Here is a 111,235-nt window from a genome sequence, read left to right as displayed (position 1 = left end):
CCGAAACCGTAAGGGTGAGCCAGCTGGCCGGGTTCATGATGGCGACAAAGCCCGCCAGGGCCAAGAGCGGCACCAGCAGCACCGGCATATGGGGCGCAACCCGGTCGCGAAGCGACAGGCGCGCCATTGTGGGGGCATGTTCCGGGGCGGCACTCATGTCAGAGCCTCCGTTGGCTGGGGTGAGGGCAACTGTCTGGTCAAAGGTGTTTTGCGGGCGGGCATGGTCAGTGCGCCTCCATGCTGAGGCCCATGAGCCGTTCCTGCAGGGCGGCATCGCGGCCCAACTCCTCCATTTCACCCGTCCAGATCATCCGGCCGTCATCCATCACATTGGCACTGTCCCCCAGCGCCTTGGCGACGGCAAAGTTCTGCTCCACCAGCAGGACTGATGACCCCTGATCCTTGAGGTCCTTCAGGGCCTTGGCCATGGTGGAGATGATCGCAGGGGCCAGGCCTTTGGTGGGTTCGTCAATCAGGTAGAGCTTGCGTTCTTCGACCATGGCGCGGGCAATCGACAACATCTGTTTCTGCCCGCCCGAGAGCGTGCCGGCCTCCGATTTCCAAAAGGTCTTGAGCGGCGGGAAGGCGGTAAAGATCCAGTCCAGACGGGCAGAATTGATCGGCCCGGACAGGGCGGCCAAGGTCATGTTTTCCTCAACCGTGAGATCGGCAAAGATGCCCATGTCCTCGGGAACAAAACCAATACCGAGCCGGGCAATGGCAGGGGTGGGCAGTTTGGTGATATCGGTCCCGTCAAACAGGATGCGCCCCTGATGGGCGCGCCAATGGCCGATGATTGATCGCAGCGTTGTGGTCTTACCTACACCGTTACGCCCCAAGAGCATGGTGACGCCGCCACGGGGGACGGTCAGATCAACCCCCTGCAGGATGTGGTACTGCGCAATATTGGTATAGACGCCCTCGAGCCGAAGGATTGGGTCAGAAGGGTTTGGCGTCAGGATGGCATCAGACATCTGCGAGAATTCCTTCTAGGCCCCGGCCCATATAGGCCTCTTGCACCACATCCGAGGCCATGACCTCAGCCGGGGCGCCATCTGCGGCCAGAGCGCCGTTGTGCAAAACGATGATCCGGTCAGCGAGGCTGCGGATCACGTCCATCTTGTGCTCGACCAGCAGGATGCTGCGGTCTTTTTGTTCTTTCAGTTCGGCAATCAGATCCAGCACCACCGGGGCTTCATCGACGCTCATGCCGGCTGTGGGCTCATCAAACATATAGACATCGGGATCCTGGGCGATCAGCAGGGCAACTTCGAGCTTGCGTTGGTTGCCGTGGGACAGCTCCGACACCACCTGATCGCGCTGATCCAGCAGCCGCACACGGGCGAGGATCTCCTCGGCCTCGTCCGTCAGATCCTGATGGCGCGATACCATGGACCAGAGGTTGAAGCCGCGTCCCTTTTTGGCCTGTACCACCAGCCGCAGGTTTTCCAATACGGAAAGGCCGGGAAACAGATTGGTCAGCTGAAAGGCACGGCCAATCCCGGCCTTGGTGCGGGCCGAGACCGACGCGCGGGTGATGTCATGACCGCGCAGTGAGACCGAACCGCCAGAGGCCGGGATCTGGCCTGAGATCAGGTTGAAATAGGTGGTCTTGCCTGCACCGTTAGGGCCGACAATCGCGGTGAGCTCACCGGGATGAAAGGCGCAGGTGACGGCATCAACAGCCACATGGCCACCAAAGCGGACGGTCAGGTCACGGGTCTTCAGGATGGGTTCTGTCATTTTGATCTCGGAGTGTTCTCTAAGGCGGCTGTGCCAGTGCTGAGAGAAGGGACAGTATAGGGCGACAAAGCCCCCCTGCTAAAACCATGGCCCAAAGACAGCGATCCTTGGGCCATGGGAACTGAAGTGTTTGCGGTTTACTGGTTGCGGATCGGGATCGGCATCTCGTCGATGCTCAGCTCGCGTACCAGTTCCGGTACCGCCCATTCAACGCCGTCCTGCACGGTCAGCTTGAAGTGATACATGGTCTGCAACGCCTGATGATCCTCGGCGCGGAACTTCATGGTACCTTTGGGGGTTTCCCATTCCATGCCTTCCATGGCGGTGATCAGCGCTTCGGTATCGGTAGAACCTGCCTTGCGGATCGCTTCAACTGCGGCGATGCCTGCGGCCATGCCACCTGCGGTGAAGAAATCCGGAGGGCTGTCAAAACGCTCAAAATGGGTTTTGACCAGCCAGTCGTTTACCTCATTGTCGGGCAGCTCGTAGTAGTAATAGGTGCCGCCTTCCATGCCTTCATAGTCTTTGAAGCCCTTGAGCGCTGCGAGGATATTGCCAACCCCGGCAAATTCGATGCCAAAGCGGCCCGGATCCATGGCGTGGATCTTGCCCAGCGGGTTGCCACCCCCGGCCCAGATCACAAACAGCTTTTTGTCGCCATCCAGATCCTTCATCGCATTAAAAATGCGCTCACCGGCAGCGGTGAAGTCGGTGGTATCGGTGGGGGCGTATTCCTCGTGGACGATCTCGATCCCCTGGGTTGCCAGCGCCTCGCGGAAGGCAGCAATGCCGTCGCGACCAAAGGCGTAGTCCTGCGCCAGGGTGGCAATCTTGACGTTGTCACCAGCCAGCGCGATGGCGCTGGAAACCGCATCCTGCGACGAGTTGCGCGAGGTGCGGAAGATATAGCGATTCCAGTTGGAGCCGGTGATGCTGTCGGCAACGGCGGGCTCAACAATCAGGATCTTCTCATATTCTTCGGCCACCGGCAGCATCGCCAGGGCGACGCCAGAGCTGACCGGACCAATCGCCAGGTCGACTTCGTCGTCTCCATAGGCCTCTTCCAGCAGCGCCTTGCCGTTTTCCGGTTTCAGCTGGGTGTCTTTTTCGATCATCACGATCGGCTCACCATTGATTTCCATGGTGCCGCCGGTGGCATATTCCAGCCCCAGCATCAGCCCGTCGTGGCTTTGTTTGGCATAGGCCTCAAACGGGCCGGTCTTGCCATAGATATGGGCAATCTTGATATCTGCGGCGGCGGCCGAAGCCAGTGCCAGCGCAGAGACCATTCCTGCAAGCAAAGTGCGTGTCATGTCGTTCCTCCCTGAGGGCGCGCCAATTTATAGTGGCTGGCGCAGTCTCGCTCCTGTGCCTTCAGGCTAACGGCGGCCTCACGTTTTGGTCAATTGCAGGGAAATACGTATGTCGCAGCTCTCCCGCAGCGAGAGGCTTACTTTGCCTCTCCCCCAGCTGCAAGGCGCCACGAGGGGAGAGGAGCGGGAAGGTCGTTCAGAGTGTGGCGGCGATTTCTGTGATGACCGCATGGGCCATCATCACGTCGGCTTCGGTGGTTTCAAACTGGCCCGCCTGAAAGCGGATCACCAGATCGCCGTCAACCCGTGTCTGGGTCAGATAGATGCGCCCGTCATCATTGATGGCATTGACCAGCCGCAGGTTCAGATCATCCAGATCCGCGGCGCCCTTGGGGGCATAGCGGAAGGTCCAGAGTGACCACATCGGTGGGGTCACAATTTCGAAATCAGGCTCTAATGCGAGGCTTTCATGCAGTTTATTGGACCAGTTGATGTGATTGCGCAGTCGCTGGCGCAGCCCTTCCAGACCATAGGTGCGGATCAGGAACCAGATCTTCAGCGCCCTAAAACGTCGGCCCAGGGGCACCGACCATTCCGAGTAATTGATGATCCCATCCTTGCCGTGGGTCTTCAGGTATTCCGGGCTGATAGCCAGGGTCTGCACCAGATCATCGGGGTTCTTCAGGAAATGCGCCGAGCAATCAAACTGCACGCCCAGCCATTTATGCGGGTTAAAGACGATGCTGTCGGCACGCTCGACGCCCGGCCAATAGTGGCGATACTCGGGGCAGATCATTGCCGATCCTGCCCAGGCGGCATCGATATGGCTGTAAAGCCCGTATTCTTCGGCGATTGTCAGGCATTCATCCACTGGATCCGTGGCGCCGGTCCCAGTGCCACCCACACAAAGGATCAACCCGGCGGGCTGCAACCCAGCCGCTTTGTCTGCTTCAATGGCGCTGCGCAGGGCCTCAGGGTCCATACCGCGCCAGGTGCCTTTGATCGGCACCCGCACCAGGTTTTGCTGGCCAATACCCGCAACCCAGATGGCGCGATCCACCGAGGTATGCACCTCTGCCGAGCAGTAGATCCGCAGTGGTTTCTGCGCAAACAATCCCTGTTGATTGCCCTGCCAGTTCAGCGCCTTTTCCCGCATGGTCAGTACCGCCGCCAGCGTCGCTGACGAAGCACTGTCTTGGATGACACCTTGGAACTCACTCGGCAGATCCAGCGCCTGACGTAGCCAGTCCATCATCCGGGTTTCCATCTCGGTTGCCGCCGGTGAGGTCTGCCAGAGCATACATTGCGGCGCGATGGCGGAGGTGAGGAACTCTGCCAGCACCGAGGGGGCGGCGGCATTGGAGGTGAAATAGGCAAAGAAACGCGGGTGCTGCCAATGGGTGATCCCTGGCATCACGATCTCTTCAAAATCGGCAAAAATCGCCTCCATGCCCTCGCCGCCCTCAGGCGGCGTGGCGGGCAGGGCGTTCAGCACATCGCCGGGTTCGGTATTGGCGCGCACTGGTTTGTCACCAACGGTCAGATGGTAGTCCTGTGCCCAATCCGCAATGCGGCGGCCCCAGCCTGAGAACTCATCCCATTTCATGTTTTTCTTCTCCTTGTCCCGTGCACCGCACGGGCAGCGCCCGACCCTCCCCAAGGGAGGACGCTTTCGCTTCCTCCCAGGGCCGGGCCCAGCCCTTATGTTTAGGGTGCAATGATCGGCTGTGCCTTCAGCGCGCTTTCCGTGGTGCTGGCCCCTTCAAAGGTCGAGCCGTGCTCAAACCAACTGCGCGGTGCGGGCTCCCCCCAGAGGGTCTGGCGCTGCGGGTCTTTGAGCGACCATTTGATTGCTTCGAGGTCGGGATCGACGGTCTGGTAATCCGAGCAATAGATCTCGATCCGATGGCCGTCGGGGTCCAGCACATAAAGGAAAAAGGCGTTTGAGATACCATGGCGTCCGGGGCCGCGCTCGATATTGGCGACATATCCGGTGGTGGACATCAGATCGAGCAGATCAATGATATTGAGCGGCGTCGGCACCCAAAAAGCAGAGTGATGCAGGCGGGGGCCTGTGCCATTGGTAAAGGCCACATCATGCACGCCGCCCTTGCGGTGCATCCAGGCGGCCCAGACCCTGCCGCTTTCGTCATCTTCGGTGTATTCCGTCACCCGGAAACCGATCTCGTTGTAGAAGGCGACTGAGGCATCCACATCCGCGGAGAACATGTTGAAATGGTCGATGCGCAGCGGTTTTACCCCGTTATAGAGCCTATATTGCTGATGGATTGGCTCCAGCCGCTCCATCTTGACATAGAATTCCAACGGGATGCCCCAAGGGTCACGGGTGCGCAGGCAGCGGCCCATATGGGGGCGCTCGACCCACTCGACCGGCAGCCCCTTTGCGGCAAAGAAATCGGCGGCCTTGTCCAGATCGGGATCGTCATAGAGTTTGAAACCCAACACGCCAACCTCGGCCTTTTCGGCCTGGACCAGCACAATGCAATGATGGCCGCGTTCCTCCATGGCACGCAGATAGATGCGGCTCTCATCCTCTTGGGTGACCTGCAGCCCCAGGGTGTCGACATAGAAGTGGCGCGATGCTGCCAGGTCGGTGACGCGATATTCTACATGGGAGAGCCGGACGATATTGAAAGGTGGATAGAGCACCGGGGCGGGAACGGGCATGGGCAGGCTCCTTGCAGAGGGGGCAAGGCCCCGAGGGTTCCATTTGTTGTTAACATGTGTAGCTTTTTGTGTGAAGCCTGTCAAATACTGAAAAATCGCGTCTGCAATTGCCTTTGGACAGGAATATGGGTGATATACGGGATATGAAAAACAGATTGCCTTCGACCGCCCGCTCTTTGCCAATTGCCCTGCTCCGTGCGCGCGAGCGAGTCATGGGACCGATCCGCAAGCTGTTGAGCGATGTGGATCTGACCGAACAGCAATGGCGGGTTCTGCGGGTGGTGCAGGAAGGCGACGGGATTGATCCCACCGAGATTGCCGATCAGGCCTGTCTCTTGCTACCCAGCCTGACCCGCATTTTGCAAAAGCTGGATGAAAAAGCGCTGATCAGCCGCGAACGCGACAAGGTGGACCGGCGTCGCCAGATCGTCCGTATCACGGATGCGGGGGAAAAGATCATCGAGGCCAATATTGCCGCCAGTATCGCCATCGTCACCCGCACCCGTGAGAAAATGGGACATGAGCGCTATGAGGCGCTGTTGGATCTGCTGAACGAGCTGGACGAAATCGAGCTCTAGCCTTTAGGACGTGCCGGTTCGGCGCAGAAAGACCTGCACATCCGCCACATTGGTACCGGTGCCGCCACAGGTCAGCAGGGCATCTGCGGCTTTGAGCGCGGCGTAGCTGTCGTTATTGGCAAGCAGGGTCTCGGGGTCTGCACCTGCTTTGGCAATATCGGCCCAGGTCCGCGGCGTGGCAATGCCGCCGGCTGCATCGGTGGGGCCATCCCGGCCATCGGTCCCGCCCGACAGAAACAGCCAGTCGCCGCTCAGCTCTGTCGCACCGCGTTGGGCCATGCGCAGGGCCAGTTCCTGATTGCGCCCACCGCGCCCGGTTCCCTGCAAGCGGACGGTGGTCTCGCCGCCAAAGATCAGCGCCAAAGGTTGATCCGCCGGAGCATCTTTGACTGCCTGCAGGATGTCCTCCACCGCCTCCGCCACATCGCCAATCAGATGGTCGCTGACCAGCTCTGGCTGCCAGCCCAGGGCACGGGCCTGATCGATCATTGCGGCTAAACTGTGCCGGTTAGAGCCTATTAGGGTGTTCTGCACCTTGGGCAGAGAGACAGCACTGGAGTAGGATGTCAGGTGGGTCTGGACCGATGCGGGCAGACCCTCCCAGATCCCGGCCCTTTGCAAGAGGCTGCGTGCCGCCGCCGGGTCACCCAAAGCCGATACCGTCGGCCCTGAGGCAATGGCGCGCAGATCATCGCCAATAACATCCGACAGGATATAGGCCTGCACCGGTGCTGGCGCTGCATGGCGTAGCAGGCCGCCGCCTTTCAGTTCCGAGAGTTGTTGGCGTACCAGGTTCATCTCTTGGATTTCTAGCCCGGAGGCCAGCAGCGCCTTGCCCACCTGTGCCTTATCCGCAAGGGTAAGGCCAGCGGCCGGGGTCACCATCAGTGCCGAACCGCCGCCAGAGACCAGGACCGTGACCCGGTCCTGCGCGGAGGTCTGTGACAGGAAGTCAATCACCGCAACGCCCGCATCCGCACTGGCCTGGTCCGGCACCGGGTGTGACCCGGCCAGAACCTGCACCCCGGCAAGCTCTGTCAGGTTTTCAGGGTTGGTGATGGCCAGCGCCTGACGGGGGGCGGGGACATGGCGCAGCATCTCGCGCATCATCGGCACGGCGGCCTTGCCCAGGGCAAGGATGTAATGTCCCCCGCTCGCCTCGGGCGTTTGCAAAGGAGCAGTCTGCAGCGCCTGTCGCAACGCCGTTTCAGGATTGGCGCGGGCCACGGCGGCTGTGAATAGGGCTGTGGCATCTTGCAAAAGAGGGATCATCCGGGGCTCCGCTTTGCAGGTGTTCAGGGGCAGGCCCTGTTCATGTTATCGCTAAACTGCCGCGGTTGTGCCTGACGCCCGGGTGCGAGGTCAAGGGGGCAGCGGCAAAGGGCGCAAGGAGGCAGAGGGCTAGGCCCCCGGCCTGTCGCGCCTTTGTTCGCGTGGCCCTTCGGATGTGACAGAATAGAGCGACAGGCTGTGATCCGCATTGCGCATCCGGTGGCGCAGCATCTGCCGGGTGAGCCGGGTAAGATCCAACTGATATGCTCTGTTTAGAGCCACATTTTCCATCTCACCCGCGCCCTGACGGTCAAACAGAAGCGGCGGCAGATCAGCCGCAAATTCCACTAGGGTAAAGCGTGTGTCGCGCAGGATGGCGAGGCTTGATTCAGAGGTGGCGGTGCCCAGCATCTGTTGCCAGATGGTCGGCACCTCAGGGTCGCCAAAGTCGAGTTCCGAATAGGAGTACTGCCGCCAGCCCGCCGGGGTCTCGCCATGCAACAGCGGCAGCAGTGAGGCGCCATCCAGGGCATTGGGGATCTCTTGCCCGACCCAGTCCAGAATGGTGGGGGTGAGGTCGATAGATTCGGTGATCTCCTGCACCACCGATCCAGCGCGGGTCTCATTGCCGGGCATGCGGATAATCAGCGGAGTTTTATAGGCGGCATCATAGACCGAGAACTTGCCCCAGCTGTGGCGGTCCCCGAGCATCTCGCCGTGATCCGCACTCAGCACCAGCAGAGTGTTGTCCTCCTGGCCGCTGTCCTTGAGGAATTGCACAACCCGGCCAATGTGGGCGTCGACCTCGCTTGCCAGCCCCAGATAGAGCGCCCGCAGGGTTTGAATGTTGTCATCGCTGGGTTCCAGATCCGGAAAACCCAGCACAGCCGAGGCCGGGCTATAGGCCTGGGTTGTGGGGGCAAAGAAGGGGTGCATTTCGCATTCCGCTTCTGCGGTGTCATGGCGCGAGGGCAGAGGCAGAGCGGCGGGGTCATACATGCTGTTGTAGGGGGCAGGCGCGACCAGCGGCGGGTGCGGGCGAATATAGGTGAGATGGGCAAACCAGCTTTGATCAGTATAGGCGGGCAGCGTGGCCAAAAATCGATCGGTCAAAAAGGCGGTGTCGCTGTCCTCGGCCCTGTAGGGAGCGGGATCGTTCAGTTTGGCCTTGCCGCCAGTGGGTGAGACCGGTTGGTGCAGGTCCCAGTAGTCGTCGAACCTATAGCCCTTGTTTAGTAGATCGGCACGCCATGGATAGGACATTTCCAACCGCATCTCCAACATCTCCTGAAAGCCATCCATATGCTGTTCATAGGTGCGAATGGCCGGATCATTGGGGTGATGCATCCGTGGGTCACGCGAGGTGTCGGTATAGCCAAAGAGCATCGGCACATAGCCAGCCTTGCGCATTTCACCGGGCAGGGTGGGGATGTCATGACGCAATGGGGTGCCGTTGCGCACCGAGCGGTGATTCATCGCATATTGCCCGGTCAGGATCGAGGCGCGTGAGGGGCCGCAGGGGTTCACCACCGTGTAGTTCTGCTCAAATGTCACCGCCTCGGCCATCAGTGCACGCAGATTCGGCAGGGCGACGTGTTGTGCCAGGGCGCCGCTCAGACAGTCTGCCCGCAGCTGGTCAATCAGAATGAACAATACGTTCTTTTGCTGGGCCGCATCTTTGCTCATGTGCTGAATTCCTTTGACAGATCTGGTGCCTCGTTTGGCACAGATAAGCCTGTCACTCACGATTTGGGAAGAGGCATTTCCACCTCGTTTGACCGAAATTGACCGCTTTGTTGGCAATTTGTGGATTGTGACTTGCGTTGTGGGCGCTAACGCGGCAGTTTGGGCGATGTTTTCTGTCATGTTGTGGAGTTTTGCCCGATGTCCAAGCCTGCACCGCCCTCTCACCGTGAGGTCGAATTGCTTGAGACCCTGCGGCGTCTTGGCGGATCGGGGCGCAGTGCTGAACTGGCTTTGATGCTGGATGTCTCAGAGGAAACCGTGCGCCGCACCATCAAGGCACTGGCCAAGGCCGGATCGGTGGAGCGGGTACGCGGTGGGGCCTACCTTGTCGGACCGCGCAGCTCTGGTGAAACAGGCCCTAGTTTTTTCCGGCGCATGGGCGAAAACCCGGATGAGAAAGCCCAGATTGCAGCAGCGGTTTTACCAAGGAGTGAGGATGGCATGACGGTGTTCCTCGATGTGGGCTCCACCACCTCCTTTGTGGCCGAGGCGCTGCGGCAACGCCGTAATCTGACGGTGGTGACAAATTCGATCGGGGTGGCGCAGCTACTGGCCAATCACAATGGCAACAGGCTGCACCTGCTGGGCGGTGAAATGTGCAGTGATGATCGCGGCACCTTTGGCCCGGTGGCCGAGGCGCAGGCGGCGCGGTTTGCCTTTGATGTGGTGGTCCTGTCTGCCGATGCGCTGTCGCCCAAATATGGATTGCTGTTCCACAATGCAGCCGAGGCAGAGCTGACGCTCGCTGTCACCGCCGCTGCTGAGCAGGTCATCGTGGTGACCACCCATTCCAAATTCACCGAAAGCGCCCCGCATCGCGGTCCGGCACCGCAGCAACTGAGCCTCCTGGTCAGCGACCGGGAGCCGGGAAAGAAGCTGGCGCGGGCCTTGACGGACTGGGGAGTCGCTTTTGCCCTAGCCACCCCAACAGCCGAGGAGGCATGACATGGCCATTCTGACCTTTCTCATCAGCCTCGCTGGGGCCACCATGTTTCTGCTCTTTGCGGTGCGCATGGTGCGCACTGGTATTGAGCGCAGCTATGGGGCCTCGTTTCAGCGCCTGTTGACGGGTACCGGCAGCCAGTTGCAGGCCAGTGGTGTCGGGCTGGGACTGGCGCTAGTGTTGCAAAGCTCGGCGGCGGTGACGCTGCTGGTCACGGGGTTTGCCTCTGGTGGCTATCTCGCCTTTCCCACTGGTCTGGCCATTGTGCTGGGCGGGGATCTGGGCTCGGCGCTGATCATTCAGATCCTGTCCTTCAGGCTGGACTGGCTGGTGCCGGTGCTTTTGGCCGTGGGGGGCTATCTCTTTGTCAAAACGGAGGGCAAGAAAACCCGCCAAGCCGGGCGAATCTTGCTGGGGGTGGCCTTTATCCTGATCTCGCTGCGGTTCCTGCGCGAGGCAATGGACCCGATCCGTGACAGCGCCTTTTTGCCCGCGGTAGCAGGCTATCTGGCGCGGGACTATATCACCGCCTTTCTGGTGGGGGCGGGGCTTGCCTTTGTGATGCATTCCTCGGTGGCGGCCATTTTGATGTGTGTGACCCTGGTGCAGATCGGTGCGATCCCCTTTGAAGCGGGGTTGTCGCTGGTGCTGGGGGCCAATTTTGGCTCTGGCTTCATCCCCGTTTGGTTGAGCCGGGGTATGAGCCAAAGCGCTCGGCGCATACCCTATGCGAACCTCGGGCTGCGCGGCAGCTGGGCACTGGCTTGCCTGTTGGTGATCAATTCTGGCCTTGGGGCTGAGCTATTGTCCGGGGTACAGGGCCTTGCTGCAGAAGGGCAAATGCTGGTCTATGTGCATCTGGCTTTTAACGGCTCACTCTTGGTCCTGGCTTTGCCGATCTGTGCGCGGATCGAGCCGCTGATGCAGCGTTTGATGACTGACCCTCCTGCACCTGAGCCGGGTCTGGCGGGTAGGCCGGTGAGCGCGCTGGAGCCCGGCGTCTACGGTCCCCCGGCGCAGGTTCTGGCGAATCTCAAGCGAGAGCTGCTCAGGATGAGCGATCTGGTCGAGACCATGTTCCGCCCATTGGCTGATCTCTACCAAACTGGCGACGCGGCGCAGATCAAGGCGCTGCAGGCGCTGGATCCAGAGGTGAATAGCTGCTTGTCAGGCATTCGCTCTTATGTGGCGGATATCCCGGCAGAAGGGTTCACCCACGGCGAGTTGAAACAGGCCCGCGAGATGATGGAATATGCTATTCGGCTGGAAACTGCTGGTGATGTGGCCGCACGGCGATTGGCGGTGCTGGCGGCGCGATTGAACAAAAGCAACCTGCGGTTCTCCAGCGAGGGCTGGACGGAGATCCTGCATATGCATGAGGCGATCATGGCCAATCTGCGGCTGGCCTCGAATGTGCTTATCTCCAATGATCTGGAAAGCGCTCGGCTGCTCAATTCGGAAAAGACAGAGCTGAAACGGATGGAGCGCGACAGCCGCAAGCGCCACCTGAAGCGGTTGCAAAACAACAAGCGTCACAGCTTTGACACTTCGGATATTCATCTGGAGACCCTGCGGGCGCTGCGCGAGTTCAACAGCCATGTGGCAGCGGTTTCCTATCCTTTGCTCTATCAGAATGGCCAGTTGCTGGAGACCAGATTGATCGAAGATATGGAAGCCAGCTGATCCAAAAACAGGCTCTAACTATGTTGTTTACCGCCAAAACTGAAAGGTCTTCCACAATATGACGCCCTTTGTTGTCGCCGTTATCCTGTCTGCGGCCATGCTGCATGCGGTCTGGAATGCCATTGTCAAAACCGCTGCGGATCGCACCACCACCCTGGGTCTGGTGGCGCTGGGTCATGTGATTCCGGGGGGCGTCATGGTTGCCTATCTGCCACTGCCCGAGCTGGAAAGCCTGGGCTATGTGGCGCTGTCGACGGTGATCCATTTTGGCTATTTCTATATGTTGGGGCAGGCCTACAAACATGGCGATCTGAGCGCCGTCTACCCGATTGCGCGCGGCATCGTACCGGCGCTGGTGGCGCTTTGGGCGATGGTCTTTGCGGGCGAGTTCCTGCCTCTGCAGGCCTGGCTGGGCATTGCGCTGATCGGGCTGGGCATCCAGCTGAGCAGCTGGCGGGCGCTGCGCTCTGGGGTGGGGCGCACGGCGCTTTATTATGCGCTGGGCACCGGGGTTTGCATCTCACTTTATTCGCTGGTGGATGGGCTGGGGGTGCGCCTGTCGGGCAATACACTCAGCTATTGGGCCTGGGGGGCCTTTGGACATCTGTTTGTTGCCGGATTTGTGGCGCTGCGCCGACGGCGGGTGCTGGCACAGATCCCGGCCCGCAGCTGGCTGATCGGAATTGCCGGTGGTTTTGTCTCGATGTCGGCCTATGGCTTGGTGCTCTTTGCCAAGAATTTTGCACCGCTTGGGGCGGTCTCGGCCCTGCGCGAAACCTCGGTGATTTTTGCAGCCCTCATCGGCTTTGTCTTTTTAAATGAGGGCAACTCGATGCGCCGTCTTGGAGCTGCCGTTGTCATGGCTCTGGGTGTTGCTTTGATTGGTCTTTCGGTCTGATTGCTGGGCCTGGACTAGGGGCCTGATGGTCTGAAAGGCCGGGCGGTTTGGGTGCGCGATTGGTGGGCGTTTTGCCTCTGCGTGTAATCTTGTTTCCGGGTTATCGTTGACGGAGAGGGTCAAGGGGCGCAAACTCCTGTTACACCACCACCTTATTCTCCCACAAATGAGGAGAATCGAGTGGTGCTGCTCAAAACTGGAGCCATGTTTTACAATGCTGCGGCATTTTGGCCTTATCAGTTTTTGAAACTGTCACTGTTTGTTGGGCGCAATGCCCCGCACTCTTTTGAGACTAAAAACAATAATAAACGACACCAACAAACCCAACTGGGAGAAACTTGAATATGACTACCAAATCTAGTGTCACGCGCCGGACCCTGCTGAAAAGCGCCGGTGCGGCTGCTCTTGCGGCGCCGCTGTATTCCAAGAGCGCACTGGCGTCTTCGGGTGAAATCAACATTCTGATGTGGTCGGACTACCTGCCACCAGCCTTCATCGAAGGTTTTGAAGCCAAGACCGGCATCAAGGTGAACTACACCGGTATCGGCTCCAACGAGGAAATCATCAACAAGATGAAGGCCACCAAGGGCCAGGGCTTTGACATTGTCTCGCCCACCAATAACCGTTCGCTGCAGTGGGGACCGCTGGAGCTGCTGAAGCCTTTCGACATGAACAAAGTCAACATCGACGCGGTGAACCCGGCGATGGCCAAGATCGGTACCTCTGCCTGGAATTTTGAAGGTGCCGGCGTACATTGGCTGCCACATATCTGGGGCACCGAAGGTATTGCTTACCGTACCGACAAATGGCTGCCATCGGGGGATGCACCTTCATATGGGGACGTCTGGTCGGAAGAAAACGCTGGTAAAACCATGGGTCGTGCTCACTCGATGATGCTGGGTGCCGGTCTGTATATGGAAGCCTCTGGCGAAATGGATCAGGGTTCTGTCTGGGCCGCCTATGGTGACGAAGACACCATGCGCGAAGTCTGGGGCAAGATCACCGATTGGTGCATGGCGCGCAAAGACCGCATCAAGCTGATCTGGAACGATGCCGATACGCAGAAAAACGGCCTGCTGAACGAAGGCGTTGTTGTTGGTCAGACCTGGGATGGCCCACCGCTGGCTCTGAAAGCCGCTGGCGAGCCTGTGCATTATCAAGCCCCTGTTGAGGGTGCGATGGCCTGGGTTGACGGTATGTCGATGCCGGTTGGCGCCAAAAACGAAGAGCAGGTCTATGCTTTTGTTGACTATGCCTTCCAGCAGGAGCCCGCAGGTAAGGCGATCGACAGCCATGGCTATAACTCGCCGGTTCTGGGCGCGGATACTCACTCCGGTGACGTCTACAAGAAGAACTTTGCCGAGGCCTACCCTGGCGACAGCCTGGCCAACCTGAACCCATGGCCTGCGGAAGCACCCTGGTATGCGGAAGTGCGGACCGAGTTCGTCAACAAGTTCAAAAGCGCCTGATCGATCAGGGCAACAAACTGGTCCCCAATTGGTTTTGGGGGCCAGTCCCGCGCCATGCCGCGATGTATGGCGCGTTTTAACAACATCAGAATGAACAGAGCAGCCTGTTTGCGCCGGGGGTATTCTCCACCGGGCAGAAAAGGTGCGAGCTGAGGAGAGACCACATGAGTGCTGGGGTCGGCGTAGATCTTGAAAACCTCTGGATCCGCTTTGGAGATTTTGTCGCCGTGCGCGACGCAAATGTGCATATCAAGGGGGGCGATTTCTTTTCCTTCCTTGGTCCTTCGGGCTGCGGCAAGACCACGATCTTGCGCGCCGTGTCCGGGTTTCTGGACCCCAGCGAAGGTCAGGTCCTGATTGGCGGGAATGATATGAAGGGCATCGGCCCGAACAAACGTCCCACCGCGCTGATCTTTCAGAACCTGGCGCTGTTTCCGCTGATGAAGGTCTGGGAAAACATCACCTTCTCGATGGAGATCAAGGGTGCCTCGGCCAAGGAGCGTCGCAAGCGCGCCGATGAGCTGCTGGATATGATCGCGCTGCCGGGGCAGGGCGACAAGCTGCCCTCTGAGCTATCCGGTGGTCAGCGTCAGCGGGTTGCCATTGCCCGCGCGCTTTGTGCCGAACCCGATGTTTTGCTGCTGGATGAGCCGCTTTCGGCGCTGGATCTGAAACTGCGCCAGCACATGCGCACCGAGCTGCGCGAAATTCAGCAGCGGGTGGGCATTACCTTTATCTATATCACCCACGACCAGGGTGAGGCCCTGACCATGTCGGATAATATCGCGGTGATGCGCGCCGGGGTGATCGACCAGATCGGCGATGGCAAGACCATCTACAACGATCCGTCAACCGCCTTTGCCGCCTCCTTTGTTGGTGAAAACAATGTTTTCCGCGGCACCGTGAAGCAGGTGAATGGCGATACTGCGATGATCTCGACCAATCGTTCGGGCGATCTGCTGGCGCGGATCTCTTCGGCCAACCAAGGCAAGATGAAACCGGGCGATGACGCCATGATGTTCATCCGCCCCGAGGCCTTTGCCCTGGCTCCGGTCGGCACCCAAGGCGATCACTTTGTCACCGCCACCGTCACCAATGAGGAATTTGAGGGCAATACCTTCAACATCTTCATGGAGGGCGAGGGCGGCAAGGAAATGAAGGTCTCCTTGCCCAACCTCGGCCAGTCATTTGACAGCCACAAGGGTGAGCCGATGACCCTGCAATATGATGTCCAGAACGCTGTGGCCCTGCCCGCTGGCGATCTGGCCACCGAATAGGAGGTGTGGCAATGCCTCGTTTCCTGAAAGAATTCTTTGACCGCAACGGCCTGGGCATCGGCTCGCTGATGCTGGGGCTGGTGCTGTTCTGGACCATCGGTCTGATCATCCTGCCGCAGCTGTCGATGCTGGATTTCTCCTTCCGCCCCAACCTGCCACCACCTGAGATCGGCGGGCCAAAAGACGTCTACACGATGGAGAATTACAAATATCTGGTCTTTGGCCCCGAAGGCGGCAGCCAGGACTATAACGCGGTTGATCTCAAGGTGTTTTACCGCACCCTGATCGCGGCGGTTTTTGTCACCATCTTCAACCTGATCCTATGCTACCCGATCGCCTATTACCTGGCCCAGACCAAGGGCAATCACATCCGTATCTTTGCGCTGATGCTGATCATTCCCTACTGGATCAACGAGATCCTGCGGGCCTTTGCGCTGCGCATCATCTTTGGTGAAACCGGGGTGCTGAACAACCTGCTGGTGGCAGCGGGGATCTTTGACACGCCCTTTGACTTTGTCCGCAACGACATCGCGCTTTATGCGGGTCTGGGCTATGCCTATATCCTGTTGATGATCTTCCCGATCTACAATGTCATCGAAAGCCTGGATCGCAATCAGATCGAGGCGGCGCGTGACATGGGGGCCAGCTGGCCAATGATTCATCGCCGGGTGGTCATTCCCTATGCCAAACCGGGGATCAGCTCTGGCTGTACCATGGTGTTCATGCTGTCCGCTGGGGCACTGGCGGCACCGCAGATCCTGGGCGGGCCTTCGTCGCTTTGGTTTACTCAGCTGATCTATCAGCAATTCAACGACAACTCTGACTGGCCACAGGGCGCGGCCTATGCTGTGGTGCTGCTGGTGACCTGTATCCTCTTGGTGCTGGCGGTGATGCGTCTGTTCAAGGTGAACATGGGGGATATCGGCAAATGAAGAACCTCTCATTTATGCGCCTGAGCATCTGGATCTATTTGGCGGTCTTCTTTGCCTATCTGCTTGGGCCTCTGGTGATCATGTCGATCACCGCCTTCAACTCGCCAGAGTTTCCGCGGGCGACGCCCTGGGAATGCCTGACCTTTGAATGGTTCTCGGCGCTGTTTCAGGATGAGCGGATCCTGAACGGGATCAAGAACTCCATTCTGGTGGGCGCTGGCACTGTTGTCTTGTCGGTGGCGATGGGTCTAGCTGGGGCGCTGATGCTGACCCAGATCTGGCCCAAACTGCGGGCGACCTATTACACCATCATCATTGCACCGATCCTGGTGCCGGGTGTGGTCATTGGTATCTCGACACTGGTGTTCTGGGACCGGATCAACCGGATGGTTGGACTGGGGGCAGACAGTTTCCTGTCCAACGGCTTGTTCCTGACGGTTATTGGTCAGTCGACCTTTATCGCCAGCTACTGCATGCTGGTGCTGGTGGCGCGTCTGCAGCGCTATGACATCGCGCTGACCGAGGCGGCACTGGATCTTGGTGCCTCTCATGCGCAGGCCTTCCGCAAGGTGCTCTTGCCCTTCATGAAGCCCGCCATCGCCTCTGCTGCGGTGCTGGCCTTCCTGGCGAGCTTTGAGAACTACAACACCACCACCTTCACCTTTGGCGAATACCCAACCCTGACGATCGAGTTGGCACAAAAGGTCCGCTACGGCATCACCCCGGCGATTTCGGCTCTGGCCTTTATCATCGTGTTGCTCACGGTCTTTGCTGCTCTGTTCAACGAGGCCAATATCCGCCGCAAAGAACTGGTGGCCGAGGCCCGCAAGGAGGCCACGGTGGAAGAGCTGAGCTCAGGCCAGTTCAAACTGCCAGGGTTCCTCAGCTCCAACTGGGCGGCTGTTGCCTTGGTGATTGTGGCCTGTGCGACGGTGACCGTGGTTGGCACAGCGAGTGTCTATAGTCCGCAGCAATGTATCGCAGATGTTCAGGAGCAAAAGCGCCTGGAGACAGAGCTGCGCATTCAGGAGTTGCAGCGCCAGCGTGAGCTGCGCCGTCAGCAGCAAGAGGCAGAGCAGGGCAGCACGACCACCCCGGCCCAGTCTCAGCCTGCGGATAACAACTCTGGCTTTGGTGGCGTCTTTGCCCCCAGCACGCTGAGTGGAGACGAAGCAGAGACTGAAGCCGAAGACGAGGGTAACAACTCTGGTTTTGGCGGTGTCTTTGCGCCCAGCAGCCTGAACAGTGAAGAGGAGAGTGAGGGCGCGGGCAACTGATCCTGCACAGCCTCTGATTACAAGAAAAACCCCGCCCTGCAGAAATGCCGGGCGGGGTTTGCTATTGCAGATGCTTTGTTGATCTAGGCCTTCAGAGGTTTGGAAAACAAAAGACCCGGTGCATCCTCCGCCAGGGGGGCACCAGAGAGCCGCGCCATGTGCCAGGCCAGCGCCTGATTGCTGCTGACCACCGGTTTGCCCAGGCGCTGCTCCAGATCCGCAATGATATCCAGCGTGCGCAGATTGGTACAGCTGAGGAACACCGCCTCGACCTCTGGGTTTGATCCGACCTCCAGCGCTGCCGCATGGATCGACGCGGGATCTATCCGCGCCACATTGGCTTCGACCTCTTCACCAAAGGAGACCATGGCCGGAACCCCATAGCCCGCAGCCTCAAACGTGCGCTGCATGGGGCCGGAAACAGTGTCTATATAGGGTGAAACCAGCCCGATTGTGGAGATTTCAAGCGCTGCAAAAGCTGCTAATGTGGCGCTGAGCGGTTGGGCAACATGGCGGGTGTTCACCGCGCCCTGAACCAATTCGCGTACTCGGTCCACACCGATCAGCGTGGTGCCGGAGGTGCAGCCATAGGCCACCGCGTCGAACTCGGCAGCCTGCGGCAGGAGGGCGGCAGCTGCAGGCAGGTCACGCCCCATCTGGGCAATGGTATCGGGCGTGAGTTCCGCCCCCGAGGGAATACGGTTGACGTAGAGTGCCACATCCCGCGCCACAAAGAGGCGGCGGAAATCCTGCTCGATGGTTTCGTCCACCTGCAGGGCAATCAGGCCAAGCGTGGCCGCAGAGCCGATGGGACCGGTCAGGCTATAGGGGAAATGGCTCATGCCTCGGGCTCCTTGCGAGGTTAAAACTGCCGCGACCTTTGCCGACAATGCGCAGTTCCGCAAGGGGCAAGCTGCGAGGCCTGGTCTCAGGTCCGCGTATTGGCAGCCGCAGCAGAGTCTGGGCCGACCGCATCTCGACAACTTTACAGTTACGTCACAGTTTTGCCCTCACCTGCCTTGTCTTCACCGCAGTTGGGCCGAGTCGTTAACGCTTTCTTATGTCAGGACTAGCGAATTGAAGCGGATTCCCGGCAAGGCCCCTCCTTGGCCCAACGCCGTATCCGCAGGTTAGGGACAGGGTCGTCATGGCTGTTTTGGACAATGCTATCTGGTTGACTGGGATCAATGGTACTGCCGCGAGCGGTAATACAACCCTGTCTGAGGATGGCCATAGCACCACCGTCACCGGCACATTCACTGAAAAAGCCTGGGATGCCAGCCAGTCGGGCTATGCGGTGTCCGATTTTGGCGCCTTTGGCATCAGCGAACCAATCACGGCGCGGTTTGATTTCTCCAACCCGGTTGCCGATCTGTCCTTTGATCTGCAGCATGTAAATTCTTCCGGCAGCAGCTATGACGACAAATTCACCCTGCGCCTCCTGGATGCCTCTGGCACCCTGATCCCGGCTGCCGAGGTAATTGCGGGCCTGACGGGTCTGACCCATCAGAGCGTGACCATCAATCCGGATGGCTCTGTCACGATCGAGGCTGAGGGCAGCTCGGCTGATACTATCGGCGTCAGCTTGGTGGGGCCGATCTCGGAACTTTCTGTCACCTATGATAATGGCAGCGATGCTGCGCTGTCGGGGGGCGCCGGGATCTCGGATCTCAGTTTCACCATCCCGCCGGCGCTCAACTACATCGTCGAAGGAACCGGTGGCGATGATCTGATTGACGTCGACTACCTGGGCGACCCCGAAGGGGACCGGGTTGATAACAGCGACGCGCTGGATGGATCGCAGGATGATGTGATCGAGGCCGGTGACGGCAATGACACAGTGCTCGCGGGCGATGGCAATGATTCAATCGAGGCCGGGGATGGTGACGATTATGTTGAGGGCGGCGAAGGGGATGACACCCTGCGCGGTGGCTGGGGCGACGACACGCTCTACGGAGGCGATGGCAACGACCAGCTGGAAGGGCTTTATGGCAACGACCTGATCTATGCGGGCGCCGGCGATGACCATGTCTTTGGCCGTGATCAGGATGATCTGATCTATGGCGAAGAGGGCAACGATACCCTGATCGGCAGCATGGGCACCGATACGGTCTGGGGCGGTGAGGGCAATGACCTTCTGGCCGGCAGCCAGGGCAATGATGAAATCCACGGTGGGGCTGGCAATGACCTCGCCTTTATTGGCGTCCATGAGGGCTCGGATAGTATCTACCTGGATGAGGGCAATGACATCCTCGATGGTGGCTCAGCCGGGTCTTCCTTTTATGGCGAGGGCGGCAGTGGCGATGACCGCATGAACAGCGGCGTTGGAGATGACACTCTGTTTGGCGACAGTGGCCGCGACACGCTGCACGGCGGCAGCGGTGGTGATGCGCTGGACGGGGGCAGCGGCGCCGACAGTATCAAGGGCGGCAGTGGCAATGATACGCTGACGGGCGGCACCGGGGCCGATACCCTGTCAGGTGGCGATGACCGCGACCTGTTTCATGGCGGCGCGGGCGATAGCGTTGATGGCGGCGAAGGCGGCGATGACCACGACGTGCTCGACCTGCGCGGAATGGGGCGCAGCCGGGTCACCTATGACCCCGATGATGGCGAGGCCGGCACGGTCGATTTCCTCGATGCTGATGGCACTGTCACCGGCACGCTGACCTTTGAAAACATCGAAGAGGTGATCGAAGAAACCGTGGCCTGTTTCACCCCCGGTGCGATGATTCTGACGCCGCAGGGCGAGGTCGCGGTGGAAGAGATCGTGGTGGGGGATCAGGTGATGACCCTGGATCACGGCGCCCAAACCGTGCGCTGGATTGGCACGCGGGAGCTACAGGCCGCAGATTTGGCGGCACGGTCTGCTTTTAACCCTGTGCGAATTGTAGCGGGTGCCCTGGGCGAGGGGCTGCCGGAGCAGGATCTGCTGGTATCGCCGCAGCATAGAATGCTGCTGAGCAGCGCCCATGCGGAAATGCTGTTTGGCGAGCCAGAGGTGCTGGCCGCCGCAGTCAATCTGGTGAACGAGCGTAGCGTGCAGCGCGCCTACCCGCAGGCGGTCACCTATATCCACCTGATGTTTGACCGCCACGAAATCATCCGCGCCAATGGCGCCTGGACCGAAAGCTTCCAACCCGGTGATCTCACCTTGTCCGGCATGGGGGTTGCACAGCGGGAAGAGCTGCTGGCCCTGTTTCCTGAGGCAGAGATTGCAGCGCAGGGCTTTGCTGCTGCTCGGCCTGCACTGAAAGCCTTTGAGACGGAAATCTTGCTGGAGATGGCCGCGGGCACAGGCGGGTTTTAGGGGCAGCCTCTAGGATATGCGCAAGAAACGGGTCGTCTGTAAAACCGCGCTGATCTAGGACAGGGGGACTGTTTCAAGGAGCCCCCCATGGCCGCACCCTCTTCGCCTGCAATTGATCTTTCCTCAGGCCTGCTTTTGGCAGCTCTGGCGATTGTCTGGGGGGGATCGTTCTTTTTCGCCGAAATCGCCCTGCGTGAGCTGCCGCCTCTGACCATCACCCTGTTTCGCGTGGCGCTGGCGCTGCCTGTGTTGTTTCTGGTGGTGCGGCTCAAAGGTATTGCGATCCCGCGCGGTGCCAAGATCTGGAGGGCCTACCTTGGGATGGGAGCGCTGAACAATGCCATTCCCTTTTCGCTGATCTTCTGGGGGCAGACCCAGATCGAAAGCGGGTTGGCCTCGATCCTCAATGGCACAACTGCAATGTTTGGCGCGGTGGTGGCGGGGCTGCTATTGAAGGATGAGCCCCTGACGCCGCAGAAACTGATTGGGGCTGGTCTAGGCTTTCTTGGCGTGGCTGTAATCATGGGGCCTGCGGCGCTGACCTCGCTGGATCCGCGAAATCTGGCGCAGCTGGCGGTGCTGGCAGCGGCCTTTTCCTATGCGCTGGCCAGCGTCTGGGGGAAACTGTTCCTCGGCGGGCAACCGCCCTTGATGAATGCGCTGGGGATGGTGACCGGCAGTACGGTGCTGATGCTGCCGCTGGTGCTCTATGTAGAGGGCCTGCCGCGCTTTGATCTCTCCATTGACGTCTGGGGCGCCCTGATCGGCATTGCCGTGCTGTCGACCGCGCTGGCCTATCTGATGTATTTTGAGATCCTGCGTCGTGCCGGTTCGGCCAATCTGATGCTGGTGACCCTGCTGATCCCGCCAGTGGCTGTTGCCCTCGGGGCAGGGTTCCTGGGCGAGCAGCTGGGCACGGAGGCCTTTATCGGCTTTGTGATCATCGGGCTGGGATTGGTCGTGACCGATGGCCGCTTGCCCAGAATGCTGCTGGGCAAGCGGCAGGCTTGATTTTGGGTCAGGCGGCGGGGTTCACCGCATCGGGGTGAGCCTTGGCAAAGGCCGGATGTGCGGCGCAGGCTGTCTCAACAGCAGTGATGCGTGGCATGTCCGAAAATTCAGCCCCCCAGCGCCGCGCGTTGTACAGCTGCGGCATCAGGCAGATATCCGCCAGACCTGGCGTATCGCCAGTGCAATAGGGGCTCTGGTCATAGCCCGCCAATAGGGCCTCAAAGGCCTGAAGCCCGGGACGGATGAAATGCACCATCCAATTGCCCGGCATGCCCTCGGCGCCACCGGACATCTGGGTCGCGTGTTTGGCCACCTGTAGGTTGCAGACCGGGTGCAGATCCACCGCAATGGCATGGGCCAGAGCCTGAGCCTGAACCCGCGCGGCAGGGTCCTTTGGTAACAGGTCGAGATCGCGGGTCTGATCCAGATAGTCCAGAATGGCCAGGGACTGGGTCATGCGCAGCCCGTCGATATCAAGCACCGGCACAAACCCCTGCGGATTGCGGGCCAGATGTTCGGGGCTTTTGTGTTCGCCTTTGACCAGATCAATGCTGATGGACTGGTAGTCGATGCCAGCCAGATTAAGCGCAATGCGCAGGCGGTAGCTGGCGGAGGAACGCCAATAGTCGAAGAGAACGGTGTCGTGCATCACTGATCTTTCCTGAGATAAGGGTCTAACATGGGGAAAATGGGCAACCGAAGCCTCTCCGGTTGCCCATTTGCTGTCAATTCATTTGCCGGCGTGCGGGCCCGATATCAGACGTCGCTCAGCTCTTTGGCATGCAGCCAATCGGCATGTTTGGGGGCTTTCTTGGTCTTGGACCATTCTTCCAGCATCTCCCATTTCACCGCGTCAAGCTTCTCCAGCAGCGCCTCTTCTTTGGGATCGGGGCAGGCCAGCTCGACCCGGTGACCGTTGGGATCAAAGAAGTAGATCGAGTGGAAGATTGAGTGGTCGGTCACACCCAGAACCTCGACGCCATTGGCCTCCAGGTGGTCTTTGAATTCGATCAGGGTCTCGCGGTCCTTCACCTTGAAGGCGATGTGCTGCACCCAGATCGGGGTGTTGGGATCACGGCCCATTTCCGGCTTTGTTGGCAGCTCAAAAAACGCCAGCACGTTGCCGTTGCCCGCATCCATGAAGATATGCATGTAGGGATCGGGCTCATGGGTCGATGGCACGTGATCCTCGGCGATCGCCAGGACAAAATCCATCTTGAGCATCTGGTTGTACCACTCGACGGTCTGTTTGGCGTCTTTGCAGCGATAGGCGACGTGGTGAATTTGTTCGATTTTCACGAGGGGTCCTCCTCTTTGGTGAGCGCGGCAGCAGCCAGCGCCTGTTTCAGGATCGCGCGGTCTCCGATGTGGTTGGCCAGCACCAAGAGCAGACGGGCGTTGAACGCATCGCTGTCTGCCTTGTCGCGGCCTTCATGAGCGGCCAGAAGATCTGCATAGAAATCATCGGCGCCGTTGATATTCGGGTTCAGGATCAAGGTATCGGGCATCTGGCTTACTCCTTACCCACGGCGCGGCGGATCGCTGCGCGGAACTGGTTGTCATCATAAGAGGCACGGCGGGCGGCGACATGCTGATCCGGGCGGATCAGATAGACGCCGCTGTCATGGCTGCCCAGATACCGCTCCTTCAAAGCCAGGGTCTTGTCGTCCTTGACCGAGAGCGCCAGCCGTTTGACGGTGATACCGGCCTCTTCGATCTCATCCGGTGCATCAGCATCAATGGTCAGCAGGATGAATGTATTGCCCAGCTTGGGCAGCAGGAAGTCATCCCCCAAAGGTGCATCGGGGCAGGAAGAGCCGGGACGGCTGCGTGCCGGACCGTCCATCAGCGCATCAGCTGAGTTCAGGGTTGAGCCATCATAGGTACAGGGCACCGACAGGCGGCCTGAGTTCACCAGAGGCCGGGCAAATTCATGATGCTCGCTCAGGTCCAGAACCGCGTCGCGCAACAGACGGGACATTTCCGATTTTGGCGTGATGAAATCGGTGGAACGGCTGGAATTGAGGATATTCTCATCAGCGCCGTGAACGCGTTCCTGGTCGTAGCTGTCGAGCAGGCTTTCGGGGGCCTTGCCCTCCATCACCAGTTTCAGCTTCCAGATCAGGTTGTCGGTGTCCTGCAGGCCCGAGTTGGCCCCCCGGGCACCAAAGGGCGAGACCTGATGCGCGGCATCGCCGGCGAACAACACGCGACCGTGGCGGAATTTCTCCATTCGGCGGCACTGGAAGGTGTAGATCGAGACCCATTCCAGCTCAAACTCCACCTCATCGCCCAGCATTGCCTTGAGGCGCGGGATGACGTTTTCGGGGCGTTTCTCGCGCTCCTTGTCGATGTCCCAACCCAGCTGCAAGTCAATGCGCCAGACCCCATCGGGCTGTTTGTGCAGCAGGGCAGACTGGCCCTTGTTGAAGGGCGGATCAAACCAGAACCAACGCTCGGTCGGGAAGTCGGCCTCCATGATCACATCGGCAATCAGGAAGTTGTCTTCAAAGACGCGGCCTACAAAATCCAGCCCCAGCATGCGCCGGGTGGGGGATCCAGCACCGTCACAGGCGATCATCCAATCTGCCTCGAGGTTATAGGAGCCTTCTGGCGTGTCGATATCCAGCGTCACGTGATCGGGATGGGTGCCAATGGCCGAAACCTTGTTGCGTCCGCGGATCTCGATCGGGGCGCCCTGTTCCTGCAGCTCGTGCACCCGATTGACCAGATATTCTTCAAAATAATACTGCTGCAGATTAATAAAGGCGGGACGCTGGTGGCCTTCTTCCGGCAGCAGGTTGAAGTCATAGACCTGGCGGTCATCAAAGAAGACCTTGCCCTTGTTCCACAGCACGCCCTTGTCGACCATGGGCTGGCCACAGCCCAGACGGTCAAGGATTTCCAGTGGTCTCTTGGCAAAGCAGATGGCGCGGGAGCCAAAGCTCACCTTATCGTTTTCATCAAGGATCACCACCTCGACGCCTTCCTGCGCCAGCTCAATGCCAGCCGCGAGGCCAATAGGGCCTGCGCCAATTACCACCACCTTTCGGCGCACGGGCGTTCCGGCATCCTGATCCTCATGACGGGCATAAGGATACATCGGGACTTCAAAGATCTTGTTCATCTGGTCTCCTCCCAAAGGGGGTGCCAACCGGAGGTCCTGATCGGCACAGCTTCTCTGTTTCCCGGCAAGCGCGACCTGCCGGGAGGATGTTCACATCGTTTCATATGTTTTGCTGGGGCGGCACGATCTGGATCAAGGCGCCCCGGGTTTGTGACCGGCTGGGTTAGCAGCGTGGTCTGAAAGCCCCCGGACCTATGGGGGCTTTCAATGGGGTATCAGCCCTGCAGGGCGGCCCACATTTCCAGATCGCGCTCGGCGGTCCAGATGCGGGGATGGGCAATGCCACGGGCCTCATCATAGGCGCGGGCCACGTTGAAGGGCAGGCAGTGCTCATAGATGGCATAATCGGCAAACTTGGGGTCACATTCGGCGCGCACCGCGTCCCAGGCTTCCTTCAGCGATCCACCGCGTGCCGCGACACGGGCGGCGGGCAGATAGGTGCTCTGCACAAAATCACGGGTGCTCTCGATGGCGCGGTTCACCGCTTCTTTGCCAACCAAAGCGCCACCACGACCGGGTGCAATTGCGTCCACCTCATAGGCCTTGATATTGTCCAGGGTCTGGCCCCAATCGGCAAAATGCCCATCACCACAGTAGCAGGCCGAGTGATCCTCGACGATGTCCCCGGTGAACATGACGTTCTGATCCGGCACATGGATCACGGCGTCACCAGCCGTATGGGCGCGCCCGATCTGCTTGATGTTGACCCGGCGTTTGCCCAGGAACACGGTCATTTCATCGCTGAAAGTGGTGGTTGGCATGGTCAGGCCGGGAATGCTCTCGTGGCCTTCAAACAGGCGCGGGAAGCGCTGGAATTCGCTGTCCCAGTCTTCCTGGCCGCGTTCAAGCACCATGTTGTAGGCGGCATTCGACATGATCACCTGCTGCGCATTAAAGGCCGAGGCCCCAAGAACGCGTACGGCATGATAATGGGTCAGCACCACATGGGTGATCGGTTTGTCGGTGACGGAGCGCACGCATTCGATCACCTTATTGGCCAGGCGCGGTGTTGCCTGGGCCTCGACGATCATCACGGAATCGTCGCCAATGATCACACCAGAGTTGGGATCGCCTTCTGCCGTGAAGGCATACAGCCCCTCACCGATCTCATCAAAGGTGATTTTCTTTTCGCTCATGTCCCCTTGGGACGCAAAGGCCTTGGCCATGTCTCTATCCTTTTGTCGGGTCGAAGGGGGGCGCCCCCCCTTCAAAAATCAGTCTTGTGCTACGACTTACTTTGCCGGCCAGGCTTTGGCGGGCAGGATCTTGCCCACACAATCGCCAAAGCCTATGGTGAAGCCATCACCACGCGCATTGCCGCGCAGGGTCAGGGTATCGCCATCCTCGATAAAGCCGCGTGTCTCGCCGGTATCGAGGGTAAAGGGCTCACGCCCGGCCCAGCTCAGCTCCATCAGGGAGCCATATTCAGAGCGCTCCGCCCCGGAAATGGTGCCAGACCCCAAAAGATCCCCGGTGTTCATTTCGCAGCCGCCAATGGCGTGGTGGCAGAGCTGCTCGGCCGCCGAGTAATACATCCGGTTGTAGTTGGTCTTGGAGACCGAGGTGGCCGCCGCCGCCCCTTCGGGCTGCATCAAAACTTCCAACTCGATGTCATACAAACCGTCCTTGCTGCCATCTAGATAGGGCAGCAGCTCTTTTTCACGCGCAGGCGTTGGTGCGCGGAAGCTTTCCAGCGCTGCGGCGGTGACGATCCAGGGCGAGATCGAAGTGCCGAAGGCTTTGCCCTGGAAGGGGCCCAGTGGCTGGTATTCCCAGCCCTGGATGTCGCGGGCCGACCAGTCGTTCAACAACACATAGCCAAAGATCATGGCATCGGCCTCATCCACGGTGATCGGCTGGCCGAATTCAGATCCGGTGCCAACGATTGCACCCATTTCCAACTCGATATCCAGGCGTTTGGTGGGCCCAAACGACGGCATCTCAGCGTCCGGCGCCTTGGTCTGGCCATTGGGACGAAGGATCTCGGTGCCCGACACCACCACGGAAGAGGCGCGGCCATTATAGCCAATTGGGATGTGCAGCCAGTTGGCAGGCAGATCTGGCGAGCCACGCAGGATTGCCCCCATGTTTTTGGCGTGCTGCATACCTGCATAAAAGTCGGTATATTCCGCAACTGCCATCGGCATGTGCAGCTCGGCATCCGCTTGGGCAACCAGCAGGGGCTCCACCTTGGCCTGCTCAGCAGCACCTTCAGCCAGCAGTGCCGTCAGACGGGCGCGCAGGGCGGCCCAAACCGCAGGCCCCTCTTCCATCATTTCGTTCCAGAAGGGGACTTCAAACAGCGGATAATCCGCCAGTTGCAGCAGGCCTGCGTCTTCGGCGGCCTGACAGTCCAGGATCATATCGCCAATCGCGACACCACAGCGCGGATCGCTGTCTTCGGTGGAGAAAACGCCATAGGGCAGGTTGTTCAGCGGAAAAGGATGTGCGGCGTCATTGGCCGAAGCAACCCAGGATTTCAGAAGCGGCATAGTGCCTCCAATCATGCGAGGCACTTGCGGCCTCATTATCATCTTTCCGGAAAATATTCCGGGGGTGAATGGGCCCTGTGGGGCCCAGAGGGGGCAGCGCCCCCTTCTTATCTCTTTGTTATTTCATACCAGGCGTGCCGTCGAACTTCTTCTCGATGTCGCTCCAGCAATCGATATAGTCATCCTGCAAGGGGGCTTCCTTGGCGGCAAATTCGGTCAGATGCTGCGGGAAGCGGGTCTCGAACATGAAGGACATGGTGTTTTCCAGCTTCTCAGGTCCGAGGTTGGAGTTCGACGCGCCTTCAAAGGCGTTTTTGTCCGGTCCATGCGGGATCATCATATTGTGCAGCGACATGCCACCGGGAATGAACCCCTGCGGCTTGGCGTCGTACTGACCGTAGATATTGCCCATCATCTCGGACATGATGTTCTTGTGATACCAGGGCGGGCGGAAGGTATTTTCTGCCACCATCCAGCGATCGCGGAACAGCACAAAGTCGATATTGGCCGTCCCCGGCACGCCAGAGGGCGCGGTGAGCACGGTAAAGATCGAGGGGTCCGGGTGATCAAACAGGATGGCCCCAACCGGGCAATAGGTCTTCAGGTCATATTTATAGGGCGCGTAATTGCCGTGCCAGGCCACCACATCCAGCGGCGACTGGTCGATCTTGGTTTCATGGAACTGGCCACACCATTTGACGGTCACGGTTGAGGGTATCTCTCGGTCCTCATAGGCCGCCACCGGGGCTTTGAAGTCGCGGGGATTGGCCATGCAGTTGGCCCCAATCGGGCCACGGCCCGGCAACTCAAACTTCTGACCGTAGTTTTCGCAAACAAAACCACGCGCCGGGCCTTCCAACACTTCAACCCGGTAGACCAGCCCGCGGGGAATAATGGCGATCTCCTGCGGTTCCAGATCAATGATACCCAGCTCGGTGGCAAAACGCAGACGGCCTTCCTGTGGCACCACCAGCAATTCGGAATCGGCGGAGAAGAAATAGGCGTCCTGCATGCTCTCAGTTACCAGATAGACATGGCTGGCCATCCCCACCTGGGTATTCACGTCGCCTGCGGTGGTCATGGTCTTCATGCCGGTGAGCCAGGTCAGGGCCTGACCGTCATGGGGCACTGGATCCCAGCGATACTGGCCAAGGCTGGCCACATCCGGGTCCACGTGGGGCGCGGATTTCCAATAGGGCAGGTCAATCTTGGTATAACGGTGCGAATGCTTCACGCTGGGGCGGATGCGGTAGCACCAGGTCCGCTCAGGCGGGTCAGCGGTAAAGGCGGTGCCGGAAAGCTGCTCGCCATAAAGACCGTAGTTACATTTCTGCGGGCTGTTCATGCCCTGCGGCATGGCCCCTGGCAGCACCTCGGATTCAAAGTCATTACCAAAGCCAGGCATATAGCCCTCGTGCGGGCCGGCAAGGGAGGGGGCCTGGATCATCTCGTGGGGATCAGCAGCTTTATTCATGTCGCGCGCTCCTTTTCTGCTTGCGGAATTAATAGTTGTTTTTGTAACTAACAAGGGAAAGGAGAGCGCCATGACTGAAAAAGATGATTTTTCGCTGCAGGATTTCCTGCCCTTCCTGCTCAACCGTGCAGCCGAGGATTCTTCGCTGGAGTTTCAGGCCCACTATAAGAATCGCTATGGTATGCTGCGCAATGAATGGAGAGTGCTGTTTCATTTGGGGATTTTTGGCCAGATGACGGCAAAGGACATTGGTGAGCGCGCCAAGATCCACAAGACCAAGATCAGCCGCGCCGTGGCCAAATTGGCGACGCGCCGATTCGTCTCTCGCAACCGCGATGAAAAGGACCGCCGCTCAGAGCATTTGCGTCTTACACCGGCGGGCGAAGCAGCTTATCGTGATCTGCGAGACCAGGCACAAAGCTATGATGCGCAGCTCGCAGAGCGTTTCACGCCTGAAGAGGTGGCGCTGTTGCGGCGCATGTTGCGACAGCTGGCTGGTATAGAGGAGCCCAGATCCAGGGAGCTGGAACAGGGCCAGCAATAGGGGCTTGGCAGCTATGGCAGAGAAAGGCGACGCGGCGATGGATTGTTTGGATGCAAGAGCAGCAGCGCTGGTGCCCTGGATGATCGACAAGGGGCTGCGCAGCTCTGGCCGTCAGGATCTGCTCAATACCTTTTGTGAAAAGCTGGTGGAGATGGGAGTGCCGCTCTGGCGGTTTCATCTGGCGCAACGGGCCTTTCACCCCAAGTTCGGCGGCATTGGCTACAATTGGACGCGGTCTGATGGTATCAGTCACGAACATTATGAGCGTCGTGAAACCCCGCGGGAGGCCTGGCTCAGAAGCCCGTTCTATCAGATGCTGGAGCAGGGGCTGGAGCGCCTGCAGTTTGACCTGACATCAAATGTGCCCCCGCAGTTCCCCCTGCTAGAGGAGCTGAAGGCACGTGGCGCCACTGAGTATTTTGCGCTGACCCTGCGCTTCACGGACGATGATGCGCCGGTTGATCCCAACGCGCCCTCCGAAGGGGTGCTGACCTCCTGGACCACGGACAACCCAGAGGGTTTTTCGGCCGAGGATCGCGCTCTGATCCAGTCGCTGTATCCGATATTGGGGCTTGCGCTTAAATCCATGTCGAACCGGCAGATGGCCAGTGACCTGTTGCAAACCTATCTGGGGCGTGATCCGGGCCAGCGAGTGCTGTCCGGGGAATTCCAGCGGGGCTCCTCCAGCGAGATAGATGCGGTCATTGGATTGTTCGACCTCAAGGGCTTCACCAGCCTGGCCGGAGAGCTGCCAGGGCCGGAGCTGATCGAGATGCTGAACGATTATTTTGGCATTGCCGTGGCCGCCACCCAAGCGCATGGCGGCAACATTCTCAAGTTCCTGGGCGATGGCATGCTGGTGATGTTCAATCTCGGCAGCATTGAAAAAGACTCACAGGCGGCTCTGGCTGCCTCTGCCGAGCTATGTCGCAATATTGGCCTGCGCAATCAGGAGCGTCTGGCGCAGGGCCTGCCGATAACGGACTGGACGCTGGCCCTGCATGCGGGGCCCATTCTCTATGGCAATATCGGGGCCGAAAACCGGCTGGATTTCACAGTGATTGGTCCGGCTGTCAACCAGACGGCGCGGATTGCCGGCATGCATCGTTCGGTTGGCCAGAACCTGATTTTCTCCTCGGTGGTTCAGCGCGCGATTTCCGGTGATGCCCATGACATGGTGTCCTTGGGGCGCTACATGCTGCGCGGCGTCAGTGAGCCAATCGAACTCTTTACCATTTACCGGCCCAATGGCGTGATCTCTGATCTTACACCCTATATGGACGAGGCAGCGGAATAGCGCCTTCTTGCAAGGGGCGGGGCGATTTCGCCCGACGATGTCAAAACGAGCCTCGCTTGAACGGTAGATCTTGCGAAAGGAAACATCTGTCTTGATTGCCTATGTCACAGTTGGTGCCGATGATATTGCAGGCGCAAAGAGGTTTTATTCGGCGTTTCTGCTCGCTCTTGGTTATGGGCTGAAAGAAGGACCTGAGGGGCTCAGCTATGCCTTGCCTGTGCAGCCGGGGCAGTTTCCTGTGCTGCCAGACTTTTACGTCAAGCCGACATTCGACGGGAAGCCGGCTTCGGCTGGCAATGGCGTTATGATTGCCTTTGAGGCCCGAACTCAAAGTCAGGTGCGGGAGCTTCACGCCGCCGCACTTGCCGCAGGTGGCTTTGACGAGGGGCAGCCAGGTTTTCGTGCCTCTTATGGGCCGCGCTTTTATGTTGGCTATCTGCGTGATCCCCAAGGCAACAAGATCGCTTTGTTCTCCAGCAACCCCGGCGAGCCAGGGCGCGATGGTTAGTTTGGATCCGCTGGGAAGGAGGTGTTGGGGGAGCTTACCCAACTATAGAGGGGCCACCGAATAAGGGCCGACGAAGCGATGCACCGTGATGAGAATGCAAAAAGGCGCCCGCATATGTTTGGGCGCCTTCAGTTTGATCACTGTGACTGTTTGGGCCTCAGATGTCGATCTCGACGCCGGGCAGGTTCACTGCCTTCATCATGTCGCGCAGCTCTTGCCGGGCGGCGATGTTGGAGATGTTCAGCTGCTTGATGCCGATGTCTTTGAGGTCCAGCAGGGTCAGGCCGCGCGGGAACAGCTCGCGGAAAATCACCCGTTCGGAAAAGCCGGGTGCAACACGAAAGCCGATGCGCTTGGACAGCATGTTGATGGCCCGTTCCATCTTTTCTTTGTTGACCATGCGCTGGGTGCCGACACGATTGCGGATCACCACCCAGTCGATGGGTTTCAGACCCGCCTGGGCACGTAGCTGGCGGGCGTTCCAGACCATCTCGGAATAGACTGAAGGACCGGTAATCTTTTCGCCCTTCTGATCCGTGTGGGCCAGCAGGTCGAAATCCACAAAGCTGTCGTTCAGCGGGGTGATCAGCGTGTCGGCCAAGGAGTGCGCAACCTGGCTCAACCGCGTGTGTGAGCCGGGGCAGTCGATCAGGATGAAATCATTGTCCGGCTCCAGGCTGGAGACCGCAGCTGAGAGGCGGTGATCATAGATGTTTTCGCCCGGTTGCAGGCTGTCGGCGTCAATCTCGGGCAGTTCGTGCAGTTCCACCAGGGGCAGATCCAGCGCCGCCTTGGCCATGAACTCCTTGCGGTTTTCAATGTAGCGACCCAAAGAGCGCTGCCGCAGATCCAGATCCAGCGCTGCCACCTTATGGCCAAGCCGGGCCAGCGTTGTGGCCACATGGATCGAGACGGTGGATTTACCGGCGCCGCCCTTTTCGTTGCCGACGACTATGATATGCGCCATCTTATGGTCCCTTTGGTTCGCCGCGCTGCTCGCGCCTGTTGTATTGGTCCCGACTATAGAGTCGGTGCGAATCAATGAAAAGCGCCCAAATCATCGACAAAGCCCATGTTAGGGCCTGTAATAGGACTCATTTGACCGTCTGATTGGCGCCGCTGTGCCGCGCCAGGATTTTGGCAGCTAAAATAAAAAATGCCGCCCCCGAAGGAACGGCATTTCGAAACCAAAGGTTTTGGGATGCTTAGAAGCCCAGGCCTTCGTATTTCTTTTTGAACTTGGAGACGCGGCCGCCGGCATCCATCAGACGGGTGTTACCACCGGTCCAGGCAGGGTGCACTGTGGGGTCAATGTCCAGCGCCATCTGGTCGCCTTCTTTGCCCCAGGTGGAGCGCATCTTCAGAATGGTGCCATCGGTCATTTTGACGTCGATGAAGTGGTAATCGGGGTGAATATCTTTTTTCATGATACCGCTCCTCAGGCTTTTTTGGCTTTGTAGTTTGCATCTTCACGGATACGTGCGGACTTACCGCGCAGGGCGCGCAGGTAGTACAGTTTGGCGCGACGAACGCGGCCACGACGCACAACGGTGATGCTGTCGATATTGGTGGAGTGCAGAGGGAACACACGTTCCACGCCTTCACCAAAAGAAATCTTGCGAACGGTGAAGGAACCGGCAATGCCCGAGCCGTTTTTACGGCTGATGCAGACGCCTTCGTAGTTCTGAACGCGCGAACGCGAACCTTCGGTTACTTTAAAGCCAACACGGATGGTGTCACCGGCTTTGAAGTCAGGGATGTCTTTCCCCAGGGCGGCAACTTGTTCCGCCTCCAGCTGTGCGATCAGGTCCATCTGATCTTCTCCTATTTTGCTCGTGGTTTTCCACGAAGTATTTGCGCGTCCTCAGAGCTCTTGGTCTTCACCGGGTCCCGCATCAGCAGCCCGCCAGAGGTTAGGTCGTCTGTTCATTCAAGCTGTCGAATTGGCCTGCGCTGCAATGACCGAAGAAGGCCAGGTAGGATCCAGCAGTCCAATATTCAACGAATCGGAGACGCAACAGCGAATCCAAGTAGGCGGTCTGTAGGGGAAATGCAGGCCCAGATCAAGGGTGAGCCTGGAGACGCCGTTGGTCTTTCTTTTTGAGATTGCTGCCCTGGAACCCGTCATATACCCGGAGATTACACTCGTTTTGAGTGTGTGAAGTTTTAGGGAGAAATTGATGTTCAAGACCATTTTTAGACTGGCGATTGTGGCGATGTCTTTGTCGGCATGTTCGGGCGTTGATCACAGTGACATTGGGGGGCCAAGCAGCGCGGAGATTCGCGCTCAAAAAGCAGAAAATCTGGCGCTGTGGGAAACGCGACAGTCGATCTCATATGCTGGCAAACCATTTGAAATTGCCGTTGCAAGCTCCAAGGCCTTTGCATTCATTGCTCCAGGCAGTGATGGTTTTTCCTATACACCAACGGACCTGGAAGCGGCGGCAAGATCCTTCACCGGATGTCAGGCGAAATATGCTGCGGGTATTTTGACAATGGTTGGCGGGTATTCGGCAAGCAGTGATCTACGCAGCATTCAGAGCAAAGTCAAAAGCTTCAAATACTGGCGTACCGACCTGACATGTTAAAGCCCAGCAGAGCTTCGATGCTTCTCTTGTGTGGCGCGATTGCAACCCTGGCGGGATGTGTTAGTGCGCCCTCAAAGGGCATTGAGGAGGTATCAATGCGCAATACAGTCTTTCCTGAATATCCTCAGGGCGGCTGGACCTACCTCAGTTTTTCACCTGCGCATGGCTTTCAGGTGAACTATTTGTCGGCGGATGGTCGTGCTTGGCTTTGGTACCCAGGCAACACGCATGGAGTACCCGAAGAGTGGAAGTTGGATCGGGTTGCGGGCCAAAGCAGCGTTTGTTGGCGCCACCCGTCTAACAGCTTTAATCCCGTTACCAAGCAAACTGGCGGCACCTTTGCCTGCGAGCCTCTTTCCCTTGCTCAAAGGGCGGTAGTGGCACGGCTGCCGGGCGATCACTATGCTTTGTCGAACGGGCAAATTCCATATCAACGGCAGAAATGTACCGCCCCTTCGGAGTTCGAGTTCGACCGCCAGCGGTTTCGCTGTTGATCTGGCACGGCTGACTTTGACACCCGGCAAGCGTCCCTATCAAAGGGGGTGCTTGTTGTTCCCATCGACGATGAGGGCGTCTCAGAGATCTGGCTTACTGCTTTTGCAACAGAGCGCCAAAGAAATTGATGCCGCGCTCCAGGTTCTCGATCGACAGCCGCTCATTGGTGCCGTGGAAGCGCGCCAGATCCGAACCTTCGATTTTGAAGGGATTGATCCGATAGGCGTTCTTGGCCGCCTTGCCATAGTGGCGTGCATCAGTGGCGGCGATGGTCAGACCGGGCACCGTGGCCAGGGGGCCAAAGGCATCCAGAATCGATGTTTTGATGTCGCCGTAGCCGGTAGCGCTGGAGGAAGACACTGGCGAGGCCGGGTTTGCCAAGTCTTCATCATAGCGGATTTCGATTTCCGGGTCGTCGATAGTTTGGCGCACATGTTCGACGATATCGGCCACGGTATCGCGGGGGTGGATGCGGAAGTTGATCTTGGCGGAGGCCTCAGCCGCCAGCACGTTGTCCTTGCTCGATCCCGTCAACATGGTTGGTGCGGTGGTGCTGCGCAGCATGGCATCAGTAGTGGGGGAGGCCGCCAGGATGGATTCCAACAGCGGTTTGAACAGCCAGCGGTTGGCAAAGACCACACGCTGACCAAAGGAGAAATGCCGCCCCAGCGAGTCAAAGAATTCCTCTGACAACCCGCTCAGCCCTCCCGGCACCGGAGTGTCCTGCAGGCGTGCCACGGCCTTGGCGATGCGGCCTACGGCCGTCACCCGGGGCGGCATCGAGGAATGCCCGCCTGCGGATTTGGCCACCAGTTCCAGGGTCACATAGCCCTTTTCTGACAGGTTGATACTTGCCACAGGCTGGTCCAGGCCGGGGATGACCTTATCCAACACAAAGGAGCCTTCATCCAGCATCCAGTCCAGCTCAATGCCGAGCTTATTGAAGTGAACAGCTACCGCCATGGCACCCAGGCCGCCGACTTCCTCATCGCCACCAAAGCTGAAATAGACCGTGCGTTTGGGGGTGAAACCATCGGCAATCATCTTTTCTGCGGCGGTCAGCATGGCGATAACTGCGCCCTTGTCATCCAGGGTGCCGCGGCCCCAGACAAATTCATCGTCGATGACGCCAGAAAACGGCTCATGCTCCCAGAGATCATGCGAACCGGGGGCGATGGGAACAACGTCATAATGGCCGGCCAGCAGAATAGGGGCCAAGCTCTCGTCGCTGCCTTTCCACATATAGAGCGGCGTCTGCCGGGCCAGAACTTCGCGGCTCATGGTGCTGTGCACCAGCGGGTAGGTTTCTTCCAGAAAGGTCAGGAAGGCGGCAAAATCCGGGTGTTTCAACTCGGTGGAGACCGTCCGAAACTTGACCGCCTCTGACAGGTCCTGAGTTGCCTGCTCGATATTCGTATTCAGATCATAGGGTTCGCCGGTGCTGGCCACGGCTTCTGGCGTATAACGCAATGTGTTGAACAGCAGCACGGCCACCAGGACCACCACAACCAAAAGCAATCCCGCCAACAGGCGCAGCAATACACGACCCATGAATTCGCTCCCCGTCTGAGCCCTGCGCTGATGCATTGCGCAGGGGTAGTCTCAGTCAAAATGAAAAATGATTTTGAGCATGATGCATAGAAGGGGGCGTTCTGTCGTGGTTAACTATGCGTCACTTCTTTTTGCGCTTGGGTTTTGGCGCGGGTCTGCTGGCCTCATAGGTCTGCCACAGGTCGGGGCGGCGGGCCTTGGTGATTTCTTCGGCCATTTCCTGACGCCACTCGGCCACCTTGCCGTGGTGGCCCGACATCAGCACATCCGGGATCTTGCGCCCCTGCCATTCCGCTGGCCGGGTGTATTGCGGGTGTTCCAACAGTCCAGAGGAAAAGCTCTCTTCCTCGGTTGAGGCCTGATTGCCCAGCACACCGGGGATCAGTCGCACGGTGGCATCAATCAGCGCCTGCGCCGCCAGCTCGCCGCCGGTCATGACAAAATCCCCCAGAGAGACCTCCTGGATATTGTAGTGTTCCAGGACCCGCTCATCGACGCCCTCAAACCGGCCACAAAGCAGCGTCATGCCATCGCAGCGCGCCAGGTTCTGCATCAGTGCCTGATCCATTGGCTTGCCTCGGGGGGTGAGGTAGATCAACGGCCAGTTGCCGCCCCGCGGCGCGGTGGTGTCCTGCATGGCGTGATCAATGGCATTGCCCAGCACATCCGCGCGCAGCACCATGCCAGCGCCACCGCCCGCCGGGGTATCATCCACATTACGGTGTTTTCCGACGCCAAATTCGCGCAGATCCACCGTCTCCAACTGCCACAGCCCCTCCTGCAGCGCCTTGCCCGTCAGGCTTTCGCCCAACACACCGGGAAAGGCGGTCGGGAACAATGTCAGGATCTTGGCCTTCCAAACACCGGCCAGATCGGGTGTTGGCGTCATCAGTTCGCGCGGCTTCAGAACCGGGCGGATGGCCTTGCGGCCATGGGACTTGTTTAGAGGGGGCTTTGGTGTAGTCATTCTTTGCTTTTACGGTATACGGTCGCCCGTGCAACCCACCCTTTGAAAGAGCCGGGCCCCTAGATGACGATTGGCCAGAAAATTCCGGACAGCGAAGATGCGATCTTTGATCGCGCCTGCAGAGCGTGGCAGCAGGCCAAGGTGAACACCCCGTGGGCGGATCAGGTGGGAGAACGCCTGGTGCCATTAAAATTGGTGCATCTGCCTCATGCGGTGCGCGGTGTCTTTGCCGTGAAGGCCACTTCAGGAGAAAGGGCCATCTGGAAGGTTGAGATCCACCCTTCCAATCCAGATGCTCTGCGCCGCAATCTAATGGCCTTGGAGCAGGCCCGGCAGGTGCTGTCATCCGTCTCGGGCTGCGGGGTGCCGCAGATCCTTTGGAGTGATGTGGACAGGGGGTTGTCCCTCACTGAGTTTGCCATAGGTGATACGGGACGCCGCGCGCTGCGAGGGGCCGAAATTGGTTTTGGTCATAGGGCTGATATTTTGCTCCGAATTGGTCGTTATTGTGCAGCACTACATGAATACAGCCCCGGTTACGTCGAGCCCTTTCATCCAAGCCCGTTTCTAAAGCAGGTGATCGGCACTGGGGCTGCAGTAAGGGCAGGCAAAATCAAGATCGCGCGTTCCAGGCGTTTTTTGGGGCTTTGTGCCTATCTTCATCGGGCTGGCCGACGGGCCAGCGGGTTAGAGTTTCGACGCAGTCAAACTCACGGGGATTTTCACCTTTTGAACCTGCTGATCACTGAAAACTGTGTGACGGGAGTTGATTTTTTTAACTCCGATCCCAAACCAAGTTATCTGGACGTGGCGCGGTTCTGGAACAATGCCGGAGACCATTTCGACTGTACTGATCAAGGTCGGGACGATGGCGAGGCCCAACTGTCGGGATTCGCTGGGCTACCAGGAGCGGACTGGGCGGCATTTATGCAGGGCTATGGTTCGGATCTGGCGCAGGATCCGGTGTTTCACTTTTTCTTTGCTCTACAGCTTTTCAGGGAATGGAAGAAAAAAATCGGCAACTGGCAGGACCTGGCAACTGACCGGCAAGCCCAGTTGGAACGCTTCACAGCCCGACTTGATTGGCTTTTGGCAGCAGAGCCCAAGGGTGCAAACGAAACGAAAGAGGCCAACCGGTAGGCAAGGAAGCCCGCTTTAGGTTATAGAATACCCTCTGGCGGATCTGCGATGATGCGGCCCTGTTCCAGATCAACCGTGGGCACCGCTGCCAGGGTGAAGGGCAGGAACACCGTGCCTTTTAGGCCTTCGCCCGTCAGCTCCAGCAGATCGCTGGCGCCGTGGTTTTGCACGGATTTCACAGTGCCCAGTAGTGCCCCGCCAGTGTCATAAACTTCGACGCCGATCAGATCGGCGTGGTAATACTCGTCGCTGGGCAGGGTTGGCAGCTGGTCGCGCGTGGTGAACAGGCGCACCCCCTTCAGGGCATCGGCCTGTTCTTTGGTCTCAACACCTGCAATGCGGCCACAAAACCCACCTTTGACGGCGCGGCTCAGGGTCAGGCTGAAGCTTTGAGAACCATCTTCATTGGTGAGTGGAGAATAGGTTTCGATCTCTTCGGGCTGGGCGCAAAAGCTCTTGAGGCGGACTTCGCCGCGGACGCCGTAAGATCCGGCAAGGGCGCCGACGCAAATCATATCACTTTGGGGGGCACTCATGGCTTCACTCTCCGGCGCAGAACCCGGCGCGCATCCATTGGCCGCCAGATTGTGCGCATAGGTCCTTTTGATGGCTGCGCTCGAATAGAATGCCTGAGGTAAAGGCGATCGCAACAAAAATTACAAGGCGGATCAGACGTCCCATTGGGTCACCGTGTCTCGATCGCCAAGGAGGGCTGACGCATTTCCCAGCCCTGGCGTTCCAGTTCCGGGCTGTCGTGCAGCTCTTCGGGTAGGCCGATGCAGAAATAGCCGACCAGTTGCCAGCCCTCCGGCACCTGCAAATCACGGCTGAGCTGATCGGGATCCAGCACTGAAACCCAGCCCAGCCCCAATCCTTCGGCGCGCAGGGTCAGCCAGAACAGAGTTATGGCGGTGACCACCGAATAGCGCCGCATCTCGGGCATGGTGCCCGCGCCAAGGCCATGGCCCTGCGCGGTTTCATCGTCGCAATAGATCGCCAATTGCACCGGGGCCTCGCGCATGCCTGACAGCTTCAGGCCGGCATAGCGGCTGGCGCGCTCACCGGAATAACCGGCAAGAGCCTCTGCATTGGCGCTTTCAAAATTCTTCAGGGCTGCAGTCCGCGCGGCATCACTGGTGATGCGCAGGATGCGCCAGGGTTCGCTCAACCCCACCGAAGGGGCCAGCTGGATGGCGTTGAGGCAGCGCGCGAGCACTGCCTCATCAACCGGATCCTTGCGAAAGCGGCGCACATCGCGCCGCATCCGCATCAGATGGTCAAGCTGGGCGCGGAACGCCTCTGGAAAGGCACCATCAGGCACCTCCCCATCACGCCCCAAAGGGGGCAGGTCCCGCGACCCCATTGCCTTATTCCGCGTCTGCGGCTGGCTCGGCGGCCTTGGCTGCTTTTTCTTCAGCGCGTTCCTGGGCTTTCTTGCCAGGGGTACCCTTTTTAGGGTTGTTGCGCTCGGCCTTTTCACGAACGCCAGCGGCTTCGAGCATACGGGCGATACGGTCGGTGACCTGGGCGCCCTGGCCGAGCCAGTACTGAACACGCTCCATGTCCATTTTTACGCGCTCTTCGCTGTCTTTGGGCAGCAGAGGGTTGTAGGTGCCGAGCTTTTCAACAAAACGGCCGTCACGTGGCATGCGGCTGTCAGCAGCCACGATGCGGTAGAAGGGGCGTTTTTTCGAGCCGCCACGGGCCAGACGAAGTTTGATAGCCATGGGTAGTCTCCTTTGATGGCGTTTACAGGGAAGGCCCTGTTATTCCTGGTGTTTCTTGTGGTGTCTGATGACTTCCTGAATGATGAAATTCAGGAAAGCCTTGGCAAAATCGGGGTCCAGGTTGGCCCGTTTCGCCAAATCTTCGAGCCGCGCAATCTGCTTGGCCTCTCGGGTCGGGTCCGAGGGCGGCAGGTCATGTTCAGCTTTCAGCTGACCAACGGCCTGTGTGTGTTTGAACCGTTCGCCCAGCGTATAGACGAGGATGGCGTCCAGCCGGTCGATGCTCTCGCGGTGTCCCATAAGGATTTCGGCGGCGCGGGCTGCATCATCCAGATCGGACTGGGAGGTGTTGGTCGTATCAGTCAAGAGCCCATCCTTTTGGTTTGAACAGCGGGTCAGCATAGTGGCTGATTTCCATCTCGATCCCATGGGCAATCTGGCTGCCCTTCAGGACCTCTGGGTTGGGATGGCGATAGACCGCGTCATTGCCATCAATGGTGCTGGCTTCATGGTCTTTCACCGCGCCCAGGCGCTCTGCCAGGCGGATGGAATCGAGGTTCTTTGGGTCGAGGTAGCTGACAGCCGTTTCCCAGCCGAGCGTCTCGTAGAAATAGGCGCGGGCGGCATTGGTGGCTTCCAGCGCATAGCCGTGACCAGCTGCATCGGGCCAGATGATCCAGGCGATTTCCCGTTCGGGCCAGCCCGCAGGCATCCAGCCGCCGGCCATGCCGTAGGTTTCATCCGTGACTTTGTCGTGGATCATCCACATGCCAAAGCCGTGGATCTGCCAGTGACCGATTTCAGCCGCATAGAGCATCCAGGCCTCATAGGCGTTCAGTGGCCCGCCCATGAAACGTGCACGATAAGAGGAGAAGGTCGCCTCAAAATCCGGGTAATCCCTGGCTTCGGGGCCGCGCAGGATCAGACGTTTGGTCTCGATCACTGGAATGGTATGGCTCATGTCGTGGCCTCCACTATTGGATGGCGCCAGAGCTGACACCGCTTGCCCATCAGCTCGGCTTCGCGCTCAAACCGCGCGCCCAGACGTTCGGCCAGCGCCATGGAGCGCGTATTGGCATGGGCGATATAGCTGATGACGCCGTTCATGTTCTGGTGACCTGCCGCATAGGTGCGGGCAGCGGTTGCCGCTTCAAAGGCATAGCCCTTGCCCTCGGCCCCCTCAAACAGGGTCCAGCCCAGTTCGGGTTCATCCCAGGCGGGGGCAAAGATCATGCCGGTCCAGCCAATAAAGGAGCCCGAGGTTTTTTCCATGATATGCCACAGCCCATAGCCATTGAGCACCCAATGTCCCAGGCGTGAGACCAGCGAGGTATAGCTACCCATGGCATCACGTGGCCCGCCAACCATATGGCTGCGTTCCGTCTCAAAAAAGGCGGCCATGGGTTTCAGATCATCCAGCTGTGGCGCGCGCAGGATCAGCCGCTCGGTCTCAATCACAGGAATGGGCAGGGTCAGCGCAGTCATGCATAGCCCTCCATACCGCCAGCGGCGAGATCATCGGGGCTCATGTGGCGCCAGATTTCAAGGGTGCCCATGCGGACATGGGTGAAATCACCATCACGGCTTGCCCCCATGCGCTGCGCCACCGCCCGCGAGGCGTGGTTTTCAGGCGCGACCAAGCTGATCGCTGTTGTCCAGCCCAAGTTTTCATAGGCATAGGTCCGTGCGGCTGTCGCTGCCTCTGTGGCGTAGCCCTTACCGCCAAAGCCTTCGAACAGGTCCCAGCCGATTTCCGGCTCGGGCCAGCCTTCGGGGTTCCATAAGCCGATGATACCAGCAGGTTTGCCGGTTTCTTTTTCGACCAAAGTCCACCGTCCATAGCCCAGCATCTGCCAGTGGCCGATTTCTAGGGCCAGATGACGCCAGACCTGTTCCGGCTCCATTTGCCCTCCGACGAACTCAGCACGCGCAGACGCATAGAAGGCGCAGAGCGGCTCGAAATCTTCGAGCGCTGGCATCCGCATCACCAGGCGTTGGGTTTCTATGGTGGGAACCTGGATCATGTTACTTCTTTTTGCCAAAGCCAGAGAGACCACCGGGCAGGCCCATGCCGCCCATGCCACCTAGACCGGGCAATCCGCCGGGCAGGCCCTTGCCGCCCATGCCACCACCCATGGCTTTGGCTGCGGCTTCTAGCGCCTTGGGGTCCATCTGGCTGGGGTCCATGCCCGCCATATCGCCCATGCCGCCGCCCTTGCCGAGCATGCCTTTCATTGCCTGCTTCAGCATCTTGCCTTTGCCCATTTTGCCCATCTTCTTCATCATGTCCGACATCTGCCGGTGCATTTTCAGAAGCTTGTTGAGGTCCGAGACCTGCTGGCCGGAGCCCGCAGCAATACGTTTCTTGCGGCTCGCCTGCAGCAGCGCAGGGTTGGCGCGCTCTTTCTTGGTCATTGACTGGATCATGGCGATCTGGCGTTTGATCACCTTGTCGTCCATGCCGGCGTCCTGCACCTGCTTGGCCATTTTGCCCATGCCGGGCATCATCGACATCATGCCCTCCATGCCGCCCATCTGCTGCATCTGTTCCAGCTGCATCTTCAGGTCGTTCATGTTGAACTGACCCTTCATCATGCGCTTCATCATGCGCTCGGCCTGTTCGGCCTCGATGGTTTCCTGGGCTTTCTCAACCAGGGCAACAATGTCGCCCATGCCAAGGATCCGGCCCGCGACGCGCTCGGGCTCGAAGGTCTCGATGGCGTCCATCTTTTCGCCGAGGCCAACAAAGCGGATCGGCTTGCCGGTGACCGCGCGCATCGACAGCGCAGCACCGCCGCGCCCGTCACCATCCATCCGGGTGAGGACCACGCCGGAGATGCCGATCTTGGCGTCAAATTCTTCGGCGACCTCTACCGCGACCTGACCGGTCAGGCCATCGACCACCAGCAAGGTTTCGCGAGGCGAAACCACATCGCGGACGTCTTCGACTTCCTGCATCAGCACTTCGTCGATCTGCAGACGACCGGCGGTGTCGAGCATATAGACGTCATAGCCCCCCAGCGCGGCCTGCTGCTTAGCGCGTTTGGCGATATCGACAGGTTTCTGACCCGCAACGATCGGCAGGGTATCGACACCAATCTGGGCGCCCAGCACCGCCAGCTGTTCCATCGCCGCCGGGCGATAGACGTCAAGCGAGGCCATCAGAACCCGCTTGCCCTCTTTGTCCTTCAGGCGCTTGGCCAGCTTGCCGGTGGTGGTGGTCTTACCAGAGCCCTGCAGACCCACCATCAGAATGGGGGCGGGGGGGTTATCCACTTTGAGGGTGCCGAGGTCTTCGTCGCCGCGCAGCACGTCGACCAGCGCGTCATGCACGATTTTGACGACCTGCTGGCCGGGGGTCACCGATTTGGTCACCGACTGGCCTGTCGCCTGTTCCTGTACCTTTTTGACAAAGTCACGCGCCACCGGCAGCGAGACATCGGCCTCCAGCAGGGCAACACGCACTTCGCGCAGAGCGGTTTTGACATCTTCCTCAGAGAGGGCACCCTGTTTGGTCAGCCGGTCAAAGACCCCGGAAAGCCGTTCGGATAGATTTTCAAACATGGCTTACGGCCTCCTTTGCCGACTTCAAAACCAGACAGCCCCAATGTAGTGAGCGGGGTGCCCATGCACAATTGCCCCTTAGTCCTGATGTTAGCTGTGAGAGCAATCCAAACAGAATTGCCCCCACGGGCGTAACACGCTGGTGGAGGGCGATCCCCGACAGGTCAGGGACCGGAAGACTTAGAGGTGCTTCCGGATATCGGCCCTGCGTTACGTTGATTGGCCCTGGGAGTCAAGCGATGAGGGAGGTCGGGGGCAATCCTGGAGGTCTAGATGTGATTTGAGGCAGGCAGCCAGGTATTGATGCGCTGCGCTAGCCGCTTGGCCCCCGGTCCGCTGACATAGGCCGCCACAATTGGAACGCGGGTTGGCGAGCGCCCAATGGCGGAGGTGTTACTGTCCAACACCAATGTGGCACGGTACAGGGTGGACCTGTGGCCGTTCTGGTTTGATGTGGTCTCTTCGACCTCTACATGGGAGAGATCAGCCAGCGGATGGGTATTGCTGCTATAGCCAAAGACCGATTGGCGACGGATGGTGATTTTGTCTTCTGACCGGTCAAAGATAACCTGTACCCGTCTGACAAAGACACAAAAGGCAACAGCGCCAAGGCCGCCTCCGAGGCCACCAAAGAGCAGGCCGAACCATAGGTCTCCCTCCTCGCCACTGGCCACCAGAAAACCGGCGCCAACAAAGACAAGTATAAACAGGATCAACATGCTGCCTATCAGCCAGGGCCTGTTGGCGACGATGAGCTGCTCCGGAGTATCACGTATGATTCGCATCGTTATACTCTAGTGAAATGGGCTGTTCTGAGAAGGGCGGCCCTGCGCCGGGGCTTGACTCGACTGCTGGTGCGCTCCCAAAATTGCCAGACGGTCCCTTGGCCCAAGTGGCAAAGCTCATTGGCTGGTAGGGCGCCGTGAGGCAGCGATAGCATCAGGTAAGACAGACGAACGATTTTGTGTTCGTGAACCTCTCCGGGCAGCCATTTGGCTGAGGGAGGATCAAGAGAGATGCGTGTTTTCACTATATTGGGACCGTCGCAGTCCGGCAAAACGACCCTTGCGCGGGCCCTGGCGGATCTCGACGGGGCCATGGGCAAAAGGCAGGAAACAGCAACGGTTGCAGCGATGCAGCCGTTTTCTTTTATGGGCGAGGACTGGGCGGCGATTGAAATCGCTGGCGGTGCCGAGAATCAGGCGCAGGTTGGACCTGCGCTGACCGCCAGCGATGCGGCGGTGCTGTGTGTATCGGCCGATCCGGAGGCGGCTGTCCTGGCCGCGCCCTATCTGCGCCAGCTGGAAGAGTCGGGCATCCCCGCCTTCCTGTTTATCAACCGCATCGATCAGGCCACGGGACGCATCGCCGATATTGTCGCAGCCCTGCAAACCTATAGCAATCACAGCATCGTTCTGCGTCAGGTGCCGATCCGCGAAGGCGACCAGGTGGTCGGCGCGGTGGACCTGATATCTGAGCGAGCCTGGAAATACATCGAAGGCCAGCCCTCGGCCCTGATTGAGCTGCCGCCGGATATGCAGCAGCGCGAGAAACAAGCCCGGGGTGAGATGTTGGAGGCGCTGGCGGATTTTGACGATCATTTGCTACAGGAGCTGATCGAGGATCGCGAGGTTCTGGCTGAAGAGGCCTATGATATCGCAACCCGGGTGCTGCAACACGGCGACCTGTTTCCTGCCCTGTTGGGCGCGGCGGAACACAGCAACGGGGTCTTGCGCCTGATGAAATCGCTGCGCCATGAGGTGCCCCAAGTGGCGGCGACCCGGGCGCGACTGGCAAAGCTGGGAGAGGGATTGGCAGATGTGGTGGCCGTTGGCTGTATGGCGGATCAGGTCAAACACCTAGGTAAAACCGTACTGTTGCGCGCCCTCGATGGCGGCCTGGAACAGGGGGATGCGGTAGGGGGCAGCACCCTTGGCGGGCTGACCGGGCTGACTGCCGCAGGTGAGGGCAGAAATGGTGATCCCGGTAATGGCTCTGGCAGCACGACCCCTTCACGTGCCGGGCTGTCGGCTGGAGATATTGGCCAGGCGGTTAAATCGGACCACCTCAATCTTGGCTATTGCTATTCGGCCAATGGCAGTGCGGGCCTGCCAGACTGGGCCCAACCCCGGCCATCTACTTACCGCCGTTTGGTGATCCCGGTGCATGAACGCGATGAGACGCGATTGTCAGCCGCTCTGGATCGTCTGGTGGGAATCGATCCGGCGGTGCAGTTGGAGCAGGACGCGATCTCCGGGCGGGCCCTGTTGCATTTGCAGGGTCCGCTGCATCTGCGCCGGGTTCTTATCACGCTGGAAACGGAATTTGGCGTCGAAGCGATTGGCGAAAGGGTGCCGCCGGCCTTTTGTGAAACCATCAACAAGCCCATTGAGCTGCGCTACCGGCACCGCAAGCAGTCAGGCGGGGCCGGGCAGTTTGCCGATGTTCTGATCGAAATCCGCCCTCTGCCGCGCGGTGAGGGGTTTCAGTTCCATGAGACAGTCAAGGGCGGCGCAGTGCCAAGGGCCTATATCCCTTCGGTTGAGGCGGGTGTGCGCGAGGCGCTGCGGGAAGGCAACAATGGCCATCCGCTGGTGGATGTAGCGGTGACCCTGAAGGACGGCAAACACCATGCTGTGGACAGCTCTGATTTTGCCTTTCGCATGGCGGGGAAAAATGCAGTGCGGAGCGCTTTGGAGAAGGTCGACATCGTTCTTTTACAGCCAATCATGAAGGTCTCCATTCATGTGCCCTCGGTATTTTCCGGCGGTTTAATCCCTGTGGTGAGCAGCCTGAAGGGGCAGGTGCTCGGCTTTGCAACAGAGGAGGGGGCAGCGGGCTGGGATGTTCTGGAGGTGCTGCTACCGCTGGTGGCACAGGATGCCCTCTGTCACAATCTGGCCAGCGCCACCCGCGGCACCGGTTGGTTCGAGGCCAGTTTTGACCACTATGAGGAAACCAGGCAGGGGGAGCTGGCACCCGCTTGAACGCTTGTTTTAGGGTTTGGATGGCCGAAAGATGGCTTGGCTTTGCCCCTCTACCTGCAGCGCAAAGCCCTCCTCAACTGGCGTATCTCCTCTTGCGCGCCTTGTGGGTTTGCGCGATCTCATCGGGGTGCAAACACCACCGCTTTGGGGAGACTTGAAAAATGGATGCAGCCTCAGCCGCTCTGCCTGTCAGCTCGGATGCGCTCTTGGCGCAGCTCACGGAATGGGGGCTGTCTTATACATTGTTCACCCATGTGCCCCTGCGCACCGTGGAAGAGGCCAAGCAGGTCGAGGCAGAGATGCAGCAGCCCGGCGTCAGCAGCCTGAAAATCAAGAACCTCTACCTGCGGGACCGCAAGAAACGCAACTATCTGATTTCAGTCGAACAGGACCGCGAAATCGACCTCAAGGCCCTGAGCAAGGAGATCGGCTCTGGGGGTTTGAGTTTTGGCTCCAGTGACCGCCTGATGCAGAACCTGGGCATTCTTCCCGGCGCGGTGAGCCCTTTGGCAATGATCACCGGTGTCGATCAGGGGGTGACTTTCTACCTGGATGCGGCGGCGCGTCAGGTGGATGTGATCAATATGCATCCGCTGGTCAATGATCGCACCGTGGTGATGGCGCGGGATGATTTCTTTGCCTTTCTGGAGCGTATCGGCTGCGACCTGCATTGGATCTGACAGCGATCAGTCGGCGCCTATGATGTCAATTTTTTTCATTTGTTTCGCGCCTGTTTTGCACTCCCCGTAGATATCATGGGGGATTTGATGGCGACAATAAAAACACCGCCTCCTAAAGAGAGAGCGGTGTTCATATGTCATCTGTCAGTTTGGGGCTGACGACTTAGGCTGCCAGGGCTTCGATGGCAGATTTGGCCCGTTCCATCGAGCCCTCTGCATCCATCGACAGCTGATCTGCAGCGACCAGCTCAACATCTGTGATGCCGATAAAGCCAAGCACATGACGCAGGTAGGTCGTGGCAAAGTCGATATCCGACCCGGCCTGGGTGCCGCCAGAGGCGACCGCGATGATGGCGCGTTTACCTTCCAGCAGGCCAAGGGGGCCGGTTTCTGTATAGCGGAAGGTCACACCAACGCGGGCCACCAGATCAATCCAGGCCTTCAGCGTCGCGGGCACTGCAAAATTGTAGATCGGCGTGCCGATGACAATGGTGTCGGCCTGTTTCAGCTCCTCGATCAGAGCGTCAGACTGGGCCAGAAGCGCCTTTTGCTCATCGGTGCGCTGATCGGCTGGGGTGAAATTGGCACCGATCCAGGCTTCGTCGAGCAGTGGCAGGGGCGTGGCCAGGTCGCGGCGGATAATGTGGTCGGGCGCCAGGCGGGCCGTGATCTCGGCACTCAGCGAACGGGTGACAGAGTTTTCGGCGCGGGCGGAGGAGTCGATATGCAGAACGGTGGAGGACATGATCTGATTTCCCATTTGATGTTTCGTCTGCTTCACAAATGGGTTATAGCAAAAACGAACGCAATTGCTGTAACGGCACAGGTTTTGTGCAATTTTGCGCAGGGTGTGAAAGTCGGAACCTAACAAGCGGAAACAGAGCGAGGGCAGTGTCATGGAAAACTGGGATGAGGTTCGTACGGCCTATCAGGTGGCGCGTATGGGAACGGTCAGCGGCGCCGCCGAAGTTCTCGGGGTGCATCATGCAACAGTGATCCGTCACATTGATGCAATCGAGGCCCGTCTGGGCGTCAAACTGTTTCAGCGCCACGCCCGTGGCTATACGCCAACAGAATCGGGCCAGGATTTGCTGCGGGTGGCCCAGGCCACAGATGATCAGTTCAGCCAGTTGGTTGGCCGCCTGAAGGGCCAGGGGGATGAGGTCTCGGGCGAGCTGGTGGTGACCTCGCTTTCGTCGATGTCACATCTTCTGGTGCCAGTGCTGACCGAGTTTCAGCAGATGCATCCCGGTCTGGTCATCCGCTATCTCACAGGGGAGCGGCTGTTCCGGCTGGAATATGGCGAAGCCCATGTGGCGCTGCGGGCCGGCAATGCGCCGGATCAGCCAGACAATGTGGTGCAGCCCTTTTTGAAACAGAAGATCGGCCTGTTTGCCGCTCAGAGCTATGTGGATCAACACGGGCCGCTAAAAGGTGTCGACGACCTAAAAAACCACCAGTTTGTTGGCACCGACAATCAGGAGAGCCGCGCGCCCTTTAACAAATGGCTGCGCGAACACACCACAGAAGATACGATCATTTTCCGCTGTTCTGACGGTGTGGCGATGCAAGAAGCCGTTATGGCGGGCGCCGGGATTGGCTTTATGTCCATGTGGGAGGCTTCGCGTCGGCCGGGCCTGATCAAGATGATGGATTCGCAGGTCGAGTGGGAAGGCAGTCTCTGGCTGGTGACGCATGTGGATCTGCACCGCACCAATAAGGTTCAGAGTTTCCTCAGCTTCTTGAAAGAGCGGGCCAAGGCTTGGCAGGAATGAGTCCGGTTCAACGGGCACATGGCGCGATGCTGTTGTTTTCGGTCCTGGTGGCGGGGTCGTTTTCGCTGGGCGTGTTGATCGCCAATGATATCGCCCCCATGGCGCTGAATGCGGTGCGTTTTGTCATCGCAGCGGTGGTGATCGGGGCGGTGGCTGGGATTGGCGGCAAGTTGCGGCGCAGCCATTTCCGCGCCCCCTGGCGCTATCTGGTGATGGGGGCATTGTTTGCCAGCTACTTTGTGCTGATGTTTTACGGCTTGCAGACGGCAGATGCGGTCAGCGCTTCGGCCGTTTTTACCCTTACCCCGGTGCTCAGCGGTGTCTTTGGCTACCTGCTGCTGCGCCAGATCACAACGCCGCGCATGGCGCTGGCGCTGGGCATTGGCGCGGCAGGGGCGCTCTGGGTGATTTTTCGGGCGGATCTGGCGGCTCTGCGTGCCTTTGACATTGGCCAGGGCGAGATGATCTATTTTGTCGGCTGTGTCGCTCATGCGATCTATACGCCCGTGGTGCGCAAGCTGAACCGTGGCGAACCTGCGATTTCTTTTACCTTTGGCACCCTGATTGCCGGAGCACTGGTGCTGCTGCTGGTGGGCTGGGGCGATATCCGGACAACCCAGTGGGACTCGCTGCCGCTGCTGGTCTGGGTCGGAATTTTCTATGTGGCGATCTTTGCCAGCGCGATGACCTTTGTGCTGTTGCAGTTTGCCAGCCTGCATCTGCCTGCGGCCAAGGTCATGGCCTATACCTATCTGACGCCAAGCTGGGTGATCGTCTGGCAGCTAGCGCTGGGCAATCCGGCGCCAACCGGGCTGATCCTGGTGGGGATTGCGCTGACGGTGGTGGCACTGGTGCTGCTGTTGGAGGATGCTGCCAAGCCTGCGCCACGGGCCAAGGCCTGAGAGCGCGCTGTTAGATTTCGCTGATATCCGGTGTGGCGGGGTTGGCGTCCAGTTCGCTTTCCAGAAACCGCTCAAAGGCATCCAGATGCACGGGTTCAAACTGGCCAAAGCCCTGCATCCAGACCGAGGCTGCGCGCATGGCGTCGGGTTGTAGTTTGCACCACTTCACCCGCCCGCGCTTTTCCTGCGCTATGAGACCTGCGCGGCTCAGAATAGTGAGGTGCTTGGAAATGGCCGCCAGCGACATCTCAAATGGCTCGGCCACGTCCGTCACCGCCATATCATCCTCCAGCAACATGGTGAGGATGCTGCGGCGGGTTGGATCGGCCAGGGCGGCAAAGACGGTATCAAGTTCGCTGGACATGTGGCGCACAGTATGCGGCTGCGGAGATAAAGAAAAGCAGGCAGCAATGCGAAGCGCTTGCGCCTGAGCCTAAACACCCTGGGCCAGAATGATCGCGCCTGATATCAACAGCAACAGCAAGACCGCCTGGCGAAAACGCGCGTCACTGACGCCCCTGAAGGCCCTGACACCGAGAAGTGTCCCGATGATTGTAAAGGGAGCAGAGATTGCTGCATAGATCACCAACGCGCTGTCCAGCTTACCGATCACAAGCATGGCGAGGCTGGCGAAACCCAGTACCAGTAGATTGAAAGGCTGATACCGCGCCCGCTGTTGGCCGGCAGAAAACCCTCGGAGCTGCAACCAGACCAGCGGTAAGACACCGGAAAGCCCGGCAAACCCGCCCAAGACACCGCTGGCAAATCCGACAGCTCTATCGGCCAGCCCTTCGGGAGAGGCAGAGGCGGCGGGTCGCGGCCATCCTGCAAATTGCAAAAGGGTGTAGACCACCAAAAAGCCGCCAATAATGGTTTTGACCAAAGTCGGCTCCATCAGGGTCAGGATGGCAGCGCCAAACGGAACGCCAAGAATGCCCCCGGACAGCAGGTAGCTGCTTTTGCGCCAGTTCAGTTCAACCGACAATTTCAACAGCCCGATAAGCTGCCCAACCAAAGCCGAGATGATAATCAGCGGTGGGACGATATGGGCTGGCAAAACGAGAAACCAGAAGCCGGAGGCCACAAGCGCGGTGCCAAAGCCGGCAAAGCCATTGATAAAGCCCGCCGCCGTTGCGCCCGTCGCCAAGGCCAAGAGTAACTGGATTTCGATCGGACTGCTCCCTGCTCACAATCGCCACCTTCCGCCGGACACGGAGGAATGGCAAGTGGACACAGGGTTTTGGGCGCTTGGGGCGTCGGAGTGCTGGTGAATCCAAAATCAACCGAATGGTTGAATAAGCGGAATGGGCCTCTCAACCCGTCACCAGACCCTGTGCGGTAAGGTGGGGACTCCAGTTTAGATCCTTAAACCATTACTTTTCAGATACTTAAAGAATTTTCACCTGCGACGCTTGAACAATTGACTCTGAAGCCCCAGCGCCTTAGCACCTCTCATAGAAATCGCGTGAGGATGGCGCCCGTGACAGATGATGACCAAAAGCAGCGCATGGCGCAGCTGGAGGCAAAGCTGGCAGCGGCGCGTAAGGCCCAAGAGCCCAAGCCGCGCGTTGATGAACACTACTCTCTGGCCAATCAGGCCTGGCGGATGGTGATAGAATTGGTGGTCGGTCTTGGGATCGGCTTTGGCATCGGATACGGCTTGGATCGCCTCTTTGGCACCCTGCCGATCTTTATGGTGCTGTTTATACTGCTGGGACTTGCCGCTGGCGTGAAGGTGATGCTTCGCACCGCGCAGGAGATCCAGGAACAGAAACTGGCCGAACAGGCCGATGAAAATGCAAAGGCTCAGGACTGATCGCGTGATCAACACCTGACGACAGGAGAAGCGGAACGATGGGCAAGCTGTTCTTTTACGTAGCATTGGCACTGGTAGTAGTGTCTGGCTTGATTTTTGCACCTGAGCATGCGGCTCTGGCGATCCACCCGATGGATCAGTTCAACGTGGCCTCCCTGACTGGCGGCGCAGTGAGCACCTTCGCAATCACCAATGTCACCCTCTGGCTTGCCCTGGCCGTTGTCTGCGTCTTCCTTCTGATGGTTGTTGGCTCTTCGCGCCGCGCCATCGTGCCCAGCCGGGCCCAGTCGATCGCGGAACTGACCTACGGTTTCATCTACAAAATGGTTGAAGACGTTGCCGGCAAAGATGGCGTCAAGTTCTTCCCCTATATCATGACCCTGTTCATGTTCATCCTGATGGCCAACTTCCTCGGCCTGATCCCGATGTCCTTCACCACCACCTCGCATATCGCTGTCACCGCGATCCTGGCGGGCCTGGTGTTCTTTACCGTCACCATTGTTGGCTTTGTCAAAAACGGTGTTGGTTTCCTTGGCCTCTTCTGGGTATCCAGCGCGCCTCTGGCACTGCGCCCCATCCTGGCCATCATAGAACTCATTTCCTACTTCGTACGCCCCGTGAGCCACAGCATTCGTCTGGCTGGCAACGTCATGGCGGGCCACGCGGTTCTGAAGGTGTTCGCAGGTTTTGCAGGTGCTCTGGGCCTGTTCAGCTTCCTGCCGATCTTTGCCATCACCGCAGTCTACGCCCTCGAAGTTCTGGTGGCCTTTATCCAGGCCTATGTCTTTACCATCCTGACCTGCGTGTATCTGAAAGATGCGCTGCATCCGAGCCACTAAGGTCTAGATCAACAAGTTACCGGATGATCCGTTCCTGGGTCATTCGGGTCCCAAATCACCACATTCCATCGTAAGGAGAATACCCATGGAAGGCGATATCGCACAACTCGGTCAGTTCATCGGCGCAGGCCTCGCAGCAATCGGTTCCGGCGCAGCCGCGATCGGTGTTGGCCACGTAGCCGGCAACTTCCTGGCAGGCGCACTGCGCAACCCTTCGGCAGCAGCCGGCCAGACAGCTACTCTCTTCATCGGCATCGCCTTTGCAGAAGCCCTGGGCATCTTCTCGTTCCTGGTTGCTCTGCTGCTGATGTTCGCAGTCTAAGACCTTAGGACACTTTATCCTTACGGTCGGGCGGTAGGCCCAACGGCCCACCGCCCGATGTAACGGCAAGTTCCCTAGGAGGACGACATGGCATCTAATACACAAGACGCAGCTCACGGCGCCGCCGAATCTGCTCCGGGCATGCCGCAGCTGGATTTCTCGACCTTCGGGAACCAGATTTTCTGGCTGGCAATCGCGCTCGTCGCGATCTACCTCATTCTGTCGCGTGTCGCGCTGCCCCGCATTGCTGCGGTTCTGGCAGAGCGTCAGGGGACCATCACCAACGACCTCGCCGCGGCTGAAGATCTGAAAGCCAAGGCAGTTGAAGCCGAAGACGCTTATAACAAGGCCCTGGCAGACGCCCGCGCCGAGGCACAGCGTATCGCCGCCGAAACACGCGCCGAAATCCAGGTTGGTCTGGACGAAGCCATTGCCAAGGCGGACGAACAGATTTCTGCAAAAGCAGCCGAATCTGAAAAAGCCATTGGCGAGATCAAAGCTGGCGCGCTGGAAAGCGTGAAAGTAGTGGCCGCCGACACCGCCGAAGCACTGGTTGCAGCGCTGGGTGGTAAAGCAGATGCAAAAGCAGTCGCAGCCGCGGTTGCCGACCGGATGAAAGGTTAAGGACATGCGCACAGTTCTGGCAATTGCCCTCACCCTTGGTGCCACCAGCCCAGCTTTTGCGGCTTCTGGTCCTTTCTTCTCGATGAGCAACACCAACTTTGTTGTTCTGCTCGGCTTCCTTCTGTTTGTTGGCATTCTGCTTTTTGTCAAAGTGCCTAGCCTGTTGGGTGGCCAGCTGGACGCCCGCGCCGAAGGCATTCAGAAAGAGCTGGACGAGGCCCGCGCTCTACGGGAAGAAGCCCAGACCATTCTGGCCTCTTATGAGCGCAAGCAGCAGGAAGTTCAGGCTCAGGCGGATCGCATCGTGGCTTCGGCCCGTGAAGATGCAGCGGCTGCTGCCGAAGACGCCAAGGCCGAGCTGGAGCAATCCATTGCCCGTCGTCTGGCGGCTGCGGAAGAGCAGATCGCTTCTGCCGAAGCTTCGGCTGTCAAGGAAGTCAGCGATCAGGCCATCACCATTGCAGTTGCTGCAGCCGATCAAGTGATCGCCAAGCAGATGACCGCGACGGAGGCCAACAAGCTGATCGACGCTGCTATCACCGACGTCAACGACAAGCTGCACTGACCTGATCAGGTCACGTCAGCTGAGTATCAAAAACCCGGTCCTTGTGGCCGGGTTTTTGACTGGTTTTGAAGGCAATCTTCCCTGACCTTCGGATAGCTACCTGTTGGTGAAGCTTGTCACAGCTGCCTAGAGATCGCCTGAGGTACCACCAAAAATGGCTGGTTTGTCTCGCAGGAGCAGGGCAAGTAAGGCTTGTTCTAATCCATAAACCAGGGAGCGCGCGTATGTCTGGCTATGTTCTTTTTCATTACAACATCATCGACAGGTCCCGGATCGATGAGCTGGGCCCAATGTCGGCACCAATCGTAGAGAAGTACCAAGGCGAGCTGATTGTCGCCAGTCCGGTAAAACCCGTTAAGGGTTCGACGCCTTATGCGGGCATGGTGATGTATAAGTTTTCCAGTTTTGAAACGGCTTTGGAGTTCTATCACTCGCCTGAAATGACAGAGCTCGCGAAGTTCAGAAACCAAGTGATTGAGGGTTTTGCGACAGTAATACCGGGTCATTCTGAAACAGCGACTGTGGTGGATTCCGGCTATTTTGAATAGCCCAGAGGCGAAAACTTCAGAAAACCACCGCCTCCGAACCGAGGGGGAAGCAAAGCGCCGCCCCCTTGGGGGTGGTTCGGGCGCTGCCAAAGCGACACTTTGGCAATTGGCGAAACACTTGATTGTTGCCATCCTTGAAGGGCAGCTATGCGGACAAAGCGCTATTTCGCTGCAGTTGCGCCAATGTCTGCTTCAGCGCACAGAACTCAAATGTGTTGATAGACGACCGATATGTCACAAGCCAAAGTAGTTTCGAAACTGCGTATCGTATCATCTGAAAGCAGCCCAAGGTTTGGGTTCATAGCACTCAATGCGAAACGTCCGAAGACTTGATGAAATTCATAGACCAGCGCATCAAGCGAAGCGAATGTCGAACAACAAGGCAGCTGGAATTCACTTAGCCGGAAACCTTCGGATTCGTCATAGTCTGAAGACATTGCCGCACCCCACCAATCAAGCTCGATATGAGCGGAGCACCTAGGACATGAAATGGTTTCAAGGTTTGTGCCGCAATCAAAGAATTGGACATGCTCACTTTGAACAATTTCAATTTCATCAGCCCCAGGCGCCAGTTCCTTAAAGAATTCGAGTGCAGCCTGGGCGTTTTCCGGTGAAGGAACTTGTTCCGGCAATTTAGGAACGATCAAAATCCAATTGTCAGACATAGTTTGAACTTTCGCGTACTTGTAAAGAAATCGCATACTAGACCTTCGTGCATTCCGCAGTCATCAATGACTTTGGGCTCTAAGCCGACCTTCGCTGCAGTATACGTTTTGCGACTCTGAACGATCAGCAGACTACTTTTTCCCGCTCTCATGCTCCAGCCGCTGCTGGGCGATCTCGGCGTTGCGTTCGGTGCGCTGGTGGTCGATCAGCGACTGTTTCACATAGTCCAGATGCGCCTCAACGGCAGCTCGCGCGGCTTCCGGGTCGCGGGCCTGTAGGGCTGCATTGATGGCGCTGTGCTGCGCCAATAGCACCTCGAATGTGGTGTGGCGGCTGAACATGATACGGCGGTTGTAAAACACGCCTTCGTGCAGCAGATCAAACATCGACCGCATCATATGCAGCATCACCACATTGTGGCTGGCGTCCATGATGGCGGAATGAAACTGCGCGTCCAGACTGGCGGCCTCGTCCGAGACAGAAGGGTCGCCCGCGGCGACCATTTTGTCGAAGATGGCCTGGATCAGTTTCAGATCAGCATCCGAGCCAAACTTGGCAGCGCGCTCGGCGGCCAGCCCCTCCATGTCGCGGCGAAAGCTGAGGTAGTCAAACACCGCCTCGTCATGGCGGGCAAACAGCCGGATCAGCGCTGGTGAAAAGGCAGAGCCCAGCACATCGGCCACAAAGATCCCGGATCCTGCCTTGGCAGTGAGCAAGCCACCTTCCTGCAACTCGGCGATGGCATCGCGCAACGAGGGGCGCGAAACCCCCAGACGCTCAGCCAATTCCCGTTCCGAGGGCAGGCGTTCTCCTGGCAACAGGATGCCCCGCAGGATCAACTGTTCGATCTGGCGCACCACAGAAGCAGAGAGTTTCTCGGGTTGGACTTTTTGAAACGGCATGGGGGCCTCTGGCTGATCTTGGAAAAGCAGTACTGCTTGGGTTGCCTGCCTAATTGGTAAAAACATATGACCGCAGCCAGCGCAAGGCCGCAAGGGGTAAGCAGGATGTGCAAAGTCTGATCACAACTGTTGAAATAATAGGTCAGTATTATTGACTATATTCGCAATTTTTCTACTCTGGCTGCTGTGTCAAACCTGAAAGGAGGTCGCCTATGTTGCTGCAGCAGCTCTTTGCCACCCGAACACATCGTATGAAGGCCTCTGAAATTCGCGAGCTGTTGAAGCTGCTGAACAGGCCGGGGCTGCTGTCTTTTGCAGGCGGGATTCCGGATCCGGATCTGTTTCCGGCAGCAGAGTTTTCCGCGGCCTTTCAGGCGGCATTGCAGCCGGATCAGCAGGCCCAAGCGCTGCAGTATTCAGTCAGCGAGGGCTACCTGCCGCTGCGCCGGTGGATCAAAGGCGAAATGGCGCGCATGGGTGTACCCTGCGACATTGACAATATCCTCATCACCTCCGGGTCGCAGCAGGCGTTGGACTATCTGGGTAAACTGTTTCTGTCCCCCAACGATACTGCCCTAGTGGGCTGGCCGACCTACCTGGGTGCGCTGGCGGCGTTCAACGCCTATGAGCCGCGGTATGATCAGCTCAACCCCGGTGGCAATCGCTCGCCGGACAGCTACCAAGAGGCTGCGGGCGCGGTGGGTAGTCTGGTGAAATTTGCCTATTTGTCGCCGGATTTTGCCAATCCGACCGGTGAAACCCTGTCCTTGTCGGGGCGGAACGCCCTGCTGGAGATGGCGGAGCAGCTGGACTGTGCGGTGATCGAGGATGGGGCCTATCAGGCGCTGCGCTATGAGGGCGCGGCGATCCCACCAGTCTTGGCGCTGGAGATAGCACAAAAGGGCAGTATCGAAGACTGCCGGACGATCTACTGTGGGTCGTTCTCCAAGACCCTGTCACCGGGCCTGCGGATGGGCTGGGTGGTGGCCACCAAGCCGGTGATTGCACAGATGGTCTTGCTGAAGCAGGCGGCAGATCTGCATTCTCCGACGCTCAACCAAATGGCAGTGCATCAGGTGGCGGAGGCTTGTTTTGACAGTCATGTTGCGGGCCTGAGGCAGGCCTATGGCACCCGGCGGGACGCGATGCTGTCTGCCTTGCAGGACTTTATGCCCGATGGGGTGAGCTGGACCCGACCGGAGGGGGGCATGTTTGTCTGGCTGACACTGCCGCCACATATCGACACCGCCGAGGTTTTGGCGCGGGCGCTTGATCAGGAGAATATTGCCTTTGTTCCCGGGCAAGCCTTTTTTGCCGATGGGCAGGGCTGCAATACGCTCAGGCTGAGCTTCTCGGTGCTGAATGAGGCGGAGATCCGCACAGGCATAGAGCGGTTGGGGCGGTTGTTGAAACAGGGGTAAGCCCGCGGATCCGGTAGGCGAAGCGATCAGGACTGAATTTCACCCTTGAGTTGCACGATGCTGTTCAGGTGATGCGCTATCTGGTGATTTCCTTGTTGCTTTTGCTTGCGGCCTGTACGGGGAAGCAGGGCCATTTTGCTGGCGCAAAACTCACGCGGGTGAGTCTGGAGGGGGCTGTGTTTGAGGTCCGCCTGCGGGGTAATCTGGCCGAGGCGATCCGGATCAACCCACAATATGCGCCGCGCCTGGGGCCGTTACGCGCCCTGGCAGAGCAGGCTATGGCAGCTGTCAGCGGCTGCGAGGTCACAACTGTGCTTGGGGATCAGGCAGTGATGATCGGGGTTCTGGACTGTCCTGATGTTGGCGCGTGAGTGAAGGGAGCAAGAGGGCCAGCCCCTCTGTGTCTGCGACACATTCACCCCGGAATATTTTGGGAAAGGTGATAGGGGAGTTTGGTGGTTTTCCTGAAAATGGGGATTTATCCACAAGATATGCCGCTGCTTTGAGGGACTGGGGCGGGCAATGGGGCTGTTTGCGTTGACAGAGACGCTGCGAAGCTGCTGGACTCAGGGACAAATAAGAATCACTCAGGGGCGGCTTTGCGCTTTTCCAAACTCAGGCTCAATGGTTTCAAAAGCTTTGTAGACCCGACCGATTTGATTATCGGGGACGGGCTGACTGGCGTTGTTGGACCCAATGGCTGTGGCAAGTCCAACCTGCTGGAGGCATTGCGCTGGGTGATGGGAGAGACCCGCGCCAAGGCGATGCGCGGTGGTGGCATGGAGGATGTGATCTTTGCCGGCACCACCTCGCGTTCGGCGCGCAACTTTGCTGAGGTGAACCTGCTGATTGACAACTCTGATCGCTTGGCGCCTTCGGGGTTCAATGAGGCGGATCAGCTGGAAATTGTGCGCCGGATCACCCGGGATGTCGGCAGTGCCTATAAATCCAACGGCAAGGATGTGCGGGCGCGGGATGTTCAGATGCTGTTTGCCGATGCCTCGACGGGCGCGCATTCACCGGCGCTGGTGCGCCAGGGGCAGATCTCGGAGCTGATCAATGCCAAGCCCAAAGCGCGCCGTCGTATTCTGGAAGAGGCGGCGGGGATTTCGGGACTGTATCAGCGCCGCCATGAGGCTGAGCTGAAGCTGAAAAACACCGAGCAGAATCTGTTGCGGGTGGATGACTTGGTAGAGCAGCTGGCGGGGCAGTTGGGGCAATTGGCGCGCCAGGCCCGACAGGCGCAGCGCTATCGTGACATCGGCGAGAAGCTGCGGCTGGCGGAGGGCATGTTGCTCTATCGTCGCTGGCGCGAGGCGGATGACGCGCGGCTGAGCGCGGAGCAGGACCTGAGCATTCGGCTGACCCAGGCGGCCAAGGGCGAGGCCCTGTCGCGCGCTGCAGCGCAAAATCGCGCCGAGGCTGAGGAAGGCCTGCCACCGCTGCGCGAAGAACAGGCCATTGCTGCGGCCATCTTACAACGGCTGGTGGTGCAGCGCGACTCGTTGGGCGATCAGGAGGCTCAGGCGCGTCAGGCCATTGAACAACTGGTGAGCCGTATCCAGCAGCTGGGCAATGATATCGAGCGCGAAGGTGGGTTGAACCGCGACGCCGGGGAGACCATTGAGCGGCTCGACTGGGAGCAAAAGGAATTGGCCAAGGCCAGTGATGGTCATGAGGACCGGCTGAGTGAGGCGGGGGAGTTGGCGCGGGAAGCGGCAAAAATCCTGGACTCCCGCGAAGACCACCTGACCCAATTGACCGAGGATGTGGCGAGGCTCTCGGCGCGCTATCAATCGGCGCAGCGCCTGGTGGAGGATTGCAAGCGTACTCTGGCGCGGTCTGAGAGCGAAGGGGCTGCGGCGCAGCAGGCTCAGGATCAAGCGGGCGAGGCGCTAGAACTGGCGGGCGAAGGGTTTGAGGCGGCACAGGCCACCGAGGAAGAGGCGCGTGAGGCCGTTGAAATGGCAGAAGAGGCCCTGGCCTCGGCGGATGAAATCCGCACTGAGACCCAGTCCTTGGAATCAGCCGCCCGGGCACAGCGCTCTGAGGCCGAGGGGGAGCTGGGGGCGATGCGGGCCGAGACCACCGCGCTGGCCAAGCTGTTGGAGCGCGATACTGCGGAAAGCGGACAAATTCTGGATGAACTGAGCGTGGCGCCCGGCTATGAGAAGGCGCTCGGCGCGGCCCTCGCCGATGATCTGCGCGCGCCCCTGGCGGCGGTAGACGGCCCGACGGGCTGGCTCAACCTGCCTGTCTATGCCCGCGATGTGCCACTGCCGGATGGGGTGGAGCCTTTGGCGAAACATGTCTCTGGCCCGGCGGCTCTGGCGCGGCGGATTGGCCAGATCGGCCTGGTCGACAGTGATACTGCGCGGGGCCTGCAGGCGGATCTGCAGCCCGGGCAGCGGCTGGTAACTCTGGAAGGTGATATCTGGCGTTGGGATGGCTATCGGGCCTGGGCCGAGGATGCCCCAAGTGCGGCGGCGCTGCGGCTGGAACAGCTGAACCGGCTTGAGGCGTTGAAACAGGAGCTGGAGCGGGTCAGCGCCAAGGCCGATGGCACCCGGGCGGCGCATGAAACGCTGATCCGGCGTCTCGAAGAGGTGACACAGGCGGACCAGAACGCACGACAGGCGCGCCGTGTCGCCGATCAGCGGGTGGCGGATGCCGCCCGTGCGCTGAGCCGCGCTGAGGCGGAGCGCAACCTGGCTGAGGGTAAACTGGAAACGCTGGGCATTGCGGTGGCCCGCCACGGCGAGGATGCAATGAACGCCCGTCTGCAACTGGCCGAGGCGGAAACCGCGCAGGCGGATCTGGGCGATTTGGATGCGGCGCGCGCCGGGGTTGAGGATACCAAACAGGGGGTTGAAGCCGCCCGGATCACCATGCTCACCCATCGCTCGGCCCATGATGAGCTGCGCCGTGAGGGCGAGGCCCGCACCAAACGTGCGCAGCAGGTCACCAAGGAACTGTCTGGCTGGCGGCACCGTCTGGAGACTGCAGAGCGGCGCATCGAGGAATTGGCAGAACGCCGCGAGGCCTCGCAAGAAGAGCTGGAGGAGGCCCATGCGGTGCCAGCGGAGATTGCTGAGAAACGCGAAGAGCTGAGCGAGGCCATCGAGGAGGCCGAGGCGCGCAAGACTGCGGCCTCTGAGGCACTGATCACGGCAGAGGCCTCTCTGCGAGAATTGGTGCAGATCGAACGCGACGCAGAACGACTCGCCTCGGAAGGGCGTGAGGCGCGTGCGCGGTCTGAGGCGCTCTGTGAGGCGGCGCGTGAAACCGTCACCCATGCGGCAGAGCGGATCAGCGAAGATCAGAACTGTAGCCCGCAGACCTTGCTGGAGCAGCTGGAGGTCAGCCCCGATCAGATGCCCGGGGCCGAGGAACTGGAGGCCGAGGTCAATCGGCATAAGCGGCAACGGGATGCTCTGGGGGCGGTGAACCTGCGGGCCGAAGAGGATGCCCGTGAGATCCAGACCGAACATGATGAGCTGGTCTCGGAGAAATCCGATCTGGAAGAGGCAATCAAGACCCTGCGCAGCGGTATCGCTAGCCTTAACCGGGAGGGGCGCGAGCGGCTGCTCACGGCCTTTGAAGAGGTGAACGCCAGCTTTGCCAATCTCTTTACCCATCTGTTTGGCGGCGGCGAGGCCAATCTGGTGATGGTCGAGAGCGATGATCCGCTGGATGCCGGGCTGGAAATCATGTGCCAGCCACCGGGCAAGAAGCTCTCGACCCTTTCGCTATTGTCGGGCGGAGAGCAGACCCTCACCGCCATGGCGCTGATCTTTGCGGTATTCCTCTCCAACCCGGCGCCGATCTGTGTGCTGGACGAGGTGGACGCACCGCTGGATGATGCCAATGTCACCCGCTTTTGTGACCTGCTGGACGAGATGTGCCGCCAGACGGATACGCGGTTTTTGATCATCACCCACCATGCGGTTACCATGGCGCGCATGGACCGGTTGTTTGGGGTTACCATGCAGGAAAAAGGCGTCAGCCAGTTGGTTTCTGTTGACCTCAAGAAGGCAGAGGCGCTGGTCGCGTAAGCGAGAATTGCACAAAGTTACCTCTGTAGCCGGGGCAGGAGCCAAAGTCTTGGGGAAATGAAACAAATCCCTCCTCTTGCTTGCCGTACAGGTGTCTTCGTAGTTAGGTATAGGGGATCACGGCCCGACCACAGCTGGTGGTTCAAAATAGCGTTTAAAACCAATTGGAGGGAACTATGAATCTGACAAAACTTTTTGCGGTTGCAGCTCTTGCGATCAGCCCTGTCGCAGTACAGGCAGAAAACCTGACCGCCCGTTACTCCAGCAGCATCGAAAACTTCTTTCTGGAGGAAGGCTCCAGCGTTGAAGTTCTGACCGACAATGTTGGCGATCCGCAGCTGAATGTGGAGCACTATGGCAGCGAGTTCACGATTTTCTACTATGGCTGCACGGATAACACCAATTGCGACTCCATCCAGTTTTACTCGGGCTATGCCACCGATGGTGCGGTCCGACTGAAGGCTGTGAACGGGTTCAACGCAGAAAAACGCTGGGTCCGTGCCTATGTCGCTGACAATGGGTCTACCAAACTGGAGATGGATCTCTACATGGGCGACGACGGCATCAGCGCCGATGACTTTGCCACCACAGTTGGGCTCTGGTCGCGCCTCATGGGTGATTTTGAAGAGCTGATCGACTACTAAGCAATGTCCCACAGTCTGACTGTAGGGCGATAGAGATTTGAAAAAGGGGCATGACGGATCATGCCCCTTTTTTGTGTCGGGATTGTCTGTTTGTGGATCACTTGCCGCTTAGAGGCGGTTGAGTAGGGCTGGCGTGGGCCAGGCATCCGCTGGCAGGCCCAGACGCTGTTGCTCGCTTTGAACCGCGGCGCGGGTTTTGGCACCAAGAATGCCGTCAATTTTCCCAACATCATGGCCCAGGCGCTGCAGTTTTTGTTGCAGCTGCTTCATCTGGGCACCGGCCAGGCCCTGATCGGGCTTGCCGGCATTGTAGACCGATGCGCCTTCAATCCGGTTGGCAAAATAGGCGGCGGTCAGCACATAGGTAAAGCTCTGGTTCCACTCGAAATACACATCGAAATTTGGATAGGCGAGGAAGGCGGGTCCCTTATGTCCCTGTGGCAAAAGCAGCGAGGCCTGCAGATTGCCCGTTGCCAAGGAGCCGTCTTTGGCGCGCAGCCCCATGCTTTGCCAATCTTTGACCGAGAGTTTGGTATCGGTGCCGGATTTTGACAGGTCGAGATCTGCTGGAATGGTGACCTCTTGCAGCCAGGGTTGCCCGGCCTGCCAGCCCAGATGCGACAGCATCTTGCCGCCGGACATCAGCGCATCCGCAGGTGAGGTTTTGAGGCTGACCTGGCCATCGCCATCGGCATCCACACCATTGTCGAGAATATCCTGTGGCAGCATCTGCACCATGCCGATCTCACCCGCCCAGGCGCCGGTGGTACGGGCCGGGTCAAAATTGCCGCGCTTGTACAGCTCCAATGCAGCAAAGATCTGTGGCCGGAACAGCTCGGGGCGGCGGCAATCATGGGCCAGGGTGATCAGCGCATTGCGGGTGTTAAAGTCACCCTGAAAGCTGCCGTAATCGGTTTCAAAGGCCCAAAAGGCCAGGAGCACGCCGCGTTCAATGCCATAGGTGCTTTCAATGCGTCGGAAGGTGCTGTCATATTTCTGCGACATCGAGCGCCCCCGGTTGATACGGCTTTGCGAGATCAGGCGGCGGGAGAACTCGATAAAGGGTTTCTGGAACACGCCTTGTGCACGGTCAGCCCGCAGAACCTTGGGGTCCTGGCTGGCGCCTTTGAAAAACCCGTTGACGGTTGTCCGGTCATAGCCTGCAGTCAGGGCTTCCTGTTTGAGGGATTTTACAAAGCCGGAAAAGCTGCCGCCACATTGGGCAAAAGCGGTTGCTGGCACCATGAGGGCAGCAAAGGCGAGGGGCAATATGCGCATGTCGGGCGGTCCTTAATGAAGCTGTAAAACACCGTATGTGCTAAAAGATGAGTGCAAAAGCAACCAGCAGAGCGAGGCCAAGGCCCCATGCCCGCCAAAGAATGTCACAGCAGCGCAGAATTGCAGGGCCTGTGATGCTCTTGGCTCCGGGCGCATTGACCCAGGCAAAATCGCGCATCTCACCATCGTAGGATCGCGGTCCGGCAAGCGACAGACCCAGGGCACGGGCCATTGCTGCCTCGGGCCAGCCGGCATTGGGAGAGCGGTGTCTGGCGGCATCTTTGGCGATCGCAGGCCAGTCACCCAGCACCCCGCCAACAAGCGCAATCATCACCCCGGTCAGCCGTGCCGGGATCAGGTTGACCAGATCATCCAGCCGGGCGGTGGCCCAGCCAAAGGCCTCATAGCGGGGGGTGCGATAACCGATCATGCTGTCGCCGGTGTTGATCATCTTATAGGCCAGCAATCCGGGCAGGCCGGCAATCAGAAACCAAAAGGCCGGGGCGACAACCCCATCCGACATATTTTCGGATCCGCTCTCAATGGCCGAGCGGGCGACCTGTGGCCCCGTCATGTTGTCGGTGTCACGGCTGACGATCATGGCAACGGCTTGGCGCCCCCGTGCCAGCGATTGCGACAGCCCGTCGGCAACGGCGCGCAGATGTTCGACCAGGGAACGCTGCGCGATAAGGATAGCGGCAACCAGCAGCTCAACCAGGGGGCCAAAGAGCGACAGCAGCCAGCCAGTAAACAGGCCGAGACAGACCAGTAGGGTGACCGCAAGAACCCCCTTGGCGCGCCTGGCGTCGCCAGTATTGAGATGCACCTCCAGCCAGGACACGGCTTTCCCCATCAGAACCGCAGGATGGGGCAAGCGTGACCACAGCCAGTCTGGCTCTCCCAATGCGGCATCCAGCACCAGGGCGAGCAATAGAATTTCAGCGGTGCTCACAGTGCGGCCTCTAGCCGGTCCCATCCGTCCTGTGGGGGCAGACCAAGGCGGATGTAGGTTTTGGAATAGGGAAAGATGCGGCTCCAGATATGGGGCTTGGCCAGGCGGTCCTGCCACTGAGCGGCGTCGTCGACCTCGTAGAGGCGGAACAGATCGGTGCCCCCGACAAGGGTGGCCCCGCGTTTTGTCGCCAGTTCGTCCAACCGTTTTGTGTCACCTGCGAGAGAGCGGCGGGTGGCCGTGGCCCACTCCTTATCCTGCAGGGCCTGAATGCCAGTTTTGAGGGCTGGTCCCGAAACCGCCCAGGGCCCCTGCAGCTGAGCCAGCTGCTGGATCAGCTCGGGATCGCCAATGGCAAACCCCAGTCGCATGCCGGCCAGCCCCCAGAACTTGCCAAAGCTCTTGAGGATAATCACACCGGGCTGGGAGGCCAGATGCATCAGGCTTTGGTCAGGGCAGACGTCACAAAAGCTCTCGTCGATGATGCTGAGCGGTGCGTTTACCTCATCTTCGCGCCACAGGCGCCCATCTGGGTTGTTGGGGTGCACCGCAACGCAGGCTTCTGCCGGGCCGCTCTCAACAATGGACCAGCGGTAATTGGCAAAGGCAGCGGCGTGCTCGTTATAGGTTGGTGTTTCGATCCTCACCCAACGGGGATCTACCAGCCCCGGCAAGAGCGCAATCAGCGAAGAGGCGCCGGGTGCGGGCAGAATGGCAGCTTCGGCGGGCACCCCCCAGAAGGCGCGCGCGGCCTGAACGAGGGCGGTATTGGCAGCCGTATCCGGCAGTGCGCTCCAGTCAGAGGCGTCAAATTCCGGCAGCGGATAGGGGCAGGGGTTGATCCCGGTCGAGAGATCAATCCAATCGGCGCGAGTGCCGCCGTAGTGCTGAATGGCTGCGCTGAGATTGCCGCCATGGTCGCGCAGGGTCGCGCCCGTTTCGATCTGGCCTTCAGAAACACTTGCCGACATGGAAAACCCCCAACCTAGTGTCACCGCCAATGCCTTTGGCACTGCCTTCTTTTCGTATGAAACAGGGGCGGTGAGATGGCAAGACGGCTTCCCCTTTAGGAGAAGCCGTTTTTTTCAAGTCGCGATATCGGCAAAGGGAGCTTTAGCTAGCCACGACCATGCGGCTGCAACCAGTTGATATCCGGATTCACCGGGATGATCCGGTTGGGGTTAATGGTGTCGTGGCTGTAGTGGTAATGACGTACGATATGCTGCATGCCGATCGTCGCCTGGACACCAGGATATTGATAGAGCTCGCGGCAATAGGCCCAGAGGTTGGGGTAGTCTATGATCCGCTTTTTGTTGCACTTGAAATGCAGGTGATACACCGGGTCAAAGCGTAGCAATGTGGTGAACAGGCGCCAATCGGCCTCGGTCAGCTGAGTGCCCATCAGGTAGCGGTGCTGCGACAGCAGATCTTCCAGCCAGTCCAGCGAGTCAAACAGTGGCCCCACGGCAGCATCATAGGCCTCCTGGGTGGTGGCAAAGCCGCTCTTGTAGACGCCGTTGTTGACGGTGTCATAGATCCGGCTGTTCACCGCCTCGATCGGTTCGCGCAGCTCCTCTGGCCAATAGTCGGCGCTATTGCCGGTGATGCCGTCAAAGGCCGAATTGAACATGCGGATGATATCGGCGCTTTCATTCGACACAATGGTCTCACGGGTTTTGTCCCACAGGATGGGCACAGTGACACGGCCAGTATATGTGGCATCGGCCCGGGTGTAGATCTGATAGGCATGGCTGGTGTCAAACAGATGGTCGCCGGTTGCGCCATGATCGTCGCGCTCAAATGTCCAGCCCTCGGTCAGCATGTCGGGATGCACCACCGAGATCGAAATGTGATCGGTCAGATCTTTCAGGGCGCGGAAGATCAGGGTGCGATGGGCCCAGGGACAGGCCAGCGAGACATAGAGATGGTAACGGCCACTTTCGGCCCGAAACCCGTCCCGCCCTGTTGGTCCGGCGCTGCCATCTGCGGTTACCCAATTGCGAAACTGTGCTTCAGAGCGTTTGAACGCGCCGCCGGTGGATTTGGTATCATACCATTGATCCTTCCAGATCCCGTCAATCAAAAGTCCCATTGGTGTGTCTCCTTAGCTGGCTGCTCCGCGGCCTGGGTGGCTGGAGAGACAAATAAGCGCAGATCCCGGCCGAGCCTATCCGTGCAGTCGCGCAGCCACTCTGCATGGCTGCACATCACGACCCTGTGGGGCTGGGGTTTTGAGAGCAATTCTCATGGGTTTGCGGCGCATTTACCCAGCAGGCCCCGGCATAATTCATTACCGCTTGTTTCAAAATGTTCACTTGATTTTATCTATTTGTCGGTCACCTTTGGAGTCAGATGCTGAGCCGACCCTGATGCGATTCCCATCGCTCAATGACTAGCCAGAAAGGCCACTGCCATGACCACATATGTGCCAAAAGCCGTACAAGAGGCGCTGGATGCCGCGCGTGTTTCCGGTCTGAAAAAGAAGAGCCGCCTGCGGGTGGCGGTGGATGGTGGTTATTTCCCGGTTCTGCGCACGTGGGAAAACGGGTTCTCTGTCGAAGAAGAATTTGTGCCGCAACTGCGTGGCTTGGTCGATCTCTACGATGGCTCTCGCCATGTATCGCAATGCCTGATCGTCGCCTGCGAGGCCGAGGGCGGCGAGATGCGCTATGAGTTCAAGCGCTCAACCGCGGCCTCAGAGACTGCGCCGCTGGATTTCTACCGTGCTCCAAATGCGCCGGTTGGCTTGCTGGGCAATGAGGGAGCTGAGGGGCGGTTGTAACAGCTGGAGCTGGCGATCTGCTGCTCATGAAAGCCTGCCCTGCCTGCCACCAGTAAAGGCCAACCTGCAAAAAGAAATAGGGGGGGCTCTGCCCCCGTCGCCTTTGGCGACTCCCCCGGGATATTTTTGGCCAAATGAAAGAGGCGAACAAGAGCTTTGCCGGGGCTTTGGCGGCAAGGTCCCTCAGGGGCGGATTTCCACCACAGTGTCCAAGGCTGTCAATCGCCAAAGTTCTTCCATTTCACCATTGCTGACAGCGATGCAGCCCGCGGTCCAATCACCTGGCAGGGTGACAAGATTGCTGAGCGCATTGGGCTGGCCATGAATGAATATGTCCCCGCCTGGATCCAGCCCTTCAGCCGCGGCGCGGGCGATATCCTCGGGGCGCGGGTAGTCGATCCCCAATGACAGATGGTAACTGCTTTTTGGATTGCGGCGATTGATCTTGAACAGGCCTTCCGGGGTTTTGCCGTCTCCTTCGTGGCTTTTGTCCCCGTCGGGGGCAAAGCCAAGGGCGATATCATATTGCAAGATCTGCTGCCCCGCGTAGCTGGCGGTCAGGCGGCGTTCTGATTTTTCGATCAGGATGTAGTCAACCCGGTCAACTTGATTGACCAGATTGGGAGGGGCAGGACTGGATCCATAGTGCGCCCAGATGCCCCAGCCCAGGGCCAGGGTCGCGGTAAAAAGAACCGCGACCCGCTTCAGATGAGAGCCTAACACCGGGCTTACTGCAGATCCGCAAAGGCTTTTGCCAGGCGTTCACCCGCCTCAACAACGCGGCTGCGCTGGGTGCCCATGTTAAAGCGCAGGAAACCTTCGCCGCCAGTGCCAAAGGTGGTGCCATGGTTGGCGGCAATGCCGGCATCCTGCTCCACGCGTTTGGTGAATTCATCACGGCTCATGCCGGTGCCGGAGAAATCAATCCAAGACAGATAGGTTGCTTGCAGCTTCATTGAGCTGAGGCCGGGGATCTTTGCGATGGCGGCATCAAAAACCTGACGGTTGCCATCGATATAGGCGACCAGCTCATCCGCCCATTTGGCGCCTTCTGGAGAATAGACCGCAGCGGTTGCCAGCTGGCCAGCCGAATTTGGGGACAGGGCCAGGGCCAGCATGCGGCGCTGGAACCGGGCGCGCAGGTCAGGGTCGGGGATAATGACCTGCCCGGTGTGCAGCCCGGCAAAGTTGAAGGTTTTGGACGGCGCCGTGAGCATCAGCAGCCGGTCGGTGATTTCCGGCACCGCATTCTGCATCGGGATATGGGTGGCGCCGTCAAAGACCAGATCATGGTGGATTTCATCCGAGAGCAGAATCAGGTCATGGCGTTTGGCAAAATCCGCCACCGCCTGCAGCTCTTCCTGGGTCCAGACCCGGCCACCGGGGTTATGCGGCGAGCAGAGAATGACCATCTTCTCCTTGCCGGTCATCTGCGCGTCATAGGCCGCCATGTCCATTTCATAGCGGCCATCGCGATTGATCATTTCACATTCGACCACTTCGCGGCCTGCATTGTTAATGACCTTGGCAAAGGCGTGGTAGACCGGGGTGAACAGGACAATGCCGTCGCCCGGCTGGGTGAAGGTGTCGAGACACATGCCAACGCCATTGACCAGACCGGTGGTGGTAAAGATGGCCTCCGGGTCGACTTCCCAGCCGTGTCGGTTTTGCATCCACCAGCAGATCGCATCCTTGTAAGGCTTATCGCAGTTCACGTAGCCATAGATGCCATGGTCAGCCATCTCGCGCATTTTGTCAGTCACCATCGGCGGCACGGCAAAATCCATATCGGCGACCCACATGGCCAGCCCGGTATCAGGCGAGACACCGTATAAGCCTTCCATATAGTCCCATTTGGCGCAATGGGTGCCGCGACGGTCGATGATGCTGTCAAAATCCATGGGGATACTCCGCTTGTTTGCCAGCGAAGCTAGCGGCAAATGCGCCATGTGCAAGGGCTCTGTTGCTCGGGGCGGACCAACCACTGTGATCGCGGCAAATATGAACATCTTTGGACACCTGCTGCGTCAGCGCATGCAGGGCGTTGCAGTAACAAGGGCAATAGCCTAAATCACCCCCATGAAACATTCGATCCTGATCCATCCCGATCCCCGTTTGAAAAAGATCTGTGCGCCGGTTGCCGACCTGTCGGACAGGCTGCGCCTGCTGGCTGACGACATGCTGGAAACCATGTACGCCGCCCCTGGCATTGGGCTGGCGGCGCCACAGATCGGCGTGATGGATCGGCTCATCGTATTGGACTGCGAAAAAGAGGAGGGTGTTGAGCCCAAGCCTCTGGTGATGTTCAACCCCGAGATCATTTCCGCCTCGGATGAGACCAATGTCTACGAGGAAGGCTGCCTGTCGATCCCCGATCAATATGCCGAGGTCACCCGCCCCAAGGAGGTTGAGGTGCAATGGCTGGATCGCGATGGCAATCAACAGCGTCAGAGTTTAGACGGGCTTTGGGCCACCTGCGTGCAGCATGAGATCGACCATCTGGATGGCAAGCTGTTCATTGATTATCTGAAGCCCCTGAAGCGGCAGATGATCACCCGCAAGATGCAAAAGCTCAAACGCGAGCGGGCGCGGGGCTAAATGGCGCTGCTGCCCATCCTCCAGTGGCCAGAAGCGGGCCTGTCGACCCCCTGCGCCGTTGTCGCCGAGGGCGAGGATCTCGACACTCTGATCGCCGATATGTTTCAGACCATGTATGCTGCTCCGGGCCGTGGCCTGGCGGCACCGCAGGTTGGCGTTTTGAAGCGTCTGTTTGTGATGGATGCCACCTGGAAAGATGCCGCAGACAAGAGCTCGGGCACGCCTCTGGTGATGATCAACCCTGAGATCCTGGGTTTTGGGGCTGACCTGGGCAGCGGCGATGAGGGCTGCCTGTCCATTCCTGGCGTGCTGGCTTCGGTTCTGCGCCCGAGTTCTGTGGTGCTGCGCTGGCAGGATGAGGCCCGCAACTGGCAGTCCGGCACATTTGACGGGTTTGCTGCCCGCTGCATTCAGCACGAATATGATCACCTCGATGGTCTTGTGACCTTTGACCGCCTCACCCCCGAGGCCCGTCGTGAGGCCGAAGAGACCTATAGCCGCTATCAGGAGAGCCCCGCATGACCGCACGTATTTGCCTGCCCTGGCCCGACAAACGGCTGCGCACTGCCGCCGCAGAGGTGCGCGAAATCACCGATGAGATCCGCGCCATCTGGACGGATATGATCGAGACGATGGAGGCGATGCCGGGTGTTGGTCTGGGGGCCAACCAGATTGGGGTGATGCTGCGCCTTGCGGTGGTCGATGGCTCCAAGGAACGCGGCCGGGCCGTGCGCATGGCCAATCCGGAGGTTCTACATGCCTCAACCCAGCTGCGCGAGCACGAAGAGGCCAGCCCCAATCTGCCCGGTGTTTCGGCCAAGATCAAACGCCCGCGTGCCGTCACCGTGCGCTACATGGATGAAAACGGTAAAATCACCGAACGCGATTTTGTCGGCATCGAGGCCACCAGTGTGCAGCACCAGATCGACCATTTGAATGGCAAGCTCTACTTTGATCATCTGAGCAAGATGAAGCGCGACATGCTGATCAAGAAATCCAAGAAACTGAACGGCTGAGGCCAGGGAGCAGCGCGATGCGTGTCATCTTTATGGGAACGCCGGAGTTCTCTGTGCCGGTGCTGGATGCGCTGGTTGCGGCCGGTCACGAAATTGCTGCTGTCTATTGCCAGCCACCCCGTCCTGCAGGGCGCGGGAAAAAGGACCGGCCCACTCCGGTGCATGCCCGCGCCACTGAACTGGGGTTTGAGGTGCGCCACCCGGTGTCGCTGAAGGGTGAAGCCGAACAGGCTGACTTTGCCGCGCTGGGCGCTGATATTGCTGTGGTGGTGGCCTATGGGCTGATCCTGCCGCAGGTCATTTTGGATGCGCCGACCAAGGGCTGTCTGAACATCCATGCCAGCCTGCTGCCACGCTGGCGCGGTGCAGCGCCTATTCATCGGGCCATCATGGCGGGTGATGAGGAAACCGGCGTCTGCATCATGCAGATGGAGGCCGGGCTGGACACTGGCCCGGTGCTGCTGCGCGAAGGCACCCCGATTGGGGAAGAGGAAACCACCAGCCAGTTGCATGACCGGCTGTCTGATATGGGGGCCTCCTTGATTGTCACCGCGCTGCGTCATCTCGATGGGCTGACAGCGGATGTGCAGCCCGAAGAAGGCGTCACCTATGCCGCCAAGATCGACAAGAATGAGGCCCAGATCGACTGGAACCAACCTGCCGAGGAGGTCGACAGGAAAATCCGGGGGCTTTCACCCTTTCCCGGGGCCTGGGTTGAAATCGACGGGCAGCGGGTAAAGCTCTTGGCCTCACGTCTGGCCTCTGGCGAGGGACAGCCGGGACAGGTGCTGGATGGCGAAAGGCTTGTGGCGGCCTGCGGTGCAGGCGCGGTGGAGCTCTTGCGCTTGCAACGGGCCGGCAAAGCTGCGCAGGATCGCGAGATCTTTACGCGCGGGTTTCCTCTGGATACCGGGCGTCAGCTATAACAGGAGGGCGCAGATGTTTCTGATCCTGATGGGAACCGTGGTGATCGCCGGTATCACCGGCTATATCTCTGAAAAGAGCGGCTTCACTCAGAACGGCTACCTGTCTTCGATCATCATCTGTATTGGCGGCGCGTTCCTGTTCTACTTTGTGCGCCTGATGTTTGGTTTGGGCTTTGCCTCTCCTGGTCTCAATGCCATTGTCTCTTCGATTGGGGCGTTGATCATCGTGCCCTTCCACTGGCGACGATAGCGGAGAGAGAGTATGACTGTTGTGTTCCTGATCATCATCGGCATTGCTGCCGGATTTGTCGCCACCCGGATCATGGGCATCGAGTCCGATATCATCACCACTATGGCGATTGGCATTGCCGGGGCCCTGATCGGCGGCTTTGTTCTGCGTGCCCTGCTGACGGTGATGGGCATGATTGCAGGCCTGGCGGGCGCCGTGCTGGGCGCCCTGGTACTGATCTGGCTCTGGCAGACCTATATCAAACGCTGATACCTTTCAGGCTGCGGCCTGCAATCGTGATCTGATGCATGAAGCGGCGAAAGCCGTGGCAGGCGTTGATCGACCCCGTGTGCCAGCTGGCATTGCGCCCACATTCGCCCTACGTGTAGGTTGGTGTTAGCAAGCTGGCGTTTTCAGTCAACTCAGGCGGGGCTTGAAAACTATCGCGCCAGGCAACGAGACATAGAATCGGGTCATCCCTGGTCTCCATTGCATGGGGTTGATTGCTTTTATGGAAAGAGGTCTGCCCTTCTGAAAGCACTTCATCAGGGCAGCCCTTTCGCCTAAAGATCGCACTCCCTGAGATCACCATGTAGATTTCTTCCGCCGGATGATGGTGCCAGGGATAGTAGAGATGAGCGGGCATATAGACCATCCAAAGCCGTATCTGTTCGGACATAAATGGCGCGTCGTCACCAATGATGCAGTAGCATCCGAAGCGATCCATAAAATCGTTGCTTATCTCCGTGCCCTTATAGGTTTCGCGCCAATGTACGATGTCACTTGCAGCAAGAATTGCGTCTTGTAGGTCGGCATATTTCGCCGAGGCTAGCTTGCTGTCGTGCTGAAACACATCGCTACAATTGCAGTGATGCGAGCTTACCGATTGGCGCTCGATGTCGCTGGGAAAGCCCGCAAAGGCTTGTGTCTCGGGGTTTGCGCGATAGGCAGTCTGCGTAGCGTGCAGCAAGTTCTGAAAGAGGATATCTTGGGTCATGGTATGAAAATGAGCAGCAGAACCGCGTTTTCTTTTTTGCGAACGACACCGGTGTCGGTTTTCATGAATGACGGAAAAAAATGCGCTCAGCCCAAAGCCCTAGTGAGCAATCCTTTGTTCGCACCTGGGCCAATCCCGAGGCCAAACTGCAGCTCATTCTGAACATTCCCGGAAACGGGGCTAACTTGTGAAATGTGCTTGGCAGGCGTTTAAGGATTGGCAGAGGTCGGCGCGGAACAGTGTTGAGGGGAGCGCCCAGCCTTACTTCCTCAACTGCGCGGCGGGCGGCTTTTGTAGACGGGCAGGTGCCAGCCAAAGGCGATGGAGCCTGCGCGCAACCCCCAACAGACCCCAGCGCATAGGATCAGGGGGAGGCCGGCGGCCATACCAAAGGAGTTGGCAGCGACGGCAACAATCGCCCCGCTCATGGCGCAGGTAATGTAAAGCTCGCCCTGTTTCAGGACCAGAGGCACTTCGCCGACCACCACATCGCGCATCAGCCCGCCCAGGCTGCCGGTGGCCATGCCCATCAGCACCACGATTACCGCGGGTTTGCCGAGGGCCATGGCGGCGCCGGTGCCGGCTGAAACCGCAATGGCCAGGGCAAAACTGTCGAGCCAGATCAATAGGCGCAACCGGCTCTCAACCAGATGGGCGGTGAAAAACACCGCGACCGCAGCAGCGGCCGCTAGCAGAATGTGGTTGGGATCCGCAACCCAGAAGACCTCTTCCCGGTTCAGCACCAGATCCCGCACTGTACCGCCGCCCACCGCCGTCAGGCAGGAGATGAAGGCAAAGCCGACGATATCCAGCTGAGCGCGGCTTGCCACCAGAGCCCCGGTGAGGGCAAAGACCAGCACCGAGGCATAATCGAGCAGGGTAACAAGGCTCATTGCAATCGCTCCTCGCGGCCCTGCGCGCCACTCATGCTTTGGATTTGCTCTTTTTAAACGGTGCCATGCCTGCGCGGGCCAGCTCATCAGCGCGTTCGTTTTCCGGGTGGCCGGCATGGCCTTTGACCCATTCCCAAGTCACCTGGTGACGGCTTTGGGCGGCATCCAGGCGCTGCCACAGCTCGACATTCTTGACAGGCTTTTTGGCGGCGTTCTTCCAGCCGTTCTTTTTCCAGCCAAAGATCCAGCCGGTGATCCCGTTCTTCACGTAATTGCTGTCAGTCACCACGGTCAGGGCCGAGGGCCGGTCGAGGCTTTCCAACGCATTGATCGCAGCCAAGAGCTCCATCCTATTGTTGGTGGTATTGGCCTCGCCGCCTTTGAGCTCTTTTTCCTTGATAACGCTCGCGCCATCTTTGGCCTGCAACAGGGCTCCCCAGCCACCGGGGCCGGGATTTCCGGAGCAAGCACCATCGGTATAAGCATAAAGATCAGCCATGACAGGCCACCGAGATCCAGCGCGCCATGGTGCCATCAAGGCCTTTGCTTTCGCCGTAGGCGCAGTCTTTAACCGTAAATCCGGCGGTCGTTAGCAGATCTTTCAATTCGTCTTCCTCAAAGTAGGTATAGAGCCGCCCAAGGGCGTCGCGGGCCTCGCCTTTACCCAGTTTGAGCGCGATGTAAAAGATGCCGCCAGTCTTCAGGCTCTGTTTGATCGCCGCCAGATGTTGGGGGAATGCGGCGCGCGGTGCATGCAGCAGGCTGAAGTTGGCCCAGACCCCATCATAACGCGCAGTGCCGGAGATTTCAGAGAATACCGCCTGCCAGGCGGTGACCCCCTTCAGTGCATTTGCCAGCGCGACCATTTCCGAGGAGGCATCCATTGCATCGGGCTGCAATCCTGCTGCCGCCATGACGGCTGCCGATGTGCCGGGGCCACAGCCCAGATCCAGCACCCGACCGCCTGTCGGGCAGGCCGCGATAAAGCCGTGTAAGCGCGGATCCTGGCTGAGATAGTCCTGGTTCTGGGCGGCGTAGTCTGCGGCCTTGTCATCATAGATACGGAGGGTTTCTGCGTCGCTCATGCAAGGGCCTTAATCTGAGGAGTGTTGGGGATTGGGCGGGTTATGCGCGCTCAACCGCGAGCCGCGCAGCGAGGGCGGCAAAAATACCGGCAAAGCCCCGGTTGAGCCATTTCACCACGGTTTCAGACCCAAGTACAAACTGCCGGGCCTGGGCCGCAAAATAGCCGTAGAGCACAAAGACCACAAAGGTGAGCCCCATGAAGATCGCGCCGAGCAGTGCCATCTCATAGGTGGCATGGGCAGGATCACCGGAAAGGAAAGGGGGCAACAGGGCCAGGAAAAACACCGAGAGCTTGGGGTTGAGGATATTGATCAGGGCGCCACGTTGGGCAATGCGAATGGGGGATTGCGGTTTGGTTTCGGCAGAAATGGCCAGAGCCCCACCAGAGCGCAGGGCCTGCCAGGCCAGATAGAGCAGGTAGAGCACCCCCAGCGTTTTGACGATCTGAAACAGCAGGGCAGAGCTGTGCAGCACCGCCGCCAGCCCAAGCGTTGCGGCGACGAGATGCGGCAGGATGCCAAGGGTGCAGCCAAGGGCCGCCCAGACTGCGGGTCGCGCCCCCTGGCCCAGCCCCAGGGCCAGCGTATAGAGCACGCCGGTTCCGGGTGCCAAAACCACAACAATGGCGGTGATAAGAAACTGCATGGAAATCATAGGCGCTCTCTCCCTGGTGGGGCTCGATCAGATCTGAACTCATAGCCTATGAGCAAGCGAGGACGCCGTAAACAGGAACTGCCCTGCCTGCCTCAGCCCGTTTTAGGGCTGGGTCATGCAGAATGATCGGCGGGTTTGCTGGCCGCTTGGCGTAAAACACGAGGGACTTTGAACTCGACCCGTTCCACTGCGGTTTCCACCACTTCAACCGTCACGTCATAGCGGGCACGAAAGGCGTCGATCACCTCATTGACCAGCAGTTCGGGCGCTGATGCTCCGGCGGTGATGGCAATGCTCGAGATCCCCTCAAGGGCGCGCCAGTCGATGTTTTCTGCACGCTGCACCAGCTGGGCATATTTGCAGCCGGCTTTGGAGCCGACTTCGACCAGTCGCCGTGAGTTCGACGAGTTTGGCGCTCCGACCACCAGCATGGCGTCCGATTTGGGGGCAACGGCTTTGACGGCCTCCTGCCGGTTGGTGGTGGCGTAGCAGATGTCTTCCTTGTGCGGCCCAACGATGGCCGGGAAACGGGCCTCAAGTGCTGCAACGATGCCTTTGGTGTCATCCACAGACAGGGTGGTCTGGGTGACATAGGCCAATTGCGCTGGGTCGCGCACCTCAACATGGGCCACATCTTCCGGCGTTTCCACCAGGATCACTTCGCCTTCAGGCAGCTGCCCCATGGTGCCGACGGTTTCGGGGTGGCCCTTATGACCGATCATGATCATTTGCAGCCCCTGTTCGGCATGGCGCTGGGCCTCGATATGGACCTTGCTGACCAGCGGACAGGTGGCATCAACATAGACCATCTGGCGGGCCTGGGCGGCAGCGGGCACAGATTTCGGCACCCCGTGGGCTGAGAAGATCACCGGCCGATCCTGCGGGCATTCCTCCAGCTCTTCGACAAAGACCGCGCCCTTGTCCCGCAGCCCATCCACCACAAATTTGTTATGGACGATTTCGTGGCGCACATAGACAGGTGCCCCCCATTTCTCCAGGGCCAGTTCGACAATCTTGATGGCGCGATCAACGCCGGCACAAAAGCCGCGTGGCGCCGCCAGATACAGTGTGAGGGCAGGTTTGGTCATCGGTGTCTCCTTGAGAGCAGGAGTAAGGCTTTGCCGAGGGGAGGTCCAGCCGTTTGACTTGGCGCGGTGCGGCGGCCCGTGCAGGCGGGGGAGCAGCTATCATTGGGAATTCCGAAAGATCCAGCGAGGCAGCAAGTCTACGAGAAAAGGAATATGTTAATAGCTCTGCTCCATTGTTGGGTCGGTGTGTGATGCCGCTTTGGCTGGAGAAAGAAAATCATTTTTAATCGGGTAGAGGATTGAAGAGCGCCGTGACCGAAGTATCGAGCCCAACCGACTGCCATTCTGGGACTGATGAGAGTGATTTTGTCTCCCAGCAATATGCGGTCACCATGGAGCGCCGGTTTCGCACCGTAAGCGTCACCTGCAATGTCGTGGTGGTTCTGGGCCTATTGTGGATCGTTTTGGGCGTTCATATTAACGCTCCCAGCATGGTGATCATCTCAAGCGTTGCGATTTTTGGCTCGATTGCCGCGCGTCAACTTTTGAAAACCGAACACAAACTTATGGCACGGCTCCTGTGGTATTTTACCGGCTGGGCTGCGGTCATGGGGTCCGTTTTTACAATGCCCCCCGAAAGCTATATCGAATTGTTTTTTGTCGTCCTGTTGGGCGGCCCCTTCATGACTTTTTCGATGCGTCGCGAAAAGGCGATGATCGTTACGCTGCTGGGGTTTGTCTTTGCCAGCTGGGTTATGTTTCGGTTTCTGGGGCATGATTTTTTTGGCCCGCCGCTTGTACAGCTGGCGATTCCGGCCAGCTATCTCTCTGGCGGGGTTCTGGTCACGGTCTTTGCCATCCTTGTTGTCGAGATGATGGCCTTTGGTGAGCTGGCGGAAAGCTACAGCGATGACCTGCTTGGGGCCCATCAGAAGGAAAGCAAGGCAAACCGTGCCAAGAGCGAATTCCTGGCCGCCATGAGCCATGAAATCCGAACCCCGATGAATGGCGTGCTGGGTATGGTCGAGGTTCTTGAAAAGACGGATCTGGCCCCGGAGCAGCGCCGCATCCTGCACACCATCCAAGACTCATCAACGTCGCTTTTGTGGATTATTGACGACATTCTGGACGTCTCCCGGATTGAGGCGGGAAAAATGGAGCTGTTTGAAGCGCCTATGCGTCTGTTGCCTTTGATTGAGGGAGCAGCCGCAACGCTGCGCCCCCATGCCAGTCAAGTGGATGTGGCGCTGTCTCTGTCAGTGCAGGCGGATCTGCCGGACACGCTGAGAGGAGATGCAGGACGGTTGCGTCAGGTTTTGCTCAACCTCATCGGTAATGCGATCAAATTCTCTGAACCCTTGCCGGAAGCCGCGGCTGGGCAAGTGGAGCTGCGCGTTGAAATCTGTGAGCCGGGCTGGATTGATTTTGTGGTTACAGACAATGGTATTGGTATCGAGCCGGAGATTCAGGAGGCAATCTTTACGCCCTTTGAGCGCTCGGATGTGGCGGCAAAACGCATGATCAAGGGCAATGGCCTGGGTTTGGCGATTGTTCAGCAGTTGGTTGCCAAGATGGGGGGGACCATCACATTAGACAGCACCTTGGGCCAGGGCAGTAGTTTTGCGGTGCGCTTGCCAGTTGTGGAGCCTTCCGGGCCAATCAAGGGTCCACGATTGGCGGGCACCAAGGTTGTCGCATTGCTGCCAGCGCAAGGGCGGGAGTGTGAGTGGTCAACCTATGTCCTGGCTGCGGATTGTGATCTGAAATGGGTCTCCACCCGGGAGGAATTCTTGGCCCTGGCGCGTCTGGCTGATCGGAATTCAATTTTTGTCCTGCCCGAAGAGCGGGCAGAGGATCAGCAGTTTTCCTGGTTTCGCACCCGGATTGAACAAGAGCTTCCGGACCTGAAGGTTCTGGAGTTCAAACCCTGTCAGGACATGCAACATTTCAGTTCGAGCAAACACTGGGCGGTGGTGCAGTCTGGTCCAATTTTGCCGAGTGAGCTGTGGGAGGCGCTGGAACGCTTGATCGGATATGGTAACAAAGGGATCCCCAGTTCTTCTGAGAAGCCGGATAGTGCTGCTGTGCCAGGCAAGATGGGGGCGCGGATATTGGTTGCAGAAGATAATGAAATCAACCGTGCGGTTATTAAGGGCCAGCTGGCTCTGTTGGACTGCACCGTGACCGTGACCTGTGATGGGGCTGAATGCCTTGCCGCCTGGCAGAACGGTCATTTTGACGTGGTCCTGGCTGACTGTCAGATGCCGGTCATGGATGGGTTTGAGCTGACACGCGCCATCCGTCAGATCGAGGCTGAACAGGGGCTGCGCCACACGCCCATTGTGGCGGTGACGGCCAATGCCTCGGGGGGGACGATCAGCAAATGCTTGGCAGAAGGCATGGATGCCTTTGTTTCCAAACCCGTGACCATTGCCGGTTTGGAAGCTGTTATCCGTCAGCAATTGCCAGCGAGTGATATCAGCGCAGAGACCCGCAGATGGGCTGCGGCTCAGCGAAGCTAGGTGCGGCAGAGGGTCATGTTTTGCTACGCACGTGACAAGTCACATGCGCAAGAAACGCAATGTCTAAGGGAAGATACTTGCAGCCAGAGATTTCAACATCTGCGCTGTCACCGCTCGCGCCGTGTTGGGGCGCTCAAAACGGATAGAGTGAGTGGCTATCCGTTTTGAGACTACTCTCAGTAAATCTCCCAGTAGACCGATCCTGGAGATCTCACCCGGGAAAACTTGGGCAAATTCATCCTTACTGAAGGTGGAGTCTGTAGCCAATGTCCGCCCAAGAGAAGGTCGCTCAATTGGCACCCTTTTTATTGGCACCCTATTTAGCTGTGTCCCGATTAAAAGGCAGGTGGCTGCTTTCTAAACCGGGGAGGCTCCCGGGCTTTGCTGAAGCGCCTAGTCCTAATCTAAGCGTTCAGCTCGGCCCGGAGAAAACTACCCGGCGCTACGATTGAGTGAGGCAGCGGGATGCAGTCTTTAGCCTTGAACCGCAGAAACGGAGCGGGTGTCGACAGGGTGTTCCCGTGGGGGGCGCCCGATGACGTCTTTCAGCTCTTCCAACTCGATGAAATTGTCAGCCTGGCGGCGCAATTCATCAGAGATCATCGGCGGCTGGCTGCGGATGGTGGAGACCACAGAGACGCGCACGCCCTGACGCTGCAAGCTGGCGATCAACGGGCGGAAATCGCCATCGCCGGAAAACAGCACGATATGGTCAACCCGGGGGGCCAGTTCCATGGCATCAACAGCAAGCTCGATGTCCATGTTCCCTTTGACTTTGCGACGCCCCATGCTGTCGGTGTATTCTTTGGCTGGTTTGGTCACCATGGTGAAACCGTTATAGTGCAGCCAATCAACAAGGGGGCGGATGGGAGAGTATTCGTCATTCTCCAGCAGAGCCGTGTAATAAAAGGCCCGCAAGAGCTTTCCGCGACGCATGAATTCTTGTCGCAACAGCTTGTAGTCGATATCAAAACCCAACGCCTTGGCTGCGGCGTATAGATTTGAACCGTCTATGAACAGCGCGAGCCGTTCGTCTTTGTAAAACATCCTAAAGTGTCCTTCCGGTAAATCCGTTTACGCCAAATGATCCGTGAGTGAAATTGAAGCGGCGAAACGGGTGGACATATTGTAAGTACTTTGGCACCTGCTTCAAGTGTACGGTTTTTCCTAAATGAGGTCAAAAGTGACCATTCTACGATCAAAAGCGATCATTTCTTTGGGTGGTAACTTACCCTTGGGCGAAATGTCGCCACGACAAATACTACTGGCTGCAATTCAGGAAATTTCTCTCCTTATGGGGGAACAATGCCAAGTTTCGCGACTTTTTCAAACCCCCTGTTTTCCAGCTGGGGCTGGACCGGACTTTGTGAATGCGGCTTTGACGGTTGAAACCAGGCTTTCTCCTGAGGCCTTATTACAGTGTTTACACGGTGTTGAACAAAAGTTCTCCCGTTTGAGAAAGCAGCGCTGGGGCACACGAACTTTGGATCTGGATCTGATTTCTCTGAGCGAGAAAGTGTTCCCCGACCTTGCCACTCATCAGCGCTGGCGCGATTTACCGCTTGAGCAACAGGTGAAAGAAACGCCGGACCAGCTGATTCTCCCGCATCCCCGGATGCAGGATCGGGCCTTTGTTCTGGTGCCGATGTGCGACATTTGCCCAGAGTGGCGTCACCCCATTTTGGGAAAAACGGCTGCGGAACTCTGTGCTGAGCTACCAAAATCCGACCTGGAAGCGGTTCAGCCGCTTTAATCCCCGGATTGAGCCACTTTCTGCGCTTGTCAACAAAAAGATTTGGGCGTAAAAGTCGCTCTTCCGGACCCACATTGATTTTGGAGAGTCGCCTATGGCCCGCGTAACGGTTGAAGACTGCGTAGACAAAGTACCCAACCGCTTTGAGTTGGTGATGTTGGCGGCCCATCGTGCCCGCGAAATCGCCGCCGGAGCTGAGCTCACGGTTGAGCGTGACAACGACAAAAACCCCGTTGTATCACTGCGCGAGATCGCGGATGAGACCCAACGCGCTGATGATCTGCGCGAGCGTCTGATCGAAAACAATCAGAACCAGATCGAAGTTGATGAGCCCGAAGAAGATTCGATGGCTCTGCTGATGGGTGCCGAAAACGACAAACCCGCTGACGACGATATGTCAGAAGAAAAACTACTGCGCGCACTCATGGAGGCGCAGGGGCAGGGCTAATACCAGCCAGAACTCCCTAATTTAAGGCTGCGGACCGGATATGATTTCACCAGAAGACCTGATTGCTCTGGTCCGCAACTACAATCCCAAAACCAATGCCGATAAGCTCGCTGAGGCTTTTGCCTATGGCGAAGAGATGCATGAGGGCCAATTCCGTCACTCGGGGGAGCCCTATTTCACGCATCCCGTGGCCGTTGCCGCCCTGTTGACTGAACAGCGCCTGGACGACGCCACCATTATCACCGCGCTGCTGCACGACACCATCGAAGATACCAAGGCCTCTTATGAAGAGGTCGCCAGTCGATTTGGCGCAGAGGTGGCAGAACTGGTGGACGGCGTCACCAAGCTGACCAATCTGCAGCTTTCCAGCCGTGAGACCAAACAGGCCGAGAACTTTCGCAAGCTGTTCATGGCTATGTCCAAGGATCTGCGGGTCATCCTGGTCAAGCTCGCCGACCGGCTGCACAATATGCGCACCATCAAGGCGATGCGCCCGGAAAAGCAGGCGCAAAAAGCCCGCGAAACCATGGACATTTATGCGCCGCTGGCTGGCCGCATGGGCATGCAATGGATGCGCGAAGAGCTGGAAGACCTGGCCTTCAAGGTGCTGAACGCCGAGGGGCGCCAGTCGATCATCCGCCGCTTTGTCACTCTTCAGCGCGAAACCGGCGATGTGATTCACCGGATCACTGGCGATATGCGGTTTGAGCTGGAAAAGGCGGGCATCGAGGCCGAGGTCTTTGGCCGTGCCAAGAAACCCTATTCGATCTGGCGCAAGATGCAGGCCAAGGATCAGGGCTTTTCACGTCTGTCAGATATCTATGGTTTCCGGGTGATTACCCAGAGCGAAGAAGACAGCTACCGGGCGTTGGGCGCGATCCATCAACGTTGGCGCGCGGTGCCAGGGCGGTTCAAGGATTACATCAGCCAGCCAAAATCCAATGGCTATCGCTCGATCCACACCACTGTGTCGGGGCGCGATGGCAAGCGGGTCGAGGTGCAGATCCGCACCCGGCAGATGCATGATGTGGCTGAAACCGGGGTTGCGGCCCATTGGTCCTACCGTGATGGCGTGCGCTCGCAAAACCCCTTTGCGGTGGATCCGGCGAAATGGATTGCCTCGCTCACCGAACAGTTTGATGCCGAAGAGGATCACGACGAATTCCTCGAAGCCGTGAAGCTGGAGATGTATTCCGATCAGGTGTTCTGCTTCACCCCCAAAGGCGATGTGACCAAGCTGCCCAAGGGCGCAACCCCGATCGATTTTGCCTATGCCATCCATACTCGGATTGGTCACGCCTGCGTTGGCGCCAAGATCGACGGCATTCGGGTGCCGCTCTGGACCCGTATTCGCAACGGTCAATCAGTTGAGGTGATCACCGCCGAGGGGCAGTCTCCACAGGTGAGCTGGCTAGAGATCGCAACAACCGGCAAGGCTCGTACCGCTATTCGTCGCGCTCTGCGCGAGGCGGACCGGGCGCGATTTGTGAAACTGGGACGCGAACTTGCGCGCTCTGCCTTCGAACATGTCGATCGCAAATCTACCGATAAAACACTGGAAACCGCAACAAGAGCGCTCAGGATCAGCTCGGTTGATGAGTTGCTGGCGCGGCTTGGCGCGGCGGAGATCACCGCCCATGACGTGGTGCAGGCGGTCTATCCTGAACTCACCTCGCAGGACGGCGATGTGATTTCCCCCCGTCGCGCGGTGATTGGCCTGGAACCAGGGCAGAGTTTTGAGCGTGCGCCCTGCTGTCAGCCGCTTCCCGGGGAGCGGATTATCGGTATCACCTACCGGGGGCGCGGCGTTGTGGTGCACACTGCGGATTGTGATCGGTTGGGCGAGTTTGAAGACCAGCCGGAGCGCTGGGTCGATGTACATTGGCACAGCGGCACCCATCCGGCGGCCTATGGCGTCACCCTGGGGCTGACCATTGGCAATGATGCGGGCGTGCTGGGACGAATTTGCACATTGATTGGCGAGAAAAAGGCCAATATTTCCGATCTCGAATTTTCTGATCGGAAACCAGACTTTTACCGGCTGATGATAAATGTTGAACTCAGGGATGTGGAGCAGCTGCATTCCCTGATGTTGACACTGGAAGCCGAGAGCGATGTCGCGGAAGTGGCGCGTTTCCGGGAGACGCCGGAAACTCGATTAAATTCGGGATGAGGCTCGGTTGGAACTAGGAAGGACGCAGGGCTTTGGTATTCAGGCGCCGTGATAGACGCCCGCTTCTTCGAGCGGTGGCGGATTTCATCTGGCCCCGTGGGGGCTGGAAGCGGGCGTTTTTATACGTAAAACACCGGGTGCGCCGTCTGCCCGATTCGCCAGAACGCATTGCCCGTGGAGTCTGGGCCGGAGTCTTCACCACCTTCACGCCGTTTTATGCCATGCATTTCATCGTTGCGGCGCTGATTGCGCGCTTGATGAACGGCAATATTCTGGCGGCGCTCAGCGGCACCTTCTTTGGCAACCCATTGACCTATGTGCCCATTGGCGTGGCGGCCTTGCAGACCGGCCACTGGATGCTGGGCACTGAGTATGAAGAGGTCGATAAATCCCTGGTCGGCAAATTCTTTGATGCGGGCAAGGATCTGAAAGACAATCTCTTTGCTCTGTTCCACGACCGGCCGGCCGATTGGGACGGGTTGCACCTGTTCTATGACGAGGTGTTCTTTCCCTATCTGGTGGGCGGCGCCTTTCCTGGCGTCATCACCGCGACCATCTGCTACATGATCAGCCTGCCGGTTATCCGTGCCTATCAGCAACACCGCCGCTCCCGGATCAAGGCCAAATTCGAGGCCATCAAAAAACGCGCAGAAATGGAAGCCGCTGGTATCACCCCTGTGGCGGAACCCGCCAAGCCAAAGCCAAAGCTGGCTCTGCCACGGGTGCGCAAGGCAAAATAGAGCCTGGGCTTGGGGCGCGGGGGGTTGCCCTCGGCACTAGGCCGTCTAATCTCAGCGCAACAGATACTGATTTCAGGACAAATGACATGGCTCAGAACGCATTGCGCTTGGGTGTGAACATCGACCACGTGGCTACGGTGCGCAATGCCCGTGGCGGCGATAACCCCGACCCGGTTCGGGCCGCCGTGTTGGCACAGAATGCAGGGGCCGATGGCATCACTGCGCATTTGCGCGAAGATCGCCGCCACATCATTGACGCGGATATCGATGGCTTGATGGCGGCCCTGCGTATCCCGCTGAATTTCGAGATGGCCGCCACCGAGGAGATGCAGGCGATTGCTCTGCGTCATAAGCCCCATGCAGTCTGCCTGGTGCCGGAAAAGCGCGAAGAACGTACCACCGAGGGGGGGCTGGATGTTGCGGGCAATGACAATGCGCTTGCCGATTACATTGCTCCCCTGCGGGCGGCTGGCAGCCGGGTATCGATGTTCATCGGCGCCGAGAAATCACAGGTTGAGGCCAGCTACCGCATTGGCGCTCCGGTGATCGAACTGCACGCTGGGGCCTATGCTGACGCCTGGGCTGAGGGTCGCTGGGAGGAACGCGACGCGGAGCTGGCAAAGATCACCGAAATGGCAACCTTTGCCCACGGGTTGGGGCTGGAGGTGCATGTGGGCCATGGTCTGACCTATGAAAGCGTTGGCCCGGTTGCGGCCCTGCCAGAGGTCAAAGAGCTGAACATCGGCCATTTCCTGATGGGGGAGGCGATGTTTGTTGGCCTGCCTGCCGCCCTGGCCGAGATGCGTCGCAAGATGGAAGAGGCGCGGGCGTGATAGGCCCTGAATGGGCCGCGCTCTGGCTGGCCTGGGTGCTGGCCGGGGGTAGTCCAGGCCCTGCGACGCTCTCTATTGCGGGCACGTCGATGAACACGGGGCGCCGCGCCGGGCTGGTGTTCTCCTTAGGTATTCTATTTGGGTCGGCCTGCTGGGGGCTCGCAGCTGCAGCCGGGCTCAGCGCTTTGATGCTGGCAAATGCCTGGGTCTTTGAATTGCTGCGGTATTGCGGCGCCGGCTATCTGCTTTTTCTCGCAGAGAAGTCCCTGCGATCTGCCTTGGCGCCTCACGCCCCGCTGTCGCAGCGGGCCTATGGGGGAACGGGTTGGCAGCTTTTTGGTAAGGGTGCGTTGATTCACCTGACCAACCCCAAGGCAATCCTGTCCTGGGCTTCGATCTACTCGTTGGTGCTGCCAGCGGGGTCGACCCCGGTTGAGGTCTTTGGTTTGTTTGCCTTCCTCTATTCTGGATCCATACTGGTCTTTTTCGGCTATGCCTTTTTGTTCTCCACCCCTGGGGTGGTGGCCTCCTATATGCGGATGAAGCGCTGGTTCGAGTTTGCCTTTGCGGGCTTTTTTGGCTTTGCCAGTCTCAAAATCCTGACCGCACGTCTGGAGGGGTGAAACCATGATCCTCGGCATCGGCACCGATCTTGCCAATATCGAACGCATCCAGGGAACCTTGGATCGCTTTGGCGACCGTTTTCGCAATCGCGTCTTTACCGATACCGAACAGCGCAAAGCGGAACGCCGCCTGGATGTGGCGGGCACCTATGCCAAACGCTGGGCTGCCAAAGAAGCCTGCTCCAAGGCCCTGGGCACCGGGCTTCGCATGGGGATTGCCTGGAAAGACATGGCCGTGAGCAATCTGCGCACCGGGCAACCGGTGATGCATGTCACCGGCTGGGCCGCAGAGCGCCTGGCCAAGATGACACCTGCGGGGCACAGTGCGGTTATTCACGTGACCCTGACCGATGATCACCCCTGGGCGCAGGCCTTTGTGGTCATTGAGGCCCGGCCAATTTCGGCTCAGTCAGAGGCGCATTCGACGGATCAGGCGGCTGAAACCACTGGTGAAGCTTGACTCAGGCCTCTCACGCCCTCATGTAGCGCCGGACCCTTTAATTTATACCCCGGAGAGCCTGATGACGGCAAAACCCACGGCCGGCCAATCGATCCTCGAAACGGTAAAGACCATTGTTTATGCCCTTTTGATCGCAGGAGTCTTCCGGACCCTGTTTTTCCAACCCTTCTGGATCCCTTCGGGCTCGATGAAGGAGACGCTGCTCATTGGCGATTTCCTCTTCGTCAACAAGATGGCCTATGGCTATTCCTATGCCTCTTGCCCAAGTGTCCGCATTGGCGCAATTGGGCTGAACATCGACGCCGAGGATATCTGCGGGTTTCTCGACAGCGATAATTCTCGCTTCCTGGGCTCCGATCCAGAGCGCGGCGATGTGGTTGTGTTCCGCCATCCGGTGACGGGAACCGATTTCATCAAGCGCCTGATCGGCCTGCCTGGCGACAAGATCCAGATGAAGAATGGTGTGCTGCATATCAATGGTGCGGCGGTGGCCTTGGAAAATGCCGGAAATTTCGAAGAAGTGATGGCGGCTCAGGGCCCACAGGGATCCTATCCACGCTGTGAAAATGCTCCTGTCGGCAAGGGCGCGACCTGCCTGAAGTCGCGCCAGATCGAGACGCTGCCAGGTGGTAGCTCTCATGTGATACTGAATATCGCCGACCAGTCAGCAGATCACACTGGCGTCTATCAGGTGCCAGAGGGGCATTTCTTCTTTATGGGCGATAACCGTGATAATTCCAGTGACAGCCGTCTGGTACAGACCGCTGGCGGCGTTGGTTTTGTCCCGCTGGAAAACCTTATTGGCCGTGCCGACCGCATTATGTTCTCTTCTGCGGGGCGCTCCATGCTGTTCTTCTGGACCTGGCGTTCTGATCGTTACTTCAAGGGGATCGAGTGAAACTATCCAAAGAAATGCGCGTCTTTGAGCAGCGGATCGGGCATCAGTTTGCCCGGCCCGAGCTACTGGTGCGCGCCTTGACCCACCCCTCGGTCTCTTCTCCAAATCGCAAGGATAACCAGCGATTGGAGTTTCTGGGGGACCGCGTGCTAGGTTTGGTGATGGCAACAGCCCTGCTCGACCACGACAAAGAGGCCAGCGAAGGCCAGCTCGCACCACGGTTCAACGCATTGGTGCGCAAAGAGGCCTGCGCCGATGTCGCCCGCGAAATTGAACTGGGCGAGGTGCTGAAACTTGGCCGCTCCGAGATGATGTCGGGGGGGCGGCGCAAATTGGCGCTGCTGGGGGACGGCATGGAGGCGGTGATTGCCGCCGTCTACAAAGACGCCGGTTTTGAGGTGGCCCAGGCGATGATCCTGCGGCTCTGGGGACAACGCATTCATCAGGTCGAGGCCGATGCACGCGACCCCAAAACTGCCCTGCAGGAATATGTCCAGGCCCGTCGCCAAAACCCGCCCGACTATGTACAGGTCGCCCGCGAAGGCCCGGACCACCAACCTATCTTTACCATTGCCGTTCGGCTGGAAGACGGCACCGAAGAGCGCGCATCAGCGGGCTCAAAACGTCTCGCCGAACAGGCCGCAGCCAAGGCGCTCTTGGCACGTTTGGAGCAAGTAACATGACAACACGCGCCGGTTTCGTCGCCCTGATCGGAGAGCCCAACGCGGGCAAATCCACCCTGCTGAACCGCATGGTCGGGGCCAAGGTCTCGATCGTCACCCATAAGGTGCAGACCACCCGCGCCCGGGTGCGCGGTGTTGCGATGGAGGGCGAAAGTCAGATCGTTTTTGTCGACACGCCGGGCCTGTTCCAGCCGCGTCGACGCCTGGATCGCGCCATGGTCGCCGCCGCCTGGGGCGGTGCTGCCGATGCGGAAATTGTCCTTCTGCTGGTCGAGGCCCATCGCGGCATCACCGAAGGGGTGGAACGCATCCTCGAAGGTCTTGCAGATGTGGCCCAGGGGCGCACTGTTGGCCTGGTGATCAACAAGATCGACCGGGTGCAATCCGAGGTGCTTCTTGGCCTTACCAAAGACCTGAACGAGCGTTTTGACTTTGCCGAAACCTTCCTGATCTCTGCGGAGCGCGGCCATGGCGTAGACGATCTGCGCGGCTGGCTGGCCAAGGAACTGCCCGAAGGCCCCTGGCTCTACCCCGAAGACCAGATCGCTGACCTGCCAATGCGGATGATCGCGGCAGAAATCACCCGGGAAAAACTGACCCTGCGGCTGCATCAGGAACTACCCTACCAGATGACGGTCGAGACCGAAAACTGGGAAGAGCGCAAAGATGGGTCCGCCAAGATCGATCAGGTGATCTATGTGGTGCGCGATGGCCACAAGGGCATCGTGCTGGGCAAACGCGGCGAGACCATCAAATCCGTTTCGCAGTCTTCCCGCGAAGAGCTGACCGAGTTCCTCGGCCGCAAGGTGCATCTCTTTTTGCAGGTCAAGGTGCGTCCCAACTGGCTGGAAGAGGCAGAACGCTATTCTGAAATGGGCCTCGATTTCAAAGACGGAAACTGATCGCGATCCGGGTGGCCCCGCCGCCACCCGGTCTTCATTTGGCCAGAAATATCCCCGCCGGAGGCTCCGGTACCAGCCACAGATGCCGCCCTTGGCGGATCCTGCCCCTGACAGAGGCCCGACATGCCCCGTTTGACCGCCCGTTTCTGGGTTGATGCCTATCTCGCCCGCCTGCGGTTTCAGGACATCCCCGCCTTTGTCACCGCCCATGGGGATGACACGGCCGGGGCTGTACTGGTCAAACTCAACACTCTGGACGGTCAGGCGCAGAGCTTTCACCGCTCCTATGATCTGATGAGCGGCGCGCGCAAATGGATCGAACATGCCAGCGGGTTTGAGACAGATGTTGACGCTGCAATCCGGCGCCAGCAGGAATTTGACCCGGATCTCTGGGTGATCGAGGTAGAGGATCGCGCTGGTCGTCACCTGCTGGAGGAGCCGGGACTGGAATAGCTCCTCAGGCCAATCCATCACTTAGCGAGCAGTGCTGACAGGGCTTGTTGTCCGCCTTTGGTTGGGGTCTGATGGCGCAGGCAGAATGGCGTCATCAAAGGAGAGCAACAGTGGAATGGCGTGATCATGGCATCCTGCTGACCAGGCGACGCCACGGCGAAAGTGCCGCGATCATAGATGTCTTTACCGAAACCCATGGCCGTCACGCTGGCATTGTACATGGCGGTGCCAGCCGCAAAAAGGCGCCTGTGCTGCAACCTGGCGCGCAGCTGGATCTGTTGTGGCGGGCCCGGCTGGAGGATCACTTAGGCAGTTATCAGGCCGAACCTCTGCGCAGCCGCGCCGCGGCGGCCCTCTCCGGGCGTCTTGCCCTGGCAGGGCTCAATGCGGTCACCGCATTGTTAGGGTTTTGCCTGCCAGAACGTGCGCCCTATCCCGACCTTTACAAACAGTCAGAGCAGTTGCTGGACCTGCTGGAACAGGAAGAGATCTGGCCTCTGGCCTATCTGCGCTGGGAAATGGCCCTGCTCAAGGAAATGGGCTTTGGCCTGGATCTGAGCGCCTGTGCGGTTTCGGGACGCAACGAAGACCTGGCCTATATCTCTCCAAAGACGGGGCGGGCGGTATCTACACAGGAGGCCGGTCAATGGGTCAACCGCCTGTTGCCCCTGCCCCCGGTTCTGCGCGGAATAGGGGATGCGCCGGACCATGAGGTGGCGGAGGGGCTGCGGACCACCGGGTTCTTTTTATCGGAGCGGCTGGCCCCCAGTCTGGGCAACCACCCGCTGCCCGAGGCCCGGGCGCGGTTTATGGATGCCTTCAGCCGCCGCTTGTAAGGCCGGGTGATCCGGGTACCCAATCTACGCCTATGGCACCGTTACCAGAGGATATTCAGGGGCTGTCCGGGCCGGTCTCGGTTTTGATCAGCTCTGCAATCCGGGCGCCGATGGCAGCGCTGCCCTTGATTGAAGGATGGATCATGTCAAAGGCGTGAAAGCTGCGATCACCGTGCGGCACCAGATCCGCAAGCGACAGGAAATAGACGCCTTCGTCGCGCGCTGCCATCTGGGTGGCCCGACGGTCCAGTTCTTCGCCCTCATCCTTGCAGTATTCAATCGGTGAGCCACGTCCGGGGCTGCGCAGATATCCGGTGAAGATCACCTTGGCACCGCGGCTGCGCAGCTGCTGCACCAGATCGGGAATGGCGCCGGTGCTGCCATCTCTGGAACTCAACCGATCCATCTTGCGTCGACATGCGCTGCAGCCGCAGCCCAGCCACAGATCATTGCCGCCCCCATTCAGCACCACCCAGTCCCAGTCATGTCCCTTGGGCAATTGTTTGGGAATACTCAGCCCCGCGGCGCCGCTCACTGGCAGGCGATAGATCATCCGGGCCGCAGAGACGGATCTGTCTGTGACCTCAACCTGAAGATGTTTCTCCATCACGTCTGAGACGGCCCGCTGCGAGGTGCCGTTCCAGGCCATCAGGGAATCACCCATGACCAGGATACCGCCGCCAGCTGGGCTCTTGGAGGCGCGTTCGCCGCAGCCGGACAGGGCAAGCAGCGCGCAGAAAACACAGAATATTCGGGACAGAAAGTGAGGCATGAGCTTGAGGCTAACTTGGGTTTGAAAGGAAAAGTTAAATGCAATCGCACCGGGTGTTGTTAACCAATAAATAACACCGCCGCAGGCGGTAAGGCAAAGCCGCGGCATTTTTGGGGCACCAAGACCAGACGTCCGAAACAGAAATGCCCGACCAGTGGCCGGGCATTTGCACAGATATTGAGGTGAGGAGATCAGGCCAGCAGGCGACGTGCGATGACCTGGGCCTGAATTTCTGCAGCACCCTCAAAGATATTGAGGATGCGGGCGTCGCAGAGCACGCGGGAGATCTTGTATTCCAGCGCAAAGCCATTGCCGCCATGGATCTGCAGCCCGTTGTCGGCTGCCGCCCAGGCAACCCGTGCGCCCAGCAGTTTTGCCATGCCGGCTTCCAGATCACAGCGATGGCCGTGGTCCTTTTCCCAGGCCGAAAAATACGTTAGCTGACGCGCCACCATGATCTCCACCGCCATCATCGCCAGCTTGCCGGAGACACGGGGGAAGTTGATCAGGCTTTTGCCAAACTGCTTGCGGTCCTGGGCATATTGCATGGCGATATCCAGCGCCGATTGCGCCACACCGATGGCGCGGGCGGCAGTCTGGATACGGGCGCTTTCGAAGGTCTCCATCAGCTGTTTGAAACCCTTGCCCTCTTCGCCACCAAGCAGGTTTTCCTGCTTGACCTTGAAGCCGTCAAAGCCGAGCTCATATTCCTTCATGCCGCGATAGCCCAGAACCTCGATCTCGCCACCGGTCATGCCGGGGGTGGGGAAGGGCTCGGCATCCGTGCCGGGGGTCTTTTCCGCCAGGAACATCGACAACCCGCGGTGATCGGTGGTTTCGGGATCGGTGCGCGCCAGCAGGGTCATGACATGGGTGCGGGCGGCATGGGTGATCCAGGTCTTGTTGCCTGTGACCTCATAATCGCCGCCGTCGGTTTTCACCGCGCGGGTGCGCAACGAGCCAAGGTCGGAACCGGTATTGGGCTCGGTAAAGACAGCCGTGGGCAGGATTTCGGCGCTGGAGATCTTGGGCAACCACTGTTCTTTTTGGGCGTCGGTGCCGCCGCAGAGGATCAGCTCCGCCGCGATTTCCGAACGGGTGGCGAGGGAGCCAACACCGATATAGCCGCGCGACAGCTCTTCCGAAACCACAACCATCGAGGCCTTGGACAGACCAAAGCCGCCAAACTCTTCGGGGATGGTGAGGCCAAAGACACCCATCTCGGCCAGCTCTTCGATGACCTCCATCGGGATCAGCTCATCCTTCAGGTGCCAGTCATGGGCATGGGGCTCAACCTTTTCCGAAGCGTAGCGGCGGAATTGATCGCGGATCATTTCCAGCTCTTCTTCCAGACCCGAGGTGCCAAACATGGTGGCGCCGGCCTGTTCCTGCATCAGCTCGGCCAGACGGCTGCGTGCAGCCTGGGTATTGCCGCCCTTGGTAAGGGTCACAACGGCCTCGGTGCGCAGGGCATTCAGGGCGTCCTGTCCCAGGCCCATATCCTGCAGGCGCAGAACCTCGCCCTGGTTCATCTGGATGCCGCCCTGAACCTGCGCCAGATATTCGCCAAAAGCGATCTGGTGGATCAGCTGCTCCATCTCATTGAAGGCGCCATCGCTTTGCAGCTTGTCGGCCCATTGCTGCATCTGGCGCAGCGAATAAACATAGGTGGCAAGCCAGGAGAGCCCATGAGCGGCGGTCTGGTTTTCTTCGATCAGCTGGCCGGACACGCGGCCGTCCTGAGTGACATCGGCACGCACAGCGACGCGGGCGGCCTCCAGTGTGGCCTCCAGCGGGGCAATCGCCGCAGCAGTGAGCGTCAGCAGTTCGGGGAGCACAATCGGTTTCATTTGCAGGTCCTGTCCGTCATGAGCCATTGAATCACGTCCTTCTTTGGTCGCTTGGTGGTAAATCACTTTGCAGGTGCAGCGCAACAAAAATACGCCGCGATGCGGCATTTCGATAAAAAGTTGCGCAACGGAAATTTGTACGGAGCCGTGGTTCTCTCAGTGCTGGCGGGATGATAGGGCAGAAGCATGGACCAGTTTTTCTCACTTCTCTCCATCCCTGAATTGGCGATCGCCTTTGCCATTGCGCTGCTTGCCGGCACGGTTAAGGGCATGGTGGGCTTTGCGCTGCCGATGATTCTGGTGTCGGGATTGAGTCTGTTCATCGCGCCGGAACTGGCGCTGGCGGGGTTGATCCTGCCGACCCTGGTGACCAATTGGATGCAGGCACTGCGACAGGGCGGCGGGGCGGCCTTTGCCTCTCTCAAACGGTTCCGTCTGTTCCTGCTGGTCGGGCTGGTGTTTTTGCTGCTCAGCGCCCAGATGGTGCGGGTGTTACCGCAGCAGGTGATGTTTCTGGCCATTGGCGGCCCGGTGACTCTGTTTGTTCTGCTCCAGCTGATGGGCGTACCACTGACCATTACAAAGCCGACACCGCGGGTCGAAGTGATGGTCGGGGCCTTTGCCGGGCTGATCGGGGGCGTGTCTGGTGTTTGGGGGCCGCCGACCGTCGCCTATCTGACGGCGCTTGGGACTGAAAAGAGCGAGCAAATCCGCATACAAGGCGTGATCTACGGCATGGGAGCCTTTGCGCTCCTGTTTGCCCATGTGGGCTCGGGGGTGATGCGCGGTGAGACCCTGCCGTTTTCGATCCTGCTGATTGTCCCCGCAGTGCTGGGCATGTGGATTGGCGGCAAGCTGCATGATCGCATCGATCAAAGAGTTTTTAAACAAGCCACGCTAATAGTTCTCTTGCTGGCGGGGCTGAATCTATTGCGCCGTGGGTTAATGTTGTAAACCTGCCCTATGAGGCAGGGGTAACCAGGGAATGCTGAGATCGCGATGCAGGGGATGAACGCAGAACGGCTGGCGCTTGGGACGATTCTGGTGGCGCTACTGGTGCTGGCGCTGAAACTGCTGGCCTGGTGGCTGACGGATTCTGTGGCTCTGCTGTCTGACGCACTGGAATCGCTGGTCAATGTCGGTGGTGCGGTGATGGCCTGGATGGCCGTGCACTACGCCAAAAAGCCCGCAGATGCTGGCCACCCCTTCGGCCATTACAAGGCTGAATATTTCTCGGCGGTTCTCGAAGGGATCATGATCATCATCGCGGCCCTGCTGATTGTTCAACAGTCGGTGCAGGCGCTTGGCAACCTAAGCGAAACGGTGGAATGGGGCCGGGCAGGGCTATTGGTCAATGCGATGGCGCTGGTGCTGAACCTGCTGTGGGCGAGGCTCCTGATCACCCGGGGCACGGCGCTCAGCTCTCCGGCGCTGATTGCGGGCGGGCGCCATTTGATGAGCGATGTCTGGACTTCCGTTGGGGTTCTAGTGGGTCTGATTCTGGCACTGGTGACCGGTTGGGCCGTGTTAGACCCGCTTTTGGCGCTGTTTGTGGCGGTGAACATCCTGCGCGAAGGTTATGGAGTTGTGGTCTCCTCAGTAAACGGATTGATGGATTCCGCCGCCCCCGAGGAGGAGCGCGCCCAGATTGAAGAGCTGTTGCACCACGCGGCCTCGGGCGCTTTGCAGGTGCATGGGTTGAAAACCCGTCGTGCCGGGGTTGCCCTGTTTGTGGAGTTTCACATGGTGGTGGAGGGCACCATGACTGTGCAGGCTTCCCATGACATTTGTGATTGCATCGAAGAGGCCATTCAGGTGGCCTTCCCAGAGGCGCAGGTGACCATTCATGTGGAGCCGGAGCACAAGCTGGAACCATCGGGCATTGCGCCGGGCTGAACGGCTGGCGGAACCTCTGGCGAAGCGTTTGCATTCTGACCTGCGCTCCCGTTTAAGCACAGCATAGGTTTTAGCAGTCACGGGAGCGGGCGCGATGGCGATGGAATGGGACAGGTTGTTGAACGCAGGGCGGCTGTGCCGTCCGGATTTCGCCGAGGCCCCCGGCCGCCCCGCCTATCTGCAGGATTATGACCGGGTGCTGTTTTCCGAACCTTTTCGCCGTCTGGCCCAAAAGACCCAGGTGCACCCGCTTTATGAGCATGATCATGTGCACCACCGGATGATCCACTCGCTGGAGACCGCCAGCGCCGGGCGCTCGCTTGGGGTTCTGGCGGGGCAGGCGATGCTGGAGCGCGGCTATATCTCGGAAGCGCAGCGCGAGGTGATCGCCGGCACGGTTCAGGCCGCCTGCCTGGTGCATGACATTGGCAACCCACCCTTTGGTCATTCCGGCGAGGACAGTATCGGCCAGTGGTTCGCCCGCCAGTTTGAGGCCAAGGTTGGTGTTGCCGGGGCGATTCCCAAGGCGCAACAGGCCGAGTTCGAGGCCTTTGAGGGCAATGCCCAGGGCTTTCGGATCGCGGCAACCCTGGAAATGGCGCGCCGCGATGGCGGTATGCGCCTGTCCTACGCCACCCTTGCGGCCTTCATGAAATACCCCTGCACCGCCGCGGCACGACAGCTGGCCGCGCCCGGCTATGTGGGTCTGAAGAAATTTGGTGTCTTTGAGGCCGAGGCCGCGCTGTTTGCCGAGGTGGCTGAGGCCACCGGGCTGCGGGCTGATGGGGCGGGACCTGGCAAATACTGGCGCCGTCACCCGCTGGCCTTCCTGGTAGAGGCCGCAGATGACATTTGCTACCGGATCCTGGATCTGGAGGATGCCGCCACGGTGGGGGATCTCAGCACCACTCAGGTGATTGACTGTCTGGAAAGGGTTGCGGGCAAGCCCAACCGGGCGGATGATCCAATGATGACCCCGCGTGAGATCGTGGCGATGCGGCGCGCCAGCGCCATCCATCAGGCGATTGAGGCCGCGGTAGAGGCCTTTATGGCCCATTATGAGGCCATCATGTCCGGTGACTTTAACGACGGGCTGATGGAGGTCTCCAGCAAGGCTGAGGCCTTTGGCCAGATGAAAGAGATCTCAAACGCCCGAATCTTTACAGCAAAGCGCAAGACAGAGCTGGAGATCGCCGGTCGTCAGGTGATCTTTGCGGTGCTGGATCATTTCCACGGGCTGTACGGTGATCTGCGGGACTGTGATTGGCAGGTCGAGAACTTCCTCGATAAACATGGCTATTGGGCCAAGTTGGTCAGGGCGGTGGATCTGGATCTGCGAGGCGTCAGTGATGAATATACCGCCATGCACAGCCTTGCGGATTTTGTCTCAGGAATGACGGACCGCTATGCGGTGAAGGTGCGCGATATGGTGGCCGGGCGGATTTGAAGCCCCGTCAGGATCAAAGCCTGTAGAACGAAAAAACCCGGCCACTGGCCGGGTTTTCTATTTGTCGTGACGTATCGGGCTTAGCTGATCGCAGCGGCTTTTACGTCTTCGTCGATATAGGGCAGGTACTGCTGGAAGTTGTTGGAGAACATCTCAACCAGTTTTGCGGCCTGTTTGTCATAGGCGGCCTGATCGTCCCAGGTGCGACGTGGGTCCAGCAGCACCTCGGCAACGCCGGGCACAGAGACGGGCACGTCAAAGCCAAAGTTGCTGTCCTTGCGGAACTCGGCACCGGCCAGCGATCCTTCGAGAGCAGCTGTCAGCAGGGCACGGGTGGCGCGGATTGGCATCCGCGAGCCAACGCCGTAGGCGCCACCGGTCCAGCCGGTGTTGACCAGCCAGCAGGTCGCGCCATGGGCGGCGATCTTTTCGCGCAAGAGGTTGCCGTAAACCTCGGGGCGACGCGGCATGAAGGGCGCGCCAAAGCAGGTGGAGAAAGTGGGCTCGGGCTCGGTCACGCCGCGCTCGGTGCCGGCCACCTTGGAGGTGAAACCAGACAGGAAGTGATACATCGCCTGCGCCGGGGTCAGACGCGCAATCGGAGGCAGCACGCCAAAGGCATCACAGGTCAGCATGATGATGTTCTTGGGGTGACCACCAATCGCGCTCTCAGAGGCGTTGGAGATATAGTGCAGCGGATAGGCGCAACGCATGTTGGCCGTCAGGCTGTCGTCTTCGAAATCCAGCTCTTTGGTCTCTTCGTCAAAGACCATGTTTTCGATCACGGTGCCGAATTTGGACGTGGTGGCGTAGATCTCAGGCTCGGCCTCGGGGTTGAGGCTGATGGTCTTGGCGTAGCAGCCGCCTTCAAAGTTGAAGGTGCCATTGTCTGCCCAGCCGTGCTCGTCATCGCCGATCAGCACGCGATCGGGATCGGCGGACAGGGTGGTCTTGCCGGTGCCGGACAGGCCAAAGAACACAGCGGTGTCTACGGGATTGCCCTTGGCGTGGTTGGCCGAGCAATGCATCGGCATGATGCCTTTTTCGGGCAGCAGGTAGTTCAGCAGGGTGAAAACGGATTTCTTGTTTTCACCGGCATATTCGGTGCCACCGATCAGGATCATCTTGCGATCAAAGTTCATCGCGATGACGGTCTCGGAGCGGCAGTTGTGACGCTCTGGATTGGCCTGGAAGCTGGGGCAGTTGATGACGGTAAAGTCAGCAATGAAATCGTTCAGGTCTTCGCGCTCGGGGCGGCGCAGCATGGTGCGGATGAACAGCCCGTGCCAGGCCAGTTCGGTGACCATGCGGACATTGATCGAATGCTTGGGGTCGGCGCCACCAATCAGATCCTGTACGTGGTAATCACCACCCTTCATGTGCTCCAGCATGTCGACATAAAGATTGTCGAAGCCTTCGGGCGACATCTCGGCGTTGTTTTCCCACCAGATGGTGTCTTTGACGCTGTCGGATTTGACGACGTGCTTATCCTTGGGGGAGCGACCGGTGAATTTACCGGTGGTCACAAGGAACGCGCCGCCATTGCCCAGGGTGCCTTCGTCGCGCTTCAGAGCTGCCTCTACAAGGGCTGGCTCCATGAGGTTGTAATGGACATTGCCCAGACCCTCGATACCTTGATCCTCGAGGCGGAAATTCGGGTTAACCCGTCCAAATGCCATGTGTTCTCTCTCCTGTGCCGGCCTTGCGTGGCCGCATAGATTAAAAGCTGCGCCCCAAGGCAGATCGGGGCAATTCTCCGGTAGCGACACCGGTTGGGGCAGCTCATAACATGACGTTTCCATGACTGAACAGGACGGTTTGGCGCAGTTAGCGCCATCAAGGCGGAGTTTAGCGCAACCATTCACCGGGTTGCCTGATTGCTGTTCACCATTCAGCGAATGATAAGACATTTTTGCCCTAATTGTGGCCAAAGAGAGACCTGATTCGCCAATGGGGATTGATTCGCGGTGCAAGACGGGCGATGAAAGGACAAAAATACAAACAAAATAAGAGCAGATTTAGGGGCAAATCCAATGTCGAAGATTGCTTTGGTGGATGATGACCGCAACATTTTGACTTCCGTGGCGATGACACTGGAAGCCGAAGGGTTTGAGGTAGAGACCTATAATGATGGGCAGGCCGCGCTGGATGCCTTTAACAAGAAACTGCCGGATATGGCCGTGCTGGACATCAAGATGCCCCGCATGGACGGTATGGATCTGTTGCAGCGTCTGCGGCAGAAAACCCAGATGCCGGTGATCTTTCTCACCTCCAAGGATGATGAGATCGACGAGGTTCTGGGCCTGCGCATGGGGGCCGACGACTACGTCAAAAAACCCTTCTCGCAGCGTCTGCTGGTCGAGCGTATTCGCGCCTTGTTGCGCCGTCAGGATGCGCTGAACAGCGACGAGGTCGGAGCTGAAACACCCGAGACCAAGGTCATGGAGCGGGGGAACCTACGGATGGACCCTCTGCGCCACGCGGTCAGCTGGAAGGGCAAGGACGTGTCGCTGACCGTCACTGAGTTCCTGCTGTTGCAGGCCCTGGCGCAGCGCCCGGGTTTTGTCAAAAGCCGCGATCAGCTGATGGATGTGGCCTATGATGACCAGGTCTACGTGGATGACAGGACTATCGACAGCCATATCAAACGGCTGCGCAAGAAGATGCGGACAGCGGATACAGATTTTGCTGCGATCGAGACCCTTTACGGGATCGGCTACCGCTACAATGAAGAGTAAGATCTGCAGTCTTTTCCAGGGGGGCGTGCAACAATGCGTGACACTGGCCTGACATCGAGTCAGCAAGATGGGGATGTGGTTCTGGGCGACGATTGGGTTGCGCCGGACCAGACCGTTGCGGCTGAAATGCAGGTGAAACGGGCGCGCCGGGGGTTCTTTTCTCTAAAGGGCTCCCCATTGACGCGTAAGATCATCACCTTCAACCTGATCGCTCTGATCATTTTGGTTGCCGGTATTCTTTATCTGAATTCCTCTCGTCAAAGCCTGGTGAAACAGCGCGCCGGGGCTCTGGTGGCCGAAGTCTCGCTGATTGCCGACGTTTTTGAGGCGGTGTTGCCGTCGTCGGGTGCGGTAAGCTTGACAACCGGCGATGGCATTGATCCGGTACAGGTTCTTGAGGGCGTCACCCTGCGCGGCGGGGTTGAGGCCTTTGTCTTTGATACCTCAGGCGTGCTGGTGGCGCAGGTGACCGGGGTCAACCGGCCTGACGCGCTGAATGCGCTCAATGAGAGCACCAAGAACCGCACGCTGATCTCCGATGGGTTGTCGAAGCTCTGGGCGATGTTGGGTGGGGTGTTTCAATCCCAATCTTCCGAAGAGGCCTATATCAAGCCACTGCAGGAGCAGCTGCAGACTCTGGTGCAGCATTCCTTGACGGGCACCGCCAAGATCGAAGTGGTCGGCGATACCAGTGGCGGAACGGTTTTGTCAGCGGTGGCACCAATTCTCAGCAATGGCACTGCCATTGGGGTGGTGGCATTGGCCTCACCTTCCGGCGAGATCGACGCCCTGGTGCGGGGAGAGCGCGAGCGGGTCTTGCAGATCTTTATCATTGCGCTGTTGGTCTCTGTTGGTTTGAGCCTGGTTTTGGCCTCGACAATTGCCAACCCGTTGGCGGATCTGGCCGAGGCCGCGGAACTGGGCCGTGAGCGGGATTCCCGTAAAGCGCAGTCTGGCCGTATCCGCATCCCCGATCTGTCGGCGCGTCCTGATGAGATTGGCCGTTTGAGCCGTGCTCTGCGGGGCATGGTCAAGGCGCTGTATAGCCGGATTGACAGCAATGAACAGTTTGCCGCCGATGTGGCACATGAGATCAAGAACCCGCTGGCCAGTCTGCAATCTGCTGTTGGCACATTGCGGATGGTCAAACGCGATGATCAGCGCGAAAAGCTGATGGAGGTCATTGAACATGACGTGCGCCGTCTGGACCGCCTGGTCAGCGATATCTCCAATGCGTCACGCCTGGACGCAGAACTGGTGAAAGAAGAAGAGGACGAGTTCGATCTTCTGAAGATGCTCACCAACCTCAACCAGTATCTGGGTGAAGACGCCCGGGCCAAGCAGATCGACTATATCACCGACCTGCCGCCGCGCCCGGTGATGATTCAGGGGCTGGAGGCGCGTCTGGCGCAGGTCTTTGTCAACCTCATCACCAATGCGATTTCCTTTTGCGAAGAGGGCGATGCTATCCGGGTCTGGGCACGCAGGCGCGACAATCGTGTGCTGATTGTGGTCGAAGACACGGGCCCCGGTATTCCGGAACAGGCGCTGGCAAAGATCTTCAAACGGTTCTACTCACAGCGTCCGGACGAACATTTTGGCAATAACTCAGGCCTTGGGCTGGCGATTTCCAAACAGATTGTCGAGGCGCACGGTGGTGTGGTTTGGGCCGAGAATATTCGCCCAACCGAGGCCGATGTCACCTCTGAACCTCTGGGCGCACGTTTTGTTGTTGGCCTGCCCGTCTGATCAGTGATGCCTGCAAACCCGCCCGAGCAGACCCAGCACGCCAGTTGTGTGACGCTTGCAGGGCGCGGTGTTCTAATCCGGGGCGGCTCTGGCAGCGGTAAATCCTCTTTGGCGCTGCAGCTCATGGCCTATGGGGCGGAGCTGGTTGCAGATGATCAGGTGCAGATCTGGCAGCAGGGGGGTGCCATATGGGCTAGACCTCCTGCTGCGCTAAGGGGGCTTATCGAGGCGCGAAATGTTGGGATTTTGACCGCTACAGCGGCCCCTGAAACCGCAATCTGTGTGATCGTCGATATGGACCAGGTCGAGACGCAGCGCTTGCCCCCCAGGCGGCTAGAGAGGCTTCTGGACCAGGAAGTCCAGATCTTTCGCCGGGTGGAGGGCATTCACTTTGCCGCTGCCCTGATACAGTTTCTCAAATCCGGAGCTCTCGACCCCGATGCCAAGCTCTCTGATCGACACCCCTGACTGGTGGAGTGCCAATGTCTGATACAGAAGTAACCCCGATTGTCCTGGTCACCGGCCCCTCCGGCGCTGGGCGCACAACTGCGATCAACGTGCTGGAAGATCTCGGCTATGAGGCCATTGATAACCTGCCGCTGCGGCTGTTGCCGGGGCTGGTCTCGGCTGCTGGAGACGCCGGCCCCATGGCCCTGGGGCTGGACAGTCGCAACCGGGATTTCTCTCCGGCAGCTCTGCTGGAGGTGATCGACATGCTGGAAGCCCGCGATGGCTGCGAGCTGTCGGTGCTCTATTTGGATGCGCGCCCCGATGTTCTGTTGCGGCGCTATTCGGAAACCCGGCGGCGTCATCCCTTGGCGCCGGGGGAAACGCCAGAACTGGGGATACAACGCGAGTTGAGCCTGATGGGGTCGACGCGGGACAGGGCCAGCCTGTTGCTGGATACCTCTGAAATGAATGTGCATCAGCTCAAGGCCGAGATCGAACATCTCTTTGCGCCTGGTGGGCGCAACCTGGCGCTATCGATCCAGAGTTTTTCCTACAAGCGCGGGGTGCCGCGCAGCGTTGACATGGTGTTTGACTGCCGGTTTCTGGACAATCCCTATTGGAACCAAAGCCTGCGAGGGTTGGATGGGCGCGACGCAGCTGTGCAGGCCCATGTAAAAGCGGATCAGCGCTATGAGGGCTTCTTTTCGCGGGTGCTCGACATGACCCGGTTTTTGCTGCCAGCCTACCGCGAAGAGGGAAAATCGCACCTGTCGATCGCCTTTGGATGCACGGGTGGGCAGCATCGATCGGTCACCCTGGCAGAAACCCTCGCAAAAGCCCTTGCAGAAGAGGGCCAGCAGGTGTCAATTAGACATCGCGAGCTGCAAAGCTAGCAGGGATACGGAGTTGCAGGATTGATCGGGATCGTGATCGTGGCACATGGCGGGCTGGCCAGGGAATACCTGGCTGCGGTCGAGCATGTTGTGGGGCCTCAGCCCAACCTTTTGTCCGTTGCCATCGCACCAGATGATGACCGCGAAGACAAGCAATGTGAGATCTGCGCGGCGGCGGATCAGGTGGACACTGGTGACGGTGTAGTGGTGGTGACGGATCTTTATGGTGGTTCGCCTTCGAATCTCAGCCTGCGCGCCTGCAAGCCCCTAAACCGGCGCATTCTTTACGGGGCCAACCTGCCGCTTTTGATCAAACTGGCCAAATCCCGCCATCTTGTTGTCGGAGAGGCCGTGCGCCAGGCGCTGGAAGCAGGGCGCAAGTATATTAATTCTCAAAACATCAATCCCGACGGGGAGCAGGCGCAGTAAATGGCTTTGAAAACACTGAAAATCGTGAATGAAAAAGGGCTGCACGCCCGTGCCTCTGCCAAGCTGGTGGAGGTCGTCGAGGGATTTGACGCCACGGCTGAGGTGTCAAAGGACGGGATGTCGGCCTCTGGCGACAGTATTATGGGGCTTTTGATGTTGGCAGCCTCGAAAGGAACGACTATTGACGTCGAGACTTCGGGGCCGGATGCTGGTGCTCTGGCTGATGCGGTAGCGGCCCTGGTGGCTGACAAATTCGGCGAGGGGTTCTAATCTCTGCCCCTTCAACTGACAGGAATGGCACGGTGGCGGATACGGCACATGAGCGAAACACCGGTGTGACACCGGAGAGTGATCAGAGCACCGGTGAGGTCTATGACCGCCGCACTCTGACCTATGCCAATTCCTTTGATGACCGCTGGACCTCTTTGGCGATCAAGGCCATCGAGTGGATGACCGGCAAGCTGACCATTCTGCGCATGGTCAAGAAGTTTGAAAATCAAAACGCTGAATATCGCGGTCAGAAATTCTGGCGGGGTGCGCTCAATATCATGGGCATCAACCTGATGACCCCGGAAGAGCAGATCAAGCGTATCCCCGGTGAAGGCCCGGTGGTGATTGTCGCCAACCATCCCCATGGCATGGTCGACGGTATGATTTTTGCCGATCTTATTGGGCGGGTACGTCAGGATTATCGCATTCTGACCCGTTCGGTCCTGACGGGGCTGGATGAGGCGGCGACCTCCTTTATGATCCCGGTGCCCTTTCCGCATGATCCCGACGCGCAAAAGAAGATGGTCGAGATGCGCGCCAAAACCATGTCTCACCTGAAAGCAGGAGGCGTGGTCGCGCTGTTCCCATCAGGGGTGGTGATGTCGTCAGAGACCTGGTTTGGCCCGGCGATTGAGCAGGAATGGAACGTCTTTACCGCGCAGCTCATTCGTCGCTCTGGCGCGCGGGTGGTTCCGATCTTTTTCCCTGGCAGTAATTCACGCAGCTATCAGATTGCCAATAAGCTCTCGCCGATTCTGCGACAGGGCCTGCTGTTGCATGAGATCGTGCGCTCCTGCAACAAGCCTCAGGCGCCGGTGGTGGGGGATCCTCTGACAGAGGAGCAGATGGCCCAGCTGCAAAGCGACCCACGCGGATTTATGGCTTGGCTTCGTGAGCACACTCTGAGCCTCGGTAAGAAGAGCTGACACAGGCGTTTAGGGGCGTTTCAGCTTCTGAGTCACCAAAGCAGCAACGTCAAAGCCCGCATCACCTGATCCCCGCAGGACAGCGCTTTGGTCCTGTCTCAAGCAAAATGACGGTATCCACGCCCAAAGGGCGCGGAGCCTCCGCAATTTGGCTTGATCCTGGCCTGCACCGCCGTCCTGCGGGGCCCAGGCGATGAGGGCTCCGAAGCAGCAGCTTGAGGATTGGAAAATCAGCGAGTTGGGACGGGGGTCTCACCGCGATAGTCGTAAAAGCCGCGCTGGGTTTTGCGGCCCAGCCAGCCGGCTTCGACATATTTGGTCAAGAGCGGGCAGGGGCGGTATTTGGTATCGGCCAGGCCTTCGTGCAGCACGTTCATGATCGCAAGGCAGGTGTCCAGACCGATGAAATCAGCCAGTTCCAAGGGGCCCATCGGGTGGTTGGCGCCCAGTTTCATCGACTCATCAATGGATTTGACCGAGCCAACGCCCTCATAGAGGGTATAGACCGCCTCGTTGATCATCGGCATCAGGATGCGGTTGACGATAAAGGCGGGGAAATCCTCGGCGCTTGCGGAGGTCTTGCCGAGGCGTTCCACCACCGCCTGACAGCTGGCAAAGGTTTCTTCGTCAGTGGCAATACCACGGATCAGCTCCACCAGCTGCATCACCGGCACCGGGTTCATGAAGTGGAACCCCATGAAGCGCTCGGGGCGATCGGTGCGGCTGGCAAGCCGGGTGATCGAAATCGATGAGGTGTTGGAGGTGAGAATCGTATGCGGCAGCAGATGTGGTTGCAGATCTTCAAAGATCGCCTGCTTGACGGTTTCACGCTCGGTTGCGGCCTCAATCACCAAATCAGTGGCGCCAATATCCGCCAGTGACAGGGTTGTGGTGATATGGGCCAGGGCCTCGGTAACATCGGCCTCAGCGATCTTGCCGCGGCTGGCCTGACGCGCCAGGTTTTTGTGAATGGCACTGACAGCGGCATCCAGAGATTGCTGGCTAATGTCATTCAAAACAACGTCATAACCCGCCAATGCCATGACATGAGCAATGCCGTTGCCCATCTGGCCCGCGCCGATGATGCCGATCTTTTTGATATCCATGCCAGTGGCTCCCAGTTTGCCTGCAGGGCAACCTTATCGGGGGCTTTGGGGCAGACACAAGGCTGCTCATTCGGAATTTTAGGTGAAATTTAACTTTAGGGAATTTGCAATCATTCGCCGCCAAAGTGATCCTTGGGTGAATAAAACGGTGGGAACTATGAGTTACGAAACCAAAAGCGCAGGTGCGCTTTCGGGCGGAACGTGCTGTTATGCGGGATCGCGCTTGCCAGTACGTGGTCCCGAAAGAGATCTGGAAAGTCCATATATTGCGTTCCTGGGCGGGACAGAGGTGTTCGGTCGGTTTGTGAAGACTCCCTTCTCGGATGTTAGTGAGTCTTTGTTAAAAACGCCCTGCGTTAGTCTGGCGGCGGTGAACGCTGGCTTGGATACCTTTGCCACTGACAAGGCGCTGCTGGGGGTTGCACGGCGGGCTGAGGTCTCGGTGATGCAGGTGTTGGGGGCGCAGAATGTCTCGAATCGATACTACCGGGTGCATCCGCGGCGCAATGATCGCTTTTTGCAGGCGCAGCCCGCGCTCAAGACGCTCTTCCCTGAAGTGGACTATACCGAGTTCCACTTTAACAAGCATTTGCTGACCACGTTGCGGGCCCTGTCGGAGGAGCGCTTTGCCGAGGTGCGCCAACATCTGCAGGAGACCTGGGTTGAGCGCATGGTGCAGGTAATTGCCACACTTGAGGGGCGGGTTGTTCTGCTCTGGGTGCGCTATAATCTCAAAGGTAATGCCGCCTTTAATCACGAGCCGGTGCTGGTGGAGCGGAGCATGATCCAGGCGCTGGAAGGCCGCACCAAAGGTGTAGTCGAGGTCGATGTGGCCCCGGCTGGTCTGGTGGATGATTTTGACGGGATGATCATGGGAGAGCTGGACTTTCCTGCGGCGCAACACATGTTGGGGCCCAAGGAACATGCCCGCATCGGCTGCGCTCTGGCAGAGCATCTGCAGGTGCTGCTTTGAGCTCTGTGGCAGTTTGGCCGTCTGGTTAGGTTTCACGACATCCCAATAAAAACGGGGCCAGCAGTACATGCAGGCCCCGTTCTTGTTTTTTGACCTCCCGGGATGGTCCCGGGCTGCGGCTTAGCCGAGCTTTTCGGTCAGCTCAGGCACGGCAGCAAAGAGATCTGCAACCAGGCCAAAGTCAGCAACCTGGAAGATTGGTGCTTCTTCGTCCTTGTTGATCGCAACGATCACTTTGGAGTCTTTCATACCGGCCAGGTGCTGGATCGCACCGGAGATGCCCACGGCAACATAGAGGTCAGGCGCGACAACTTTGCCGGTCTGGCCAACCTGCCAGTCGTTGGGAGCGTAGCCGGAGTCAACCGCAGCACGCGAGGCGCCAACCGCAGCGCCCAGCTTGTCTGCCAGGGCTTCGATCAGTTTGAAGTCTTCTTCAGACCCAACGCCACGACCACCGGAAACAACCACGCCAGCCGACGTCAGCTCGGGGCGGTCAGAAGCGGCAACCTTGTCTTCGACCCACTCGGAGAGGCCGGGGTTCTCAGCAGCGCCGATGGTGTCAACAGAAGCAGATCCGCCGTCGCCAGCTGCGTCAAAGGTCGCGGTGCGGAAAGAGATGACTTTCTTTGCATCCGAGGATTTGACGGTCTGGATGGCGTTGCCCGCGTAGATGGGGCGCTCAAAGGTGGAGCCGTCAACAACAGCTGTCACATCCGAGATCACCATGACGTCGAGCAGCGCAGCCACACGGGGCAGCACGTTTTTGGCGTCGGTGGTGGCGGGGGCTACGATGTGCTCGTAGTCGCCTGCCAGCGAGGCGATCAGCGCCGCTGTGGGTTCCGCAAGGCGATGGCCAAGCGATGCATCTTCGGCAACCAGAACCTTGGCAACGCCAGCGATCTTGGCGGCTTCGGCACCAGCAGCCGCAGCCGAGGCGCCAGCGGCCAGAACGGTCACGTCACCCAGGGCAGCAGCAGCCGTCACGGCCTTTGCAGTTGCGTCCAGCGCCAGGGCGCCATCGGTCACTTCAGCAAGGAGAAGAACAGCCATTACACAGCCCCCGCTTCTTTGAGTTTCTCGACCAGCTCATCAACGGAGCCAACCATGATACCGGCGGCACGGGCCGCTGGCTCGGAGGTGGAAACCACTTCCAGGCGCGGGGTGACGTCGACGCCGTAATCGGCAGCGGTCTTTTCGGCCATTGGCTTTTTCTTCGCCTTCATGATGTTTGGCAGCGAAGCATAGCGTGGTTCGTTCAGGCGCAGGTCAACGGTGACGATGGCAGGCATGTTCACTTTGATGGTCTGCAGACCGCCGTCCACTTCGCGGGTCACAACGGCTTTGTCGCCATCGATGTCCAGCTCGGAGGCAAAGGTACCCTGCGACCAGCCCAGAAGGGCGGAGAGCATCTGACCAGTGGCGTTCATGTCGTTGTCGATCGCCTGCTTGCCAGCCAGAACCAGGCCGGGCTGCTCTTCGTCGACGATGCCTTTGAGGATCTTGGCAACCGCGAGCGGTTCGATGTCGCTGTGAACATCATCCGCGGCCACAACCAGGATAGCGCGGTCGGCGCCCATAGCCAGCGCGGTGCGCAGGGTTTCCTGGGCCTGTTTCACGCCGATGGAAACAGCAATGACTTCATCAGCCTTGCCTGCTTCTTTAAGGCGGATGGCCTCTTCTACAGCGATTTCGTCGAAGGGGTTCATCGACATTTTAACATTGGCGAGATCGACACCGCTGCCGTCCGCTTTGACGCGGACTTTCACGTTATAGTCAATCACGCGCTTGACAGGCACGAGTACCTTCATTTTGCGTTCTCTCCTTAACAAACGGCACACCGCTGAAACGGGCACCCTCTATGCTCTCGCGCTGTTGATACCGGGTCAGCCCGGGGCACAACAGGGAAAAATCGTCACGTTGCAGTTCGCAGACGTCGTGTTTGGCCTTTTGCCACGACAATCTTGCAAGAATGTTTCGTGATGGCGGCTCGCATTTCGCATGATGACACGAAACCGGCTGGCGGCTTGCCCCGGTGTGACGGCTTCCGGAACAAGAGTTAGCTAGGCGCGAATCGCCGCTCTGTCGATGGGTTTTGCGGCTGGTGACGCTGCGGCGCAGCATGTGACGCTGGGTGTCTTTGGCAAAACCCTGCCCCAGAACCTGTCACTTAAGTCACCTTAGCGGTTGGCGCCGGGCACCCAGAGCACGTCTTTGGCGCCATTGTCATTGGCATGGCGGGAGGCGACAAAGAACCAATCCGACAGGCGATTGAGATAGGTCACAACCACCGGGTTGATGTCTTCCACCGTTGCGAGCTCTGTTGTCAGCCGTTCGCCGCGCCGCGCGACGGTGCGGCAGACATGCAGATGCGCCGCCAGGGCAGAGCCGCCGGGCAGAACAAAGCTGCGCAGCGCTGCAAGGTCTTTGTTCATCGCGTCGATTTCGCTCTCCAGCCGGTCGACCTGAGACTGGGCGATGCGCAGCGGCGGGTATTCCGCCTTAGCGTCCTTGTCCATTTCGGGGCGGCACAGATCTGCGCCGAGATCAAAGAGGTCATTCTGGATGCGCGACAGGGCGGTATCCATGTCCCCAGCGGCCTCAAGCCGCGCAACCCCGATAAAGGCGTTCAGCTCATCCGAGGTGCCATAGGCGTTCACCCGTGCATCATGTTTGGCAACGCGCGCACCGTTACCAAGCGCGGTATCCCCCTTGTCGCCGGTGCGGGTGTAGATCTTGTTCAGGACCACCATGATTACTGACCTCCCTGGCCGCGCAGATAGACATAGGCCACCAATAGCACCACGGCGATGAACTGGAACAACAACCGTAAACGCATCAATTTATTGGCATGCTTGCGGTTGAACTCGCCGCCTTTGCCGAAGCCACCCAGCCCGAGCACCAGCACAACCACCACAGCGGCCATTGCCAGAATTGCAAGAATATAAAGCGGATCACCCATTTGCTGTCTTCCTTCGCGTTTGCCTCGGGCTCTGGTCTAGCCGCTGCCGTCAGCCTTGGCGACAGGGAATTGCCTATCTAAGCCGCTCCAGGATGCGGTCAATTGCCCGGCTGCTCAGTATGCGCCGCAGGAAACCGGCGATATAGGTGGGGGTGGTCACATAATAGCGCGGCCGGGGCCGGGGCGATTCGCAGGCATGGATCAATTTGGCGGTAACGGCCGAGGCAGGCAGTTCAAACTGATCTGGCCCAGTGCTTTCATAAAGCCGCTTGAGCAGCTTCTTTTCATAGAGGGGGCGAAAGGGAGAGTTTTTCCAGTCGATGTGGCGCTCAAAATGCGGAATCGCATTTTCTCGGAACTTTGAGGTTACCGGGCCGGGCTCGATCAGGGCGATCTTGATATCGGTGCCGATCAGCTCCACCCGCAGCGTATCAGTCAGCCCTTCGATCGCGTATTTTGTTGCTACATAGGCGCCACGCCAGGGAAAGGCGACAAAACCCAGAATCGAGGAATTCTGCACGATTCTCCCACGGCCCTGGGCGCGCATCACGGGCAGCACCTGCCGGGTCAGTTCGTGCCAGCCAAAGACATTGGTCTCAAAGATCTGGCGCAATCCCTCGGTGGCCAGATCCTCCACCGCGCCGGGCAGCCCGTGGGCGCCATTGTTGAACAGCGCATCCAATGTGCCGCCTGTGGCCTCCAGCACCTCTGCCAGCCCGGAGGTGATGCTCTGGGTATCCGTGTAGTCGATGCGCGGGCTGTCAAAGCCTTCGGCGCGCAGACGGTCACAGTCCTGTGCCTGCCTGCAAGAGGCAAAGACCCGCCAGCCGCGTGCCCGCATGGCGCGCGCGGCGTCCAGCCCGATCCCGGAGGAGCAGCCGGTAATCAAAATTGTTTGTTGCATGGTCAACCCTGTTTGCCAAAACCCCGGGCTGTTGGATCCGGGGCGTTCTGCACAGGGTTATGAGCGTTTCTTGCTTACCAGGGAAGCGGCAACCCAGCCAATCTTCTGCCCATTTTTTGTTCTGAGCTGCAGCCAGCCAGTACCGCTGTCTTCCACAACAAGCACCTCGTCCCCTGCCAGCAGGCGCCCAATCACTGGATAGATGGTTCCAGGCCCCTGGCGCATGTTGACGCGTGAGGCACGGATTTCACGAATGTCCAGGTAGCTTTCGGGGGAGGCCTCTGCCTGCGCAGGAGCCGTATCTGACAACCCGGCGTTCAGCACCAGTCCGCCACTGCCCAGCCCCTCAATGGGACGGTTACTCATGGCGGCGAGTCCGCCTTCAATGTTATCCATATGCAACAGGCCGGTTTCAGCACTTGGGGCAAAGGCGGTGGTCGAGCTTTGCAGGCTGTTTCCAGTGGCGGCGATGTTTTGCAGGGCGACGGCCCGGCGGCGCTCTGGATCCGCAGCGGGGCGTGAATGTGCGGCTGCCTGGGCAGGAGAGACTGCGGCCTGTTGCAAAACAGGCGTGGTCACCAGCGACGCGGCGCGGATTTTGGCACTACGTTGGAATTTGTTGTCGGCAGCTGTTGAGTTTACCCCGGTGTCAGAGGCTGCAGCTTGCTGTTCTTGCGGGCGTTCAGGCGGCACGAAGTCAGCTCCGCCGCTGATTTCATAAAAACCCCAGCCCAAAAAGGCAAAAGACACAATAACAAAGCGCGACATGGCGCATCCCCCCGAACAACAAATCAATAGCGCAAATAATGGCGGCAAGCCCAAATAAGCTGGAACACGGCATTGGACCACTGCGGCAGCATAAAGGCCGCCATATCCTAATCTGATCCTCTTAATATAGTTCGAATCGCCGGCAAACACAGGGGAGACTGTGCGGGCTTCTCCCCCTTTGGGCGTTATCGGCACAAAATCGGAGGGCGGGCGGGGCACAATAGGCATGCTGGAAATGCACCACCCGCTGCAAGCCGGTGGATAAATACCAACCTTGGCTTTACCGCAGCAGGTGGGAGAAGTATCACCAATGCATGAGCGACACCCAAGATGATACCGATGCCCCGCTGCCGCAAAACGGCGAGATCCTGGAACCCCTGCGCCGCGCCATTGGTGAGCGCTACCTGACCTATGCGCTGAGCACCATCATGCACCGGGCTCTGCCCGATGCGCGTGATGGGCTGAAACCGGTGCATCGGCGGATTCTCTATGCGATGAACCGGCTGCGGCTCAGCTCGACGGGTGGCTTTTTGAAATCGGCCAAGATTTCCGGCGATACCATGGGGGATTTCCATCCCCACGGTGATGCGGCGATCTATGATGCCATGGCCCGCCTGGCGCAGGATTTCAACGTCCGCTACCCGCTGGTCGATGGCCAGGGTAACTTTGGCAATATCGACGGCGATAACCCGGCGGCCTCGCGCTACACAGAGGCGCGCATGACCTTCATCGCCGAGGCGATGCTGGAAGGTCTGAACGAAGATTCGGTCGATTTTCGCGACAACTACGATGGCCGCCTGACAGAGCCTGCGGTTCTGCCCGCGACCTTCCCCAATATCCTTGCCAATGGCGCGGCAGGGATTGCCGTGGGCATGGCGACCAATATTCCGCCGCATAATATTGCGGAACTGATTGATGCCTGCATCCACCTGATTAAATCACCAGGTGCGGATGATGACACCCTGTTGAAATATGTTCCGGG

At 58.9% G+C, this 111,235-nt stretch carries 121 protein-coding genes (2 of these 121 running past the window's edge); 63 read left to right on the top strand and 58 right to left on the bottom strand.

Annotation, left to right across the window (positions count from 1 at the left end; all coding sequences use genetic code 11):
- The 6 genes from ED661_RS01255 to hpaD all read right to left on the bottom strand — a co-directional run.
- Positions 1-157 carry the beginning of a branched-chain amino acid ABC transporter permease gene (locus ED661_RS01255; protein WP_122072137.1) on the bottom strand. It extends 875 nt beyond the left edge of the window, so the window shows 157 of its 1,032 coding nt (coding positions 1-157); it begins with the start codon at positions 155-157; its stop codon lies beyond the left edge, outside the window.
- 67 nt (positions 158-224) lie between these two features.
- Complete coding sequence (locus ED661_RS01250) at positions 225-974, bottom strand: ABC transporter ATP-binding protein (protein ID WP_122072136.1); 750 nt, start codon at positions 972-974, stop codon at positions 225-227.
- Entirely contained in the window at positions 967-1,743 is a 777-nt protein-coding gene (locus ED661_RS01245; RefSeq protein ID WP_122072135.1) for an ABC transporter ATP-binding protein, read from the bottom strand. Before ED661_RS01245 ends, ED661_RS01250 begins: the two co-directional genes overlap by 8 nt.
- A gap of 137 nt (positions 1,744-1,880) precedes the next feature.
- Positions 1,881-3,056, bottom strand: coding sequence for a substrate-binding domain-containing protein (locus ED661_RS01240; protein WP_122072134.1), 1,176 nt, complete (start codon positions 3,054-3,056; stop codon positions 1,881-1,883).
- A gap of 196 nt (positions 3,057-3,252) precedes the next feature.
- Positions 3,253-4,662 carry a pyridoxal-dependent decarboxylase gene (locus ED661_RS01235; RefSeq protein WP_122072133.1) on the bottom strand — a complete coding sequence of 470 codons (1,410 nt, stop codon included), beginning with the start codon at positions 4,660-4,662 and terminating at the stop codon, positions 3,253-3,255.
- A gap of 101 nt (positions 4,663-4,763) precedes the next feature.
- Complete coding sequence (hpaD, locus tag ED661_RS01230) at positions 4,764-5,744, bottom strand: 3,4-dihydroxyphenylacetate 2,3-dioxygenase (protein ID WP_122072132.1); 981 nt, start codon at positions 5,742-5,744, stop codon at positions 4,764-4,766.
- 143 nt (positions 5,745-5,887) lie between these two features.
- Between hpaD and hpaR the strand changes: the two genes are divergently transcribed.
- Positions 5,888-6,322, top strand: coding sequence for a homoprotocatechuate degradation operon regulator HpaR (gene hpaR, locus ED661_RS01225; RefSeq protein ID WP_122072259.1), 435 nt, complete (start codon positions 5,888-5,890; stop codon positions 6,320-6,322).
- Between the two features lie 3 nt (positions 6,323-6,325).
- Here the strand turns inward: hpaR and ED661_RS01220 are convergent, their stop codons facing one another.
- Positions 6,326-7,594 (bottom strand): glycerate kinase, encoded by a 1,269-nt coding sequence (locus tag ED661_RS01220; protein WP_122072131.1) that lies wholly within the window; start codon positions 7,592-7,594, stop codon positions 6,326-6,328.
- Positions 7,595-7,723: 129 nt separating this feature from the next.
- Positions 7,724-9,280 carry a sulfatase-like hydrolase/transferase gene (locus tag ED661_RS01215; protein WP_122072130.1) on the bottom strand — a complete coding sequence of 519 codons (1,557 nt, stop codon included), beginning with the start codon at positions 9,278-9,280 and terminating at the stop codon, positions 7,724-7,726.
- Positions 9,281-9,478: 198 nt separating this feature from the next.
- Here ED661_RS01215 and ED661_RS01210 point away from each other — a divergent pair, with 198 nt between their 5' ends.
- The 8 genes from ED661_RS01210 (at position 9,479) to ED661_RS01180 (ending at position 17,819) form a co-directional block, all read left to right on the top strand.
- Positions 9,479-10,285 carry a DeoR/GlpR family DNA-binding transcription regulator gene (locus ED661_RS01210; RefSeq protein WP_122072129.1) on the top strand — a complete coding sequence of 269 codons (807 nt, stop codon included), beginning with the start codon at positions 9,479-9,481 and terminating at the stop codon, positions 10,283-10,285.
- Between the two features lies 1 nt (position 10,286).
- Entirely contained in the window at positions 10,287-11,966 is a 1,680-nt protein-coding gene (locus ED661_RS01205; protein ID WP_122072128.1) for a Na/Pi cotransporter family protein, read from the top strand.
- 58 nt (positions 11,967-12,024) lie between these two features.
- Complete coding sequence (locus ED661_RS01200; protein WP_122072127.1) at positions 12,025-12,864, top strand: EamA family transporter; 840 nt, start codon at positions 12,025-12,027, stop codon at positions 12,862-12,864.
- Between the two features lie 180 nt (positions 12,865-13,044).
- Positions 13,045-13,206: a hypothetical protein gene (locus ED661_RS21785; RefSeq protein ID WP_162929994.1), complete on the top strand. Its 162-nt coding sequence runs from the start codon at positions 13,045-13,047 to the stop codon at positions 13,204-13,206.
- A gap of 2 nt (positions 13,207-13,208) precedes the next feature.
- Positions 13,209-14,333, top strand: a complete 1,125-nt coding sequence (locus ED661_RS01195; protein ID WP_122072126.1) for an extracellular solute-binding protein — start codon at positions 13,209-13,211, stop codon at positions 14,331-14,333.
- Positions 14,334-14,497: 164 nt separating this feature from the next.
- Positions 14,498-15,610 carry an ABC transporter ATP-binding protein gene (locus ED661_RS01190; RefSeq protein ID WP_122072125.1) on the top strand — a complete coding sequence of 371 codons (1,113 nt, stop codon included), beginning with the start codon at positions 14,498-14,500 and terminating at the stop codon, positions 15,608-15,610.
- An 11-nt stretch (positions 15,611-15,621) separates the two neighbouring features.
- Positions 15,622-16,542 carry an ABC transporter permease gene (locus ED661_RS01185; protein ID WP_122072124.1) on the top strand — a complete coding sequence of 307 codons (921 nt, stop codon included), beginning with the start codon at positions 15,622-15,624 and terminating at the stop codon, positions 16,540-16,542.
- Positions 16,539-17,819 carry an ABC transporter permease gene (locus ED661_RS01180; RefSeq protein ID WP_122072123.1) on the top strand — a complete coding sequence of 427 codons (1,281 nt, stop codon included), beginning with the start codon at positions 16,539-16,541 and terminating at the stop codon, positions 17,817-17,819. Before ED661_RS01185 ends, ED661_RS01180 begins: the two co-directional genes overlap by 4 nt.
- Positions 17,820-17,902: 83 nt before the next feature.
- Here ED661_RS01180 and ED661_RS01175 read toward each other — a convergent pair whose 3' ends face one another.
- On the bottom strand, positions 17,903-18,661 hold the full coding sequence (locus ED661_RS01175; protein ID WP_122072122.1) for an aspartate/glutamate racemase family protein: 759 nt from the start codon (positions 18,659-18,661) through the stop codon (positions 17,903-17,905).
- A 305-nt stretch (positions 18,662-18,966) separates the two neighbouring features.
- Here ED661_RS01175 and ED661_RS01170 point away from each other — a divergent pair, with 305 nt between their 5' ends.
- Together ED661_RS01170 and ED661_RS01165 are read left to right on the top strand one after the other, a co-directional pair.
- Positions 18,967-21,129: a Hint domain-containing protein gene (locus ED661_RS01170; RefSeq protein ID WP_122072121.1), complete on the top strand. Its 2,163-nt coding sequence runs from the start codon at positions 18,967-18,969 to the stop codon at positions 21,127-21,129.
- Positions 21,130-21,216: 87 nt separating this feature from the next.
- Complete coding sequence (locus ED661_RS01165; protein ID WP_122072120.1) at positions 21,217-22,140, top strand: DMT family transporter; 924 nt, start codon at positions 21,217-21,219, stop codon at positions 22,138-22,140.
- Between the two features lie 7 nt (positions 22,141-22,147).
- Here the strand turns inward: ED661_RS01165 and maiA are convergent, their stop codons facing one another.
- The 7 genes from maiA to hmgA form a co-directional block, all read right to left on the bottom strand.
- Positions 22,148-22,789 (bottom strand): maleylacetoacetate isomerase, encoded by a 642-nt coding sequence (gene maiA / locus ED661_RS01160; protein WP_122072119.1) that lies wholly within the window; start codon positions 22,787-22,789, stop codon positions 22,148-22,150.
- A gap of 107 nt (positions 22,790-22,896) precedes the next feature.
- Positions 22,897-23,439 carry a VOC family protein gene (locus tag ED661_RS01155; protein ID WP_054460068.1) on the bottom strand — a complete coding sequence of 181 codons (543 nt, stop codon included), beginning with the start codon at positions 23,437-23,439 and terminating at the stop codon, positions 22,897-22,899.
- The gene (locus ED661_RS01150) at positions 23,436-23,648 is read right to left on the bottom strand and encodes a DUF2783 domain-containing protein (protein WP_122072118.1); all 213 of its coding nucleotides are present in this window, start codon (positions 23,646-23,648) and stop codon (positions 23,436-23,438) included. The genes ED661_RS01155 and ED661_RS01150 overlap by 4 nt, the downstream gene beginning before the upstream one ends.
- Before the next feature lie 5 nt (positions 23,649-23,653).
- Complete coding sequence (locus ED661_RS01145) at positions 23,654-25,267, bottom strand: FAD-dependent oxidoreductase (RefSeq protein WP_122072117.1); 1,614 nt, start codon at positions 25,265-25,267, stop codon at positions 23,654-23,656.
- 215 nt (positions 25,268-25,482) lie between these two features.
- The gene (locus ED661_RS01140) at positions 25,483-26,433 is read right to left on the bottom strand and encodes an MBL fold metallo-hydrolase (protein ID WP_122072116.1); all 951 of its coding nucleotides are present in this window, start codon (positions 26,431-26,433) and stop codon (positions 25,483-25,485) included.
- 66 nt (positions 26,434-26,499) lie between these two features.
- Entirely contained in the window at positions 26,500-27,759 is a 1,260-nt protein-coding gene (gene fahA, locus ED661_RS01135) for a fumarylacetoacetase (RefSeq protein WP_122072258.1), read from the bottom strand.
- 118 nt (positions 27,760-27,877) lie between these two features.
- Positions 27,878-29,233 (bottom strand): homogentisate 1,2-dioxygenase, encoded by a 1,356-nt coding sequence (hmgA, locus tag ED661_RS01130; protein ID WP_122072115.1) that lies wholly within the window; start codon positions 29,231-29,233, stop codon positions 27,878-27,880.
- 70 nt (positions 29,234-29,303) lie between these two features.
- Here hmgA and ED661_RS01125 point away from each other — a divergent pair, with 70 nt between their 5' ends.
- The 3 genes from ED661_RS01125 (at position 29,304) to ED661_RS01115 (ending at position 31,582) form a co-directional block, all read left to right on the top strand.
- The gene (locus tag ED661_RS01125; protein ID WP_122072114.1) at positions 29,304-29,777 is read left to right on the top strand and encodes a MarR family winged helix-turn-helix transcriptional regulator; all 474 of its coding nucleotides are present in this window, start codon (positions 29,304-29,306) and stop codon (positions 29,775-29,777) included.
- 13 nt (positions 29,778-29,790) lie between these two features.
- Positions 29,791-31,074, top strand: coding sequence for an adenylate/guanylate cyclase domain-containing protein (locus tag ED661_RS01120; RefSeq protein WP_254054730.1), 1,284 nt, complete (start codon positions 29,791-29,793; stop codon positions 31,072-31,074).
- A gap of 91 nt (positions 31,075-31,165) precedes the next feature.
- A complete protein-coding gene (locus ED661_RS01115) occupies positions 31,166-31,582 on the top strand; it encodes a VOC family protein (RefSeq protein ID WP_122072113.1) in 417 nt (138 codons plus the stop codon).
- A 157-nt stretch (positions 31,583-31,739) separates the two neighbouring features.
- On the opposite strand, the gene ED661_RS01110 is transcribed toward ED661_RS01115, so the two are convergent.
- From ED661_RS01110 to rplS, 3 genes are all read right to left on the bottom strand, one after another.
- Positions 31,740-32,549, bottom strand: coding sequence for a division plane positioning ATPase MipZ (locus ED661_RS01110; RefSeq protein ID WP_009810714.1), 810 nt, complete (start codon positions 32,547-32,549; stop codon positions 31,740-31,742).
- A gap of 238 nt (positions 32,550-32,787) precedes the next feature.
- The gene (gene rpmE, locus ED661_RS01105) at positions 32,788-33,009 is read right to left on the bottom strand and encodes a 50S ribosomal protein L31 (protein ID WP_122072112.1); all 222 of its coding nucleotides are present in this window, start codon (positions 33,007-33,009) and stop codon (positions 32,788-32,790) included.
- 11 nt (positions 33,010-33,020) lie between these two features.
- A complete protein-coding gene (gene rplS, locus ED661_RS01100) occupies positions 33,021-33,395 on the bottom strand; it encodes a 50S ribosomal protein L19 (protein ID WP_122072111.1) in 375 nt (124 codons plus the stop codon).
- A 367-nt stretch (positions 33,396-33,762) separates the two neighbouring features.
- On the opposite strand from rplS, the gene ED661_RS01095 reads away from it, so the two are divergent.
- Both ED661_RS01095 and ED661_RS21780 read left to right on the top strand, forming a co-directional pair.
- The gene (locus ED661_RS01095) at positions 33,763-34,170 is read left to right on the top strand and encodes a hypothetical protein (protein WP_122072110.1); all 408 of its coding nucleotides are present in this window, start codon (positions 33,763-33,765) and stop codon (positions 34,168-34,170) included.
- A 95-nt stretch (positions 34,171-34,265) separates the two neighbouring features.
- Positions 34,266-34,664, top strand: a complete 399-nt coding sequence (locus tag ED661_RS21780) for a hypothetical protein (RefSeq protein WP_162929993.1) — start codon at positions 34,266-34,268, stop codon at positions 34,662-34,664.
- A 94-nt stretch (positions 34,665-34,758) separates the two neighbouring features.
- Here ED661_RS21780 and ED661_RS01090 read toward each other — a convergent pair whose 3' ends face one another.
- Both ED661_RS01090 and trmD read right to left on the bottom strand, forming a co-directional pair.
- The gene (locus ED661_RS01090; protein WP_122072109.1) at positions 34,759-36,216 is read right to left on the bottom strand and encodes a M20 family peptidase; all 1,458 of its coding nucleotides are present in this window, start codon (positions 36,214-36,216) and stop codon (positions 34,759-34,761) included.
- 121 nt (positions 36,217-36,337) lie between these two features.
- Positions 36,338-37,183, bottom strand: a complete 846-nt coding sequence (gene trmD / locus ED661_RS01085; RefSeq protein WP_122072108.1) for a tRNA (guanosine(37)-N1)-methyltransferase TrmD — start codon at positions 37,181-37,183, stop codon at positions 36,338-36,340.
- Positions 37,184-37,396: 213 nt separating this feature from the next.
- Here trmD and ED661_RS01080 point away from each other — a divergent pair, with 213 nt between their 5' ends.
- Positions 37,397-38,323: a phosphotransferase gene (locus ED661_RS01080; protein WP_162929992.1), complete on the top strand. Its 927-nt coding sequence runs from the start codon at positions 37,397-37,399 to the stop codon at positions 38,321-38,323.
- A gap of 20 nt (positions 38,324-38,343) precedes the next feature.
- On the opposite strand, the gene rimM is transcribed toward ED661_RS01080, so the two are convergent.
- From rimM to ED661_RS01035, 9 genes are all read right to left on the bottom strand, one after another.
- Positions 38,344-38,859 carry a ribosome maturation factor RimM gene (rimM, locus tag ED661_RS01075; RefSeq protein ID WP_122072106.1) on the bottom strand — a complete coding sequence of 172 codons (516 nt, stop codon included), beginning with the start codon at positions 38,857-38,859 and terminating at the stop codon, positions 38,344-38,346.
- A 149-nt stretch (positions 38,860-39,008) separates the two neighbouring features.
- Positions 39,009-39,686 carry a 5,6-dimethylbenzimidazole synthase gene (gene bluB / locus ED661_RS01070; RefSeq protein ID WP_122072105.1) on the bottom strand — a complete coding sequence of 226 codons (678 nt, stop codon included), beginning with the start codon at positions 39,684-39,686 and terminating at the stop codon, positions 39,009-39,011.
- 4 nt (positions 39,687-39,690) lie between these two features.
- Entirely contained in the window at positions 39,691-40,050 is a 360-nt protein-coding gene (rpsP, locus tag ED661_RS01065) for a 30S ribosomal protein S16 (protein WP_122072104.1), read from the bottom strand.
- Positions 40,051-40,089: 39 nt separating this feature from the next.
- Positions 40,090-40,416: a chorismate mutase gene (locus tag ED661_RS01060; RefSeq protein WP_122072256.1), complete on the bottom strand. Its 327-nt coding sequence runs from the start codon at positions 40,414-40,416 to the stop codon at positions 40,090-40,092.
- On the bottom strand, positions 40,409-41,011 hold the full coding sequence (locus tag ED661_RS01055) for a GNAT family N-acetyltransferase (protein WP_122072103.1): 603 nt from the start codon (positions 41,009-41,011) through the stop codon (positions 40,409-40,411). The genes ED661_RS01060 and ED661_RS01055 overlap by 8 nt, the downstream gene beginning before the upstream one ends.
- Positions 41,008-41,535, bottom strand: a complete 528-nt coding sequence (locus ED661_RS01050) for a GNAT family N-acetyltransferase (protein WP_122072102.1) — start codon at positions 41,533-41,535, stop codon at positions 41,008-41,010. Before ED661_RS01050 ends, ED661_RS01055 begins: the two co-directional genes overlap by 4 nt.
- The gene (locus ED661_RS01045; RefSeq protein WP_122072101.1) at positions 41,532-42,074 is read right to left on the bottom strand and encodes a GNAT family N-acetyltransferase; all 543 of its coding nucleotides are present in this window, start codon (positions 42,072-42,074) and stop codon (positions 41,532-41,534) included. The genes ED661_RS01050 and ED661_RS01045 overlap by 4 nt, the downstream gene beginning before the upstream one ends.
- 1 nt (position 42,075) lies before the next feature.
- Positions 42,076-43,614: a signal recognition particle protein gene (ffh, locus tag ED661_RS01040; RefSeq protein ID WP_122072100.1), complete on the bottom strand. Its 1,539-nt coding sequence runs from the start codon at positions 43,612-43,614 to the stop codon at positions 42,076-42,078.
- Between the two features lie 269 nt (positions 43,615-43,883).
- The gene (locus ED661_RS01035; protein WP_122072099.1) at positions 43,884-44,399 is read right to left on the bottom strand and encodes a hypothetical protein; all 516 of its coding nucleotides are present in this window, start codon (positions 44,397-44,399) and stop codon (positions 43,884-43,886) included.
- Between the two features lie 231 nt (positions 44,400-44,630).
- Here ED661_RS01035 and ED661_RS01030 point away from each other — a divergent pair, with 231 nt between their 5' ends.
- Positions 44,631-46,601, top strand: a complete 1,971-nt coding sequence (locus ED661_RS01030) for an elongation factor G (RefSeq protein WP_122072098.1) — start codon at positions 44,631-44,633, stop codon at positions 46,599-46,601.
- A 161-nt stretch (positions 46,602-46,762) separates the two neighbouring features.
- Positions 46,763-47,281, top strand: a complete 519-nt coding sequence (locus ED661_RS01025; protein WP_122072097.1) for a prolyl-tRNA synthetase associated domain-containing protein — start codon at positions 46,763-46,765, stop codon at positions 47,279-47,281.
- Between the two features lie 163 nt (positions 47,282-47,444).
- Here the strand turns inward: ED661_RS01025 and ED661_RS01020 are convergent, their stop codons facing one another.
- Positions 47,445-48,026: an FMN-dependent NADH-azoreductase gene (locus tag ED661_RS01020; protein WP_122072255.1), complete on the bottom strand. Its 582-nt coding sequence runs from the start codon at positions 48,024-48,026 to the stop codon at positions 47,445-47,447.
- A 151-nt stretch (positions 48,027-48,177) separates the two neighbouring features.
- On the opposite strand from ED661_RS01020, the gene ED661_RS01015 reads away from it, so the two are divergent.
- Entirely contained in the window at positions 48,178-49,056 is an 879-nt protein-coding gene (locus tag ED661_RS01015) for a LysR family transcriptional regulator (RefSeq protein WP_122072096.1), read from the top strand.
- Complete coding sequence (locus ED661_RS01010) at positions 49,053-49,958, top strand: DMT family transporter (protein WP_122072095.1); 906 nt, start codon at positions 49,053-49,055, stop codon at positions 49,956-49,958. Before ED661_RS01015 ends, ED661_RS01010 begins: the two co-directional genes overlap by 4 nt.
- A 10-nt stretch (positions 49,959-49,968) precedes the next feature.
- Here the strand turns inward: ED661_RS01010 and ED661_RS01005 are convergent, their stop codons facing one another.
- Both ED661_RS01005 and ED661_RS01000 read right to left on the bottom strand, forming a co-directional pair.
- Positions 49,969-50,322 (bottom strand): helix-turn-helix transcriptional regulator, encoded by a 354-nt coding sequence (locus ED661_RS01005; RefSeq protein ID WP_122072094.1) that lies wholly within the window; start codon positions 50,320-50,322, stop codon positions 49,969-49,971.
- Positions 50,323-50,391: 69 nt separating this feature from the next.
- A complete protein-coding gene (locus tag ED661_RS01000) occupies positions 50,392-51,111 on the bottom strand; it encodes a sulfite exporter TauE/SafE family protein (RefSeq protein WP_216822427.1) in 720 nt (239 codons plus the stop codon).
- Between the two features lie 318 nt (positions 51,112-51,429).
- Here ED661_RS01000 and ED661_RS00995 point away from each other — a divergent pair, with 318 nt between their 5' ends.
- The 6 genes from ED661_RS00995 (at position 51,430) to ED661_RS00970 (ending at position 54,672) form a co-directional block, all read left to right on the top strand.
- Positions 51,430-51,774 (top strand): AtpZ/AtpI family protein, encoded by a 345-nt coding sequence (locus tag ED661_RS00995; RefSeq protein WP_174214154.1) that lies wholly within the window; start codon positions 51,430-51,432, stop codon positions 51,772-51,774.
- A gap of 38 nt (positions 51,775-51,812) precedes the next feature.
- Positions 51,813-52,613 carry a F0F1 ATP synthase subunit A gene (locus ED661_RS00990; protein ID WP_054460043.1) on the top strand — a complete coding sequence of 267 codons (801 nt, stop codon included), beginning with the start codon at positions 51,813-51,815 and terminating at the stop codon, positions 52,611-52,613.
- Positions 52,614-52,698: 85 nt separating this feature from the next.
- Positions 52,699-52,935, top strand: a complete 237-nt coding sequence (locus tag ED661_RS00985; RefSeq protein WP_008205040.1) for a F0F1 ATP synthase subunit C — start codon at positions 52,699-52,701, stop codon at positions 52,933-52,935.
- Between the two features lie 87 nt (positions 52,936-53,022).
- Positions 53,023-53,559 (top strand): F0F1 ATP synthase subunit B', encoded by a 537-nt coding sequence (locus ED661_RS00980; RefSeq protein WP_122072092.1) that lies wholly within the window; start codon positions 53,023-53,025, stop codon positions 53,557-53,559.
- Between the two features lie 4 nt (positions 53,560-53,563).
- On the top strand, positions 53,564-54,124 hold the full coding sequence (locus ED661_RS00975) for a F0F1 ATP synthase subunit B (protein ID WP_122072091.1): 561 nt from the start codon (positions 53,564-53,566) through the stop codon (positions 54,122-54,124).
- Between the two features lie 224 nt (positions 54,125-54,348).
- Entirely contained in the window at positions 54,349-54,672 is a 324-nt protein-coding gene (locus ED661_RS00970; protein WP_122072090.1) for a DUF1330 domain-containing protein, read from the top strand.
- A 206-nt stretch (positions 54,673-54,878) separates the two neighbouring features.
- Here ED661_RS00970 and ED661_RS00965 read toward each other — a convergent pair whose 3' ends face one another.
- The gene (locus tag ED661_RS00965; RefSeq protein ID WP_162929990.1) at positions 54,879-55,337 is read right to left on the bottom strand and encodes a hypothetical protein; all 459 of its coding nucleotides are present in this window, start codon (positions 55,335-55,337) and stop codon (positions 54,879-54,881) included.
- A gap of 132 nt (positions 55,338-55,469) precedes the next feature.
- Positions 55,470-56,240, bottom strand: a complete 771-nt coding sequence (locus tag ED661_RS00960; protein WP_122072088.1) for a FadR/GntR family transcriptional regulator — start codon at positions 56,238-56,240, stop codon at positions 55,470-55,472.
- 212 nt (positions 56,241-56,452) lie between these two features.
- Here ED661_RS00960 and ED661_RS00955 point away from each other — a divergent pair, with 212 nt between their 5' ends.
- The 4 genes from ED661_RS00955 to ED661_RS00940 all read left to right on the top strand — a co-directional run bounded on the left by ED661_RS00955 (position 56,453) and on the right by ED661_RS00940 (position 62,360).
- Positions 56,453-57,661: a PLP-dependent aminotransferase family protein gene (locus ED661_RS00955; RefSeq protein WP_122072087.1), complete on the top strand. Its 1,209-nt coding sequence runs from the start codon at positions 56,453-56,455 to the stop codon at positions 57,659-57,661.
- 71 nt (positions 57,662-57,732) lie between these two features.
- The gene (locus ED661_RS00950; protein WP_122072253.1) at positions 57,733-58,032 is read left to right on the top strand and encodes a hypothetical protein; all 300 of its coding nucleotides are present in this window, start codon (positions 57,733-57,735) and stop codon (positions 58,030-58,032) included.
- Positions 58,033-58,260: 228 nt separating this feature from the next.
- The gene (locus ED661_RS00945; protein ID WP_122072086.1) at positions 58,261-61,716 is read left to right on the top strand and encodes a chromosome segregation SMC family protein; all 3,456 of its coding nucleotides are present in this window, start codon (positions 58,261-58,263) and stop codon (positions 61,714-61,716) included.
- A gap of 176 nt (positions 61,717-61,892) precedes the next feature.
- Positions 61,893-62,360 carry a YbjN domain-containing protein gene (locus ED661_RS00940; RefSeq protein ID WP_122072085.1) on the top strand — a complete coding sequence of 156 codons (468 nt, stop codon included), beginning with the start codon at positions 61,893-61,895 and terminating at the stop codon, positions 62,358-62,360.
- A gap of 108 nt (positions 62,361-62,468) precedes the next feature.
- Here the strand turns inward: ED661_RS00940 and ED661_RS00935 are convergent, their stop codons facing one another.
- The 4 genes from ED661_RS00935 to ED661_RS00920 all read right to left on the bottom strand — a co-directional run bounded on the left by ED661_RS00935 (position 62,469) and on the right by ED661_RS00920 (position 66,682).
- Complete coding sequence (locus tag ED661_RS00935) at positions 62,469-63,638, bottom strand: lytic murein transglycosylase (protein WP_122072084.1); 1,170 nt, start codon at positions 63,636-63,638, stop codon at positions 62,469-62,471.
- 40 nt (positions 63,639-63,678) lie between these two features.
- The gene (cbiB, locus tag ED661_RS00930; protein WP_122072083.1) at positions 63,679-64,590 is read right to left on the bottom strand and encodes an adenosylcobinamide-phosphate synthase CbiB; all 912 of its coding nucleotides are present in this window, start codon (positions 64,588-64,590) and stop codon (positions 63,679-63,681) included.
- Positions 64,587-65,561 (bottom strand): threonine-phosphate decarboxylase, encoded by a 975-nt coding sequence (locus ED661_RS00925; RefSeq protein ID WP_122072082.1) that lies wholly within the window; start codon positions 65,559-65,561, stop codon positions 64,587-64,589. Before ED661_RS00925 ends, cbiB begins: the two co-directional genes overlap by 4 nt.
- Positions 65,562-65,707: 146 nt before the next feature.
- On the bottom strand, positions 65,708-66,682 hold the full coding sequence (locus ED661_RS00920) for a glutathione S-transferase family protein (RefSeq protein WP_122072081.1): 975 nt from the start codon (positions 66,680-66,682) through the stop codon (positions 65,708-65,710).
- A 321-nt stretch (positions 66,683-67,003) separates the two neighbouring features.
- Here ED661_RS00920 and ED661_RS00915 point away from each other — a divergent pair, with 321 nt between their 5' ends.
- A complete protein-coding gene (locus ED661_RS00915) occupies positions 67,004-67,372 on the top strand; it encodes a hypothetical protein (RefSeq protein WP_122072080.1) in 369 nt (122 codons plus the stop codon).
- A 183-nt stretch (positions 67,373-67,555) separates the two neighbouring features.
- On the opposite strand, the gene ED661_RS00910 is transcribed toward ED661_RS00915, so the two are convergent.
- A complete protein-coding gene (locus ED661_RS00910) occupies positions 67,556-68,095 on the bottom strand; it encodes a murein L,D-transpeptidase family protein (protein WP_122072079.1) in 540 nt (179 codons plus the stop codon).
- 5 nt (positions 68,096-68,100) lie between these two features.
- Positions 68,101-69,273 (bottom strand): MalY/PatB family protein, encoded by a 1,173-nt coding sequence (locus tag ED661_RS00905; RefSeq protein ID WP_122072078.1) that lies wholly within the window; start codon positions 69,271-69,273, stop codon positions 68,101-68,103.
- Positions 69,274-69,451: 178 nt separating this feature from the next.
- Here ED661_RS00905 and def (ED661_RS00900) point away from each other — a divergent pair, with 178 nt between their 5' ends.
- Genes def (ED661_RS00900) through ED661_RS00875 form a run of 6 tightly spaced genes read left to right on the top strand, consistent with a single transcriptional unit; the run spans position 69,452 to position 72,411 of the window.
- The gene (gene def / locus ED661_RS00900; protein ID WP_122072077.1) at positions 69,452-69,970 is read left to right on the top strand and encodes a peptide deformylase; all 519 of its coding nucleotides are present in this window, start codon (positions 69,452-69,454) and stop codon (positions 69,968-69,970) included.
- Positions 69,971-70,492, top strand: coding sequence for a peptide deformylase (gene def / locus ED661_RS00895; RefSeq protein WP_122072076.1), 522 nt, complete (start codon positions 69,971-69,973; stop codon positions 70,490-70,492).
- The gene (def, locus tag ED661_RS00890) at positions 70,489-70,986 is read left to right on the top strand and encodes a peptide deformylase (protein WP_122072075.1); all 498 of its coding nucleotides are present in this window, start codon (positions 70,489-70,491) and stop codon (positions 70,984-70,986) included. The genes def (ED661_RS00895) and def (ED661_RS00890) overlap by 4 nt, the downstream gene beginning before the upstream one ends.
- Positions 70,987-71,003: 17 nt before the next feature.
- Positions 71,004-71,912, top strand: a complete 909-nt coding sequence (gene fmt, locus ED661_RS00885; RefSeq protein WP_122072074.1) for a methionyl-tRNA formyltransferase — start codon at positions 71,004-71,006, stop codon at positions 71,910-71,912.
- A gap of 13 nt (positions 71,913-71,925) precedes the next feature.
- Positions 71,926-72,162, top strand: coding sequence for a hypothetical protein (locus ED661_RS00880; RefSeq protein ID WP_122072073.1), 237 nt, complete (start codon positions 71,926-71,928; stop codon positions 72,160-72,162).
- A 12-nt stretch (positions 72,163-72,174) separates the two neighbouring features.
- Positions 72,175-72,411 carry a GlsB/YeaQ/YmgE family stress response membrane protein gene (locus tag ED661_RS00875; protein ID WP_122072072.1) on the top strand — a complete coding sequence of 79 codons (237 nt, stop codon included), beginning with the start codon at positions 72,175-72,177 and terminating at the stop codon, positions 72,409-72,411.
- 109 nt (positions 72,412-72,520) lie between these two features.
- Here the strand turns inward: ED661_RS00875 and ED661_RS00870 are convergent, their stop codons facing one another.
- From ED661_RS00870 to ispH, 6 genes are all read right to left on the bottom strand, one after another.
- The gene (locus tag ED661_RS00870; protein ID WP_122072071.1) at positions 72,521-73,138 is read right to left on the bottom strand and encodes a dimethylsulfonioproprionate lyase family protein; all 618 of its coding nucleotides are present in this window, start codon (positions 73,136-73,138) and stop codon (positions 72,521-72,523) included.
- A 269-nt stretch (positions 73,139-73,407) separates the two neighbouring features.
- Positions 73,408-74,031 (bottom strand): trimeric intracellular cation channel family protein, encoded by a 624-nt coding sequence (locus tag ED661_RS00865; protein ID WP_122072070.1) that lies wholly within the window; start codon positions 74,029-74,031, stop codon positions 73,408-73,410.
- A gap of 31 nt (positions 74,032-74,062) precedes the next feature.
- Positions 74,063-74,530, bottom strand: a complete 468-nt coding sequence (gene rnhA, locus ED661_RS00860; protein WP_122072069.1) for a ribonuclease HI — start codon at positions 74,528-74,530, stop codon at positions 74,063-74,065.
- Positions 74,523-75,116, bottom strand: coding sequence for a class I SAM-dependent methyltransferase (locus tag ED661_RS00855; protein ID WP_122072068.1), 594 nt, complete (start codon positions 75,114-75,116; stop codon positions 74,523-74,525). Before ED661_RS00855 ends, rnhA begins: the two co-directional genes overlap by 8 nt.
- 40 nt (positions 75,117-75,156) lie before the next feature.
- Positions 75,157-75,771: a LysE family translocator gene (locus ED661_RS00850; protein WP_122072067.1), complete on the bottom strand. Its 615-nt coding sequence runs from the start codon at positions 75,769-75,771 to the stop codon at positions 75,157-75,159.
- A gap of 113 nt (positions 75,772-75,884) precedes the next feature.
- Positions 75,885-76,859, bottom strand: coding sequence for a 4-hydroxy-3-methylbut-2-enyl diphosphate reductase (gene ispH, locus ED661_RS00845; protein ID WP_122072066.1), 975 nt, complete (start codon positions 76,857-76,859; stop codon positions 75,885-75,887).
- 251 nt (positions 76,860-77,110) lie between these two features.
- Between ispH and ED661_RS00840 the strand changes: the two genes are divergently transcribed.
- Entirely contained in the window at positions 77,111-79,321 is a 2,211-nt protein-coding gene (locus tag ED661_RS00840; RefSeq protein ID WP_162929989.1) for an ATP-binding protein, read from the top strand.
- A gap of 474 nt (positions 79,322-79,795) precedes the next feature.
- On the opposite strand, the gene ED661_RS00835 is transcribed toward ED661_RS00840, so the two are convergent.
- On the bottom strand, positions 79,796-80,368 hold the full coding sequence (locus ED661_RS00835; RefSeq protein WP_122072064.1) for an NYN domain-containing protein: 573 nt from the start codon (positions 80,366-80,368) through the stop codon (positions 79,796-79,798).
- Between the two features lie 136 nt (positions 80,369-80,504).
- Between ED661_RS00835 and folK the strand changes: the two genes are divergently transcribed.
- The 12 genes from folK to recO all read left to right on the top strand — a co-directional run bounded on the left by folK (position 80,505) and on the right by recO (position 90,123).
- Positions 80,505-81,074 carry a 2-amino-4-hydroxy-6-hydroxymethyldihydropteridine diphosphokinase gene (gene folK / locus ED661_RS00830; protein ID WP_122072252.1) on the top strand — a complete coding sequence of 190 codons (570 nt, stop codon included), beginning with the start codon at positions 80,505-80,507 and terminating at the stop codon, positions 81,072-81,074.
- 94 nt (positions 81,075-81,168) lie between these two features.
- Positions 81,169-81,522, top strand: coding sequence for a DNA-directed RNA polymerase subunit omega (gene rpoZ, locus ED661_RS00825; protein WP_009810773.1), 354 nt, complete (start codon positions 81,169-81,171; stop codon positions 81,520-81,522).
- Between the two features lie 40 nt (positions 81,523-81,562).
- Positions 81,563-83,695 carry a bifunctional (p)ppGpp synthetase/guanosine-3',5'-bis(diphosphate) 3'-pyrophosphohydrolase gene (locus ED661_RS00820; protein WP_122072063.1) on the top strand — a complete coding sequence of 711 codons (2,133 nt, stop codon included), beginning with the start codon at positions 81,563-81,565 and terminating at the stop codon, positions 83,693-83,695.
- Between the two features lie 32 nt (positions 83,696-83,727).
- Positions 83,728-84,435, top strand: a complete 708-nt coding sequence (locus ED661_RS00815) for a DUF2062 domain-containing protein (protein ID WP_122072062.1) — start codon at positions 83,728-83,730, stop codon at positions 84,433-84,435.
- An 86-nt stretch (positions 84,436-84,521) separates the two neighbouring features.
- Complete coding sequence (locus tag ED661_RS00810) at positions 84,522-85,268, top strand: pyridoxine 5'-phosphate synthase (RefSeq protein ID WP_122072061.1); 747 nt, start codon at positions 84,522-84,524, stop codon at positions 85,266-85,268.
- Positions 85,265-85,891 (top strand): LysE family translocator, encoded by a 627-nt coding sequence (locus ED661_RS00805; RefSeq protein ID WP_122072060.1) that lies wholly within the window; start codon positions 85,265-85,267, stop codon positions 85,889-85,891. The genes ED661_RS00810 and ED661_RS00805 overlap by 4 nt, the downstream gene beginning before the upstream one ends.
- Positions 85,892-85,895: 4 nt before the next feature.
- The gene (gene acpS / locus ED661_RS00800; RefSeq protein ID WP_122072059.1) at positions 85,896-86,351 is read left to right on the top strand and encodes a holo-ACP synthase; all 456 of its coding nucleotides are present in this window, start codon (positions 85,896-85,898) and stop codon (positions 86,349-86,351) included.
- Between the two features lie 61 nt (positions 86,352-86,412).
- A complete protein-coding gene (gene lepB / locus ED661_RS00795; protein WP_122072058.1) occupies positions 86,413-87,249 on the top strand; it encodes a signal peptidase I in 837 nt (278 codons plus the stop codon).
- The gene (rnc, locus tag ED661_RS00790; protein ID WP_122072057.1) at positions 87,246-87,932 is read left to right on the top strand and encodes a ribonuclease III; all 687 of its coding nucleotides are present in this window, start codon (positions 87,246-87,248) and stop codon (positions 87,930-87,932) included. Before lepB ends, rnc begins: the two co-directional genes overlap by 4 nt.
- Positions 87,929-88,834 carry a GTPase Era gene (gene era, locus ED661_RS00785; protein ID WP_122072056.1) on the top strand — a complete coding sequence of 302 codons (906 nt, stop codon included), beginning with the start codon at positions 87,929-87,931 and terminating at the stop codon, positions 88,832-88,834. The genes rnc and era overlap by 4 nt, the downstream gene beginning before the upstream one ends.
- A gap of 123 nt (positions 88,835-88,957) precedes the next feature.
- Complete coding sequence (locus tag ED661_RS00780) at positions 88,958-89,287, top strand: DUF1491 family protein (protein WP_122072055.1); 330 nt, start codon at positions 88,958-88,960, stop codon at positions 89,285-89,287.
- A 110-nt stretch (positions 89,288-89,397) separates the two neighbouring features.
- Positions 89,398-90,123, top strand: a complete 726-nt coding sequence (gene recO, locus ED661_RS00775; RefSeq protein ID WP_122072054.1) for a DNA repair protein RecO — start codon at positions 89,398-89,400, stop codon at positions 90,121-90,123.
- Positions 90,124-90,178: 55 nt separating this feature from the next.
- Here recO and ED661_RS00770 read toward each other — a convergent pair whose 3' ends face one another.
- Both ED661_RS00770 and ED661_RS00765 read right to left on the bottom strand, forming a co-directional pair.
- On the bottom strand, positions 90,179-90,895 hold the full coding sequence (locus ED661_RS00770; protein ID WP_122072053.1) for an SGNH/GDSL hydrolase family protein: 717 nt from the start codon (positions 90,893-90,895) through the stop codon (positions 90,179-90,181).
- A 191-nt stretch (positions 90,896-91,086) separates the two neighbouring features.
- Positions 91,087-92,772 (bottom strand): acyl-CoA dehydrogenase family protein, encoded by a 1,686-nt coding sequence (locus ED661_RS00765; RefSeq protein WP_122072251.1) that lies wholly within the window; start codon positions 92,770-92,772, stop codon positions 91,087-91,089.
- 159 nt (positions 92,773-92,931) lie between these two features.
- On the opposite strand from ED661_RS00765, the gene ED661_RS00760 reads away from it, so the two are divergent.
- The 3 genes from ED661_RS00760 to dgt all read left to right on the top strand — a co-directional run bounded on the left by ED661_RS00760 (position 92,932) and on the right by dgt (position 96,088).
- Positions 92,932-93,699, top strand: a complete 768-nt coding sequence (locus ED661_RS00760; RefSeq protein WP_122072052.1) for a sulfite exporter TauE/SafE family protein — start codon at positions 92,932-92,934, stop codon at positions 93,697-93,699.
- Positions 93,700-93,744: 45 nt separating this feature from the next.
- The gene (locus ED661_RS00755; RefSeq protein WP_174214152.1) at positions 93,745-94,641 is read left to right on the top strand and encodes a cation diffusion facilitator family transporter; all 897 of its coding nucleotides are present in this window, start codon (positions 93,745-93,747) and stop codon (positions 94,639-94,641) included.
- Positions 94,642-94,741: 100 nt separating this feature from the next.
- On the top strand, positions 94,742-96,088 hold the full coding sequence (dgt, locus tag ED661_RS00750; protein WP_122072249.1) for a dGTP triphosphohydrolase: 1,347 nt from the start codon (positions 94,742-94,744) through the stop codon (positions 96,086-96,088).
- 80 nt (positions 96,089-96,168) lie between these two features.
- On the opposite strand, the gene ED661_RS00745 is transcribed toward dgt, so the two are convergent.
- Entirely contained in the window at positions 96,169-97,767 is a 1,599-nt protein-coding gene (locus tag ED661_RS00745; protein ID WP_122072051.1) for a phosphoenolpyruvate carboxykinase, read from the bottom strand.
- A gap of 354 nt (positions 97,768-98,121) precedes the next feature.
- Between ED661_RS00745 and ED661_RS00740 the strand changes: the two genes are divergently transcribed.
- The 7 genes from ED661_RS00740 to ED661_RS00710 are packed head-to-tail and all read left to right on the top strand — an operon-like array spanning position 98,122 to position 103,543.
- Positions 98,122-98,826 (top strand): response regulator transcription factor, encoded by a 705-nt coding sequence (locus ED661_RS00740; protein ID WP_122072050.1) that lies wholly within the window; start codon positions 98,122-98,124, stop codon positions 98,824-98,826.
- 33 nt (positions 98,827-98,859) lie between these two features.
- Positions 98,860-100,575: a sensor histidine kinase gene (locus ED661_RS00735; RefSeq protein ID WP_122072049.1), complete on the top strand. Its 1,716-nt coding sequence runs from the start codon at positions 98,860-98,862 to the stop codon at positions 100,573-100,575.
- Positions 100,576-100,581: 6 nt separating this feature from the next.
- Entirely contained in the window at positions 100,582-101,043 is a 462-nt protein-coding gene (locus ED661_RS00730) for an HPr kinase/phosphorylase (RefSeq protein ID WP_122072048.1), read from the top strand.
- A gap of 14 nt (positions 101,044-101,057) precedes the next feature.
- Entirely contained in the window at positions 101,058-101,918 is an 861-nt protein-coding gene (gene rapZ / locus ED661_RS00725; protein WP_122072047.1) for an RNase adapter RapZ, read from the top strand.
- 21 nt (positions 101,919-101,939) lie between these two features.
- Complete coding sequence (locus tag ED661_RS00720) at positions 101,940-102,347, top strand: PTS sugar transporter subunit IIA (RefSeq protein ID WP_122072046.1); 408 nt, start codon at positions 101,940-101,942, stop codon at positions 102,345-102,347.
- Complete coding sequence (locus ED661_RS00715; protein WP_122072045.1) at positions 102,348-102,617, top strand: HPr family phosphocarrier protein; 270 nt, start codon at positions 102,348-102,350, stop codon at positions 102,615-102,617.
- A 32-nt stretch (positions 102,618-102,649) separates the two neighbouring features.
- Positions 102,650-103,543: a lysophospholipid acyltransferase family protein gene (locus tag ED661_RS00710; protein ID WP_122072044.1), complete on the top strand. Its 894-nt coding sequence runs from the start codon at positions 102,650-102,652 to the stop codon at positions 103,541-103,543.
- Positions 103,544-103,773: 230 nt separating this feature from the next.
- Here ED661_RS00710 and ED661_RS00705 read toward each other — a convergent pair whose 3' ends face one another.
- A complete protein-coding gene (locus ED661_RS00705) occupies positions 103,774-104,649 on the bottom strand; it encodes a 3-hydroxybutyryl-CoA dehydrogenase (protein WP_122072043.1) in 876 nt (291 codons plus the stop codon).
- A 157-nt stretch (positions 104,650-104,806) separates the two neighbouring features.
- Between ED661_RS00705 and ED661_RS00700 the strand changes: the two genes are divergently transcribed.
- The gene (locus ED661_RS00700) at positions 104,807-105,622 is read left to right on the top strand and encodes a DUF6473 family protein (protein ID WP_122072042.1); all 816 of its coding nucleotides are present in this window, start codon (positions 104,807-104,809) and stop codon (positions 105,620-105,622) included.
- Positions 105,623-105,742: 120 nt separating this feature from the next.
- Here ED661_RS00700 and ED661_RS00695 read toward each other — a convergent pair whose 3' ends face one another.
- The 6 genes from ED661_RS00695 to ED661_RS00670 form a co-directional block, all read right to left on the bottom strand.
- Positions 105,743-106,672, bottom strand: a complete 930-nt coding sequence (locus ED661_RS00695; protein ID WP_122072041.1) for an electron transfer flavoprotein subunit alpha/FixB family protein — start codon at positions 106,670-106,672, stop codon at positions 105,743-105,745.
- Positions 106,672-107,430: an electron transfer flavoprotein subunit beta/FixA family protein gene (locus ED661_RS00690; RefSeq protein ID WP_122072040.1), complete on the bottom strand. Its 759-nt coding sequence runs from the start codon at positions 107,428-107,430 to the stop codon at positions 106,672-106,674. Before ED661_RS00690 ends, ED661_RS00695 begins: the two co-directional genes overlap by 1 nt.
- Before the next feature lie 369 nt (positions 107,431-107,799).
- Positions 107,800-108,372 (bottom strand): cob(I)yrinic acid a,c-diamide adenosyltransferase, encoded by a 573-nt coding sequence (locus ED661_RS00685; RefSeq protein WP_122072039.1) that lies wholly within the window; start codon positions 108,370-108,372, stop codon positions 107,800-107,802.
- 2 nt (positions 108,373-108,374) lie between these two features.
- The gene (locus tag ED661_RS00680) at positions 108,375-108,581 is read right to left on the bottom strand and encodes a twin transmembrane helix small protein (protein WP_122072038.1); all 207 of its coding nucleotides are present in this window, start codon (positions 108,579-108,581) and stop codon (positions 108,375-108,377) included.
- 73 nt (positions 108,582-108,654) lie between these two features.
- Positions 108,655-109,485 (bottom strand): SDR family NAD(P)-dependent oxidoreductase, encoded by an 831-nt coding sequence (locus tag ED661_RS00675; RefSeq protein WP_122072037.1) that lies wholly within the window; start codon positions 109,483-109,485, stop codon positions 108,655-108,657.
- Between the two features lie 57 nt (positions 109,486-109,542).
- On the bottom strand, positions 109,543-110,253 hold the full coding sequence (locus ED661_RS00670) for an SH3 domain-containing protein (protein WP_122072036.1): 711 nt from the start codon (positions 110,251-110,253) through the stop codon (positions 109,543-109,545).
- 314 nt (positions 110,254-110,567) lie between these two features.
- Here ED661_RS00670 and ED661_RS00665 point away from each other — a divergent pair, with 314 nt between their 5' ends.
- Positions 110,568-111,235, top strand: partial view of a DNA topoisomerase IV subunit A gene (locus tag ED661_RS00665; protein WP_122072035.1) — the 5' portion only. 1,678 nt of this gene lie beyond the right edge of the window; only the first 668 of its 2,346 coding nucleotides appear in the window; the start codon lies at positions 110,568-110,570; its stop codon lies off the right edge, out of view.

Origin of the sequence: Pseudophaeobacter sp. EL27, from assembly GCF_900313025.1 — a bacterium.
Lineage (GTDB): Bacteria > Pseudomonadota > Alphaproteobacteria > Rhodobacterales > Rhodobacteraceae > Pseudophaeobacter.
The sequence above is the reverse complement of the archived record's forward strand: the minus strand, read 5'-3'. Positions and strand labels throughout refer to the sequence as shown.

Coding starts and splice junctions, on each gene's coding strand:
- ED661_RS01250 (WP_122072136.1), bottom strand. CDS start 974: ATGTCTGATGCCATCCTGACGCCAAACCCTTCTGACCCAATCCTTCGG.
- ED661_RS01245 (WP_122072135.1), bottom strand. CDS start 1,743: ATGACAGAACCCATCCTGAAGACCCGTGACCTGACCGTCCGCTTTGGT.
- ED661_RS01240 (WP_122072134.1), bottom strand. CDS start 3,056: ATGACACGCACTTTGCTTGCAGGAATGGTCTCTGCGCTGGCACTGGCT.
- ED661_RS01235 (WP_122072133.1), bottom strand. CDS start 4,662: ATGAAATGGGATGAGTTCTCAGGCTGGGGCCGCCGCATTGCGGATTGG.
- hpaD (WP_122072132.1), bottom strand. CDS start 5,744: ATGCCCGTTCCCGCCCCGGTGCTCTATCCACCTTTCAATATCGTCCGG.
- hpaR (WP_122072259.1), top strand. CDS start 5,888: ATGAAAAACAGATTGCCTTCGACCGCCCGCTCTTTGCCAATTGCCCTG.
- ED661_RS01220 (WP_122072131.1), bottom strand. CDS start 7,594: ATGATCCCTCTTTTGCAAGATGCCACAGCCCTATTCACAGCCGCCGTG.
- ED661_RS01215 (WP_122072130.1), bottom strand. CDS start 9,280: ATGAGCAAAGATGCGGCCCAGCAAAAGAACGTATTGTTCATTCTGATT.
- ED661_RS01210 (WP_122072129.1), top strand. CDS start 9,479: ATGTCCAAGCCTGCACCGCCCTCTCACCGTGAGGTCGAATTGCTTGAG.
- ED661_RS01205 (WP_122072128.1), top strand. CDS start 10,287: ATGGCCATTCTGACCTTTCTCATCAGCCTCGCTGGGGCCACCATGTTT.
- ED661_RS01200 (WP_122072127.1), top strand. CDS start 12,025: ATGACGCCCTTTGTTGTCGCCGTTATCCTGTCTGCGGCCATGCTGCAT.
- ED661_RS01195 (WP_122072126.1), top strand. CDS start 13,209: ATGACTACCAAATCTAGTGTCACGCGCCGGACCCTGCTGAAAAGCGCC.
- ED661_RS01190 (WP_122072125.1), top strand. CDS start 14,498: ATGAGTGCTGGGGTCGGCGTAGATCTTGAAAACCTCTGGATCCGCTTT.
- ED661_RS01185 (WP_122072124.1), top strand. CDS start 15,622: ATGCCTCGTTTCCTGAAAGAATTCTTTGACCGCAACGGCCTGGGCATC.
- ED661_RS01180 (WP_122072123.1), top strand. CDS start 16,539: ATGAAGAACCTCTCATTTATGCGCCTGAGCATCTGGATCTATTTGGCG.
- ED661_RS01175 (WP_122072122.1), bottom strand. CDS start 18,661: ATGAGCCATTTCCCCTATAGCCTGACCGGTCCCATCGGCTCTGCGGCC.
- ED661_RS01170 (WP_122072121.1), top strand. CDS start 18,967: ATGGCTGTTTTGGACAATGCTATCTGGTTGACTGGGATCAATGGTACT.
- ED661_RS01165 (WP_122072120.1), top strand. CDS start 21,217: ATGGCCGCACCCTCTTCGCCTGCAATTGATCTTTCCTCAGGCCTGCTT.
- maiA (WP_122072119.1), bottom strand. CDS start 22,789: ATGCACGACACCGTTCTCTTCGACTATTGGCGTTCCTCCGCCAGCTAC.
- ED661_RS01150 (WP_122072118.1), bottom strand. CDS start 23,648: ATGCCCGATACCTTGATCCTGAACCCGAATATCAACGGCGCCGATGAT.
- ED661_RS01145 (WP_122072117.1), bottom strand. CDS start 25,267: ATGAACAAGATCTTTGAAGTCCCGATGTATCCTTATGCCCGTCATGAG.
- ED661_RS01140 (WP_122072116.1), bottom strand. CDS start 26,433: ATGGCCAAGGCCTTTGCGTCCCAAGGGGACATGAGCGAAAAGAAAATC.
- fahA (WP_122072258.1), bottom strand. CDS start 27,759: ATGCCGCTTCTGAAATCCTGGGTTGCTTCGGCCAATGACGCCGCACAT.
- hmgA (WP_122072115.1), bottom strand. CDS start 29,233: ATGAATAAAGCTGCTGATCCCCACGAGATGATCCAGGCCCCCTCCCTT.
- ED661_RS01125 (WP_122072114.1), top strand. CDS start 29,304: ATGACTGAAAAAGATGATTTTTCGCTGCAGGATTTCCTGCCCTTCCTG.
- ED661_RS01120 (WP_254054730.1), top strand. CDS start 29,791: ATGGCAGAGAAAGGCGACGCGGCGATGGATTGTTTGGATGCAAGAGCA.
- ED661_RS01110 (WP_009810714.1), bottom strand. CDS start 32,549: ATGGCGCATATCATAGTCGTCGGCAACGAAAAGGGCGGCGCCGGTAAA.
- rpmE (WP_122072112.1), bottom strand. CDS start 33,009: ATGAAAAAAGATATTCACCCCGATTACCACTTCATCGACGTCAAAATG.
- rplS (WP_122072111.1), bottom strand. CDS start 33,395: ATGGACCTGATCGCACAGCTGGAGGCGGAACAAGTTGCCGCCCTGGGG.
- ED661_RS01095 (WP_122072110.1), top strand. CDS start 33,763: ATGTTCAAGACCATTTTTAGACTGGCGATTGTGGCGATGTCTTTGTCG.
- ED661_RS21780 (WP_162929993.1), top strand. CDS start 34,266: ATGCGCAATACAGTCTTTCCTGAATATCCTCAGGGCGGCTGGACCTAC.
- ED661_RS01090 (WP_122072109.1), bottom strand. CDS start 36,216: ATGGGTCGTGTATTGCTGCGCCTGTTGGCGGGATTGCTTTTGGTTGTG.
- trmD (WP_122072108.1), bottom strand. CDS start 37,183: ATGACTACACCAAAGCCCCCTCTAAACAAGTCCCATGGCCGCAAGGCC.
- rimM (WP_122072106.1), bottom strand. CDS start 38,859: ATGAGTGCCCCCCAAAGTGATATGATTTGCGTCGGCGCCCTTGCCGGA.
- bluB (WP_122072105.1), bottom strand. CDS start 39,686: ATGGGGTCGCGGGACCTGCCCCCTTTGGGGCGTGATGGGGAGGTGCCT.
- rpsP (WP_122072104.1), bottom strand. CDS start 40,050: ATGGCTATCAAACTTCGTCTGGCCCGTGGCGGCTCGAAAAAACGCCCC.
- ED661_RS01055 (WP_122072103.1), bottom strand. CDS start 41,011: ATGAGCCATACCATTCCAGTGATCGAGACCAAACGTCTGATCCTGCGC.
- ED661_RS01050 (WP_122072102.1), bottom strand. CDS start 41,535: ATGACTGCGCTGACCCTGCCCATTCCTGTGATTGAGACCGAGCGGCTG.
- ED661_RS01045 (WP_122072101.1), bottom strand. CDS start 42,074: ATGATCCAGGTTCCCACCATAGAAACCCAACGCCTGGTGATGCGGATG.
- ffh (WP_122072100.1), bottom strand. CDS start 43,614: ATGTTTGAAAATCTATCCGAACGGCTTTCCGGGGTCTTTGACCGGCTG.
- ED661_RS01035 (WP_122072099.1), bottom strand. CDS start 44,399: ATGCGAATCATACGTGATACTCCGGAGCAGCTCATCGTCGCCAACAGG.
- ED661_RS01030 (WP_122072098.1), top strand. CDS start 44,631: ATGCGTGTTTTCACTATATTGGGACCGTCGCAGTCCGGCAAAACGACC.
- ED661_RS01025 (WP_122072097.1), top strand. CDS start 46,763: ATGGATGCAGCCTCAGCCGCTCTGCCTGTCAGCTCGGATGCGCTCTTG.
- ED661_RS01020 (WP_122072255.1), bottom strand. CDS start 48,026: ATGTCCTCCACCGTTCTGCATATCGACTCCTCCGCCCGCGCCGAAAAC.
- ED661_RS01015 (WP_122072096.1), top strand. CDS start 48,178: ATGGAAAACTGGGATGAGGTTCGTACGGCCTATCAGGTGGCGCGTATG.
- ED661_RS01010 (WP_122072095.1), top strand. CDS start 49,053: ATGAGTCCGGTTCAACGGGCACATGGCGCGATGCTGTTGTTTTCGGTC.
- ED661_RS01005 (WP_122072094.1), bottom strand. CDS start 50,322: ATGTCCAGCGAACTTGATACCGTCTTTGCCGCCCTGGCCGATCCAACC.
- ED661_RS00995 (WP_174214154.1), top strand. CDS start 51,430: ATGGCGCCCGTGACAGATGATGACCAAAAGCAGCGCATGGCGCAGCTG.
- ED661_RS00990 (WP_054460043.1), top strand. CDS start 51,813: ATGGGCAAGCTGTTCTTTTACGTAGCATTGGCACTGGTAGTAGTGTCT.
- ED661_RS00985 (WP_008205040.1), top strand. CDS start 52,699: ATGGAAGGCGATATCGCACAACTCGGTCAGTTCATCGGCGCAGGCCTC.
- ED661_RS00980 (WP_122072092.1), top strand. CDS start 53,023: ATGGCATCTAATACACAAGACGCAGCTCACGGCGCCGCCGAATCTGCT.
- ED661_RS00975 (WP_122072091.1), top strand. CDS start 53,564: ATGCGCACAGTTCTGGCAATTGCCCTCACCCTTGGTGCCACCAGCCCA.
- ED661_RS00970 (WP_122072090.1), top strand. CDS start 54,349: ATGTCTGGCTATGTTCTTTTTCATTACAACATCATCGACAGGTCCCGG.
- ED661_RS00965 (WP_162929990.1), bottom strand. CDS start 55,337: ATGTCTGACAATTGGATTTTGATCGTTCCTAAATTGCCGGAACAAGTT.
- ED661_RS00960 (WP_122072088.1), bottom strand. CDS start 56,240: ATGCCGTTTCAAAAAGTCCAACCCGAGAAACTCTCTGCTTCTGTGGTG.
- ED661_RS00955 (WP_122072087.1), top strand. CDS start 56,453: ATGTTGCTGCAGCAGCTCTTTGCCACCCGAACACATCGTATGAAGGCC.
- ED661_RS00950 (WP_122072253.1), top strand. CDS start 57,733: ATGCGCTATCTGGTGATTTCCTTGTTGCTTTTGCTTGCGGCCTGTACG.
- ED661_RS00940 (WP_122072085.1), top strand. CDS start 61,893: ATGAATCTGACAAAACTTTTTGCGGTTGCAGCTCTTGCGATCAGCCCT.
- ED661_RS00935 (WP_122072084.1), bottom strand. CDS start 63,638: ATGCGCATATTGCCCCTCGCCTTTGCTGCCCTCATGGTGCCAGCAACC.
- ED661_RS00925 (WP_122072082.1), bottom strand. CDS start 65,561: ATGTCGGCAAGTGTTTCTGAAGGCCAGATCGAAACGGGCGCGACCCTG.
- ED661_RS00920 (WP_122072081.1), bottom strand. CDS start 66,682: ATGGGACTTTTGATTGACGGGATCTGGAAGGATCAATGGTATGATACC.
- ED661_RS00915 (WP_122072080.1), top strand. CDS start 67,004: ATGACCACATATGTGCCAAAAGCCGTACAAGAGGCGCTGGATGCCGCG.
- ED661_RS00905 (WP_122072078.1), bottom strand. CDS start 69,273: ATGGATTTTGACAGCATCATCGACCGTCGCGGCACCCATTGCGCCAAA.
- def (WP_122072077.1), top strand. CDS start 69,452: ATGAAACATTCGATCCTGATCCATCCCGATCCCCGTTTGAAAAAGATC.
- def (WP_122072076.1), top strand. CDS start 69,971: ATGGCGCTGCTGCCCATCCTCCAGTGGCCAGAAGCGGGCCTGTCGACC.
- def (WP_122072075.1), top strand. CDS start 70,489: ATGACCGCACGTATTTGCCTGCCCTGGCCCGACAAACGGCTGCGCACT.
- fmt (WP_122072074.1), top strand. CDS start 71,004: ATGCGTGTCATCTTTATGGGAACGCCGGAGTTCTCTGTGCCGGTGCTG.
- ED661_RS00880 (WP_122072073.1), top strand. CDS start 71,926: ATGTTTCTGATCCTGATGGGAACCGTGGTGATCGCCGGTATCACCGGC.
- ED661_RS00875 (WP_122072072.1), top strand. CDS start 72,175: ATGACTGTTGTGTTCCTGATCATCATCGGCATTGCTGCCGGATTTGTC.
- ED661_RS00870 (WP_122072071.1), bottom strand. CDS start 73,138: ATGACCCAAGATATCCTCTTTCAGAACTTGCTGCACGCTACGCAGACT.
- ED661_RS00865 (WP_122072070.1), bottom strand. CDS start 74,031: ATGAGCCTTGTTACCCTGCTCGATTATGCCTCGGTGCTGGTCTTTGCC.
- rnhA (WP_122072069.1), bottom strand. CDS start 74,530: ATGGCTGATCTTTATGCTTATACCGATGGTGCTTGCTCCGGAAATCCC.
- ED661_RS00855 (WP_122072068.1), bottom strand. CDS start 75,116: ATGAGCGACGCAGAAACCCTCCGTATCTATGATGACAAGGCCGCAGAC.
- ED661_RS00850 (WP_122072067.1), bottom strand. CDS start 75,771: ATGATTTCCATGCAGTTTCTTATCACCGCCATTGTTGTGGTTTTGGCA.
- ispH (WP_122072066.1), bottom strand. CDS start 76,859: ATGACCAAACCTGCCCTCACACTGTATCTGGCGGCGCCACGCGGCTTT.
- ED661_RS00835 (WP_122072064.1), bottom strand. CDS start 80,368: ATGTTTTACAAAGACGAACGGCTCGCGCTGTTCATAGACGGTTCAAAT.
- rpoZ (WP_009810773.1), top strand. CDS start 81,169: ATGGCCCGCGTAACGGTTGAAGACTGCGTAGACAAAGTACCCAACCGC.
- ED661_RS00820 (WP_122072063.1), top strand. CDS start 81,563: ATGATTTCACCAGAAGACCTGATTGCTCTGGTCCGCAACTACAATCCC.
- ED661_RS00810 (WP_122072061.1), top strand. CDS start 84,522: ATGGCTCAGAACGCATTGCGCTTGGGTGTGAACATCGACCACGTGGCT.
- acpS (WP_122072059.1), top strand. CDS start 85,896: ATGATCCTCGGCATCGGCACCGATCTTGCCAATATCGAACGCATCCAG.
- lepB (WP_122072058.1), top strand. CDS start 86,413: ATGACGGCAAAACCCACGGCCGGCCAATCGATCCTCGAAACGGTAAAG.
- era (WP_122072056.1), top strand. CDS start 87,929: ATGACAACACGCGCCGGTTTCGTCGCCCTGATCGGAGAGCCCAACGCG.
- ED661_RS00780 (WP_122072055.1), top strand. CDS start 88,958: ATGCCCCGTTTGACCGCCCGTTTCTGGGTTGATGCCTATCTCGCCCGC.
- ED661_RS00770 (WP_122072053.1), bottom strand. CDS start 90,895: ATGCCTCACTTTCTGTCCCGAATATTCTGTGTTTTCTGCGCGCTGCTT.
- ED661_RS00765 (WP_122072251.1), bottom strand. CDS start 92,772: ATGGCTCATGACGGACAGGACCTGCAAATGAAACCGATTGTGCTCCCC.
- ED661_RS00760 (WP_122072052.1), top strand. CDS start 92,932: ATGGACCAGTTTTTCTCACTTCTCTCCATCCCTGAATTGGCGATCGCC.
- ED661_RS00755 (WP_174214152.1), top strand. CDS start 93,745: ATGCAGGGGATGAACGCAGAACGGCTGGCGCTTGGGACGATTCTGGTG.
- dgt (WP_122072249.1), top strand. CDS start 94,742: ATGGAATGGGACAGGTTGTTGAACGCAGGGCGGCTGTGCCGTCCGGAT.
- ED661_RS00745 (WP_122072051.1), bottom strand. CDS start 97,767: ATGGCATTTGGACGGGTTAACCCGAATTTCCGCCTCGAGGATCAAGGT.
- ED661_RS00740 (WP_122072050.1), top strand. CDS start 98,122: ATGTCGAAGATTGCTTTGGTGGATGATGACCGCAACATTTTGACTTCC.
- ED661_RS00735 (WP_122072049.1), top strand. CDS start 98,860: ATGCGTGACACTGGCCTGACATCGAGTCAGCAAGATGGGGATGTGGTT.
- ED661_RS00730 (WP_122072048.1), top strand. CDS start 100,582: ATGCCTGCAAACCCGCCCGAGCAGACCCAGCACGCCAGTTGTGTGACG.
- rapZ (WP_122072047.1), top strand. CDS start 101,058: ATGTCTGATACAGAAGTAACCCCGATTGTCCTGGTCACCGGCCCCTCC.
- ED661_RS00715 (WP_122072045.1), top strand. CDS start 102,348: ATGGCTTTGAAAACACTGAAAATCGTGAATGAAAAAGGGCTGCACGCC.
- ED661_RS00705 (WP_122072043.1), bottom strand. CDS start 104,649: ATGGATATCAAAAAGATCGGCATCATCGGCGCGGGCCAGATGGGCAAC.
- ED661_RS00700 (WP_122072042.1), top strand. CDS start 104,807: ATGAGTTACGAAACCAAAAGCGCAGGTGCGCTTTCGGGCGGAACGTGC.
- ED661_RS00695 (WP_122072041.1), bottom strand. CDS start 106,672: ATGGCTGTTCTTCTCCTTGCTGAAGTGACCGATGGCGCCCTGGCGCTG.
- ED661_RS00690 (WP_122072040.1), bottom strand. CDS start 107,430: ATGAAGGTACTCGTGCCTGTCAAGCGCGTGATTGACTATAACGTGAAA.
- ED661_RS00685 (WP_122072039.1), bottom strand. CDS start 108,372: ATGGTGGTCCTGAACAAGATCTACACCCGCACCGGCGACAAGGGGGAT.
- ED661_RS00680 (WP_122072038.1), bottom strand. CDS start 108,581: ATGGGTGATCCGCTTTATATTCTTGCAATTCTGGCAATGGCCGCTGTG.
- ED661_RS00675 (WP_122072037.1), bottom strand. CDS start 109,485: ATGCAACAAACAATTTTGATTACCGGCTGCTCCTCCGGGATCGGGCTG.
- ED661_RS00670 (WP_122072036.1), bottom strand. CDS start 110,253: ATGTCGCGCTTTGTTATTGTGTCTTTTGCCTTTTTGGGCTGGGGTTTT.